This is a genomic window from Streptomyces sp. 3214.6 (assembly GCF_900129855.1).
Classification (GTDB): domain Bacteria; phylum Actinomycetota; class Actinomycetes; order Streptomycetales; family Streptomycetaceae; genus Streptomyces; species Streptomyces soliscabiei.
Map to the genome: position 1 here is coordinate 5,368,402 of NZ_LT670819.1, position 111,207 is coordinate 5,479,608.

General features: G+C 71.1%; 106 protein-coding genes, 1 tRNA gene, 7 pseudogenes and 1 riboswitch (2 of these 115 cut by a window edge). Of the genes and pseudogenes, 62 read left to right on the forward strand and 52 right to left on the reverse strand.

All coding sequences use genetic code 11. From position 1 onward, the window contains the following. The 3 genes from B5557_RS24240 to B5557_RS24250 form a co-directional block, all read left to right on the forward strand. Positions 1-146 carry the final stretch of a hypothetical protein gene (locus B5557_RS24240; protein ID WP_079661435.1) on the forward strand. It extends 268 nt beyond the left edge of the window, so 146 of the gene's 414 nt are visible here — the last part of the coding sequence; the start codon falls outside the window, past its left edge; it ends in the stop codon at positions 144-146. Positions 147-217: 71 nt separating this feature from the next. Then, positions 218-868, forward strand: a complete 651-nt coding sequence (locus tag B5557_RS24245; RefSeq protein ID WP_079661436.1) for a hypothetical protein — start codon at positions 218-220, stop codon at positions 866-868. 94 nt (positions 869-962) lie between these two features. Then, entirely contained in the window at positions 963-1,616 is a 654-nt protein-coding gene (locus B5557_RS24250) for a hypothetical protein (RefSeq protein ID WP_079661437.1), read from the forward strand. Here the strand turns inward: B5557_RS24250 and B5557_RS24255 are convergent. After that, positions 1,594-5,322 carry an nSTAND1 domain-containing NTPase gene (locus B5557_RS24255; protein WP_079661438.1) on the reverse strand — a complete coding sequence of 1,243 codons (3,729 nt, stop codon included), beginning with the start codon at positions 5,320-5,322 and terminating at the stop codon, positions 1,594-1,596. The genes B5557_RS24250 and B5557_RS24255 overlap by 23 nt on opposite strands. A 168-nt stretch (positions 5,323-5,490) precedes the next feature. Continuing rightward, positions 5,491-5,830 (reverse strand): annotated as a pseudogene (locus tag B5557_RS24260) (PfkB family carbohydrate kinase); the annotation flags it as partial. Between the two features lie 105 nt (positions 5,831-5,935). Here B5557_RS24260 and B5557_RS24265 point away from each other — a divergent pair. From B5557_RS24265 to B5557_RS24275, 3 genes are all read left to right on the forward strand, one after another. Beyond that, positions 5,936-6,355 (forward strand): helix-turn-helix domain-containing protein, encoded by a 420-nt coding sequence (locus tag B5557_RS24265; RefSeq protein WP_079661439.1) that lies wholly within the window; start codon positions 5,936-5,938, stop codon positions 6,353-6,355. Positions 6,356-6,467: 112 nt separating this feature from the next. Beyond that, entirely contained in the window at positions 6,468-7,124 is a 657-nt protein-coding gene (locus tag B5557_RS24270) for a hypothetical protein (protein ID WP_079661440.1), read from the forward strand. 201 nt (positions 7,125-7,325) lie between these two features. After that, positions 7,326-7,664: a DUF2516 family protein gene (locus tag B5557_RS24275; protein ID WP_416071165.1), complete on the forward strand. Its 339-nt coding sequence runs from the start codon at positions 7,326-7,328 to the stop codon at positions 7,662-7,664. A gap of 84 nt (positions 7,665-7,748) precedes the next feature. Here B5557_RS24275 and B5557_RS24280 read toward each other — a convergent pair whose 3' ends face one another. The 3 genes from B5557_RS24280 to B5557_RS24290 all read right to left on the reverse strand — a co-directional run bounded on the left by B5557_RS24280 (position 7,749) and on the right by B5557_RS24290 (position 11,726). Continuing rightward, positions 7,749-9,260, reverse strand: a complete 1,512-nt coding sequence (locus B5557_RS24280) for a PP2C family protein-serine/threonine phosphatase (RefSeq protein WP_079661441.1) — start codon at positions 9,258-9,260, stop codon at positions 7,749-7,751. 264 nt (positions 9,261-9,524) lie between these two features. After that, entirely contained in the window at positions 9,525-10,640 is a 1,116-nt protein-coding gene (locus B5557_RS24285) for a C40 family peptidase (protein WP_079661442.1), read from the reverse strand. Between the two features lie 267 nt (positions 10,641-10,907). Continuing rightward, on the reverse strand, positions 10,908-11,726 hold the full coding sequence (locus tag B5557_RS24290; RefSeq protein ID WP_099936553.1) for an SAM-dependent methyltransferase: 819 nt from the start codon (positions 11,724-11,726) through the stop codon (positions 10,908-10,910). A gap of 220 nt (positions 11,727-11,946) precedes the next feature. Between B5557_RS24290 and mshA the strand changes: the two genes are divergently transcribed. Together mshA and B5557_RS24300 are read left to right on the forward strand one after the other, a co-directional pair. Beyond that, positions 11,947-13,284: a D-inositol-3-phosphate glycosyltransferase gene (gene mshA / locus B5557_RS24295; RefSeq protein WP_173877725.1), complete on the forward strand. Its 1,338-nt coding sequence runs from the start codon at positions 11,947-11,949 to the stop codon at positions 13,282-13,284. Beyond that, positions 13,277-13,783: a YbjN domain-containing protein gene (locus B5557_RS24300; protein ID WP_079661445.1), complete on the forward strand. Its 507-nt coding sequence runs from the start codon at positions 13,277-13,279 to the stop codon at positions 13,781-13,783. The genes mshA and B5557_RS24300 overlap by 8 nt, the downstream gene beginning before the upstream one ends. On the opposite strand, the gene B5557_RS24305 is transcribed toward B5557_RS24300, so the two are convergent. Further along, positions 13,758-14,615 carry an AraC family transcriptional regulator gene (locus tag B5557_RS24305; RefSeq protein WP_079661446.1) on the reverse strand — a complete coding sequence of 286 codons (858 nt, stop codon included), beginning with the start codon at positions 14,613-14,615 and terminating at the stop codon, positions 13,758-13,760. The genes B5557_RS24300 and B5557_RS24305 overlap by 26 nt on opposite strands. A 49-nt stretch (positions 14,616-14,664) precedes the next feature. On the opposite strand from B5557_RS24305, the gene B5557_RS24310 reads away from it, so the two are divergent. After that, positions 14,665-15,090: a DUF2000 domain-containing protein gene (locus tag B5557_RS24310; protein ID WP_079661447.1), complete on the forward strand. Its 426-nt coding sequence runs from the start codon at positions 14,665-14,667 to the stop codon at positions 15,088-15,090. Positions 15,091-15,173: 83 nt separating this feature from the next. Here B5557_RS24310 and B5557_RS24315 read toward each other — a convergent pair whose 3' ends face one another. Beyond that, the gene (locus B5557_RS24315; RefSeq protein WP_079661448.1) at positions 15,174-16,478 is read right to left on the reverse strand and encodes an MDR family MFS transporter; all 1,305 of its coding nucleotides are present in this window, start codon (positions 16,476-16,478) and stop codon (positions 15,174-15,176) included. A 198-nt stretch (positions 16,479-16,676) separates the two neighbouring features. Between B5557_RS24315 and B5557_RS24320 the strand changes: the two genes are divergently transcribed. Continuing rightward, the gene (locus B5557_RS24320) at positions 16,677-17,438 is read left to right on the forward strand and encodes a phosphoglyceromutase (RefSeq protein ID WP_079661449.1); all 762 of its coding nucleotides are present in this window, start codon (positions 16,677-16,679) and stop codon (positions 17,436-17,438) included. Between the two features lie 103 nt (positions 17,439-17,541). Here the strand turns inward: B5557_RS24320 and B5557_RS24325 are convergent, their stop codons facing one another. Together B5557_RS24325 and B5557_RS24330 are read right to left on the reverse strand one after the other, a co-directional pair. Further along, complete coding sequence (locus B5557_RS24325) at positions 17,542-17,817, reverse strand: ribosomal protein L7/L12 (RefSeq protein ID WP_079661450.1); 276 nt, start codon at positions 17,815-17,817, stop codon at positions 17,542-17,544. A 40-nt stretch (positions 17,818-17,857) separates the two neighbouring features. Next, positions 17,858-18,262: pseudogene (locus B5557_RS24330) on the reverse strand (site-specific integrase); the annotation flags it as partial. Positions 18,263-18,503: 241 nt separating this feature from the next. On the opposite strand from B5557_RS24330, the gene B5557_RS24335 reads away from it, so the two are divergent. Further along, a complete protein-coding gene (locus tag B5557_RS24335) occupies positions 18,504-19,466 on the forward strand; it encodes an RNA polymerase subunit sigma-70 (RefSeq protein WP_079661451.1) in 963 nt (320 codons plus the stop codon). Between the two features lie 68 nt (positions 19,467-19,534). Here the strand turns inward: B5557_RS24335 and B5557_RS24340 are convergent, their stop codons facing one another. Further along, positions 19,535-19,942: an SgcJ/EcaC family oxidoreductase gene (locus B5557_RS24340; protein WP_079661452.1), complete on the reverse strand. Its 408-nt coding sequence runs from the start codon at positions 19,940-19,942 to the stop codon at positions 19,535-19,537. Positions 19,943-20,164: 222 nt separating this feature from the next. Between B5557_RS24340 and B5557_RS24345 the strand changes: the two are divergent. From B5557_RS24345 to B5557_RS24370, 4 genes and pseudogenes are all read left to right on the forward strand, one after another. Further along, positions 20,165-20,416, forward strand: a pseudogene (locus B5557_RS24345) (ISKra4 family transposase); the annotation flags it as partial. Positions 20,417-21,642: 1,226 nt separating this feature from the next. Continuing rightward, positions 21,643-21,915 carry a hypothetical protein gene (locus B5557_RS43850; RefSeq protein WP_143688221.1) on the forward strand — a complete coding sequence of 91 codons (273 nt, stop codon included), beginning with the start codon at positions 21,643-21,645 and terminating at the stop codon, positions 21,913-21,915. Between the two features lie 1,091 nt (positions 21,916-23,006). After that, positions 23,007-23,402, forward strand: a complete 396-nt coding sequence (locus B5557_RS24365) for a MerR family transcriptional regulator (RefSeq protein WP_079661455.1) — start codon at positions 23,007-23,009, stop codon at positions 23,400-23,402. 106 nt (positions 23,403-23,508) lie between these two features. Continuing rightward, positions 23,509-24,432: an NADP-dependent oxidoreductase gene (locus B5557_RS24370; protein WP_107472624.1), complete on the forward strand. Its 924-nt coding sequence runs from the start codon at positions 23,509-23,511 to the stop codon at positions 24,430-24,432. A gap of 160 nt (positions 24,433-24,592) precedes the next feature. On the opposite strand, the pseudogene B5557_RS45315 reads toward B5557_RS24370, so the two are convergent. From B5557_RS45315 to B5557_RS24385, 4 genes and pseudogenes are all read right to left on the reverse strand, one after another. Next, a pseudogene (locus B5557_RS45315) lies at positions 24,593-24,851 on the reverse strand (site-specific integrase); the annotation flags it as partial. 5 nt (positions 24,852-24,856) lie between these two features. Then, entirely contained in the window at positions 24,857-25,321 is a 465-nt protein-coding gene (locus B5557_RS24380) for a hypothetical protein (protein WP_079664968.1), read from the reverse strand. A gap of 40 nt (positions 25,322-25,361) precedes the next feature. Next, on the reverse strand, positions 25,362-25,520 hold the full coding sequence (locus B5557_RS43860; RefSeq protein ID WP_159424424.1) for a hypothetical protein: 159 nt from the start codon (positions 25,518-25,520) through the stop codon (positions 25,362-25,364). A 55-nt stretch (positions 25,521-25,575) separates the two neighbouring features. After that, positions 25,576-25,995, reverse strand: a complete 420-nt coding sequence (locus tag B5557_RS24385) for a VOC family protein (RefSeq protein WP_173877726.1) — start codon at positions 25,993-25,995, stop codon at positions 25,576-25,578. Positions 25,996-26,224: 229 nt separating this feature from the next. Between B5557_RS24385 and B5557_RS45755 the strand changes: the two genes are divergently transcribed. After that, a complete protein-coding gene (locus B5557_RS45755) occupies positions 26,225-28,393 on the forward strand; it encodes an FG-GAP-like repeat-containing protein (RefSeq protein WP_079661456.1) in 2,169 nt (722 codons plus the stop codon). Between the two features lie 10 nt (positions 28,394-28,403). Here the strand turns inward: B5557_RS45755 and B5557_RS24395 are convergent, their stop codons facing one another. Next, positions 28,404-29,357: a helix-turn-helix domain-containing protein gene (locus B5557_RS24395; protein WP_079661457.1), complete on the reverse strand. Its 954-nt coding sequence runs from the start codon at positions 29,355-29,357 to the stop codon at positions 28,404-28,406. A 218-nt stretch (positions 29,358-29,575) separates the two neighbouring features. On the opposite strand from B5557_RS24395, the gene B5557_RS24400 reads away from it, so the two are divergent. Together B5557_RS24400 and B5557_RS24405 are read left to right on the forward strand one after the other, a co-directional pair. Next, entirely contained in the window at positions 29,576-29,800 is a 225-nt protein-coding gene (locus tag B5557_RS24400) for a hypothetical protein (protein ID WP_079661458.1), read from the forward strand. Positions 29,801-30,193: 393 nt separating this feature from the next. Beyond that, a complete protein-coding gene (locus B5557_RS24405; protein ID WP_331716796.1) occupies positions 30,194-30,688 on the forward strand; it encodes a DUF4232 domain-containing protein in 495 nt (164 codons plus the stop codon). A gap of 6 nt (positions 30,689-30,694) precedes the next feature. Here the strand turns inward: B5557_RS24405 and B5557_RS24410 are convergent, their stop codons facing one another. From B5557_RS24410 to phoU, 5 genes are all read right to left on the reverse strand, one after another. Then, positions 30,695-31,042 carry a winged helix-turn-helix domain-containing protein gene (locus B5557_RS24410; RefSeq protein ID WP_079661459.1) on the reverse strand — a complete coding sequence of 116 codons (348 nt, stop codon included), beginning with the start codon at positions 31,040-31,042 and terminating at the stop codon, positions 30,695-30,697. After that, positions 31,039-31,920: a hypothetical protein gene (locus tag B5557_RS24415; RefSeq protein ID WP_079661460.1), complete on the reverse strand. Its 882-nt coding sequence runs from the start codon at positions 31,918-31,920 to the stop codon at positions 31,039-31,041. The genes B5557_RS24410 and B5557_RS24415 overlap by 4 nt, the downstream gene beginning before the upstream one ends. A gap of 79 nt (positions 31,921-31,999) precedes the next feature. Then, positions 32,000-32,248: an SCO4226 family nickel-binding protein gene (locus tag B5557_RS24420; protein ID WP_079661461.1), complete on the reverse strand. Its 249-nt coding sequence runs from the start codon at positions 32,246-32,248 to the stop codon at positions 32,000-32,002. Positions 32,249-32,433: 185 nt separating this feature from the next. After that, positions 32,434-32,592, reverse strand: coding sequence for a hypothetical protein (locus tag B5557_RS44275; protein ID WP_173877727.1), 159 nt, complete (start codon positions 32,590-32,592; stop codon positions 32,434-32,436). Between the two features lie 171 nt (positions 32,593-32,763). Further along, positions 32,764-33,477 carry a phosphate signaling complex protein PhoU gene (phoU, locus tag B5557_RS24425; protein WP_079661462.1) on the reverse strand — a complete coding sequence of 238 codons (714 nt, stop codon included), beginning with the start codon at positions 33,475-33,477 and terminating at the stop codon, positions 32,764-32,766. A 375-nt stretch (positions 33,478-33,852) separates the two neighbouring features. Here phoU and B5557_RS24430 point away from each other — a divergent pair, with 375 nt between their 5' ends. Together B5557_RS24430 and B5557_RS24435 are read left to right on the forward strand one after the other, a co-directional pair. Continuing rightward, on the forward strand, positions 33,853-35,184 hold the full coding sequence (locus tag B5557_RS24430; protein ID WP_079661463.1) for a sensor histidine kinase: 1,332 nt from the start codon (positions 33,853-33,855) through the stop codon (positions 35,182-35,184). After that, positions 35,181-35,861: a response regulator transcription factor gene (locus tag B5557_RS24435; RefSeq protein ID WP_015659563.1), complete on the forward strand. Its 681-nt coding sequence runs from the start codon at positions 35,181-35,183 to the stop codon at positions 35,859-35,861. The genes B5557_RS24430 and B5557_RS24435 overlap by 4 nt, the downstream gene beginning before the upstream one ends. Before the next feature lie 100 nt (positions 35,862-35,961). On the opposite strand, the gene B5557_RS24440 is transcribed toward B5557_RS24435, so the two are convergent. Next, positions 35,962-36,639 carry a DUF461 domain-containing protein gene (locus B5557_RS24440; protein WP_079661464.1) on the reverse strand — a complete coding sequence of 226 codons (678 nt, stop codon included), beginning with the start codon at positions 36,637-36,639 and terminating at the stop codon, positions 35,962-35,964. Between the two features lie 696 nt (positions 36,640-37,335). Here B5557_RS24440 and B5557_RS24450 point away from each other — a divergent pair. From B5557_RS24450 to B5557_RS24475, 6 genes are all read left to right on the forward strand, one after another. Continuing rightward, complete coding sequence (locus tag B5557_RS24450; protein WP_003953493.1) at positions 37,336-37,818, forward strand: CarD family transcriptional regulator; 483 nt, start codon at positions 37,336-37,338, stop codon at positions 37,816-37,818. A 355-nt stretch (positions 37,819-38,173) separates the two neighbouring features. Next, on the forward strand, positions 38,174-38,926 hold the full coding sequence (gene ispD / locus B5557_RS24455) for a 2-C-methyl-D-erythritol 4-phosphate cytidylyltransferase (protein ID WP_079661465.1): 753 nt from the start codon (positions 38,174-38,176) through the stop codon (positions 38,924-38,926). Further along, positions 38,916-39,440: a 2-C-methyl-D-erythritol 2,4-cyclodiphosphate synthase gene (ispF, locus tag B5557_RS24460; RefSeq protein ID WP_079661466.1), complete on the forward strand. Its 525-nt coding sequence runs from the start codon at positions 38,916-38,918 to the stop codon at positions 39,438-39,440. The genes ispD and ispF overlap by 11 nt, the downstream gene beginning before the upstream one ends. A 97-nt stretch (positions 39,441-39,537) precedes the next feature. Continuing rightward, positions 39,538-40,938, forward strand: coding sequence for a cysteine--tRNA ligase (cysS, locus tag B5557_RS24465; protein WP_079661467.1), 1,401 nt, complete (start codon positions 39,538-39,540; stop codon positions 40,936-40,938). 46 nt (positions 40,939-40,984) lie between these two features. Further along, positions 40,985-41,926: a 23S rRNA (guanosine(2251)-2'-O)-methyltransferase RlmB gene (rlmB, locus tag B5557_RS24470; protein ID WP_079661468.1), complete on the forward strand. Its 942-nt coding sequence runs from the start codon at positions 40,985-40,987 to the stop codon at positions 41,924-41,926. Between the two features lie 211 nt (positions 41,927-42,137). Then, positions 42,138-43,832, forward strand: coding sequence for a DoxX family protein (locus B5557_RS24475; protein ID WP_079661469.1), 1,695 nt, complete (start codon positions 42,138-42,140; stop codon positions 43,830-43,832). Positions 43,833-43,914: 82 nt separating this feature from the next. Here B5557_RS24475 and B5557_RS24480 read toward each other — a convergent pair whose 3' ends face one another. The 3 genes from B5557_RS24480 to B5557_RS24490 all read right to left on the reverse strand — a co-directional run bounded on the left by B5557_RS24480 (position 43,915) and on the right by B5557_RS24490 (position 46,548). Continuing rightward, positions 43,915-44,646, reverse strand: a complete 732-nt coding sequence (locus tag B5557_RS24480) for a nucleotidyltransferase family protein (protein ID WP_079661470.1) — start codon at positions 44,644-44,646, stop codon at positions 43,915-43,917. A gap of 93 nt (positions 44,647-44,739) precedes the next feature. Beyond that, positions 44,740-45,219 carry a hypothetical protein gene (locus B5557_RS24485; RefSeq protein WP_079661471.1) on the reverse strand — a complete coding sequence of 160 codons (480 nt, stop codon included), beginning with the start codon at positions 45,217-45,219 and terminating at the stop codon, positions 44,740-44,742. Between the two features lie 240 nt (positions 45,220-45,459). Then, positions 45,460-46,548: an ABC transporter ATP-binding protein gene (locus B5557_RS24490; RefSeq protein WP_079661472.1), complete on the reverse strand. Its 1,089-nt coding sequence runs from the start codon at positions 46,546-46,548 to the stop codon at positions 45,460-45,462. Between the two features lie 219 nt (positions 46,549-46,767). Here B5557_RS24490 and B5557_RS24495 point away from each other — a divergent pair. Beyond that, positions 46,768-46,841 (forward strand) — tRNA-Thr (locus tag B5557_RS24495). Between the two features lie 200 nt (positions 46,842-47,041). Here B5557_RS24495 and B5557_RS24500 read toward each other — a convergent pair. Further along, positions 47,042-47,938: an aminoglycoside phosphotransferase family protein gene (locus B5557_RS24500; RefSeq protein ID WP_443031365.1), complete on the reverse strand. Its 897-nt coding sequence runs from the start codon at positions 47,936-47,938 to the stop codon at positions 47,042-47,044. Here B5557_RS24500 and B5557_RS24505 point away from each other — a divergent pair. The 3 genes from B5557_RS24505 to B5557_RS24515 all read left to right on the forward strand — a co-directional run bounded on the left by B5557_RS24505 (position 47,916) and on the right by B5557_RS24515 (position 50,359). Then, positions 47,916-48,614 carry a rhomboid-like protein gene (locus B5557_RS24505; protein WP_079661473.1) on the forward strand — a complete coding sequence of 233 codons (699 nt, stop codon included), beginning with the start codon at positions 47,916-47,918 and terminating at the stop codon, positions 48,612-48,614. The two genes, B5557_RS24500 and B5557_RS24505, sit on opposite strands and share 23 nt — an antisense overlap. Before the next feature lie 9 nt (positions 48,615-48,623). Then, on the forward strand, positions 48,624-50,033 hold the full coding sequence (locus B5557_RS24510) for an NAD(P)/FAD-dependent oxidoreductase (RefSeq protein ID WP_079661474.1): 1,410 nt from the start codon (positions 48,624-48,626) through the stop codon (positions 50,031-50,033). Between the two features lie 116 nt (positions 50,034-50,149). Next, on the forward strand, positions 50,150-50,359 hold the full coding sequence (locus B5557_RS24515) for a hypothetical protein (RefSeq protein WP_079661475.1): 210 nt from the start codon (positions 50,150-50,152) through the stop codon (positions 50,357-50,359). 74 nt (positions 50,360-50,433) lie between these two features. On the opposite strand, the gene B5557_RS24520 is transcribed toward B5557_RS24515, so the two are convergent. Both B5557_RS24520 and B5557_RS24525 read right to left on the reverse strand, forming a co-directional pair. Next, positions 50,434-51,969 (reverse strand): MFS transporter, encoded by a 1,536-nt coding sequence (locus B5557_RS24520; RefSeq protein ID WP_079661476.1) that lies wholly within the window; start codon positions 51,967-51,969, stop codon positions 50,434-50,436. A gap of 44 nt (positions 51,970-52,013) precedes the next feature. Then, positions 52,014-52,997, reverse strand: a complete 984-nt coding sequence (locus B5557_RS24525) for a zinc-binding dehydrogenase (protein ID WP_079661477.1) — start codon at positions 52,995-52,997, stop codon at positions 52,014-52,016. 202 nt (positions 52,998-53,199) lie between these two features. Here B5557_RS24525 and B5557_RS24530 point away from each other — a divergent pair, with 202 nt between their 5' ends. Continuing rightward, positions 53,200-53,907, forward strand: a complete 708-nt coding sequence (locus tag B5557_RS24530; RefSeq protein ID WP_079664972.1) for a pentapeptide repeat-containing protein — start codon at positions 53,200-53,202, stop codon at positions 53,905-53,907. Positions 53,908-54,036: 129 nt separating this feature from the next. Here the strand turns inward: B5557_RS24530 and B5557_RS24535 are convergent, their stop codons facing one another. Further along, on the reverse strand, positions 54,037-54,537 hold the full coding sequence (locus B5557_RS24535; RefSeq protein WP_079664973.1) for a hypothetical protein: 501 nt from the start codon (positions 54,535-54,537) through the stop codon (positions 54,037-54,039). A gap of 131 nt (positions 54,538-54,668) precedes the next feature. Here B5557_RS24535 and B5557_RS24540 point away from each other — a divergent pair, with 131 nt between their 5' ends. After that, the gene (locus B5557_RS24540) at positions 54,669-56,111 is read left to right on the forward strand and encodes a M1 family metallopeptidase (RefSeq protein ID WP_079661478.1); all 1,443 of its coding nucleotides are present in this window, start codon (positions 54,669-54,671) and stop codon (positions 56,109-56,111) included. 19 nt (positions 56,112-56,130) lie between these two features. Here the strand turns inward: B5557_RS24540 and B5557_RS24545 are convergent. Both B5557_RS24545 and B5557_RS24550 read right to left on the reverse strand, forming a co-directional pair. After that, positions 56,131-56,676 (reverse strand): annotated as a pseudogene (locus B5557_RS24545) (NUDIX hydrolase); the annotation flags it as partial. Between the two features lie 136 nt (positions 56,677-56,812). Next, positions 56,813-58,012, reverse strand: a complete 1,200-nt coding sequence (locus B5557_RS24550) for a serine hydrolase domain-containing protein (protein ID WP_231976018.1) — start codon at positions 58,010-58,012, stop codon at positions 56,813-56,815. A gap of 252 nt (positions 58,013-58,264) precedes the next feature. Between B5557_RS24550 and B5557_RS24555 the strand changes: the two genes are divergently transcribed. From B5557_RS24555 to B5557_RS24585, 7 genes are all read left to right on the forward strand, one after another. Then, complete coding sequence (locus B5557_RS24555; RefSeq protein WP_231976019.1) at positions 58,265-58,690, forward strand: IS5 family transposase; 426 nt, start codon at positions 58,265-58,267, stop codon at positions 58,688-58,690. Between the two features lie 236 nt (positions 58,691-58,926). Beyond that, the gene (locus B5557_RS24560; RefSeq protein ID WP_159424425.1) at positions 58,927-59,340 is read left to right on the forward strand and encodes a hypothetical protein; all 414 of its coding nucleotides are present in this window, start codon (positions 58,927-58,929) and stop codon (positions 59,338-59,340) included. Next, the gene (locus tag B5557_RS24565) at positions 59,337-59,807 is read left to right on the forward strand and encodes a ribosome-inactivating family protein (RefSeq protein WP_159424426.1); all 471 of its coding nucleotides are present in this window, start codon (positions 59,337-59,339) and stop codon (positions 59,805-59,807) included. The genes B5557_RS24560 and B5557_RS24565 overlap by 4 nt, the downstream gene beginning before the upstream one ends. Positions 59,808-60,032: 225 nt before the next feature. After that, positions 60,033-60,281, forward strand: a complete 249-nt coding sequence (locus B5557_RS24570) for a hypothetical protein (RefSeq protein WP_079661483.1) — start codon at positions 60,033-60,035, stop codon at positions 60,279-60,281. Between the two features lie 19 nt (positions 60,282-60,300). After that, positions 60,301-60,768, forward strand: a complete 468-nt coding sequence (locus B5557_RS24575) for a hypothetical protein (protein WP_079661484.1) — start codon at positions 60,301-60,303, stop codon at positions 60,766-60,768. A gap of 172 nt (positions 60,769-60,940) precedes the next feature. Beyond that, the gene (locus B5557_RS24580) at positions 60,941-61,648 is read left to right on the forward strand and encodes a hypothetical protein (protein WP_079664974.1); all 708 of its coding nucleotides are present in this window, start codon (positions 60,941-60,943) and stop codon (positions 61,646-61,648) included. Then, entirely contained in the window at positions 61,626-62,306 is a 681-nt protein-coding gene (locus B5557_RS24585; protein WP_231976020.1) for a Fic family protein, read from the forward strand. Before B5557_RS24580 ends, B5557_RS24585 begins: the two co-directional genes overlap by 23 nt. A 50-nt stretch (positions 62,307-62,356) precedes the next feature. Here the strand turns inward: B5557_RS24585 and B5557_RS24590 are convergent, their stop codons facing one another. Together B5557_RS24590 and B5557_RS24595 are read right to left on the reverse strand one after the other, a co-directional pair. Beyond that, entirely contained in the window at positions 62,357-64,000 is a 1,644-nt protein-coding gene (locus tag B5557_RS24590; protein WP_231976021.1) for a N,N-dimethylformamidase beta subunit family domain-containing protein, read from the reverse strand. Between the two features lie 265 nt (positions 64,001-64,265). Further along, entirely contained in the window at positions 64,266-64,841 is a 576-nt protein-coding gene (locus tag B5557_RS24595) for a TerD family protein (RefSeq protein WP_055636540.1), read from the reverse strand. Positions 64,842-65,027: 186 nt separating this feature from the next. Here B5557_RS24595 and arfB point away from each other — a divergent pair, with 186 nt between their 5' ends. Further along, a complete protein-coding gene (gene arfB / locus B5557_RS24600; protein WP_079661485.1) occupies positions 65,028-65,465 on the forward strand; it encodes an alternative ribosome rescue aminoacyl-tRNA hydrolase ArfB in 438 nt (145 codons plus the stop codon). A gap of 200 nt (positions 65,466-65,665) precedes the next feature. Beyond that, positions 65,666-66,550, forward strand: a complete 885-nt coding sequence (locus B5557_RS24605) for a sigma-70 family RNA polymerase sigma factor (RefSeq protein ID WP_079661486.1) — start codon at positions 65,666-65,668, stop codon at positions 66,548-66,550. A 24-nt stretch (positions 66,551-66,574) separates the two neighbouring features. Here B5557_RS24605 and B5557_RS24610 read toward each other — a convergent pair whose 3' ends face one another. Next, positions 66,575-67,144, reverse strand: coding sequence for a flavin reductase family protein (locus B5557_RS24610; protein WP_079661487.1), 570 nt, complete (start codon positions 67,142-67,144; stop codon positions 66,575-66,577). Positions 67,145-67,549: 405 nt separating this feature from the next. Here B5557_RS24610 and cdgB point away from each other — a divergent pair, with 405 nt between their 5' ends. Beyond that, positions 67,550-69,217: a diguanylate cyclase CdgB gene (gene cdgB, locus B5557_RS24615; RefSeq protein ID WP_079661488.1), complete on the forward strand. Its 1,668-nt coding sequence runs from the start codon at positions 67,550-67,552 to the stop codon at positions 69,215-69,217. 118 nt (positions 69,218-69,335) lie between these two features. Beyond that, positions 69,336-70,310 (forward strand): CBM35 domain-containing protein, encoded by a 975-nt coding sequence (locus B5557_RS24620; RefSeq protein ID WP_079661489.1) that lies wholly within the window; start codon positions 69,336-69,338, stop codon positions 70,308-70,310. 80 nt (positions 70,311-70,390) lie between these two features. On the opposite strand, the pseudogene B5557_RS24625 reads toward B5557_RS24620, so the two are convergent. The 3 genes and pseudogenes from B5557_RS24625 to B5557_RS24635 all read right to left on the reverse strand — a co-directional run. Further along, positions 70,391-70,639 (reverse strand): annotated as a pseudogene (locus B5557_RS24625) (PfkB family carbohydrate kinase); the annotation flags it as partial. A 104-nt stretch (positions 70,640-70,743) separates the two neighbouring features. Next, a complete protein-coding gene (nagA, locus tag B5557_RS24630) occupies positions 70,744-71,913 on the reverse strand; it encodes an N-acetylglucosamine-6-phosphate deacetylase (RefSeq protein WP_079661490.1) in 1,170 nt (389 codons plus the stop codon). Positions 71,914-71,948: 35 nt separating this feature from the next. Beyond that, on the reverse strand, positions 71,949-72,890 hold the full coding sequence (locus B5557_RS24635; protein WP_079661491.1) for an ROK family protein: 942 nt from the start codon (positions 72,888-72,890) through the stop codon (positions 71,949-71,951). Between the two features lie 169 nt (positions 72,891-73,059). On the opposite strand from B5557_RS24635, the gene B5557_RS24640 reads away from it, so the two are divergent. The 3 genes from B5557_RS24640 to otsB are packed head-to-tail and all read left to right on the forward strand — an operon-like array spanning position 73,060 to position 75,469. Continuing rightward, the gene (locus B5557_RS24640) at positions 73,060-74,283 is read left to right on the forward strand and encodes an ABC transporter substrate-binding protein (protein WP_079661492.1); all 1,224 of its coding nucleotides are present in this window, start codon (positions 73,060-73,062) and stop codon (positions 74,281-74,283) included. 52 nt (positions 74,284-74,335) lie between these two features. Continuing rightward, positions 74,336-74,590: a DUF3263 domain-containing protein gene (locus tag B5557_RS24645; protein ID WP_079661493.1), complete on the forward strand. Its 255-nt coding sequence runs from the start codon at positions 74,336-74,338 to the stop codon at positions 74,588-74,590. Positions 74,591-74,599: 9 nt separating this feature from the next. After that, entirely contained in the window at positions 74,600-75,469 is an 870-nt protein-coding gene (otsB, locus tag B5557_RS24650) for a trehalose-phosphatase (protein ID WP_079661494.1), read from the forward strand. Positions 75,470-75,503: 34 nt separating this feature from the next. On the opposite strand, the gene B5557_RS24655 is transcribed toward otsB, so the two are convergent. Then, on the reverse strand, positions 75,504-76,916 hold the full coding sequence (locus tag B5557_RS24655; protein WP_079661495.1) for an alpha,alpha-trehalose-phosphate synthase (UDP-forming): 1,413 nt from the start codon (positions 76,914-76,916) through the stop codon (positions 75,504-75,506). 83 nt (positions 76,917-76,999) lie between these two features. Then, on the reverse strand, positions 77,000-77,944 hold the full coding sequence (locus B5557_RS24660) for a glucosyl-3-phosphoglycerate synthase (RefSeq protein WP_079661496.1): 945 nt from the start codon (positions 77,942-77,944) through the stop codon (positions 77,000-77,002). A 141-nt stretch (positions 77,945-78,085) separates the two neighbouring features. Continuing rightward, positions 78,086-78,243, forward strand: a riboswitch (SAM riboswitch). Between the two features lie 18 nt (positions 78,244-78,261). Here B5557_RS24660 and thrC point away from each other — a divergent pair. The 4 genes from thrC to groL all read left to right on the forward strand — a co-directional run bounded on the left by thrC (position 78,262) and on the right by groL (position 82,544). Further along, entirely contained in the window at positions 78,262-79,557 is a 1,296-nt protein-coding gene (thrC, locus tag B5557_RS24665; protein WP_079661497.1) for a threonine synthase, read from the forward strand. Positions 79,558-79,667: 110 nt separating this feature from the next. Beyond that, positions 79,668-79,943 carry a MoaD/ThiS family protein gene (locus tag B5557_RS24670; protein WP_079661498.1) on the forward strand — a complete coding sequence of 92 codons (276 nt, stop codon included), beginning with the start codon at positions 79,668-79,670 and terminating at the stop codon, positions 79,941-79,943. A gap of 463 nt (positions 79,944-80,406) precedes the next feature. Beyond that, positions 80,407-80,613, forward strand: coding sequence for a cold-shock protein (locus B5557_RS24675; protein WP_007493268.1), 207 nt, complete (start codon positions 80,407-80,409; stop codon positions 80,611-80,613). 308 nt (positions 80,614-80,921) lie between these two features. Then, the gene (gene groL, locus B5557_RS24680) at positions 80,922-82,544 is read left to right on the forward strand and encodes a chaperonin GroEL (RefSeq protein WP_079661499.1); all 1,623 of its coding nucleotides are present in this window, start codon (positions 80,922-80,924) and stop codon (positions 82,542-82,544) included. Between the two features lie 361 nt (positions 82,545-82,905). Here the strand turns inward: groL and B5557_RS24685 are convergent, their stop codons facing one another. Continuing rightward, positions 82,906-83,559: a class I SAM-dependent methyltransferase gene (locus tag B5557_RS24685; protein WP_079661500.1), complete on the reverse strand. Its 654-nt coding sequence runs from the start codon at positions 83,557-83,559 to the stop codon at positions 82,906-82,908. 166 nt (positions 83,560-83,725) lie between these two features. On the opposite strand from B5557_RS24685, the gene B5557_RS24690 reads away from it, so the two are divergent. Together B5557_RS24690 and B5557_RS24695 are read left to right on the forward strand one after the other, a co-directional pair. Continuing rightward, positions 83,726-84,853, forward strand: coding sequence for an NADH:flavin oxidoreductase (locus B5557_RS24690; RefSeq protein WP_180291577.1), 1,128 nt, complete (start codon positions 83,726-83,728; stop codon positions 84,851-84,853). A gap of 191 nt (positions 84,854-85,044) precedes the next feature. After that, positions 85,045-86,517, forward strand: coding sequence for an MFS transporter (locus B5557_RS24695; protein WP_079661502.1), 1,473 nt, complete (start codon positions 85,045-85,047; stop codon positions 86,515-86,517). 1 nt (position 86,518) lies between these two features. Here the strand turns inward: B5557_RS24695 and B5557_RS24700 are convergent, their stop codons facing one another. The 3 genes from B5557_RS24700 to murQ all read right to left on the reverse strand — a co-directional run bounded on the left by B5557_RS24700 (position 86,519) and on the right by murQ (position 89,584). Beyond that, positions 86,519-87,091 (reverse strand): hypothetical protein, encoded by a 573-nt coding sequence (locus B5557_RS24700; RefSeq protein WP_079661503.1) that lies wholly within the window; start codon positions 87,089-87,091, stop codon positions 86,519-86,521. 89 nt (positions 87,092-87,180) lie between these two features. Beyond that, entirely contained in the window at positions 87,181-88,644 is a 1,464-nt protein-coding gene (locus B5557_RS24705) for a PTS transporter subunit EIIC (RefSeq protein WP_079661504.1), read from the reverse strand. A gap of 16 nt (positions 88,645-88,660) precedes the next feature. Continuing rightward, positions 88,661-89,584 carry an N-acetylmuramic acid 6-phosphate etherase gene (murQ, locus tag B5557_RS24710; protein ID WP_079661505.1) on the reverse strand — a complete coding sequence of 308 codons (924 nt, stop codon included), beginning with the start codon at positions 89,582-89,584 and terminating at the stop codon, positions 88,661-88,663. A gap of 100 nt (positions 89,585-89,684) precedes the next feature. On the opposite strand from murQ, the gene B5557_RS24715 reads away from it, so the two are divergent. Together B5557_RS24715 and B5557_RS24720 are read left to right on the forward strand one after the other, a co-directional pair. After that, positions 89,685-90,080, forward strand: coding sequence for a hypothetical protein (locus B5557_RS24715; protein WP_079661506.1), 396 nt, complete (start codon positions 89,685-89,687; stop codon positions 90,078-90,080). Positions 90,081-90,087: 7 nt separating this feature from the next. Next, a complete protein-coding gene (locus B5557_RS24720; RefSeq protein WP_079661507.1) occupies positions 90,088-90,366 on the forward strand; it encodes a DUF4031 domain-containing protein in 279 nt (92 codons plus the stop codon). Here the strand turns inward: B5557_RS24720 and B5557_RS24725 are convergent. Further along, positions 90,356-90,871: pseudogene (locus tag B5557_RS24725) on the reverse strand (GNAT family N-acetyltransferase); the annotation flags it as partial. The gene B5557_RS24720 and the pseudogene B5557_RS24725 sit on opposite strands and share 11 nt — an antisense overlap. Positions 90,872-90,891: 20 nt before the next feature. Further along, positions 90,892-91,542, reverse strand: coding sequence for an HD domain-containing protein (locus B5557_RS24730; protein WP_079661509.1), 651 nt, complete (start codon positions 91,540-91,542; stop codon positions 90,892-90,894). Positions 91,543-91,738: 196 nt separating this feature from the next. Here B5557_RS24730 and B5557_RS24735 point away from each other — a divergent pair, with 196 nt between their 5' ends. Further along, entirely contained in the window at positions 91,739-92,440 is a 702-nt protein-coding gene (locus B5557_RS24735; RefSeq protein WP_079661510.1) for a copper homeostasis protein CutC, read from the forward strand. Between the two features lie 64 nt (positions 92,441-92,504). Here B5557_RS24735 and B5557_RS24740 read toward each other — a convergent pair whose 3' ends face one another. Continuing rightward, entirely contained in the window at positions 92,505-94,577 is a 2,073-nt protein-coding gene (locus tag B5557_RS24740; protein ID WP_079661511.1) for a HelD family protein, read from the reverse strand. A 321-nt stretch (positions 94,578-94,898) separates the two neighbouring features. Here B5557_RS24740 and B5557_RS24745 point away from each other — a divergent pair, with 321 nt between their 5' ends. Further along, entirely contained in the window at positions 94,899-95,084 is a 186-nt protein-coding gene (locus B5557_RS24745; protein ID WP_173877728.1) for a hypothetical protein, read from the forward strand. A 24-nt stretch (positions 95,085-95,108) separates the two neighbouring features. On the opposite strand, the gene B5557_RS24750 is transcribed toward B5557_RS24745, so the two are convergent. Then, positions 95,109-96,752, reverse strand: coding sequence for a DNA repair helicase XPB (locus B5557_RS24750; protein WP_079664977.1), 1,644 nt, complete (start codon positions 96,750-96,752; stop codon positions 95,109-95,111). 197 nt (positions 96,753-96,949) lie between these two features. Here B5557_RS24750 and B5557_RS24755 point away from each other — a divergent pair, with 197 nt between their 5' ends. After that, positions 96,950-97,504: a hypothetical protein gene (locus B5557_RS24755; protein ID WP_173877729.1), complete on the forward strand. Its 555-nt coding sequence runs from the start codon at positions 96,950-96,952 to the stop codon at positions 97,502-97,504. Between the two features lie 28 nt (positions 97,505-97,532). Here the strand turns inward: B5557_RS24755 and B5557_RS24760 are convergent, their stop codons facing one another. Next, positions 97,533-100,199, reverse strand: coding sequence for a helicase C-terminal domain-containing protein (locus tag B5557_RS24760; protein WP_079664979.1), 2,667 nt, complete (start codon positions 100,197-100,199; stop codon positions 97,533-97,535). Between the two features lie 95 nt (positions 100,200-100,294). Here B5557_RS24760 and B5557_RS24765 point away from each other — a divergent pair, with 95 nt between their 5' ends. Beyond that, positions 100,295-101,308 carry a hypothetical protein gene (locus tag B5557_RS24765; protein ID WP_079661513.1) on the forward strand — a complete coding sequence of 338 codons (1,014 nt, stop codon included), beginning with the start codon at positions 100,295-100,297 and terminating at the stop codon, positions 101,306-101,308. A gap of 63 nt (positions 101,309-101,371) precedes the next feature. After that, positions 101,372-101,989, forward strand: coding sequence for an HAD family hydrolase (locus tag B5557_RS24770; protein WP_079661514.1), 618 nt, complete (start codon positions 101,372-101,374; stop codon positions 101,987-101,989). On the opposite strand, the gene B5557_RS24775 is transcribed toward B5557_RS24770, so the two are convergent. Continuing rightward, the gene (locus B5557_RS24775) at positions 101,986-102,237 is read right to left on the reverse strand and encodes a hypothetical protein (protein ID WP_079661515.1); all 252 of its coding nucleotides are present in this window, start codon (positions 102,235-102,237) and stop codon (positions 101,986-101,988) included. The genes B5557_RS24770 and B5557_RS24775 overlap by 4 nt on opposite strands. Positions 102,238-102,423: 186 nt before the next feature. Here B5557_RS24775 and B5557_RS45760 point away from each other — a divergent pair, with 186 nt between their 5' ends. Further along, the gene (locus B5557_RS45760; RefSeq protein WP_079661516.1) at positions 102,424-102,807 is read left to right on the forward strand and encodes a cold-shock protein; all 384 of its coding nucleotides are present in this window, start codon (positions 102,424-102,426) and stop codon (positions 102,805-102,807) included. Positions 102,808-102,991: 184 nt separating this feature from the next. On the opposite strand, the gene B5557_RS24785 is transcribed toward B5557_RS45760, so the two are convergent. From B5557_RS24785 to B5557_RS24800, 4 genes are all read right to left on the reverse strand, one after another. Further along, a complete protein-coding gene (locus tag B5557_RS24785) occupies positions 102,992-103,849 on the reverse strand; it encodes a 1,4-dihydroxy-6-naphthoate synthase (protein ID WP_079661517.1) in 858 nt (285 codons plus the stop codon). Then, the gene (locus tag B5557_RS24790) at positions 103,839-104,618 is read right to left on the reverse strand and encodes a futalosine hydrolase (RefSeq protein WP_079661518.1); all 780 of its coding nucleotides are present in this window, start codon (positions 104,616-104,618) and stop codon (positions 103,839-103,841) included. Before B5557_RS24790 ends, B5557_RS24785 begins: the two co-directional genes overlap by 11 nt. Continuing rightward, positions 104,588-105,100, reverse strand: coding sequence for a DUF2771 domain-containing protein (locus B5557_RS24795; protein WP_173877731.1), 513 nt, complete (start codon positions 105,098-105,100; stop codon positions 104,588-104,590). The genes B5557_RS24790 and B5557_RS24795 overlap by 31 nt, the downstream gene beginning before the upstream one ends. A gap of 61 nt (positions 105,101-105,161) precedes the next feature. Continuing rightward, positions 105,162-106,595 (reverse strand): MFS transporter, encoded by a 1,434-nt coding sequence (locus tag B5557_RS24800; RefSeq protein WP_173877732.1) that lies wholly within the window; start codon positions 106,593-106,595, stop codon positions 105,162-105,164. A gap of 322 nt (positions 106,596-106,917) precedes the next feature. Here B5557_RS24800 and B5557_RS24805 point away from each other — a divergent pair, with 322 nt between their 5' ends. Then, the gene (locus B5557_RS24805) at positions 106,918-107,844 is read left to right on the forward strand and encodes a DUF3027 domain-containing protein (protein WP_079661520.1); all 927 of its coding nucleotides are present in this window, start codon (positions 106,918-106,920) and stop codon (positions 107,842-107,844) included. A gap of 196 nt (positions 107,845-108,040) precedes the next feature. Then, on the forward strand, positions 108,041-111,207 hold the 5' portion of the coding sequence (locus B5557_RS24810) for a sacsin N-terminal ATP-binding-like domain-containing protein (protein ID WP_079664981.1). The gene runs 7 nt beyond the window's last position; 3,167 of the gene's 3,174 nt are visible here — the first part of the coding sequence; the start codon lies at positions 108,041-108,043; its stop codon lies beyond the right edge, outside the window.

Below are 111,207 nucleotides of genomic sequence, written 5' to 3' on the forward strand. Positions count from 1 at the left end.
ACGTGTGGTTCTCCAACAGCGACAAGGTCTCGCTGACGGCCTACCGCGGCCAGAACTGCGAGGGCTGGAGCAAGAACGACAACTGGTGGGGCGACTGGAGCACGACCCAGGACCAGTACCACCTGATCGTCGTCAACAGGCACTGACCTTCGTGCACAGCTCGCACCACCGGAGCCTCTCTCTCCGCTCACCCCACCTCCCACAAGGAGCCACCCAAGTGCGTCCCCACATCACGGCACCCTCCGAGGCGGAGCCCGCCGTGAACAAGAAGAAGAGCCGCCGCCGCTGGCTGGCGCCGGCGCTGGCCATGGGGCTCGCCCCGCTCGTCCTGCTGGCCTCGCCCGGTTCCGCCTCGGCACAGACCTGGTGCTGGAAGCCGGACGGCTACAACATCGCCAAGGGCGACACCACCTGGGCCAAGGCACAGACCCAGGCCCGCAACACCTTCCAGGACTGGGTGTGGCGCGGACCCACCTTCCGGTGCCCCACGAACGTGCCCAGCTGCTCCTACGCCTGGGGTCAGCAGAAGACGACGGGCTGGCAGTGGTCGGTCGGACTCAGCGTCAACAACCCGGTCCCGTGGCTCAATCAGGTGCTCGGCAGCATCACCCCCTCCTACGGGCGCAACGGGTCCACGTCCACCACGTTCACCTTCACCACGAACCTGAGCCCGGGGCAGTACGCCCAGCCGATCCAGGTGGTGGAGCGCCGCTGGACCCAGGGCACCTTCGTCGGCGCCTTCCGCACCGACCACTCCTCCTGCGGCGGGGGCAAGGTGCGGTACTGGTGGGACGGCAACTACCAGTGGGGCCACTGGCAGTCCAACCTCAGGGTCAACGACTACGGGACGTACAACGTCTGGCGCTGACGCCCCAGGCCGGCCCGGCCCCGGTGCCCCCTCCACCTTCACCGGGGCCGGGCCCCTTCCCTTTCGGCCTCCGAACTCGTGAGGAACCCCAGCCATGCACCCGCGCCGCCTCCGTCGTCTCCCCCGCACCGCCCTGCCCACGGCCGCAGCCGTCCTCTGCGGCCTGCTGGCCTCCTGCTCCACCGGCAGCGCTTCCCCGACCGCTGCCGGTGCATCACCGACCGGTACCGGTCAGGTGACGACGATCTCGCCCGACCCCGCCGTCACCCCCTCCGTCACTTCCTCGCCCAAGACCCTGCCGCCCTCCCGCCTGTGCACCGCCCTGGACCAGTCCGCCGCCCGGCAGGTGCTGACCGACCCGCAGCAGGCACCGCGCGTCGCACCCAACAAGGGCACCGCCCCGGACTCGTGCAGCTACACCTCCGGCGACCAGACCGCCATGCTGACCCTCAACCCCTCCGCCCGTTCGTACGACGCCGAACTGTCCGCCGCGCACAGCCTGGTCCGTGACCCGGCGTCGGCGGGCATGCGCGATGTGAAGGTCACCGAGCTCACCGGGCTGGGGCAGGGCGCCTTCAGTGAGACCGTCCAGGTGGTGAGACCGAAGCAGAACGTCACCTACGTGGTGTGGCGCGCAGCTTCCAAGACCTGGGTGCTCACCCTCGCCGACACCGACAGCAGTAAGGCGCAGGGCACCGACGGGCTCGTGGAGGTGGCCCGGCGGGTCACCCCCCAACTCCCCGGCTGACCGGGCAGACCCGCCGATAGGGCGCGCCCGGCACGTACGTCCGCCACTGCTCCCGCGTCAGGTCGGTGCCCGCGCGGGCGCAGACCCGCACGATGGCCCGCCCGGGATCGATGGCGTACCGCTGGAGCGGGGCGTGCGGACTGCCTGCGTACAGGGTCGTGCCGTCGGGTGAGAAGGCCAGGGACTTGATGCCGTCGCCGGGCGTGGTCAGCGGGGTGCCGAGCGGCTGGCGGGTTGCCACGTCCCACAGCTGCACGCTGCCGGCGTCGCCGCCGACGGCGAGGCTGGCGCCGTCGGGGCTGACGGCGAGGGCGGCGACCGCCTCCGGGGTGTCGCCGAGCGGCGCCGGGAAGACGTTGCGCAGCACACCGGCGCGCCGGTGGACGGTCGCGTCCCACAGGGCGACCCGGCCCGTCTGGTCGCCGACCGCGAGCAGCGAGCCGTCGGTGGAGAAGGCCGCCGCACCCATCTGTTCGCCCTGCACGAGGTCGTGGCTTCCGACCTTGCCGGACGGCAGCGCGGCGAGCCGTCCGTCGCCGACCAGCAGCCCGCCGTCGGGGCGGACGGCGAGGTGGGTGCTGGCCATGTTCCGCAGCACCGTTGTCCGGCGGCTGGCCGCGGTGTCCCACGCCTCGTCGTACAGGTCGCCGAGGACTTGGGTGCGGGCGGCGTACAAGGTGCGCCCGCCGGGTCCGAGGGCGGTCTCCAGCACCGGGTCTCCGGGCAGGTCCAGCGTGCCGCGGGCGCGGCTACGGGCGACGTCCCACACCCTGAACGGCTGCGCGACCGCCTCCCGGCCGGGTGCCGAGACGCCGTACGCGAACGCCGTGCCTTCGGGGCTGAACGCCAGCAGGGCGAGGGTGTCCTGGGGGACGACGGGGAGGGACGGGTCCCGGGAGACCGGCACGTTCACCGCAGGCAGGGTGCTCAGCAGACGGTCGTCGGCGGTGGCGCGGAGCTGGAAGAGGTAGCGGCCGCCGGACCGCTCGGCGGTGGCATAGGTGCGGCCGTCGGGGCTGAAGCGCACGCCGTCCAGCGGGGTGCCGCGCCAGGCCGCAGTGACCGCCGGGCCGAGGTCGAGGGTGTGGACGGTGCCGCCCTCCAGGTAGCGCAGGGTGCGGCCGTCCCGGTCCCAGACCAGGCCGCCGTAGAGGTGCTGGTTGTTCAGGGGGTGCCGGAAGACGGGCGCCGCGGAAGCGGACAGCCGCCACACCCGGATCTCCCCGGCGGTGGCCGTGGCCAGGAAGGCGCCGTCCGGGCTGAAGGTGGCGTACTCCACGCCGGTGTCGGCGAGGTCGGCGACCTGGCGGCCGGTCCCGGTGTCCCAGACGCGGACCCCCGTGTCGGTGGCGGCGGTCAGCCGGTCGCCGCCGAGCGCGAGGATGGTCGAGTCCTCGTTGCAGATGCGGTCGTGCTGCCAGTCGCCGGGCAGGGCACGGCGGCCGGAGGTGTCCCACAGCTGGGGGGCCTGCCCGGCGGAGCAGACGGCCGCCCGACGTCCGTCCGCGCTCAGCGCCGTGAACGCCACACCTGGCGCCGGGGCCTCGAAGAGCACGCGGCCGTCCGTGACCGAGCGCAGCCGCATCCGGTCGCCCTCGGTGGTCAGGAAGGCGCGGCCGTCGGCGGTGAAGCGGACGTCGGTGTCCCGCGGCAGCGGGGCGGAAGGGCCGGTCCAGCGGCCGGTGGCCGTGTCCCAGAGCCGTAGTCCGTCCTGGCCGCTGACCACGAGCACCCGCGCCTTTGGGGCTGCGCCGACGACCGAGCCGTCCGGCAGCCGGCCCGAGCCGGTGCGGCGGTGCGTGATCACGTCCCAGGTGTGCCAGGTGCGGTCCGCGGCGCTGAACAGGGTGCGGCCGGAGGCGGTGAGGGAACGCCAGGCCTCGGCGCCGGGCGCGGGGTCGGTGAAGATTTCTGTCTCCGGCTGGGCGAGGGAGCCGAGCAGGGCGCGGCGGGTCTCGGGCAGCTCGGCGATGCGCCAGGCGGCGGCGCCGAGCAGCAGGGCGGCGCGCGGGTCGGTGGTGCGCAGCGCGTCGGCCACGTCGGCGACCCGGCGGGCCGCCTCCTGGGTACGCCGACGCTCGTTGTCCTCGTAGGCGCGCCAGACGGCCACGGCTGTCAACAGGGCCACAGCCAGGACGGCGGACAGTGACACGGTCAGGAACCGGTGCCTGCGGACGGTCCGGGCGGCAGCCTGGTACTCGGCCTCGCGTGCCTCCAGCGCGGTGGTCAGGAAGGCCCGCTCCGTCGGCGTCAGCGCCACATCCCTTTCGTGGTCCGGGAAGAGTTCCTCCGCGCGGGCCAGCCGGGTGCCCCGGTACAGGGTGCCGGGGTCGCGGTCGTGCTCCAGCCAGGTCCGGGCGGCGTCCGTGAGAATCCGGTGGTGGCGCAGCCGTTCGCGGTCCTCCTCGATCCAGCCGTGCAGCCGGGGCCAGCAGGTGATCAGGGCCTCGTGGGCGAGCTGGACGCCGTCCTCGTCGGCGGTCAGCAGCCGGGCCCGGGTCAGCCGCTCCACCACCACCCGCGCATCCGCATCCGCCCACTCCTCCAACTCGGAACAGGTGAGCGGACGCCGGGTGTCGGGGGTGCCCTGGCCCGGCTCGACCATCCGCAGCAGCAGACGCCGGGCGGCATCCGCCTGGGCCGGGGACAGGCCGCCGTACACCTCCTCCGCCGTCGCCGCGATCGCGCCCCGCACCCCGCCGGCCGCCTCGTACCCGGCGAGGGTGAGCATCCGGCCCTTGCGCCGGTGCCAGGTCTCCAGCAGGACGTGGGAGAGCATCGGCAGTCCGCCGGGCTCGCCCTGCACCTCGTCCACCAGGCGGGCGGTCAGCGTCCGCTCCACTCGGCACCCGGCCGCCTGGGCCGGCCCGACCACCGCCTCCCGCAGCTCCTCGGCCGTCATCGGACCGAGCAGCAGCCCGGCGCCGCGCAGGGCATCGGCGAGGCCGCGGTGCTCGGCGCAGCGGGCGTAGAAGTCGGCGCGTACGGCGACCAGCACGCGCAGCCGACTGTCCGATGTGCGGGCAGCGAGCAACAGGTCGACGAAGCGGGAACGTTCCTGCGGATCACGGCAGAGAGTGAAGACCTCCTCGAACTGGTCCACCACCACCCAGCTCTCCGGCTCGTCCGCGGCAGGGCTCAGCAGATGTCCGTACGCGGTGGCGGGCATGGCTCCCGGGGTAAGGATCCGCAGGCCGGCGGGGCAACCGCGCGCCACGATCTCCTCCTGTAACCGCGGGATCAGCCCAGCCCGCAGCAGGGACGACTTCCCGCTCCCCGAGGGGCCGAACACCACCGCGAACCGGTGCTCGCACACCAGCTCCCCGAGCTCGGCGACCACCCGGTCGCGGCCGAAGAACACATGCCGGTCGTCCGGCTCGAACCGGGCGAGCCCGCGGTACGGCGCCGACTCACCCTCGACGCCCTCCGCGGGGATACGGGTCGCCTCCGCCTCGGCGGCCTTCCAGCGCAGCTCCCACTCGGCGGGATCGCCCCCGCAGGCGCGCACATAGCCCTGGACCACGGCGAGAGAGGGAAGCCGTTCACCGGCGGCAGCCAGTGACAACGCGGTCGCCGAGAAAGCAGCCGCTTTCGCCATCGTCCGGTATGAAGGGCTCCCGGCGGCCTTCCGCAGCTCGCGCAGCTCGTGCGCCAGCCGCTGGACGGGCCCCGCCGTGGGGTCCACCGGTCTCTCAGGCCGCCCCATGAAGGGCACCTCCGTACATCCGAAGCTCAAGACATCCTGACGCTTGAACGACGATCATGCAGATAGTTGGATGATGTCCGGGTTGCCTCCGAATGACGTACAGGTGACCGCAGCCGGACGACCGACAAGGACAGCTGGCCTGCCTGGGGGGAAATCGCTGCATGATTCCTATGCCGGTGCGGGCGTGGACTTCAGGCGTTCTGCCCGAGGCGGGTTGGCGCCGGGGACGGAGCAGGTGAGGGCGGCGACACGGGCGGCGAAGGAGCAGGCGTCAGCGGTGTCGTCGAGGGTGAGGGCGTCGAGTCCGGCCCCCTAGGTGTCCGAGTGCGGTGAGACGGTGCAGCAGACCTGCGGTGAAGGCGTCTCCGGCGCCTACGGTGTCGACGACATCGACGGCCGGGGCGGGGACGGTGATGCGTGCGCCGTCGAGGGAGGCGAGGGCGCCGCGTCGGCCGAGGGTGATGACGACGAGGCGGGCGCCGGCCGCGTGCCAGGTGTCGCTGGCTTCTACGACACCTATCGTGCTCAGCCTCATCCAGCTCCGTCTGTGGCGCGACACACTATTGCAAGCACCTGCTTGCAATAGTTAGCGCGGGTGGTGCAGAGTGGAGGCATGGCATCGCTCAACGTCGGCAATCTCGGTGAGTACCTGCGCGAGCAGCGGCGCAACGCGCAGCTGTCGCTCCGGCAGCTCGCCGATGCCGCCGGGGTGTCCAATCCGTATCTGAGCCAGATCGAGCGCGGGCTGCGCAAGCCGAGCGCGGAGGTGCTGCAGCAGGTCGCCAAGGCCCTGCGGATCTCCGCCGAGACGCTGTACGTGCGGGCCGGGATTCTCGACGCGGAGCGGGATCGGGACGAGGTGGAGACGCGTGCCGTCGTCCTCGCCGATCCCACGCTGACCGAGCAGCAGAAGCAGGTGCTGCTCCAGATCTACGAGTCCTTCCGCAAGGAGAACGGATTCGTGGACGGCGACGGTGCGGCAGACGCCCAGGAGCACGAGAGCGACGCCGATCCGCAGCAGACGGCCGGTTGACCGGACCAGGGGACCGGCCGCCCCACTGCGGCTCGCACGACCCTCAGCCGAAAACGACGTACACGACATACACGACGTACGCGACGAACGTGAATCCGGGAGGACCTTCACCATGGCCATCACCGACGACCTGCGCAAGACCTTCAGCGACCCGACTCCGCTCTACTTCGCCGCAGGCACCGCCGACCTGGCCCTCCAGCAGGCGAAGAAGGTGCCGGGTCTGGTGGAGCAGCTGCGCACCGAGGCCCCCGCCCGTTTCGAGGCCGTCCGCAACACCGACCCCAAGGCCGTGCAGGAGAAGGCCGGTGCCCGCGCCAAGGAGGCGACCGCCCGCGCCAAGGAGGCGCAGGAGACCCTCCAGGCCAAGGTCACCGACTTCATCAGCACCCTCGACGGGGACATCAAGAAGATCGGCAGCACCCTCGACGCCGACCTGAAGAAGCTCGGCGAGTCCGCCCAGGACCTCGCGCTGCGCGGTGTCGGCGTCGCCGCCGAGTACGCCGTCAAGGCCCGTGAGACGTACGAGAAGGTCGCCGAGCACGGCGAGCAGGCCGTGAAGACCTGGCGCGGCGAGGCCGCCGAGGAGATCGAGGAGCTGGCGATCGTGGTCGAGCCCGCGGCCGAGCCGGTCGCGGCCAAGGAGGAGCCGAAGTCCGCTCCGGCCGAGGCCAAGGCCGAGCCCGCCCCGGCGAAGAAGACCGCCGTCAAGAAGGCTCCGGTCGCCCGCAAGACCACCACCGTGAAGAAGACGACCCCTCCGGCCAAGTGAGACCGACGGCCGGGACGGCTGGAACCGCCGGGACGGACGCGGCGGACAGGGACATACGACACGGGCCGGGCACTCATGGAGTGCCCGGCCCGTTGTACGGGTAGCGGAAGCGCGGTTGCGGGTACGGTGACCGCGTAGGGACGAGCAGGTCGAGTCGAGTCGAGACAAGACGCGTCGAAACGGGTGGTGGGCGTTGTGCTGATGACAGGCTTCGCGGGGCTGGTGTGGGTGCTCTACCTCGCCATGCTGGTCCTCGCCGTGGTGGCATTGGTGATGGCCGCCCTGTTCCGAGACGACGCGTACCGGGCCGCCGACAAGCAGAACAAGGGCTTCTGGCTGATCATCCTCGGCATCGCGGTCGCGGTGAACCTCCTGGTGCCGATGCTCTTCCTGCAGCTCGCGGGCCTCGTCGCCACGATCGTCTTCTTCGTGGACGTACGCCCCGCCCTGCAGCAGGTGGGCGGTGGCGGCGGCTGGGGCCGCAGGCGAGGCGGCAGCAGCAGCGACGGTCCGTACGGCCCGTACAACGGCGGCCGGTAGATCCTGGTCCCGGTAGATCCTGGTTCTGGAGGGGCGGGGTCCTGGGCGGGGTCCCCCTCCAGGATCGATATGCGGCTCCGCCGCCTACGGAACCCGATCCAGCAGCAGAACAGCGACGTCGTCCGTCAGCTCGCCCCCGTTGAGCTCCCGCCCCTCGTTCACCGCGGCCCGCAACAACGCCTCCCCGCGCAGCCCCTCGGAGAGCTGGCGGCGGATCATCTCCACCATGCCGTCCTGGCCCAGGCGCTCGCGGCCCTCGCCGATCCGCCCCTCGATCAGGCCGTCGGTGTACAGCATCAGACTCCACTCGGCGCCCAGTTCGACCTGCATCCGCGGCCAGCGGGCGCCCGGCAGCAGCCCGAGGGCGGGCCCGTTGTTGTCGTACGGCAGCAGGCGCGCGGGCCGGTCCGGGCGGGCGATCAGCGGCGCCGGGTGGCCGGCCAGGCACAGGCCCGCCCGGCGGCCGTCGGGCGCGATGTCCACCGTGCACAGCGTTGCGAAGATCTCGTCGTCGTCGCGCTCGTGCTCCAGCACCTGCTGGAGCGTGTTCAGCAGCTCGTCCCCGCACAGCCCGGCCAGCGTCAGCGCCCGCCAGGCGATGCGCAGCTCCACGCCGAGCGCCGCCTCGTCCGGGCCGTGCCCGCACACGTCGCCGATCATGGCGTGCACGGTGCCGTCGGGCGTGCGAACGGTGTCGTAGAAGTCGCCGCCGAGCAGCGCGCGCGAGCGGCCGGGGCGGTAACGGGCGGCGAAGCGCAGCGGTGAGCCCTCCAGGAGGGGCGTGGGCAGCAGGCCGCGCTCCAGGCGGGCGTTCTCCTGCGCGCGCAGCTTGCCCTCGGCGAGCCGCCGTTCGGCCGTGTCGGAACGTTTCCTCTCCACCGCGTACCGGATCGCGCGGCTCAGCAGCCGGCCGTCCAGCTCGTCCTTGAACAGGTAGTCCTGGGCACCCACCCGCACCGCGTCGGCGCCGCGCTCGGCGTCGCCGGACGCGGTGAGTGCGAGCACGGCGTGCCGGGGCGCGAGCCGGAGCACGTGCCGCAGGACGGCGAGCTCGTCGTCGGCCTCCTTCGCCCTGCCGGGCGCTGGCAGCGCGAGGTCCAGCAGGATGCAGTGCACGTCGTCCGTGAGCAGCCGCTCGGCCTCGGTGAGGTTGCGGGCGGTGCGTACCCGGATCGGCTTGCCGTCCGAGTCGTGCAGGTCGTGGACGATCGGCGCGGCCGTGGGGTCGTCCTCGATCATCAGGAGGGTGAGGGTGGTGTGGGTGGTGGGGGTGGCGGCCGCGCCTTGAGAGGGCACGCCCTTGGTGCTGACGCCCTTGGTGCTGACGCCCTTGGTGCTGACGCTCTCGGTGCTGAGGCTCTTCGTGCTCACGCCGGTGGTGCTCACGCCATGGTGGACGCCGTCGGCGGGCGTGGCGTTGAGCGGGCCGTCGTTCTCGGCTGCCGTCGCCTCGTCGCGAAGAGGCTCTTCGGTGCGAGGGGCTTCCTCGTGGCGGGCGGCTTCTTCCCTGGAGGGGCCGCCGACTGCGGGCGCGGCCTGCGCCTGACCACTGTCCACGGCCGGGATCGCTCTCTGCCGCGGTACGGGTACGGGCATCGTCTTGGGTTCCTTCCCTCCCCCCGAGGGCATGGCGGGGACGAGGGACCTCGACCCACCGACGGGGACCATAGCGGCAGAAGGCGTCGCAACGGAATGGTGTGCGACACGCCGCTTGATCTCTGGCCGCTGTCATATGCCGCGTTCCGTACCGCAGTTGGGCAGGGCGGGAGCCGGGCCCGGATGACGAACGTCACGTCCGCCGGGGGTTTGGGGCCGGACGAAGGTGCCGTGGGTCACGTGGCTCACTTCATGTGGCCGCCCTCACGCGTCCGGTCGGACCACCCCGAGTATCGGCATCGAGCCCGCCCCCGCGAGCGTGACCGTCCGGCCCGGGCGCGGGGCGTGGATGATCGAGCCGTCGCCCACATACAGCGCGACATGGCTGGCGTCGTCGAAGTAGATGATCAGGTCGCCGGGGCGCATGTCCTCGACGGCGACGTGCGGCAGCTGCTTCCACTGCTCCTGCGAGGTGCGTGGTATCGGCTGCCCGGCGCTCTTCCAGGCCTCGGAGGTCAGGCCGGAGCAGTCGAAGGAATCCGGGCCCTCGGCGCCCCACACATACGGCTTGCCCAGCTGCGCCGTGGCGAACTGCACGGCCTTCTGGCCCTGTACGGAGGCCGAGCCGGTGACCTCGTTGAGGATGCCCGTGCCCAGCCAGGCGGTCTGCGCCTCCTGGGCGGCCTGCTTCTCCAGCTGTTCGAGGCGCTCCTTCTCCTTCTTCTCCAGCTGGGACTGGAGCTTCTCCGCCGCCGCGATCTCCGTCTCGATCTTCTTCTGGGCCGCCGCCTTCGTCCTGCGGCCGTCCTCCAGCTTCTGCCACTGGGCGGAGGCGTCCTGGGAGTACTGCTCCAAGTCCTGCTGGGTGCGGGTCAGTTCGCCGATCAGGCCGTTGGTCGCGCGCTCGCCCTGGAGCACCCGGCCCGCGCCGTCGAGGAACTCCGACGGGTTGTCGCTCAGCATCAACCGCGCCTCGTCCGGCAGGCCGCCGGTGCGGTACTGGGCCCGGGCAGCGGCGCCCGCGCGGTCCTTCAGATCGTCGAGCTTCTCCTGGCCCGCGACGATCTTCCTGGCGAGTTCGACGATCTCCGCGGACTGCTTCTTCGACGCTTCCTCGGCCGCGTTGTAGGCGTCGGTGGCGACCGCGGCCGCGTGGTAGAGCGCTTCGAGCTTGGTGCGGACGGCCTCCAGGTCCTTGTTGGACGCGGTGGAGGGCAGCGGAGGGGCCGAAGAACCCGCCGTCGACGTGGTGGGACCGGGACTGGCACCGGGTTCGGGAGCGCTGGGGGCGGCGAACGCGACGCCGGGAGCCCCCAGCACGGTGATCGCGCAGACCACGGCCACGGCCGCCGCGAGCAGGCCGCGCTTGCCCGTACCCATACCCCGTCCCCCAAACCTGATTCACCGTCAGTAACTTACGGCGCTCGGGGGATCGTGCCACGTCACGACCGAAAACGACAGGGGCGGTGACAGAAGCGATGACACAGGTGCCGACGCCCGCAGTTCCTCCCCATTCACCCACCCCGGTATGACGATCTCCCCGTCATTGTGACGAACAACTCACGGGGATCGTTCCCGACGACTTTGAGGAACCTTGGGGAACCCTTGGCGAAGCCCGGAGTTCACCTCGGGCGCCGGTCTTCGCGTTCAACCGCGGGGCGCCAACGCCCCCCACCGCACCGTCACTTCTCCCTGCCGCCACCGCGTCGGCCCGTCCGTCACCGGCCAGTCGGTGGTCAGGTCCCGCACCGCGCGGATCCACCGCTGACGGGCGCCGTACGACGCGTAGGGCGCGGCCGCCGCCCAGGCGCGGTCGAAGTCGCGCAGGAAGGCGTGCACCGGCTCACCCGGGACGTTGCGGTGGATCAGCGCCTTCGGCAGCCGCTCCGCCAGGTCCGAGGGCCGCTCCAGGGACCCCAGCCGGGTCGCGAAGGTGACCGTGCGCGGTCCTTCCGGCCCGAGCGCGACCCATACGTGCCGCCGCCCGATCTCGTCGCAGGTCCCCTCGACGAGCAGCCCGCCGCGGGACCCGGTCGCCGGATCGGCCGGCGCGAGCCGCGCGCACAGCCGCTTCCAGACGGCGGCGACCTCGTCCTCGTCGTACTGCCGCAGGACGTTGGCGGCGCGCACGAGGTGCGGGCGCTGGGGGACGGGGATCTCGAACCCGCCGTGCCGGAAGAGCAGCCCCTCGCGCGCGTACGGCTCGGCGGCGGCGACCCGGGCCGGTTCGATCTCGACGCCCACCACACGCGCGCGTGGCGCGACGGAACGCAGGCGCGTCAGCAACTCGACGGCGGTCCAGGGCGCGGCCCCGTACCCGAGATCGACGGCGACCGGATCGGCGGCCCGCCGCAGCTCACGGCCGTGCGCGGCGGCGATCCAGCGGTCCATGCGGCGCAGCCGATTGGGATTGGTCGTCCCGCGCGTGACCGTGCCCACGGGGCGGGCAGGGGCGCGGGATGTCATACCCACGAGGGTAATGCGGCGCCACCGGCGGCCCGTCCGGCGTTCGTCGCCCCGCGACGCGCGCCAGCCCCGAACAGTTGAGCGACTCACGGTAACGGCTGGGCAAAAACCGCCCCGGTCGCAGTCCGCGCGGAATGGGACCCCCTCCCTCCGATGTTGCACCCCCTTGGAGGGCGCACAACCCTCGGTCCGGCATGCCCGCAGCAAGGAGGAACGCCACGTGAGCCAGTACGCCAACAGGCTCGGGCGTCGCTCTCCGGCGGCCCCCTCGCGGCTCAGGCTCCACCGCCGCCCCCGCCGCGTCGCGATGCTCTCTGTGCACACCTCACCGCTCCACCAGCCCGGCACCGGCGACGCCGGCGGCATGAACGTCTACATCGTCGAGCTCGCGCAGCGCCTCGCCGCGATCAACATCGAGGTCGAGATCTTCACGCGCGCGACCACGGGCGGCCTCCCGCCGACCGTCGAGCTGGCCCCCGGCGTCCTCGTCCGGCACATCGACGCGGGCCCCTACGAGGGCCTCGCCAAGGAGGACCTCCCGGCCCAGCTGTGCGCCTTCACGCACGGCGTGATGCAGGCCTGGGCCGGTCACCGCCCCGGCTACTACGACCTCGTCCACTCGCACTACTGGCTCTCCGGCCATGTGGGCTGGCTGGCCGCCCAGCGCTGGGGCGCCCCCCTGGTGCACGCCATGCACACCATGGCCAAGGTCAAGAACGCCAACCTGGCCGACGGCGACACCCCCGAACCCGCCGCCCGCGTCATCGGCGAGACCCAGATCGTCGACGCGGCCGACCGCCTCATCGCCAACACGGCGGAGGAGGCCGACGAACTCGTACGGCACTACCACGCCGAGCCCGGCAAGGTCGCCGTCGTGCACCCCGGCGTCAACCTCGACCGCTTCTGCCCCGCCGACGGCCGGGCCGCGGCTCGCGCCCGCCTCGACCTCCCCCAGGACGCCCTGGTCCCCCTCTTCGCGGGCCGCATCCAGCCCCTGAAGGCCCCGGACGTCCTCCTGCGCGCGGTGGCCGTGCTGCTCGACGAGCGCCCCGAGCTCCGCTCCCGCATCGTCGTCCCCGTGGTCGGCGGCCCCAGCGGCAGCGGTCTCGCCAAGCCGGAAGGCCTGCAGAAGCTGGCGGCTCGGCTGGGCATCGCGGATGTGGTCCGCTTCCGTCCGCCGGTCGGCCAGGACCAGCTCGCGGACTGGTTCCGGGCGGCGTCGGTGCTGGTCGTCCCCTCCTACAGCGAGTCCTTCGGTCTGGTCGCCATAGAGGCGCAGGCCGCCGGCACCCCGGTCCTCGCGGCCTCGGTCGGCGGACTCCCGGTGGCCGTACGGGACGGCGAGACGGGCTTCCTGGTGCAGGGTCACGATCCGGCCGGCTACGCGCGCGTGCTCGAGCGTTTCGCCGACGGCCCCGAACTGCCCGCCCGGATGGGCGCGGCGGCCACCGCGCACGCCCAGTCCTTCGGCTGGGACACCGCGGCCGCCGCCACCGCCGACGTCTACGCGGCCGCGACCCAGGCCCACCGCCGTCGCGTACGCTCCGAGCATGGGTGACGTGGAGAAGACGGCCGCGCAGGTCATCGAGGGTTTCCTGAAGGACGCGGAGCTGGAGTGGGAGGCTCCCGCGCCCGGCTCGTACGTGGTCCAGCTACCGGGCACCCGCAAACTCAAGACGACCGTCTCCCTCATCGTGGGCCGCCACTCCCTCTCCCTGAACGCCTTCGTCATCCGTCACCCCGACGAGAACGAGCCCGGCGTCCACCGCTGGCTCCTGGAGCGCAACCTCAAGCTGTACGGCGTGAGTTACGCCGTCGACCAGCTCGGCGACGTCTACGTCACCGCCCGCCTCCCGCTCGCCGCGGTCACCGCCGACGAGGTCGACCGCCTCATGGGCCAGGTCCTGGAAGCGGCCGACGGCGCCTTCAACACCCTCCTGGAGCTCGGTTTCGCGAGCGCCATCCGCAGGGAGTACGCCTGGCGGGTCTCCCGCGGCGAGTCCACCCGCAACCTGGACGCGTTCACGCACCTCACGAAGGAACAGGCGGAGAAGTAGGGGCCTGCGCGTACCGCCCCGGCGTGACGCCCACCAACTTGCGGAAATGCCGGGTGAGATGGGCCTGGTCGTAGAACCCGGCCGCCGTCGCGACGTCCCCCGGCGGACGCCCGTCGAGCAGCAGCCGACGGGCGAGGTCGACGCGGCGCGCGGTGAGGTACTGGTGCGGCGCGATCCCGTATGCCCCGCTGAACGCCCGTACGAGATGGGCCGGATGGGCCTGCACCAGCCCTGCCGCCTCGGCGAGTACGAGGCCTTCGACAACCCGCTCGTCGAGGAGCTCGCGGAGCCGGCGGGCGACGGCGGGGTCGGGGACGCGCCGCGAAGGACCGTCCGTCCGCCACACCGGCGAATGCCCGCGCCCACGCGCCCGCCCGGGCCCCTGCAAATGTCCCCGCAGCCGCTCGCCGATCAGCGTCAGCCGGCTGTCTGCCTCCAACTCCTCGCCCCGCCGGGCGAGCGCGGAGTGCAACTGCCCCACCCGCCGCCGCAGCACGGGATCCCGCAGGACGGGCGCGTCGACGGCGGCCCCGATCAGACCCTCGCCCAGCACACCGGCGTCGAGGTACAGAACCCGCTTGCGGAAACCCTCGGGCGTCGCGGCGGAACCGTTGTGCGGCACGTGCGGCGGCAACAGAGTCACCGTGTCGTGCGGCGTGCCGTGCTCGTGCCGCTCGAGGTCGTACCGTACGGCGCCGTCGTCGACGATGAGCAGCGTCCACGCGTCATGCACGTGCATCGGGTAGGCGTACTCGGTGAAGTGGGCGTGGAAGACCTCCACGACGCCCGGGACGGCCGGGCGCCAGGCGGAGACTGTCTGCCGGGCGGCCATGCAAAGAACGTACAAGACGGCACCGTAGGACGATCGGCAGTCTCGCGGCATGAGCACTGAACCGATGCGTTTCGACACGAAGATCGCTGTCCTGCTGCGCGAGGACCTGGAGACCTGGCAGCGCCTGAACGTCACCGCGTTCCTGGTCAGCGGCCTCGGCACGACACTCCCCGAGGTGATCGGGGAGCCGTACGAGGACGCGGACGGCGTCGGCTACCTCCCGATGCTCCGCCAGCCGGTACTGGTCTTCGAGGGCTCGAAGGAGACGCTGGCGGCGGCCCACGCGCGCGTGCTCTCCCGAGCCCTCCCGCGCGCGGTGTTCACGACCGACCTCTTCACCACCGGCAACGACCGGGACAACCGCGCCGCGGTGCGCGCCGTCACCACATCCGACCTGGACCTGGCGGGCCTTGCGGTGTACGGCCCCCGCAACGCCGTGGACAAGGTGCTGAAGGGGGCCCGGATGCACCCGTGACCCCCGTGCCCCCCGTGACCCCCGTGACCCCCGTGACCCCCGTGACCCCCGTGACCCCCGTGACCCCGTGCCGCCACTGCGGCTCAGACGGCGCGGACCTTGGGTTCAGCGGTGAGGGCGGTGGCATCGGCGTCGGTGTCGTCGGCGGCGGCGTAGGCCGGACGATCGGCAGGGGCAGGGGTGCTCTCTTCGTCCGGCAGTCGGCGCATGAGCACGCCGTAGCCGAGTCCCGCCGCCGTTCCCACGATGGCGCACATGCCCCACAGCCAGTTCGCGCCGAAGCGGTCGATGACGAAGCCCGACATCAGGGGGGAGACGAGGGAGGCCACGGCCCAGGAGAGGGTGTACATGCCCTGGTAGCGGCCGCGGCCATGGGTGGGGGAGAGGCGGACGACGAGGCCGGTCTGGGTCGGGGCGTTGACGATCTCGGCCAGGGTCCACACGCAGACCGTGAGCGCGAAGACGCCGACCGACCCGGCGAAGGCGGTGAGCCCGAACCCGTACCCGGCGAGGACGGAGGAGACCACCAGCAGCTGTCGCGGATCCCGGTGCTCGATGAAGCGGGTGACGGGCAGTTGCAGCGCGACGATGAGCACGCCGTTGACGGCGATCGCCATGCCGTAGTCCGCCGGTGTGAACCCGGCCGCGCCCATCGCCACGGGCAGTCCCACGGAGCCCTGCTGGAAGACGAGCGCGACGAGGAACGACAGTCCGACGACGCTCATGAACCGCCCGTCGCGCAGTACGGTCCCGAGGCCGACGGAGTCCTCTCGGGCGGCCTTCTCCTGCTGCTGGGGCCGCGACTCGGGCAGCTTGAGGAAGACGACGACCGCGCACACGAGCGTCATCCCCGCCTCGGCGAGGAAGCCGGCGCGGTAGCTGACCTCGGCGATGAACCCGGCGGCCATGGAGGAGACGGCGAACCCGAGGTTGATGGCCCAGTAGTTGAGGGAGAAGGCCCGGACACGGTCCTCGGGCCGCACGATGTCGGCCATCATCGCCTGCACGGCCGGCCGGGAGGCGTTGGAGGCCATCCCGACGAGGAAGGCGACGCCGGCGATGGCGAGAGGGCCGGTGACGAACCCGAGGAGCGCGACGGACAGGGCGGTGGAGGTCTGCGCGATGAGCAGCGTGGGCCGCCGTCCGAGCCGGTCCGCCATGACCCCGCCGCCGAGGGAGGAGATCACCCCGCCGAGGCCGTGCAGCGAGGCGACGAGTCCTGCGTAGGAGGCGGAGTAGCCGCGGTCGAGGGTGAGGTACAGCGCCATGAAGGTGGCGACGAAGCCGCCGAGCCGGTTGACGAGGGTGCTGGTCCACAGCCACCAGAACTCGCGGGGCAGCCCGGAGAGCGTCTCGCGTGTGGCACGTCTCAGGGTGGCGACGGACATGGCGGATCCCCCGGGTGTGTAAGTGGCACTGGCAGCTCTCAGAACTTACGAGGGGCGGGTTGGGGGAGGCCACTCAATTAACGGATCTCGTCAACCGTCGCAGGCCCGCCCGCCTGCCTTTCCGCTGCCCTGCCCCCGCCCTGTCCGCTGTACGAGCGGGCGCACAACGCATCGGAGCGGTGGATTACGCTCATACGCATGGCCGACGCACCGTACAAGCTGATCCTCCTCCGCCACGGCGAGAGCGAGTGGAACGCGAAGAACCTGTTCACCGGTTGGGTGGACGTCAACCTGAACGAGAAGGGCGAGAAGGAGGCAGTCCGCGGTGGCGAGCTCCTGAAGGACGCCGATCTCCTCCCCGACGTGGTCCACACGTCCCTCCAGAAGCGCGCGATCCGCACGGCCCAGCTCGCGCTGGAGTCCGCTGACCGCCACTGGATCCCGGTCCACCGCAGCTGGCGCCTGAACGAGCGCCACTACGGCGCCCTCCAGGGCAAGGACAAGGCGCAGACCCTCGCGGAGTTCGGCGAGGAGCAGTTCATGCTCTGGCGCCGCTCCTACGACACCCCGCCCCCGCCGCTGTCGGACGACTCGGAGTTCTCCCAGTCCTCCGACCCGCGCTACGCGTCCATCCCCCCGGAGCTGCGCCCGCGCACGGAGTGCCTGAAGGACGTCGTCGTCCGCATGCTCCCGTACTGGTACGACGGCATCGTCCCGGACCTCCTCGCCGGCCGCACGGTCCTGATCGCCGCCCACGGCAACTCGCTCCGCGCCCTCGTCAAGCACCTCGACGGCATCTCCGACGCCGACATCGCGGGCCTGAACATCCCGACGGGCATCCCCCTCGCCTACGAACTCGACGCCGACTTCAAGCCGGTGACCCCGGGCGGAACCTACCTCGACCCGGAGGCGGCCGCAGCTGCGATCGAGGCAGTCAAGAACCAGGGCAAGAAGAAGTAAGCGGTAGTGATCAAGCCCCCTGCCTGCGGGTTCTCCGCCGGTAGGGGGCTTTTTGGTAGGCCTGGGCCGTCTCTGGGCCGTTAGCCGGTTGATCGGGCCGTACTCAGTGCTTCAGGAAGTCCGGCTCCGGCTGCTCTCTCGTCTCTGCCCGGGCCCCCGCATCGCGGAGGGCCGAGACGGCTGCCGCCGCGTCCTCCTCAGGCACGCAGGTGAGAACGACGGCGGGAACCTGCGTCGCCAGGATCTTGCTGCGCCAGAGGCTCAGCCCCGTCAGCCGACGCACGACCTGGACGACGTCCATCACGCGGATACCAGGGTCGGTGAGCACCACGTCATGAGGCACGTCGTCGCACACCAGCAAGAAGTACTCGTCTGTCATCGCTCTACCCACCCCTCTCCGGTTCGGAGGGTACGAGCCCTCAGCCGTCATGTCGCAAAGTTTTGGTGGCGTCGAAGACAGCGGCCACGGCCTTGCGTGTGCGCTCCTGGCTTGACGGCATGAGGTGCGCGTACACGCGGAGTGTCAGCCCCGGGTCCGAGTGGCCGAGGTACTCGGCGAGAGCCTTGATGTTCTCCCCGGCGTCCAGGAGCACCGAGACGTAGAAGTGGCGGAGCGCGTGCATGCCGTTCTCGCGTGACTCGGCGTACGGCTCGCCAGGCTTCCGATCGGGGATCACCCCGGCCGAGGCCAGCGCCCGCTTCCACGCCTCCTCGTTGAGCGACGTCCGCCAGACGTGACCACCGCGCGGCCCGGTGAAGATCAGCCGCTTGGTGATCAGAGGCCCGTCTGCCACCTTCCACGGCAAGGTGAGGAAGGACGAAGGGTGCGGTTCGTTTCGAGTGAAGCTCGCGATCAAGCGGTGAGGTCGTGATCCTGCTGGTCGGGGGTGGGTAGAGGCGCGGGTGCTCGTGGGCGGCGTGGAAGCGCTCGGTTCCTCACGTACCCGCCTGCTCCGCGCAGGACGCGGCGAGAGCACCTTGCCCGCCGCGGAACGGCCGCAACCGGCCCCGTGAGGCGGCTACCGTAGGGGCGGATGAGCAGACCGGAAGGGCGGCAGCGCGGGGATGACGTCGACGGGGGACTTCGAGACCTTGGTGCAGCGGCACCGGCCGGAGCTGCTGGCGCACTGCTACCGGATGCTCGGCTCGGTCCACGACGCCGAGGAACTCGTGCAGGAGACGTGTCTGCGGGCGTGGCGCGCGCGGGACCGTTACGACTCGTCGCGTGCCTCCCTGCGGACCTGGCTGTACCGGATCGCCACGAATGCGTGTCTGACCGCGCTGGACGGGCTCGGCCGCCGCCCCATGCCCTCGGGTCTGGTCACCGAGAGCGAACCGCTGCGCCCGCTCGTCCACGGCGGGGAGGCAACCTGGTTGCAGCCGCTCCCGGATAGCCTGCTTGGCCTGGGCGCCCCGGCCGCCGCGGCGATCGACAGGGGCAGCCTGCGGCTGGCCTTCGTCGCAGCACTGCAATTGCTGTCACCGAGAGAGCGCGCCGTCCTGATCCTGCGCGACGTGCTCGACTACCCGGCGGCGGAGGCAGCGGACATCCTGGAGACCTCGGTCGCGGCCGTGAACAGCTCGCTGCAGCGGGCTCGCGCCCGGATCCGGGCCGCGGGAGTGCTGCAGGAGCAGGTCGCTGAGCCTTCCGACGCAGAGCAACGGTCGTGGGTGGACCGGTACATGGCGGCCTTCGTCCGGGCGGACATCCAAGGGTTGCTGCAGGTGGTGACCGAGGACGTCCTCATGGAGATGCCGCCCATGGTCAACTGGTTCACCGGTCGGGAGAACTACGCGAGCTTCATGGGCTGGGTGTTCGCCAAGGCCGGCAAGGCCTGGCGGTTGCTGCCGGTGCGGGCCAACGGGCAGGCCGGCTTCGCCGCCTATCGGGGCGGGGACGCCGGCGTGTTCGAGCTGCACACCCTGCAGGTGTTCACGGTCACGGCTGGCGGCGTCAGCCGTGTCTCGGTCTTCCAGGACGCCGACGTGTTCGCCGCCTTCGGCTTGGCGCAGAAGGTCGACGGCTGATCCGCCCGCACCTGTCGGGCGGGTCCGCCCGACAGGTGCGGGCGGACCCGGGCAGGACTGACTCTGGATCAGCTAGCGGACTTGACAGGGCTGTTGTGGTAGGCGGCGATCAGCCAGGCGTCGTCGCGCTTCTCCAACACCCAGGTCGCGTACACGATCCGGTCGGCGGGAACCTCGGATTCGCCGGGGAAGAGGATGCCGGTTTCGCTCACGACGATCGCGCCGTCGCGACCCAGGAACCGGATCCCCAGCTGCCGGTTGGTCGTCGTGGTGCCCTTCAGGAAGGAGGCGAACCCCGCCGCCATGCCCTGCCGAACCTCCTCGCGGGAGGCGCGGTAGGAGCCGGGCATGATCGCGGTGGCCTCCTGCGTGTAGTCGGCGACGAAGGCGTCGGCGTCGCCGGCGTCCCATGCCTTGTAGAGGCTCTCAAGGACGGCAGTGATCGCGGCCGTGTCGTTCGCGCGGTTGTCGGACATCGTTCTCTCCAGTCATTGCACTTGGTCGGGACCGAAGGGGCCCGTGAGTACATACCGGCGTCCCTTTCGGAACTCATCGCGCGAACCTCAAGTTCTTCTCTTCGGAGCGCAGCCCGCACCGCCCACGCCATGACCGCACAAGCCACCCGGGAGCGACTGCCGACCGCCCGGCGCGAGGCCGTCGATGCCTGCCACCGCTACCTGACCGGCCACCTCGACCAGCTCCGCTACGACACGGCACTTGCGAGCGGGTGGCCGATAGCCACCGGCGCGGTCGAGGGCGCCTGCCGCCACTTGATCGCCGACCGCCTCGACATCACCGGCGCCCGCTGGGGCCTGCCCGGAGCCGAAGCCGTCCTGCAACTGCGTGCCATCGTCTCCAACGGAGACCTCGACCCCTACTGGCGCTTCCATACCGCCCGCGAGCACGGACGCGTTTACCCCAACCAGCAGAACTACGCCCTCACCACTTGATCGCGACCGTCACTTGAAACGAACCGCACCCAAGGACGAAGGGCCCGGCAACGGGCCATTGACCGAGCAGGTTCTTGCTTGGCTGGTCACGGCCAGAGGACGCGCCACCCCGATCACCGTCGACGCCCACGGACATGTGGGCGACGCTGAGAGCGCCGATCGCCTTATCCCACCTGGGGAGGAGTGAGGGAGCCTCCCCCGCACCGCCGTTTCAGTGGAGGTGCCGACCGCTGGTCTCATGGAGGATGAGGGGGGTGGGGATCTACGGCCTGGAACATAGTCCCGAGGTGGCTCCCGGGGACCTTTATGCCCACCCCCCTTGACCGCGGACCTCGAAGGTTCTCTGACCGGTCTCACTCCACCAGGCAAACTAGCAAGTGGCACTGACAACGGTCCGGGCCCAGTAGGAGCGACGGTGCCTCGCCGCTGTACAGCAACGAAGTGCAGCAACCTCAGCGGGCTTCTGACATCCACGGCTGACATCAACGACGCCGGACGGGGGCGTACATCAGTGACTCTGTCCGGCCGCCGCGCCAGTCGACGACACCAGCGGAAGCGGGCTCGGATCGAACTCCTAAAGCGGTGGTCCTGTCCAGGCACCCTCTCTACCCTGTCGGCATGTGCCGATACGCGACCCCCTACAAGCCGCATTTCGTGTGTCTGGTGTGCCGCTCCTCGTTCAAGCAGAACCCGCTACCGCCGCGAGAACATCCGTGCCCCCGCTGCCGCACCCCAATGATCAACGCTGGGTTCGACCTTGCCATCCCTCGCCGTAGAGATAAGGGGGCCTGGGAGGCACTTGGGGCCGCGTTGCATGCCGGCCTCACCTTCCATTCATGCGGTTGTGGTGGCCCCGGCTACCGACCGCGGTCGACTGCAGAAGTCCGATCGCGACGCCGGACCGCGAAGCGGCGCGGGCTGCCGGACCAGAGGGCACTGAAGCGCTACGACCCCTGGGATCCAGAGCCCGGGGAAGAAAGCGCATGACGGACAGAGAGGCTGCAATGCCATGAGTTTGGCTCGTTCGCTCTGGGCACCATGCCCTCATGGCTTGGGAGTGGGTGGCGCCCTTGGTTACCGGGGTTTCGGGGGGCGTAGGTGTCTTCTTCACGTGGTTGGCCGGCTCGCAAGGCCGGAGGCACGCGGAACATATGGTCGATCAAGCTCAGGTAGTTGAGCGCCGGTCGAGTCTGCTGAGGGAGAGGCGCGACGCGTACTTTGCCGTGATGCGCGCTGTGGAGCTCGAGATTAGGCGCTTGAGGTATGAACGGGAGGGGGAAAATGCCAAATTGGATCAAATTAATCAATATTGGACAAAGAGTAAGCGGGTTGAGATGAACATGGAAGCGCTCATAGCCCTGCACGCGTTTGGCAGCGAGGAAGCGCGAAGGTTCGCCGAGGCCTGGCGGTTGGCAGCTGGGAGCGAGGACCTGGCTGCTATGCAGGATCTGGCGCGCCAGTTTCGTCAGCAGATGGCGTCCGAGTTGCAGGAAACGTGACCTCGATGCGTGACAGGTCGGCACCGGCCGCTGCACCACAACCGCACCAGATCGGACGGGGAACAGCGGGGAATCACGGTGAAAGCAACCCCACCCGACAAGGCCACCACTCAGCCGTTCGCCCAGGTCACCGCCTCAACCACCCGTAAATGACCGCAGCTTCCCAGGCTGAGGGTCTAGCCGCGCAGCCGTGCCTGGGCCGTAGGGTCCCTGCTGAGGGGGAGAGATGACGTCTCTAGGGATCACATGGACGCTGCTCAGTCACGGCTGGGCTTCCGTCAAAGTGTCCGACGATCACGACCAGGGCGAAGAGTCCTATGAGTCCCATTGGGGCCGGCCCTTTCCCCGAACCGAACTCGAAGCCCTGCGAACCGCGATGCGGGCGCACCAGCGGGCGGCCACACCGAGTCCCTGACATCACCAAGTGACAGCGGCGAGGCGGGCCGACTAACGGAAGCTTGGGCCGTCCCTGGGCCGTCCGAGGTTGCTCAACAGTGGCCAATGACGACCAACGACGACCACCAGGCGCATGAGTCCACCGCCCCTGAGCAGCAAAAACCCAGCTCACCAAGATCCCCGGCAAGACCTAGGGCAAGAAGAAGTAAGCAAGCCCGAAGAAGCCCCCTACCTGCGGTTTTCCCGCCGGTGGGGGGCTTGTTGCTGTCCAGTCGGCAGGGCGAACAGCGGCCAGACGACAGCATCATCGGGCGATCGCCCCCGCACTCCCTCCACGACCACCACCACAGTTTGGAAAGCGGGCTCCTGCTCCCGCGGCAGTGCCGTACTCAGTGCGCGGCCGACGCTGGCAGGTCTCTCCTTGGCCATCGACGAAGCCCGACCGCTGGTTAGGTCCCAGGTCGTACCCGGGCCACCCCCAACAGAGCCGGGGATGCAGCTGCTCTACAGAGTTGGACACCTCGGAAGTCGGCCGCGCGTCAGAGACCCTAGCCATGAGCACTGACAACGCGCCCCAGGAGCACGACCTCTGGCGTGGGACCGGGAGGACAACCCTGCGGTCGTGGGGGTGTCCGCGAGCGTCCACGACTCGACGGCGGCCTGAACCTGGAGCACGCGGGCGTAGGCTCTCAGGGATGCGGATAGGCGAGCTGTCCAAGCGCACGGGCGTGAGTCCGCGCTCACTGCGGTACTACGAAGAGCAGGGCCTGCTGACCAGCTCACGCTCCGAGGCGGGGCAGCGTCACTATTCCGATACTGCGGTCCAGCGCGTGGCACTCATCCAACAGCTGTTCGACGCAGGTATGTCCAGCAGGGTGATCGCGACTGTGCTGCCGTGTGTGGACGTCCCGGGTGACCTGAGCGTCGCCGAGGAGACGTTCACGGCGATGATGCGCGAGCGCGACCGGATCGACGCCGACATCGCGCACCTGATCGAGACCCGGGATGCACTCGACGTGCTGATCAGGGCCAACAGCCGACACCGGGCGGAGCTGTCCACGGCCCCGGAACCGGTGGCGCAGTCGGCCTGATGCTGTGATCTGCATCTCAGCCGGTTGCCCCTCACATCAATGTCAGAGGTGAGGATGGCGACAACGCCCGGAATCACCGGGTCGGTCATACGAGAGGCGGCGGAAGATGGGGCAGGCGTGGGGTTTCGGCAGGTATGGCGGGCCCGAGGTGCAGGAGTTCTTCGATCGTCCCGATCCCGTCCCCGGTCGCGACGAGGTGCTGATCCAGGTCGACGTCGCCGGCGTGAATCCCCTCGACCACCTTCTGCGCTCGGGTCTGGTCGACGGGCTCGACGGCGGGCGCCCGTTTCCCCGCGTGCTGGGCATGGAGGCAGCCGGAACCGTTCTCGCCCGGGGCGAGGACGTCAACGGGCTCGAGGTGGGTGACGCGGTCTTCGGCTTCGCACTCACCGGTGGCGGCACCTACGCCGAGACGACGGTGCTGTCCGCGCCGAACACCGCGCGCATCCCGGAGGGTCTGTCCGCGACCGTGGCGGCAACGCTGCCAGTGGCCGGGACGACCGCGGTGGACGTGCTCGACCAGCTCAGCCTCCCGGCCGGTGCCACGGTCCTGGTCAACGGAGTCGGGGGCGGGGTCGGCCTCGCCGTCGCCCGGCTGGCCATCGGGCGCGAGCTGCGTGTGATCGGCACCGGGAGTACCGCCAAACGCGAGCACGCCGAGGCCATCGGGGTGCGGTTCATCGACTACACCGCCGGGGACGTCGCCGCGGCGGCACGCGAGCTGGTTCCGGACGGTTTCGACGGGATCGTCGACCTGGCCGGAGGCACCTCGCTGCGGACGGTCGCTCCGCTGGCCCGGGATCCCCGCAACGTCATCGCTGTGGGTGATATGTCTGTGCCCGATCTCGGTGGGCGTTTCGTCGAGCGTCGCGTCGACCGCGAGAACCTGGAGCGGTCGGCCCGGCTGGCCCTCGACGGACTCCTCGCACCCGTGATCACCGCGGTCCATCCGCTCTCCGACGCCCCGGCCGCCCTCGCCACCGTCGAGAATGGTCACACCTCGGGCAAGATTGTCATCAAGGTGGCATGAGAGGTGCCCGGCCGTCTGACGCTGTCGACCGTCCATTGCGGACTGACGAGAACCCGTGAGAATGACGGCGGGAACCTGCGTCGTGAGCACCTTGCTGCGCCACAGGATCAGCCCCCGTGAGCCGACGTACGACCTGGACGACGTCCATCACGCGCACGCTGAGGTGCGCGTACACGCTGAGCGTCAGGCCCGGTTCCGAGTGGCCCAGGTGCTCGGCGAGAGCCTTGATGTTCTCCCCGGCGTCCAGGAGCACCGAGGCGTAGAAGTGACGGAGCGCTTGCATGCCGCTCGGGGATCACCCCAGCCGAGGCAAGCGCCCGCTTCCGCGCCTCCTCGTTGAGGGACGTCCGCCAGACGTGATCACCGCGCGGCCCGGGGAAGATCAGCCGCTTGGTCACCGGCGGCCCCTGCGCCACCTTTCACGTCAACCCAAGGCTTCGAGTGCGCCCACGGCCGCGTGGATATGAGCCGAGTCGCGACGCAGCCGTTCTCCCGCGCACCACCAGGACAGTTGCTCCTCTGCATCCTCCCTTGGATGCATGCCGAGGCCATGCTCGGGACACAGGGGCCACGCCTGCCACAGAAGCTCCATGACGGTCTCCTGCGCGGCATCGGCAACGCTCGCCAGTGCAGAGGCAAGGCTGTCCTGCGAGTTCGGGTCCAGGTAATTGCCGTGCCACTCGCCGTTGGTCATGGCGACGTAGACGTTCTCCGGCTCGTCCTCCGGATCGTCCACAGCGTAGGACGGAAGGGCCAGCAGTCGCAGGGGTTCCAGCTGGGGAAGCGTCACCGCCAGATCCCGGTTCAGAAGGGCGAGAGCCTGGTCCCACACCGGGTACTCGCCCGGCGAGACGCGGCGAGGCTCGGGAGGGTCGAAAAGAGCGCACATGAGCACCATCCTCCGCCACACCAGGGACAGCCCCAATCGCTCAACAGCGTCGCCTCCTGCAGACCGGAGGCTTCTGGGCCTTGCCGTAGACGTAGCCGCTGAGGGTGCCGTCGGCGCAGGTGACGGTCGTGCCGTCGGGGTTCAGCACGAGCGTGCGGCTGCCGAACAGGGCGGCGCACGACAGTGGCGCGTCCGCCAAGCTCCGCCCGTCGCGCCGCAGCAGGTGAGGCCGGTAGCGAGTCGGGTAGTGAGTCCTAGACGCCCTGAGACGGATCCATCCACACGACCTGCCAGCCGTGGCCGTCGAGGTCGAAGAAGCTGCGGGAGTACATGAAGCCGTGGTCCTCGGGGCCGTCCGCCTCGGAGCCGCCCGCGGCGAGCGCGGCCTCGGCGACCGTGTCGACCTCCTCGCGGGTTGCCACGCTGAAGCAGTAGAGCGCCAGCGTGTGCGTGGTGGGATCGGCCATCGGCAGCTTCGCGAACTTCGCGAACGTCTCGTGGCTGAGCAGCATGACGCAGGCCTGCTCGCCCACCAGCATGCATGCGGCGGTCTCATCGGTGAACATCGGGTTGTAACTGAACCCGAGCCGCGCGAAGAACGCCTTGCTGCGCTCGATGTCCGCCACGGGCATGTTCACGAACAGCATGCGACCGGCGTGTGCGGGAGTGGTCATGGTGGGTCTCCAGTCCGGGGTTCGATGGTGTGCGACGGGGTGGACCGGCCGAGCCCGCGGAACTCATCGGTGGCAGACGGCTCACCAACCGCGTGTTTCGTGCCGTCGCACACCAGCAAAAGGCCTGCCGGGTCCTGACGATCATTCAGTTCTCTACAACCCGTGGCGAGTGCCGTGGGTCATAGCTTCCAAGACGACGACCTGACTCCTCGTCCAACAGGGGGCTGACATGATCACCCGCACGATCAAACGCACCTCGCTCACAGTCGGGACCGCCGTCGCGCTGGCGGTCGGCGGTCTCGGTCTCTCGCCGGGGACCGCGGTGGCCGCGCCGCGCGTGGCCGACGACGAGACGGTGTTCCCGCTAGGCACCAGGGGCGACCTCAAGGCCCATGTCGAGACCCTCGCGCTGGGTGGCGGAAAGCTCAGCGTGCTGGGGACGGCCGACCCCGAGACCAACCGCGGGCTGTGGGAGTTCGACCTTCCGGCCGTCGGCGCCCCGCAGCCGGGACCCCGGAAGCTCGCGGACTCAGGGGTCTGGTCCAACTACCCGTGCGAGGGCGTCGACCCCTCGGACTACACGTGCAGCGCGTTCTACTCCAAGCTGTGGGCGCTCGGCGACGGCCGGGTCGCCTATATGACGCCGTTCGGGAGCCAGGAGGCCCTCGGCGGCGGGGTGCCCATGAGCGAGACCGGGCTCGGCCCGTTCTCCTGGGAGTCCCCGGATCACGTGGTGGCCGCCGGCGGTTCGTACGTCGTGGTCAACGACGACGACGAGCAGCGCGTCGGCACCTTCGACCGGAGCGTGCCCTGGCCGGCGCAGATCCACACCCGGTCGGTCACCGCGGTGTCCGTCTGGGGCACGAAGCTCTGGAAGCCGGGCAGCACCGCCGGCACGGTCAACTCCTACGACCTGGTCAGCAAGGCGAACTCGGCGAACCTGACGCTCGGCTCCGGCTGCGTCCCGGACGATCTGCAGGCCGTCGGGCAGTGGCTGTACTGGCGCTGTTCCGCGTCGGACAAGGCCGGCGTGTGGGACCACAGCACCGGCAAGAACATCCCCGTCCCCGGTGCGCTGCCCGCGAAGGTCGGCGACGGCTATCTGGTCCAACAGTCCGAGGACAGGCGGACGGTGACGCTCACCGACTTCCACCTCGGCGGCGGCCACCCGGCCACCACCACCCCCTACTTCACGGTCCCCGACGGGACGTCGATCGACATGCTGACCGCCGACCGGTACGGCGGCCATGTGGCCTACGTCGACAACCAGCAGATGATCCACATCCGGCCGGTGACGGTGCCACGGTCGCGGATCAGCCTGTTCGACTGGACCACGGACTCCGCCGTGGACCTGCGCAAAGCGAGCGACCCTGGCTGGGAGGGCACCTGGCGGCTCACCCGCCCGCCCGCGTCCTGGACGCTCACCATCAAGGACGCGTACGGCGCCACCGTCCGCACCCTCACCAGCAGCGCCCACGAAGGCGCCGCCATCCGCGCCGCCTGGGACGGCAAGGACGAGGCGGGCGAGAAGGCGGTGAGCGGCCGCTACAACTGGACCGTGACCGTGAACCCGGGCGACGGAGGCGCCGTCCGCACCCTCCCGACCGGGAGTTTCCTTCTCTCCGGCGGCCGGTCCGGCTTCCGCGACGCCGACACCGACGGCTACGGCGAGCTGTACACGATGACCAGTGGCGGCCTGCTCGAAGCCCACCGGTTCTCCGGCGGCAGCCTGACCGACGCCCGTGGCTGGTCGGGCTGGAACCCGGACACCCGTTTCGTCCCGGTCGGCGACATGACCGGCGACGGCTGCTCCGACATGCTCACCAGGACCACCGACGGCAACCTCTACCGGCAGTCCGGCGGCTGCACCGGCGTCTTCCTGCCGGACGCCGAGCGCACCCTGGTCGGCTCCGGCTGGGGCGGCTTCGACGCCGTCGTCGCCGCCGACGACTTCACCGGCGACCACCGTCCCGACCTGCTGGCCCGCCAGGCCACGACCGGCGACCTCTACCTGTACAAGTCCAACGCGCAGGGCCGTATGGACCCGGGTACGCGCGTCGGCACCGGATGGAAGGGGTACACGATCGTCGGCGCCGCCGATGTGACCGGCGACGGCATCGGCGACGTCATGGCACGGGACGCCGCCGGCGAGCTGTGGCGCTACGACGGCAACGGCTCGGGCGGCTTCAAGCCGCGGACGCTGGTGTTCCAGGACTGGGGCGCCGGCCGCAACGCGATCCTCGCGGTCGGCGATGTGACCGGCGACGGCTTCCCCGACCTCGTCTCCCGTACCACCGACGGCAAGCTGCTGCGGAACAAGGGCTGGGGCGACGGCACTTTCAGCGCCACCTACACCCTCGCCGCCTCCGGCTGGCAGAGCTATCAATCGCTGTTCTGAACCGGCGCCGTCACGCCGGTGACGTTGCTGCCGAAGGTCCGGGGTGCGGCCCCGGGCCTTCGGCAGCCGGTGTTCCGACGGGGCGCGGGCCGGCCGAGGAGTGCCTGGCCACATAGGCCTCCAGGGGCTCCAGAGCGCTCCACGCCTGATCGAAACTGTCCGCGAAGTACGCCAGGAACTTGGCATTTTCGATTCTGAATCCCGTGAGCTGTTGTCGACCTGCTCCGGAGAAGGAAAGATAGCTGACCGATTTGTCGATGAGACCGATGTTGTACCAACCGCAGGAAGCGCTCCAGGGCATGACCCGCGCCTCGTAGGTATACAGGTCTTTCACGTCGTCCTGATGTTGCCTCAGCCACTCGAAGTAGGCCGCCCTAGGCACACCCTTGCGCTCGGGGACGCCGATGATGCGCCGCACGCTCGCGCACTCGGCCGAGTTGTGCCTGGCCCACTGCAATACCGTGTCGTAGTAAGAGGCGGGTTCCGCGGATCCCCATTGGGCGGGCGGATGAAGCCGCACATAGGTAAGACGGATTTCGGTCTGGGCGGCGCGAATGCTGTCGGCGGCAGCGCTGTAGAAGGAGGGCGGGTCCGGGTAGCACACCATCTCCACCGGGGACGTGGTCTGGAACGCCTCGGAAAGACCTGGCCCCGCGCCGAGAACCCGTGGTTCCCGGCTCGCGTCGACGGTGTCCCGCTTCAGATCGTCGAGTTCCGTCTTGGCCTCACGCCACAACTGCCCCCAGTGTCCCCAGTCACCGTCGAGCGCGGTCACCAGCCGACGGGTGACCGTCTCGCTCGGCAGACGATGCCCGTTGAGCACCTCGGAAACCGTGGCCTGACTGCACTGGGCCCGCGAGGCGATCGTCTTGACCTGAGGTTCACCGGCGGTGATGCGCAACCGTCGCAACTCCGCGGCGAAGCGCCGCACCGACGGTGAATCGGAATGCCGGTAGGTGCCCATGGTGCCCCCTCGCGTTCAACCCCCACTAGGCGACTGAGATCGTCCCACCGGAATCTTCGAACGCGCAGAGTTTCACCGAACTTCGTTGAAGGAGGCGGCCTTTCCGGCCACGCTTCCGTACGGATCGAGATAGCCGGGAATCCCTGGACCGGCCGACGGGGCAACTGCTCGAATGTCCATCACCTCAGGCAGGACAAGACAGGAAGAGGTGAGGACGCGTGCACATCACGTTCAGGACCGTGCTCCACGGCCACTACATGACGTTCGTAGCCATTCTCGTGACCGGAATGATCCTGATCATCGCAGAGAACGGAATTTCGGAGTCGACGTCGATCTACCTCGACTGCATGCTCGGCGTGGCCGGCCTGCTCGCCGCCTATGCGCTCGCAGCGCCCGCCGCCCCGGCTGACACCGGCGGCGGTGCGGACAGGGTCGTGACGTAGTCGGACAGCGCACCGTTCGACGAACGAGGTGGGCAGGCAGGCGGTCGACGAGCCGGGCACGTCACCGGTGCGTCACAGGTCGGTGGCCGGGAGAACCCGGGTGCCTGCCCGTTCTGTCTGCATTGACGAAGGTCGGTGGCGAGGGTGAAGGCCCTCGGCGATGCGGATTAGGGGGGCGGCATGCAGTACGGCAGCATGCAGTACGACAAGGTGCGGTACGGGAACATGCGCTACGGGCACGGCGTTCGGGGGCCGGTGACGCTGGCCGTCCTGGTCTCGGCCGCCGCTCTGATGGTGACGGGATGCCAGCCGACAGAGTCGACCTCCGCTTCAGCGAGTTCCTCGTCCGCGGGTTCCGCTCCCGTAAGTTCCCCTTCCGCGGCATCTCCCTCCATGAGCTCCGCCGCCTCGGCTCCCGGTGCGGCGGGCTCGCCGTCCGGCGCCGTGCCGAAGTGTCCCGCGGGCAGTCTGGAGGTCGCCGCCCGTCAGGCCGCCGATCGGCCGGCCGGTACGGGAACCGGTGCGGCGGTCGTCCGGTTCACCAACGTCTCGGCCAAGTCCTGTGTCCTCAAGGGCCATCCGTCCGTCGCGGGGGCCGGCAACGGATCCCCCGAGCACAACTCCCCGCTCGCCGTCACGCCCACCGGCTCCGCCTCGCCGGTGACGGTGGCTCCCGGGGGCAGGGCGTGGGTGAAGCTGACTTTCGTGCAGGTGCAGGGGGAGGCCGACGGGTACTGCGTGTCCGGCGCGGAGCCCGTGGTGTACCCCACGATCGTCGTCGGCCTGCCGGGGTCGGGAGCCCACCAAGTCGCGCTGGACGACGGTCAGTTCGCCGAGTGCGACAACGAGGTGACCGTCACCGCTGTATCTGCGGTCGAGCCGTCCTGACCTGGTTCAGCGTCCTTCCAGCCGCTGCACCAGCGCACGCAGGGCGCGCAGTTCCGCGTCCAGCGCCTGGGCGCCTTCGCGGGTGAGGGAGATCCAGGTGCGGGGGCGTCGGCCCGCGTAGCCTTTCTCGATCCCGATCAGGCCCGACTCCTCCAGCACCTTCAGGTGCCGGGAGAGGTTTCCGTCCGTGACGGCCAGTTGCCGTTTCAGGAAGCCGAACTCGACCCGGTCGGCCTCGCGGGCGACGGTGAGGATGCCGAGCCGCACGCGCTGGTGGACGGTGTCGTCCAGCCCCTGGGTCGGGTGCGGTTCCTCATCGTCGTCCCGTACGGCGATCGAGTCCTCGACGCTCATGCGGGGACCGTACCCGCACCTGTACCCGCACCGGTACCGAGGTCCGTACCGGCGTCCGCATCGGTCCGCCGGCGGACCAGCGCCCACTCCGCCAGGCCCGCGAGCAGCAGGACGGCGGCCAGCAGGAGCCCCTTGGCCTGCGGGCCGTCGGTCCAGCCGGGCTCGGCCGGATGCAGCCAGGGGAGCCAGCCGCTGCCCCAGGACGCTCCGAGGTAGCCGGTGAGCAGCAGGGCGTGTGCGGCGCCGGCCGTCGCGGCGATCCAGCTGCGCTCGGCCACGCCGAGGGCGAGGAGACCGACGCCGACCAGGTACCAGGGGGAGGCGTAGCTGTTCTCCAGCAGATCCAGCGCCGGCGGCTGGGGCCGGTTCAGGCCGAGCATGAGCAGCAACAACGCAGTCATGAGCGCCGTCGTGGCCGCCGTGGTGACGACGATCCAGCCGCGGCGGCGCGGGACGATGCCGCGGGCCTCGCCCCGCAGGCGGTACCAGCGGGCGACGACGAACCATGCCAGGGGGAGCAGCGCGAACCACACGCCCCACGCCGTGAACCGCAGGATCGCCCCGTCGAACTCGCCCTCCAGGCACGGGGTTCCGGGTTCGTGCACCACGCACAGGCCGATCAGCTCGGCGTGCGCGAAGGCCGGATACGACGCGATGCTGCGGCCGTGCGCCCCGAAGTTGAAGGCGTACCGGGCGACGGGAGCTGCCGCCAGCGCCAGCAGTCCGAAGCCGAGGAGGGGCGCCCAGGAACCGTTCAGCTGCGTACGGGTCCTGGCCCGCAGGCCCTCCGCGGCGGCCAGCAGCCCCGCTGCCCCCGCACGTGTCTCCACTGTCTCCACTGCCCCGAGCGCCTGTGCTCCTGCTTCCGGCTCGCCCATGTCGCCCCCTGATGATCACTGCGGTCGCGTTAACTCTGCAATGCAAAGTACATTGCGGTCAAGAGTCACGTCGGCAGCCTCACACCGCGAGCGGAACCGCGTGGATCTCGTCCGCCTTGTGGCCGGAGCGTTCGTGGACGCGTTGGACCGCCTCCGCCGAGGGGCCCTCGGAGAGGCAGTAGACGGTTCCGGACTCCGGGTCCGCCCAGGCGCGTTCGAAGTGCACGCCCTCCTCGCCCTCGATGGCGAGGTCCGCCCGGTGGGCCTCCAGGAGCTGGTCGGCCGTGATGCCCTGCATGCCGTGGTGGACGTCCATGAAGCGGGTCATGGCTGCCCGCCCCCTTCCGTACTAGTGCTTCCCTCCATGCTGCGCCCCTGCCCGCCACCGGGCGACTGGGCAACCGGCTGAACCGGGCGCCCGGGCGACCGCATGAGGAAGGGCCCCGGCGCATGCACCGGGGCCCTTCACCGTCGTACGAGATCAACCGCCCTCGGCGTCGACCGCGGTCGGTGTCAGCCGCACTGGCAGGGGCTGCCCGACTGGCACCCGCAGCCGCAGCCCGAACCGCAGCCGCACGCGCCGATCAGCATCAGGTTCCTGATCTCGGCGGGCTGCTCGGTCGGGCGCTCCTGCGTGGGGTCGGGCGGGGCAGTGATGGGGGACTCGGCCATGGGTTCCTCCCGGAGGCGTAGGGCCTGTGCTCATTGCATGCCCCCTCCGATGGGCGCATCAACGGCGCACAGTGGCTCGCGCACGCCTCGGCCCACTCCGCGCAGGCCCCCTCAGGCCCGCTCCCGCCTCCTCAGGGTTCCCTCGGGGTCCCCGCAGGCCCCTTCCGTCACTCAGGCCTCGTCGGGCGCCCCCGTCGTCCCGGCCGCCGGCTGGATCTCCGGCTGCACGTCGAGCTGGAGCTCGTCCGCGTGCTCGCCCGTCACCAGGAACACCACGCGCTTGGCGACGGCCACCGCGTGGTCGGCGAAGCGCTCGTAGTAACGGCCCAGCAGCGTGACGTCGACGGCGGTCTCGATGCCGTGCTGCCAGCGCTCGTCGATCAGGTGCTGGAAGAGCGTGCGGTGCAGGAGGTCCATCGCGTCGTCGTCCGACTCCAGCTGAAGCGCCAGGTCGACGTCCTTGGTGATGATGCACTCCGCGGCCTTCGCCATCAGGCGCTGCGCGAGCTGGCCCATCTCCAGGATGGTGGCGTGCAGGTCGTGCGGCACCGCACGGTTGGGGAAGCGCAGTCGCGCCAGCTTCGCCACGTGCTGGGCGAGGTCGCCGGAGCGCTCCAGGTCGGCCGACATCCGCAGCGACGTGACCACGATCCGCAGGTCCGTCGCCACCGGCTGCTGGCGCGCCAGCAGCGCTATGGCCTTCGCCTCCAGGTCGTGCTGCAGTTCGTCGACCTTCTGGTCGGCCTCGATGACGCTCTCGGCCAGCTTGAGGTCGGCGTCGAGAATGGCGGTCGTGGCGCGTCCGATCGCCGACCCGACCAGCCGGGCCATCTCCACCAGGCTGTCGCCGATCGAGTCCAGTTCCTCGTGGTACGCGTCCCGCATCAGGGTTCCCTCTCGTGCGTCGTTCTCGGGGTTCGGTTGTCGGAGCCGGCTCCGGACCCGATTCGGGACCCGCTTTCGGTCCCGGTCTCAGGTTCCGACTTCGGTTCCGGATTCAGTTCCGGTTTCGGTTCCGGTTCGGTTCCGGGGGTCGGAACCGGCCGCGAAACCGAGGCGGAACCGGCGGTGAAACCGGCGCCGACCGGCCATGGAACCGGTGCTGCGAACCCCACGGTGCCACGCTCCGCCCTGTACGCGTCGATTTCCGTCACCTCAAATGAACCACCACTGGCTCCAAGGTGAACTCTGGGCGACGAGTGTTCGAGCTCGCACCTCGATGGCTGTGGCCAGGACGGAACCCGTGCCTAACCTGGGTGCATGGACGTGAACGCGGCGGTCGCCGCAGCGGCAGCGATCGCCGGGGTGCTCACCGGTGTCATCGCCATGCTGGCGTTCCGCTGGAGCGAGCGGGAGCAGAAGCGCCCCACGCGCACCTCCCTGCACACGGACCCGGTGCTTCCGCCGGGTGTGGACACCGTCCTGTCCGTGCTCCGCTCCTCCGCCGTCGTGCTCGACGAGGCCGACGCCGTCGTCAAGGCAAGCTCCGCCGCGTACGCCCTCGGGCTGGTCCGCGGCGGCCGGCTCAGTGTCGAGCCCATGCTGAAGATGGCGCGGGACACCAGGCGCGACGGGGAGATACGCCAGGTCGAGCTGGACCTTCCCCGGCGTGGGACCGGGCGCGGCGAGGCCCTCGCGGTGTCCGCGAGAGTCGCCCCGCTGGGCTCCCGGCTCGTCCTCCTCCTGGTCGAGGACCTCACCGAGGCCCGTCGCATCGAGGCGGTGCGGCGGGACTTCGTGGCGAACGTCAGCCACGAGCTGAAGACGCCGGTCGGAGCGCTCTCCCTCCTCTCCGAGGCCGTCATGGACGCCTCGGACGATCCGGAGGCGGTGGAGCGGTTCGCCGGCCGTATGCAGATCGAGGCCACCCGGCTGACCAGCCTGGTCCAGGAGCTCATCGACCTCTCGAGGGTCCAGAACGACGATCCCCTCGAGGACGCCGAACCGGTCGGCGTCGACGAACTGGTCGCCGAGGCCGTCGACCGCTGCCGGCACCAGGCCGGCACCAAGCAGATCACCATGGCCGCCGGCGGCACCGCCGACCTGCGGGTCTTCGGCAACCGGGGCCAGCTGGCCGCGGCCCTCGGCAACCTGGTCGAGAACGCCGTCAACTACTCGCCCGCCCGTACCCGCGTCGGCATAGCGGCGCGTAGGGTGAGCGCGCCCGGCGGGGATCTGATCGAGATCGCCGTGACCGACCAGGGCATCGGAATCTCCGACAAGGACAAGGAGCGCATCTTCGAGCGCTTCTACCGCGTCGACCCGGCCCGCTCCCGCCAAACGGGTGGTACGGGCCTCGGGCTGGCGATCGTCAAGCACGTGGCCGCCTCGCATGGCGGGGAGGTCACGGTGTGGAGTGCCGAGAACCAGGGCTCCACGTTCACCCTGCGGCTGCCGGAGGCGGGCGCGGCCCGCGACCGCGCGCCTCAGTACCCGGACCCGGACGAGGTCGAGGAGGTCGACGACGTCGACGACCTCGACGAGGTCACCCACTCCTCCTCTCCTCACCACTCCACCCAAGCACCACCCCGCGCCTCTTCCCCCGATTCGACCGCGTACCAGACGCTTTCCGCCCCGGAGGTCCTTCCGTGACCCGAGTGCTCGTCGTCGAGGACGAGGAGTCCTTCTCCGACGCCCTGTCATACATGCTCCGCAAGGAGGGCTTCGAGGTCGCCGTCGCGACCACAGGGCCCGACGGACTCGACGAGTTCGAGCGCAACGGCGCCGACCTCGTCCTCCTCGACCTGATGCTGCCGGGCCTGCCCGGCACGGAGGTGTGCCGTCAGCTGCGCGGCCGCTCCAACGTCCCCGTGATCATGGTGACCGCCAAGGACAGCGAGATCGACAAGGTCGTCGGCCTGGAGATAGGAGCCGACGACTACGTCACCAAGCCCTTCTCCTCGCGCGAGCTCGTCGCCCGCATCCGGGCCGTGCTGCGCCGCCGCGGCGAGCCCGAGGAGGTGACCCCGGCGGCCCTGGAGGCCGGCCCGGTCCGCATGGACGTCGACCGCCACGTCGTGACGGTCTCCGGCTCCAAGGTCGACCTCCCCCTCAAGGAGTTCGACCTCCTGGAGATGCTGCTGCGCAACGCCGGCCGCGTCCTGACCCGTATGCAGCTCATCGACCGGGTCTGGGGCGCCGACTACGTGGGCGACACCAAGACCCTCGACGTCCACGTCAAGCGCCTCCGCGCCAAGATCGAGCCGGACCCGGGCGCCCCGCGCTACCTGGTGACGGTCCGGGGGCTCGGGTACAAGTTCGAGCCGTAGACCCGGGAGTGAGTCGGGGATGTGCGAAGGGCGGTACCCCAGCTGGGGTACCGCCCTTCAGAGCCTGTGTACGAGGCTCAGGTGTGTACGAGGCTCAGGCTCAGTGAGTCGTCCCCGACGAGCTGGGGGAGGCCGAGTTGGACGGGGCGCCCGACTCGGCGGAGCCGCCCGCGCCCGCCGGCCCGGAGGGCGAGGCGCTGCCCGAGGGCGACGGCTTGCCGGACGCCGGCTTCGAGGCCGACGGCTTCGGGGAGGCGGTCGGGAGCTCGCTCGGGCCCCACTTGGAGAAGTAGCTCTCGGCGGGGACGACAAACGCGCGCAGGCTGATCTCGCCGGTGTCGCTGAAGGTGAACGTGACCTTCTGCGCGTTGCCGTCCTGGACGGCCTCACGGCTGCTCGGCAGGACCGCGGAGGCGTTGTTCGCGCCGCCGATGACGAGCGAGCCGCCGGCCGGGACGGTCACCTTGCCGTTGCCCTTGGCGGGCTTGAGCTCGGCGGACTTGCCGGTGCCGTCAACGACGACGGAGTCCAGCGTCTGGGGTTGGTCACCGCTGTTGAAGACGGTCGCCGAGATCACGGCGGGGCCGGTCGACTGCAGGTCGGGCTGGGTGATGACGACGACGTTCTGCAGCTTGATGGCGCCGACGCTCGCGGCGGCGTTGTCCGGCTTGATCTCCAGGGTCTGGGAGTCGTTGCCGGCGCCACAGGCGGCGAGCGAGGCGATCGAGAACGCGATGGCGGAGGCGGCGAGGGCGCCGCGTCGAAGGCTGCTGCTCACGGCGGCGGCAACTCCTTGAACACGCGGGCGGCTTTCCTTTGAATCAAGCCGTCCTAAGGGTCTGTCAGCGGGCCTTAGGTTACCGAGCCGTTCCCGCGCCACCGCACCCGACCCGCCTCTAGAGCGATCCCGCGCCTCTACGGATGCTCCGGCCGGTCTTCGGCACCACCGTCCCGGCCGCCACAGCAGGCCCGCGAGTCACATTGGCTTCACCTGTCGTCTTCTCACCGTCTTCCCACTGTCTTCGCGTCGTCTTCTGCTCGTCTTCCCGCGCTCTTCCTGGCGGTCCGGCATTCACATAAGCGTGCTCGACGCCCGCACGCGGATTTTCCGTGAAGGAAAACGAGGCGATCCCCGGAATTGATCACGGCCCCGCTCGAACAGCCGATGATCAATTCCGGAAACGACTCGTATCCGGCCGCGCGCACCGAACGGAGTAGCGGAAGTCGCACGCTTGGAAGCGGACATATGTGGATGTTCGGCCGCTCGCGCGGGCCTCCGGATGTGTGTAACGTGCGAGTTTCTCCCCCCTCGGAGAGCCGCTCCGACCTGCGAATACCTGCCTCCGCAGCCCCCGCGCAGCACGTTCCTGTCGCTGTTGTCAAGCCCCGAGATATGCCCTGACCTGCGAAAACGCCATTCAGAACCCGCAGTTTCCGTGTTACCCTGGATAGCCACGGAAGGGGTACCTGTCACATGACGTTCAAGGTTGGCGACACCGTGGTCTATCCCCATCACGGGGCCGCGCTGATCGAGGCCATCGAAACTCGCCAGATCAAAGGCGTGGACAAGACCTACTTGGTGCTGAAGGTCGCCCAGGGTGACCTGACGGTACGTGTGCCAGCGGACAATGCGGAGTTCGTCGGCGTGCGTGATGTGGTCGGTCAGGACGGGCTGGACCGGGTCTTCGAGGTGCTGCGCGCGCCGTACGCCGAGGAGCCCACGAACTGGTCGCGTCGTTACAAGGCAAATCTGGAGAAGCTCGCCTCCGGCGATGTCATCAAGGTCGCGGAAGTCGTGCGTGACCTGTGGCGTCGTGAGCGCGAGCGCGGACTCTCCGCCGGTGAGAAGCGCATGCTCGCCAAGGCTCGTCAGATCCTGGTGAGTGAGCTCGCTCTCGCGGAGAACACCAACGAGGACAAGGCCGAAGCGCTGCTCGACGAGGTTCTCGCGTCCTGACGCCGGCCCGACTACCGGCTTCAGCACACTGAAGAACACTGAAATGCCGCGGTGCCCGATGACGTATCAACCGTCGCCGGGCGCTGCGGCATGTTCGCGCTCGGACACCGCCGTACGCCCTGCGCCCCACGTGGGGTGGCCTCGGCCCCGAAGGCGCCCCCGGTAGGTGCCCCGGTACTTCCGCACTTCTGCGTACTTCTGCAGTGCTTCTGCTTGCGGTACTTCGATACTGGGTGTGCCGGGCCCGGGCTGCTGCCTCGACCGTACGTCACGGAAGGGTCCGGTCAAGGCGTCGCGCCCGGCACTTCCCAGGCCATACCCACGCCAGGCCAGCACACAAACCTGACAGGAACCGATGTCTGACGATTCGCGTCCCTCCCCCGCGCCCGCCCGCACGGCCGCGGTGATTCCGGCCGCCGGCCGTGGCGTGCGCCTCGGTCCGGGCGCCCCAAAAGCGCTCCGCACGCTGAGCGGCACGCCCATGCTGATCCACGCGGTACGCGCCCTGGCCGCCTCCCGCGCCGTCTCCCTGGTCGTCGTCGTGGCCCCGCCCGACGGCACCGCCGAGGTCAAGTCCCTCCTCGACGCGCACGCGCTGCCCGACCGCACCGACTTCCTGGTCGTCCCCGGCGGCGAGTCCCGCCAGGAGTCCGTGAAGCTGGGCCTGGACGCGCTGCCGCCCGGCCATGACATCGTCCTCGTGCACGACGCCGCCCGGCCCCTCGTCCCCGTCGACACCGTGGACGCCGTGATCGAGGCCGTCCGCGAGGGCGCCCCCGCCGTCGTACCGGCGCTGCCGCTCGCGGACACCGTCAAGGAGGTCGAACCGGCCGCCGCCCCCGGCGACCCCGAGCCGGTCGTCGCCACCCCCGACCGCGCCCGCCTGCGCGCCGTCCAGACCCCGCAGGGCTTCGACCGCGCCACCCTGATCCGCGCCCACGAGACGGTCACGGACAACGTCACCGACGACGCGAGCATGGTCGAGCAACTCGGTCTGACCGTCGTGGTCGTGCCCGGCCACGAGGAGGCCTTCAAGGTCACCCGCCCGCTGGACCTGGTCCTCGCGGAGGCGGTCCTGGCCCGCAGGAGGCTCAACGATGGCTTCTGATCCGCCCTTCGCATCCGTGCCGCCCCTCGCGGGGATCCCGCTTCCCCAGGTCGGCATCGGCACCGACATCCACGCCTTCGAGGAGGGCCGGGAGCTGTGGTGCGCGGGCCTGAAGTGGGAGGGCGAGGGACCCGGCCTCGCCGGGCACTCCGACGCGGACGTCGTCGCGCACGCCGCCTGCAACGCGCTGTTCTCCGCCGCCGGACTCGGCGACCTGGGACAGCACTTCGGCACCGGGCGCCCCGAATGGTCCGGCGCGTCGGGCGTCACCCTGCTCACCGAGGCCGCCCGCATCGTCCGCGCGGCAGGCTTTGCCGTCGGCAACATCGCCGTACAGGTCGTCGGCCCCCGCCCCAAGATCGGCAAGCGGCGCGACGAGGCGCAGAAGATCCTCTCGGAGGCGGCGGGAGCCCCCGTGTCGGTGTCGGGCGCGACGACCGACGGCCTCGGCTTCCCGGGACGCGACGAAGGCCTGATGGCGGTCGCCACGGCCCTGGTGGTCCGCACCGCCTGACCTCCGCCGCCGTGACATATGCCGTCCCATGTCACGAATACGTGGCCTTGGGGGGAACGGGCTCGGGGCACTGCCCCGCGCCCACTACCCTGGAGTGGTGACCATTCGCCTGTACGACACCAGCGCCCGGCAGATCCGTGACTTCGCCCCGCTCCTGCCGGGTTGTGTCTCGATCTACCTCTGTGGCGCCACCGTGCAGGCCGCCCCGCACATCGGGCACGTCCGCTCCTACCTGAACTTCGACATCATGCGCCGCTGGCTCACCCACCGCGGCCTCGACGTCACGTTCATCCGCAACGTCACCGACATCGACGACAAGATCATCGCCAAGTCGCACGACCAGGGCCGCCCCTGGTGGGCGATCGGCTACGAGAACGAGCGGGCCTTCAACGACGGCTACCAGGCACTCGGCTGCCTGCCGCCCACGTACGAGCCGCGTGCCACCGGGCACGTCCCCGAGATGATCGAGATGATGCGCGGCCTCATCGAGCGCGGCCACGCCTACGAGGCCGACGGCAGCGTTTACTTCGACGTGCGCTCCTTCCCCGGCTACCTGGCGCTGTCCAACCAGGACATCGACGACCTGCGCCAGCCCGCCGAGGAAGGCATCACCGGCAAGCGCGACCCGCGCGACTTCGCGATGTGGAAGGCGAGCAAGCCGGGCGAGCCCGACTGGGAGACCCCCTGGGGCCGCGGCCGTCCCGGCTGGCACCTGGAGTGCTCGGCGATGGCCCACAAGTACCTGGGCTCCGCCTTCGACATCCATGGCGGCGGCCTCGACCTGATCTTCCCGCACCACGAGAACGAGATCGCCCAGGCCAAGGCCTACGGCGACGAGTTCGCCCGGTACTGGGTGCACAACGCCTGGGTCACCATGAGCGGCGAGAAGATGTCGAAGTCCCTCGGGAACTCCGTCCTCGTCTCCGAGATGGTCAAGCAGTGGCGCCCGATCGTCCTGCGCTACTACCTCGGCACCCCCCACTACCGCTCGATGATCGAGTACAGCGAGGAGTCGCTGCGCGAGGCCGAGTCGGCGTTCGCACGGATCGAGGGGTTCGTGCAGCGCGTCGTCGAGAAGGCCGGGGGAGCCGTCGAACCGGCGGCCGAGGTGCCGCCCGCGTTCGCCGAGGCGATGGACGACGACCTGGGCGTCCCCCAGGCCCTGGCCATCGTCCACACGACGGTACGACAGGGGAACTCGGCCCTCGCCGCCGACGACAAGGAAGCCGCGGTGGCCCGCCTCGCCGAGGTCCGCGCCATGCTCGGTGTCCTCGGCCTGGACCCGCTCGACGCACACTGGGCCGGCGAGGAGAGCCGGGGCGAGGACCTGCACGGCGTGGTCGACAGCCTCGTACGACTCGTCCTCGACCAGCGGGAGTCGGCCCGCGCGCGCAAGGACTGGGCGACCGCGGACGCCATCCGCGACCAGCTCACCCAGTCCGGCCTGGCCATCGAGGACGGCCCGCAGGGCCCGCGCTGGAGTCTCGGCCCGCGCTGACCCCGCAGTAAGACGTACATACGAAGCTCACGGAGACGAGTAACTCATGGCAGCCAACAACCGCCGCATGTCCGGCAAGAAGGGCGCGCAGGTCGGCAGTGGCGGCCAGCGGCGCCGAGGCCTGGAGGGCAAGGGCCCGACCCCGCCCGCCGAGATGCGCAAGGGACACAAGAAGAACCGCATCGCCGGTGCCAAGGCCAAGCAGGCCGTGCGCCGGCCAGTGCAGCGCGGCCGGGGCGGCAAGGGCACGTCCGAGATGGTCGTCGGCCGCAACCCGGTAGTCGAGGCGCTGCGCGGCGGCGTGCCCGCGAGCACGCTCTACGTCCAGCAGTTCATCGACAACGACGAGCGGGTGCGCGAGGCGCTCCAGCTCGCGGCCGAGCGCGGCGGCATCAACCTCATGGAGGCGCCGCGCCCCGAGCTGGACCGCATGACCAACGGCCTCAACCATCAGGGCCTGGTCCTCCAGGTCCCGCCGTACGAGTACGCGCACCCCGAGGACCTGGCCGCGGCCGCCTACGACGACGGCGAGGACCCGCTGATCGTCGCCCTCGACGGCGTGACCGACCCGCGCAATCTGGGCGCAGTCGTCCGCTCCGTCTCCGCCTTCGGCGGCCACGGCGTCGTCGTCCCCGAGCGCCGTGCGGCCGGTATGACCGCCGGTGCCTGGAAGACGTCCGCCGGCACGGCCGCCCGCACCCCGGTGGCCCGCGCCACCAACCTCACCCGCGCCCTGGAGGCCTACAAGAAGGCCGGCATCGTCGTGGTCGGCCTGGCGGCCGACGGCGAGCACGAGGTCGGCGAACTGGCCGCCCTGGACGGCCCCCTGGTCATCGTCGTCGGCAGCGAGGGCAAGGGCCTGTCCAGGCTGGTCGGCGAAACCTGCGACTACCGGGTACGCATCCCGATGCCGGGCGGCGCGGAGTCGCTGAACGCCGGTGTGGCGGCGGGCATCGTGCTGTACGAGGCGGCCCGCCGCCGGGCCTGACGGCGGTTCGGCGCCGGGCCTGACGGTGGCTCGGCGCCGGGGCGCGGCGTCGCTGAACGCCGGTGTGGGCTTGATGGCGGGGCTGTCGATTGGGATACCCGTCCGGGAGTTCACTCGAACGGGTTAATCCTGGCGAGTAGTGCAACCTTGACGGAGTCCGGACAGATCCGGCGGGTCAAAGCAGTGTCCTAAACACACGTCACTCGGTTAGATGAGTGTGGACACCAGAACACCCCGCACTCCCACGGGGGACCGCTCGTCGGGATTCGACGACGCTCCCGCGCTGAGCATGGTGAAGGTGCCGAGCGATCCGGCGCAGATCATCGTCAGCCACGCGAGCTTCCGCGTGCAGCTGGGCGCGTCGGCGCGGCGTAACCAATCCCCGCGGATCGCCCGGCATGTGAGCGCCATCGATGACACCGCGCGCATCCCCGTCGTCGGGGCGGCCGGCAGAGCGGGCGCCGCTTCCGGTGGCCGTCGGCGGGCCGTCGTCTGGAGCGGCCAGACCACCCCCGACGACACCGGCGCCCACCGACTGCTGCAGGCCGTGCGGGCAGGCAGCGTCGGCCACGGCGAACCGCCCACGGCAGACGCCGGAGCCACCCAGGTCATCCCCCGCGTCGACATGGGCGGCAGAGGCTACGACGGCGACCTCGCCGCACAGACCCTCGAAACCCCCATCGTCGGCGCCCAGCGTCCCCCCGCCGCCGGCGAGCACCGCCTCCTGCCGAACATGCGCACCGTCGGCAGCGCCTACGACGAACCCGCCTACGACGACGCCCGGTTCGACGACCTCGGCGACCGCGACGCCGGCGCCGGCCCGGACCAGGACCTCGACCAGGGCCCGCACCAGGCCCGGGGCCCGCGCAGCCGACGGCAGGACGACCCCGCCCGGCACGCCTACTACCCCGGCCGCCGCATGAACCTGGGAGTGGTGCTCCTCCCGCTTCGCATCTTCCTCGGCTTCATCTCCATCTACGGCGGCATGGGCAAACTATGCGACCCCGTCTACTTCGACGGCGGCAAGCGCGGCTCCATGGTCAAGTGGCTGAACACCCTGCACCCCTGGGAAGTCGCCGAGCCCCTGCGCCAGTTCGCGCTGCACCACCCCATCGGCTCCGGCCTCGTCATCGCCTTCCTCCAGGTCGTCGTGGGCGTCCTCACCATCCTGGGCTGCTGGCAGCGGGTCGCCGCGGTCGTCGGCGCGGGACTCTCCGCCGCGCTCATCGTCACCGTCAGCTGGAAGACCGTCCCGGTCTACGACACCCCCGACATCATCTACCTCGCCGCCTGGTCGCCGCTGATCATCGCCGGCGCCCCCGTCTACTCCGTCGACGGCCGCCTCGCCGCCGGCGCCTGGCGCCGCCTCGGCCCCCGCTCCGACCTGTGGGAACTGCGCCGCTACGTGCTGCGCCGCGGCGCTCTGGTCACCGCGATCGCCGTCGGACTGACCCTGCTGGTCGGCTCGCTCCTCGGCGGCGCCGTCCGCGACGCCGACCGGGTGATCGTCCCCGGCCCCGGCGAGCCCCCGCGCAACGAACTGCCCGGCTCGCCGCTCCCGGAGAAGTCCGGCACGCACAAGGCCTCCCGGCAGCCCTCCGCGACGATCTCGCCCACCCAGGGCGCCACCTCGGCGGCCCCCACGGCCGGTGCCGAGAGCGAGCCCTCCGCGGGCCAGGACTCCGGCACGGCCGGCGTCGGCGTCCCCAGTCAGACCCAGGGCACCGCGGGCCAGGCCCCGCCCGAGCGGTCCACCCCGGTGGAACAGGCCCCCTCCACCAGCTCCGGCCCCTCATCGGGCGGCTCGTCCAGCAGCTCCGGCGGCTCGGACGGCGGCTCCGACGGCAACGGCGGCGGCTCGTCCTCCTCGGGCCAACCGGGTCTGGTGGGCGGGTTGCTGGGCTGACGGCAACGCCATAGGCCGTAAACGACAAAGGTGTCCCGTTCGCTTCGAAGCGAACGGGACACCAGCGTTTTCAGGGGCGCCCTCAGCGACGAGCCGCCGCGAGTTCCTTCGCCGCCTCCGTCAGATCCTTCGCCGTGTCGATGGCCCGCCAGTACGCGCCCTGCGGGATCGGAAACCCGGCCAGCCTCCGCTCGCGGGCGAGATGCGGGAACGTCGTCCGCTCATGATCCCCGCGCGCAGGCAGCAGCCCCGCGAACTCCGGCGAGAAGACGTACACGCCCGCGTTGATCTCGTACGTCGTGGGCGGCGCCTCGATGAAGTCGGTGATGTGACCGAACCCGTCCGTCTGCACCGCTCCCCACGGAATGCGCGGACGCGCGAGCGCGAGCGTCGCCACGGCGTCGCGCTCGGTGTGGAAGTCGGCCATCTCGCGTAGCGAGAAACGGGTCCAGATGTCGCCGTTGGTGGCGTACCAGGGCCGGTCGGGGTGGGGGAGATGGGCGGCCGCGTACTTCAGTCCGCCGCCGCGGCCCAGGGGCTCGGTCTCCACGACGGTGGTGACCTTGACGGGCAGCTCGGCCGACTTCAGCCAGTCCTGAAGGACCTCGGCGAGATGGCCGCAGGAGACGACGACGTCCGTCACGCCCTCCTCGGCCAGCCAGCCGAGCTGATGGCCGATGATCGGCGTCCCCGTGCCGGGGATCTCGACCATCGGCTTGGGACGGTCGTCGGTGTAAGGACGCAGCCGGGACCCCTGGCCACCGGCCAGGATGACGGCTTGCGTGGGGCGGGACACGGCGTGCGGATCGGTCATGCCCGCACTGTACGTGCCGCTCGTGACCGGACGTGCGGCTCCCCCGCTGGGAGGGAGCCGCACGCCCGGCGGGGGCCTCGGGACCCCGGAGCCTCAGCTGTGCGCCGCCAGGACGCCCGACGCGAAGGCCGTGTCGCACACCGGGCGGGCGTACGACTGGGCGCGCGAGGGCCCGTACACACGGACCGCGGCACGCCCCAGGGCGCGGGCGATGGAGGCGCAGTGGCTCGCCAGCGACGGCTTGCCGTTCACGGCCGCCTGGAGGTGGGTCAGGGCGACGCCCGGGTCCTTCTCCTGGAGCTCGGTCAGCAACTGGTCGCGCAGGATGTCCTGCGGGGCCTTGGCGGTGCGCTGCGAGGCCTGCGAGGACTGGTGCGCGGCGGAGACGTCGGAGGCGGTCAGCACCGAATCCGAGGGGTCCCCCGACCAGTTGACCCGGGTGACCGCGAGGGTGCCGGAGAGCACCATGACGACGGGCAGGACGAGGGCGAGCGAGCGGCCGATCCGGCGGGCTGGGCCGCCCCGGCCGCCGCGCGTGCGCTGGGTGGTGGAGTGGTTCGCGGAGTGCTTCACGCGTGAGAGGGTAGCGTGCAGTAATGACCCAGCGACATTGCGTCACCCGTACGGGGGATGAAGCCGTGCTCCTTTTTGGGTAAGGGGTTGACGGACGCCAGGCGAAATGTCCGCTGTGCCAGGGATTTCACGGACACGGAAAAGGGCCCCGCAGCAGGCCGCGGAGCCCTTTTCGTCAACCTGGGTGAATCACCCGGGTTTAATCCTCACCCGTCAGTCTTCGTGAGTCGGTGTGGTCGGTCAGTCGGAGAGGCGCTCGCCCGTCGACGTCGAGAACACGTGGGTCTCGCCCGCGCGCGGGACGACGTGCAGCGTGCTGCCCTTCTCCGGGACGTCACGGCCGCCGACACGGACCACGAGGTCCTTGGTCTCACTGCCGACCTGGGCGGTGCCGTAGACGAAGGCGTCGGAGCCGAGCTCCTCGACCACGTTCACGGTGACCGCGAGACCCTTGTCGGCGTCGGCTCCGGCCACGTCGAAGTGCTCGGGGCGGACGCCCACGGTGACCGTCTTGTCGGTCGCGGCGGAGAGCGCGTCACGCTGCACCGGCACCACGGACTGGCCGAACTTCACACCGCCGTCCGCGATCGGCACCTCGACGAGGTTCATCGCCGGGGAGCCGATGAAGCCGGCCACGAACAGGTTCGCGGGCTTGTCGTACATGTTGCGCGGGGTGTCGACCTGCTGGAGCAGACCGTCCTTGAGGACCGCCACACGGTCGCCCATCGTCAGGGCCTCGACCTGGTCGTGCGTGACGTACACGGTGGTGATGCCGAGGCGGCGCTGCAGCGACGCGATCTGCGTACGCGTCGACACACGGAGCTTGGCGTCCAGGTTGGACAGCGGCTCGTCCATGAGGAAGACCTGCGGCTCACGCACGATGGCACGGCCCATCGCGACACGCTGGCGCTGACCACCGGACAGGGCCTTCGGCTTGCGGTCCAGGTACTCGGTGAGGTCGAGGATCTTCGCGGCCTCCTCGACCTTCTGCCGGATCTCCGCCTTGTTGACGCCGGCGATCTTGAGCGCGAAGCCCATGTTGTCGGCGACCGTCATGTGCGGGTAGAGCGCGTAGTTCTGGAACACCATGGCGATGTCCCGGTCCTTCGGCGGCAGGTGCGTGACGTCGCGGTCACCGATGCGGATCGCTCCGCCGTTGACGTCCTCGAGCCCGGCGAGCATCCGGAGCGAGGTGGACTTGCCGCAGCCGGACGGACCGACCAGGACGAGGAACTCGCCGTCCGCGATCTCGATGTCGAGTCCGTCGACGGCGGGCTTGGTGGAGCCCGGGTACACCCGGGTCGCCTTGTCGAAAGTGACAGTGGCCATGGCTCGAAGGCCCCCTTCTACCGGCAGGAACGTGCCGGACGATCCGTTGTAGGAAGGTGGTGGTGTAGTCCACACGAGTGAACTGGCTCAGGACGCTACCTCGCGTTCGCCGGATCTGTCAGCACCTGGAGGCATGTGAACTTCGCGGAAATTTTCGGCAGGGGGCCCCTGCGGCCTGGGTACACTGCACGGGCACACGCGTGAGTCATGCGCGCGTACGCCTCCTTAGCTCAGATGGCCAGAGCAACGCACTTGTAATGCGTAGGTCGTCGGTTCGAATCCGACAGGGGGCTCTGGGAAGCGTCAGATCAGGGGTCCTCCCGCTCAAGGAGCGAGGGGGCCCCTGTGCTTTCGGCGCTCACGCGACGCTCGTCGTCGGCAAGAAGCAAGAAGCAAGAAGCAAGAAGCAAGAAGTGAGGCAGCGAGTCAGGGAGTCAGCGAGTCAGGGAGTCAGGGAGAGTCAGCTCATTCGCAGGAGGCGGGCGATCTCCAGTCACTCCGGCTCCGGCGGCCGTCCGTCCTCGATCTCCCACAGGCAGTCCTGGAGGACGCGCCCGAGGGTCCAGGCCCGTGCCCGCTCCCGGTCGAGTCCGAGGACGTCGGTCATCGCGTCGAAGCGCCATCGCACGTCGGCCGGGTCGTAGCGGTCGCCGAGGGCGGGCAGCAGTTCGAAGCCGGGGTCGCCGGCCAGTGGCTTGGGGTCGATGGCGAGCCAGGTGGCGCGGTCGGCGGCGGCGGTGCGGGCCGGGGCGCTGGGCTCGGCGGCGAGGACGTTCTCGTAGTGCAGGTCCCAGTGCAGGAGCCGGTCGCCGGGCTCGGCGACGACCTCGCGTACGGCGGCCGCGCAGTCGGCGATCAGACGGGCGCCGTCCGGGTCGGGGATCCGCTCGAGGGCCCAGGGGGTCTGTTCCAGCATGGCCCCGGCTATGTCGCCCAGCCCGCGCAGGCCGGCCGGCGCCGGGAAGGCCGTCAGATGGGCCAGCAGATCGGCTATGACGAGCACCGCCTCGTGGACGTCGTCGACGTGGGACAGCATGCGGGCCGGGTCGAGGCGTTCGAGGAGCATCGTGCCCGTCGGCTCGTCGTGCCGGAGCAGCCGGACGGCACGGTCGCCGTTCCAGATGCGCAGGGCGACCGGTTCGCCGGCGCTTTCCTCGTCGAGGATCTGGAGTTTGAGTGCGGCCCGCGTGCCGTCGGCGGCGGAGAGGACCGGCAGGACGAGCGCGCTCACCCCGTGCATGGACGGACCGTCGACGCGCAGTTCCCAGCGGTCGAGGAACTCGCGCGCCAGGTCCGGCAGAACGGCGATGAACTCCCGCCCCACCACGCCGTTGATCTTTACCTGTTCTGTCGCCAGTGCGTCCGGAATGTCGATCACCTCCCGGACGATACTGGGCTGCGTGAAACGGCTCAGCGGAGTTTCCGGCGTCCGTCGGGCGGTGTGGGCGTATGTCCGCAGCGCGCCCGGCACGTACGTTTGGCTGACGATCCTGTTCTTCACCACGGTCGCCCTGCACCACATGTCACCGGAGTTCGAACAGGACTTCCTGCGGCAGCGGTCCACGAACATCCATGAGCTGTCCCGGCATCCGGTGCGGGTGCTGGTCGCCAGCGCGATGTGGATCGACGGCGGCCACTGGCTGCCGTACGTGGTGCTGTACTCCGTCTTCCACGCCCAGGTGGAGCGGTGGCTGGGGACCGCGCGCTGGCTGGCGGTGTGCGCGGCCGCGCATGTGCTGGCGACGCTGATCAGCGAGGGCGCGCTGGCCAGGGCGATCCGCGAAGGGCTCGCCCCGCAGTCCTCGGTCAACACCCTGGACGTCGGCGTGAGTTACGCGCTGGCGGGGGCGGTGGCGGTGCTCTTCTACCGGCTCCCCGCGCCGTGGCGGTACGGGTATCTCGCGGTCGTCCTGTTCGTCTACACCGTCCCGATGACCGCCGGGCCGACCTTCACCGACTTCGGGCACTTCGTCTCCGTACTCATCGGACTCGCGTGTTATCCGCTGGTCAGAGGGCGCGGAAAGCTACGGAATCCGAAGGAGACAGCGGCCGTGCCGCCGGGTTAGCGTCCGGCCATGAGCAGCGGTGCGGTGCGTGGCGTGGTCAATGGCGGCATCTCCTTCTGGTTCGCGGACGACGGCCTTCCGGCGGTGCGGGAGCCGCTCGCCGGTGACAGGTCCGCCGACGTCGTGATCGTCGGCGGCGGGTACACCGGGCTGTGGACGGCGTACTACCTGAAGAAGGCGGCGCCGCTCCTCGACGTCACCGTCCTGGAGCAGCGGTTCTGCGGCTACGGCGCCTCGGGGCGCAACGGCGGCTGGCTGTACAACGGCATCGCGGGCCGCGACCGGTACGCCGCCCTGCACGGGCACGAGGCGGCCGTACGGCTGCAGCGGGCGATGAACGAGACGGTGGACGACGTCGTCCGGGCGGTGGCGGAGGAGGGCATCGACGCCGACGTCCACCAGGGTGGGGTGCTGGAGGTGGCCCGGACGCCCGCGCAGCTGGCCCGCCTGAAGGACTTCCACGCGCACGAGCTGTCGTACGGGGAGCGGGACCGCGAGCTCTACGGCGCCCGGGAGACTGCCGAGCGGGTGCGGGTGGCGGGGGCCGTGGGGTCGAGCTGGACCCCGCACGGCGCGCGCGTGCACCCGGTGAAACTGGTGAAGGGGCTGGCGGCGGCCGTCGAGGCACTCGGGGTGACGATCCACGAGTCGACGCCGGTGACGGAGATCGCCGCCGGGCGGGCCGTGACGCCGTACGGCACCGTGCGTGCGCGGTACGTGCTGCGCTGCACGGAGGGGTTCACGGCCGCGTTGAAGGGCGAGAAGCGGACCTGGCTGCCCATGAACTCCTCGATGATCGCCACCGAGCCGCTCACGCCGGAGCAGTGGGCGACCATCGGCTGGCAGGGGCGCGAGGCGCTGGGCGACATGGCGCACGCCTACCTGTACGCCCAGCGCACGGCCGACGGCCGGATCGCGCTCGGCGGGCGCGGTGTGCCGTACCGCTTCGGTTCGCGCACCGACAACGACGGGCGGACCCAGCCCGAGACGGTCCGGGCGCTGCGCGAGATCCTCGTCGCCTGCTTCCCGGCGCTGGCCGGGGTGCGCGTCGACCATGCCTGGTCGGGGGTGCTGGGTGTGCCGCGCGACTGGTGCGCGACGGTGACCTTGGACCGGGCGTCCGGCCTCGGCTGGGCGGGCGGTTACGTCGGCTCGGGCGTGGCCACCGCGAACCTGGCGGCCCGCACCCTGCGCGATCTGGTCCGGCTCGACTCGGGAGACGCGGGCGGCACCGAGCTGACCGCGCTCCCCTGGGTCGGTCACCAGGTCCGCAGATGGGAGCCGGAGCCGCTGCGCTGGCTGGGCGTGCAGGGCATGTACGCCACGTACCGGGCGGCGGACCGCCGGGAGACGGAGCGCCACGCGACCAACTCGTCACGACTGGCACGGATCGCGGACCGGGTGGCGGGGCGCCACTGACGTGTCGGCGGAGCCCGCCCGTTTTTCGTCTCCCAGCCCCCTGGAAACCCGCGAGAGCTGTGTCGTACCTGTGTGCGACCATCGCCTCAACGACCAATGATCCAGGGGGGATTCAGATGACCGACGCCGATTCCTGTCCGCCTGCGAGACGGCGGCGGGCGGCCGCGCTGTCAGCCGCCGTCCCGCTGCTCGCCTCGCTGCTCGGCCTCACCGCGGCGGGCCCCGCCCAGGCCGACGATCCCGTCGACCCGGCGTGCACGCCGCTCGCCGCCGCGCCGTTCGGCGATCCGGGGGACGCCGGTCGCCGGGTGACCTGTCGCCGGTGATCTGCTGTCACGAGTGAGGGAGAGGGGGCGGCCGTCGTGCCGCCTCTCCCTGCTCCCCTTCCGCTTCCACGTGTTCAGTTCACCGACTCCGGTACGGCCTCGCGGGCCGGGACGTCGTGTTTCGGGGGCTTGGCCGTCACCATCAGGCCCGCGACCAGGCCGGCCAGGAGCATGATGCCGGCGGCCCACCAGATGGCGACCGTGTAGCCGTGCACGGTGCCCACCGCCGCGACCTGCGCCCTGCGGGCGGGGCCCGTCAGATGGGCGGCGATGTAGGCGGTGCTGCTCGTGGTGGCGATCGTGTTGAGCAGGGCCGTGCCGATGGAGCCGCCGACCTGCTGGGCGGTGTTGACGGTGGCGGAGGTGACGCCGGCGTCGTGCGGGGCGACCCCGGCGGTGGCCGTGGAGAAGACCGGCATGAACGTCAGGCCCATGCCGAGGCCCATCAGGATCAGCGCGGGCAGGATCTCGGTGGCGTAGGACGAGTCCACCGTCATCCGGGTGAGGATCACCATGCCGCCGGAGGCGAGGAGCATGCCGGGGACCATCAGCATGCGCGGCGGCACGCGGTTCATCAGCCGGGCGGAGATCTGGGTGGAGCCGATGATGATCGCGAGGGTGAGGGGGAGGAAGGCGAGGCCGGTCCTCACGGGGGAGTAACTGAGGATGACCTGTAGGTAGTAGGTCATGAACAGGAACAGGCCGAACATGCCGATGACGGCCAGCCCCATGGTCAGGAAGCAGCCCGCGCGGTTGCGGTCCTTGACGATGTGGAGGGGGAGAAGGGGGCTCGGAGCCCTGGTCTGCCACCACACGAAGGCCGTGAGCAGGACCACTCCGACCGCGAACAGGGACAGCACGAACGGGTCGCTCCAGCCGCGCGGCTCGGCCTCGCTGAAGCCGTAGACGATCGCGACGAGGCCGCCGCAGCCCAGCAGCACACCGGGCACGTCGAGGCGGGCGCCCGGGTGGCCGGGACGGCTGTGCAGCAGGGCGGAGGCGCCGAACACGGCGACGATCGCGATGGGCACGTTGACGTACAGGCACCAGCGCCAGTTCAGGTACTCGGTGAGCAGCCCGCCGACGATGAACCCGATCGCCGAGCCGCTGCCGGCCAGGGCGCCGTAGATGCCGAACGCCTTGCCGCGTTCCTTGGGGTCGGTGAACGTCGTCGTCAGCAGCGACAGCGCCGAGGGGGCGAGTAGGGCGGCGAAGGCGCCCTGGAGGGCGCGGGCGCCGAACAGCATCCCGGGGCTGACGGCCGCGCCGCCGAGCGCCGAGGCGGCGGCGAAGCCGATCAGCCCGATGACGAAGGTGCGTTTGCGGCCCACGAGGTCGGCGATGCGGCCGCCGAGCAGCAGCAGGCCGCCGAAGGCGAGGGTGTAGGCGGTGATGACCCACTGGCGGGTGCCGTCGGACATGCCCAGGTCGCGCTGGGCGGAAGGGAGCGCGATGTTCACGATCGTCACGTCCAGGACGACCATCAGCTGGGCGAGCGCGATGATCACCAGACCCCACCAGCGGTGGGGGTCCGGCTGCTGCGGCTCCGGCTGCGACTCCGGTTCCGGGTCCGGTTCCGTCGAGGGTTCACCTGTATGGGTGCCACTCATCAGCCCAGAAGACCACGAATCGTGGCGTAATGCATCCCCCGTGGTCACGGCATCAGCACCACCTTCCCGGTGGTTCCGCGGGTTTCCAGGGCGCGGTGTGCGGCGGCCGCCTCGGCGAGCGGGAACGTCTGCACGGCCGGGGTGAGCCTCCCTGCGGCGGCTTCGGCGAGGGCGCGCACTTCGAGGGCGCGGAGACCGCCGGCCTTCTCGATCATCACGGGCCCGAGGACCGACCGGGAGACGCCCTCGACGAAGTGGCCCTTTCCGTCGCGGATGCCCTCCGCCGACCAGCCGAAGACGAGGTGGGCGCCCGGGGGAGCGTCGGGGCCGAGGAGGGCGACGGCCTCGCGGGCGGCCTCCCCGCCCACCCCGTCGAAGACGACCGTGGCGGCCCGGCCGCCCAGGTGGGCTCGGACCCCGGCGGGCCAGGTGGTGTCCGTGTAGTCGACGGCAAGGTCGGCGCCGTTGCCCGCGACCTGGGCTGTCTTGCGGGGTCCCCCGGCCAGTCCGACGACGGTCGCGCCCGCGTTCTTCGCGTACTGCACGAGGAGCGTGCCGATGCCGCCGGCGGCTGCGGGCACCACGGCGACGGAGTCGGGTCCGAGGTCGGCGAACTGCAGGATCCCCAGCGCGGTCCGGCCCGTGCCGATCATCGCGACGGCCTGGGCGGCGTCCAGGTTCGCCGGGATCTCGTGCAGGCGGTCGACGTCGGTGACGGCGAGCTCCGCGTACCCTCCGGGCGCGAAGCCGAGATGGGCGACGACACGCTTGCCGAGCCAGGTGCCGGGCGCTCCCTCACCGAGCGCCTCTACGACGCCGGCGACCTCGCGGCCGGGGATCGTGGGCAGCGTCGTCGGCACGGGGGCGGGGCCGCCCCGCATGCCCTCGCGCAGGGCGGTGTCCAGGAGATGGACGCCTGCGGCCTCGACGGCGACCCGGACCTGGCCGGGTCCGGGCACGGGGTCGTCGACCTCCTCCAGGAGAAGGTTCTCGGCGGGGCCGAAGGCGTGGAGGCGGATGGCGTACATGCGGGTCCCCCCGTGGGTGTCGTGGGAGTCGTGGGCGTGGGCGTGGGCGTGGGCGTGGGTGGTGGGTGGTGGGTGGTGGTCGGAGTGGCTCCAGCCTTCAACCTCAAGGTTGGTTGAGGTCAAGGGGGCAGGGGCAGGGGGCAGTGGGCAGGGGATGAGGGGCTGCGGGGGATTGTCAGTGGTGGGGTGCAGCATGGGGGACATGGCGAGGACAGGGGCCGGCAGGACCGGCGGGACGAGTGGGACGAGCGGGGCCGGGGCGGTGAAGGGTGCGCGGCGTCCCGAGCTGCGGCTGCCGGCGCTGGAGCCGTACGGGGGCGGCGAGCTGGAGCCCGAGGGGGACTACGACGGCGTGGAGTTCGGCGAGCTGGACCTCGCCGGGCAGGACGGCGCGGGCGCCCGCTTCATGGACTGCGCACTGAGAGGCTGCGCGCTGGACGAGACCCGGCTGCGGCACAGCCGGTTCCTCGACTCGGTCCTCACCGGCATAAGGGGTGTCGGCACGGACCTGGCGGAGGCCACCCTGCGCGACGTCGAGCTGGTCGACGCCCGCCTGGGCGGCACCCAGTTGTACGGCGCCGTCCTGGAACGGGTCGTGATCCGCGGCGGCAAGATCGACTATCTGAACCTGCGGCAGGCGCGGTTGCGGGACGTCGTCTTCGAGGGCTGCGTCCTGGTCGAACCGGACTTCGGTGGCGCCCGCCTGGAGCGCGTCGAGTTCGTCGACTGCGCCCTGAAGGCGGCCGACTTCACCGCCGCGACCTTGACGGACGTGGACCTGCGCGGCGCCGCGGAACTGGGCCTCGCGGGCGGCGTGGACCGCCTGCGGGGCGCGGTGATCAGCCCATCCCAACTGCTGGACCTGGCACCGGTGTTGGCGGCGGAGCTGGGGATCAGAGTGGAGGGCTGAGGGGGTCTTGGCGTAAGGCTGAAGGACTGCAGGACTGAAGGACTGAAGGACTGCAGGACTGCAGGACTGCAGGACTGCAGGACTTCGGGGCTGCGGGACAGCGCGACTGGTCGGGTCGGCGGCCGGGGCCTACTTCAGGCGTGGGAAGCGTGCCTGCAGTGTCCAGATCGCCGGGTTCTCGCCCAGGTCCTCGTGCAGGTCGATCAGGTCGGCGAGGAGGTCGTGCAGGAAGTCGCGGGCCTCGCGGCGGAGTTCGGCGTGGGAGAAGGTGAGCGGGGGCTCCTCCGCCGGCATCCAGTCCGCCTCGATGTCCACCCAGCCGAAGCGGCGCTCGAACAGCATGCGGTCGGTGGACTCGGTGAAGTCCAGTTCGGCGTACTGGGGGCGGGAGGCGCGGGAACCGGCAGGGTCCTGGTCGATCCCCTCGACGATGTCGCACAGCGCCCACGCGAAGTCCAGCACCGGCACCCATCCCCAGGCTGTGGACACCTCGCGGTCGGCCTTGGTGTCGGCGAGGTAGACGTCGCCGCAGAACAGGTCGTGGCGCAGGGCGTGGACGTCCGCGCGGCGGTAGTCCGTCTGCGGCGGGTCCGGGAAACGGTTGGAGAGGGCGTAGCCGATGTCGAGCACGTAGGCGATGGTGTCACGGCCCCGCACCCACCCGATGGCTCCGGTGCCCGATGGCTCCGGTGCCCGATGGCTCCGGTGCCCGGCCCGACATTCCCCGCGCCCGACCCGGCCGTCCCCATAAGATCGCTGACATGTCCCGATCCGTACGCCTTGTACCGACCGCTGCGTTACTGGCCGTGGCCCTGACCCTGACCTTCGCCCTGACCGCGTGCGACGACGACGCGGACACGGAGGGCCCGTCCGGCGCCCCGGGCCTGAGCGACCCGTACTTCCCGAAGGCGGGCAACGGCGGCTACGACGTCTCCCACTACGGCCTCACCCTCGCCTACACCCCCGACGGCAACCGCCTCGCCGGCACCGCCGCCATCACGGCCCGCGCGACGCAGGACCTCGCCGCCTTCGACCTGGACCTGGTGGGCATGGAAGTCGAGAAGGTGACCGTCGAGGGCGGCGCGGCCGAGTACGAGCGGGACGGCGAGGAGCTGACCGTCCGCCCGGCCGACGCCCTCGCCGAGGGCGAGACCTTCCAGGTCCAGGTCCGCTACTCCGGCAGCCCGCGCACGATCACCGACCCGGACGGTTCGAAGGAGGGCTGGCTGCGCACCGCGGACGGTGCCCTCGCCCTCGGCGAACCGACGGGCTCCATGGCCTGGTTCCCCGGCAACCACCACCCCGCGGACAAGGCGTCGTACGACGTCACGGTGACCGTTCCGAAGGAGCTGACGGCCGTCTCCAACGGCGAGCTGAGGAGCGAGCGGACGACGGCGGACGGCCGCCGGACCTTCGCCTGGCACACCGCGGAGCCGATGGCGAGCTATGTGGCGACCCTCGCGATCGGCCGCTACACCGTCACCCGCTCCACCGTCCCCGGCTCCTCGCCGGAGGAGGACGAGCTCCCGGTGTACGTCGCGGTCGACCCGACGCAGACGGCCGCGAGCCGTAAGGTGCTCGCCCGGCTCCCCGAGGTCATGAAGTGGGCGCAGGACAGCTTCGGCCCGTACCCCTTCTCCTCCACCGGCGCGATCGTCGACCGCCCCGAGGACGTCGACTACGCCCTGGAGACCCAGAACCGCCCCGTCTTCCCCGGCGCCCCCGCCATCGAGTTGCTCGTCCACGAGACCGCCCACCAGTGGTTCGGCGACTCCGTAACCCCGAAGAGCTGGCAGGACATGTGGCTCAACGAGGGTTTCGCGACCTACGCCGAGTGGCTGTGGACGGAGGAAGACGGCGGCGCCACGGCGGAGGAGACGTTCACGGAGCTGTACGACCACGGCGAGGACGACTACGAGAACCTGTGGGCCGTCCCGCCCGCGAAGCCCACGAGCGCGGCCCACATCTCCGACGAGGACACCGTCTACCAGCGCGGCGCGATGGTGATCCACCGCATCCGCCAGGCCGTCGACGACGACGACGTCTTCTACGACATCGTCCAGGGCTGGGCGGCCGCCCACCGTCACGGCAACGCGGACACGGACGCGTTCACGGCCTACGTCGAAAAGGCGGCGCCGGACACGGACTTCGACGAGATCTGGACGGACTGGCTGTACGGGAAGGGCAAACCGGCCCGCCCGTGAGGGAGGGGCACGACCCGGTTCACGGACGGGGGGCACCCGCCTCCCACGCGTCGAGCAGCCGGGCGAGATCGGGCGGCCATACCGGCTCCGCCCCCACCACGAGTTCCTCGCGCGTCCACCAGCGCCAGCCGAGTATGCCGTCCGTGGCGTGGGCGGTCGCGAGGTCGGAGCCGGTGGGTTCGCGGCGCGGCCCGGCGGTGACGAAGATGTGATCGTGCTGCCGGACGAGGATGCCGACGCGGGTGAACTCGTGCGCCCAGGTGCACAGCAGGGACCCGGGCTCCAGATCCGTCCACCCGGTCTCCTCGCGCAGCTCACGCAGGGCGCCCTCGCGCGGTGACTCCCCTTCCTCCAACCCGCCCCCGGCCGGCGCCCAGTGGAAGCCGTCCTCGACGTTGTAGTACCGGAGGAGCAGAACGGCCCCGCCGGGATCGACGACGGCGACGCGTCCGGCACGACGGTCCTTGCTGAGCGGTTTGCGCAACACGGCGCAGGGCCGCCCGAGTTGGAGATCGGCGCGATGCCCGATGACCTCGTATCCGTGGGCGGTCCAGAAGGCGAGCCCCTTGTCGCCTCATAGCGGACGGCGAGCTTGTCGTACCTCGTCGCCACCGCGAAGAATGGCCGCATCACGGCCTGCCGAAGAAGGGAGCTCAGACCTCGCAGTGCAGCTACCTGGACGTCACGCAGCTGGCTCCGGGCTACTGGTGCCGTGGGAGAGCCTGTGCCTTCTGCGCCGAAAGAGTCTTGTAGACGGTACCGGCGAGGTCGGGCAGCGTGTCCCCTTCGCCAACGGCGCTGTTGACAGCAATTGCGATGATCATGCCAGTCTTCGGGAAGTACATGTGCAGCACCCGGTTTCCAAAAGTGGCCCCCTCATAGGCCCAGACCGTCCCGGCCACAGGATGGACGAACTTCACGACACCGAGCCCGAAACCGATGGGATCGTCGGCCGTGACGCTCTTGATGGGCTTACTCGTCTTCGCCGAGACCAGGGACTCCAGCTCGCGCTGCTGCGCTGAGGGCAGCAGTCGACCGCTGTACAGCGCCCTGTCCCAAGCCGTCATGTCTCTCAGTGAACTCACCAGGCCACCCGCCCCCTGCGCCCAGGACAGGCGGAGCCGAGGAAGTGACTTGTTGAGATGCTTCGGCAGGACGGAATGGGTGGAGTACGGCGTCGGCATGCGCGAGGCCGTGTCCGCAGGGCAGTCCGGGGGGAGGCAGGTGTCGTTCATTCCGAGAGGTTCGATGATGCGCTCGGCGAGCCGCTCATGGTAAGTATCGCGCGACGCTCGTTCGACAATCATCTGCGCGAGGAGGTAGTTCGTATTCGAGTACTCGTACTTCGCGGGACCCAGTGGCAGGCCCTCCACATAGGACATCAGGCGCTCCAGCGTGAAGCGCGTGGAGGGATTGGCGTCGAAATCCTTCAGGAACGGATTCTGCTCGGTGTAGCTGGGGATGCCGCTGGTCATCGACAGCAGTTGCTTGATGGTGACATCGCGCCACGCCGGATACTGGGGAAGCCACTTTCCCAGCTTGTCCCGTATGGACAGCTTTCCTTCGGCCTCCAGTTGAAGCAGCAGCACGGACGTGAACGCCTTGGTGTTGCTGCCTATCTGCCACAGCGCCTTGCTGCTCACCGGTCGACCACCGCCGTAGCGGGACGTCCCCGCATCGACCGAGATATCAGGTCGCTGATCGGCATAGGTCACCCGAAGGGAGACCGCTGAGAAATGATCCTTAGTGCCCTGAGCGTCCAGATATTTCTCGAGGTCACTTCGCAGTGACGCGGTGGCACTGCGAACGGATGGCTCCACCACTGCGTGCGCGACGGCCGGCCCACTTCCCGGCACCATCATCCCCGAAACAATCGCCGCGGTGAGCGTCGCCAGGGCCATGAGGCGTTTCCCTTGCTGGCCACCCCGCCGACGAAGCCTGTGCCTCATTGTCGCTATTCCTCCACCGAATCGAACAGAATTGGGAACGACGATCACGCTACGAAGTGGAGGCACGGCAGGTAATGGGGGTAACCCCCGCTTGGTAGTGGTGCTGACCCCCTGAGTGAGGCCAATTACAGCTTCGAAGGCAGCCATCTGTGTGCGGCTTAGGGCGTTTTCAGAAGTGGATCTTGATGTGTCAAGATCCACTTCATGGGGAGGTGCGATCTGACGAATGCGCAGTGGGCGAAGCTGGAGCCCCTGCTCCCTGCTGGGAAGAAGTCCGGACGACCGCCGGTACACACCAAGCGGCAGCTGATAGACGGCATACGCTGGCGCACCCGCGCCGGTGCTCCGTGGCGGGACGTGCCCGAGCGGTACGGCCCATGGGGGACGGTGTACGGACTGTTCCGCCGTTGGCAGCGGGACGGCACCTGGCACCGCATCTTCGAGCAACTGCAGGCCCGGGCCGATGCCGAGGGACAGATCACCTGGGACGTCTCGGTGGACTCCACCATCGCCCGCGCCCACCAGCATGCGGCCGGTGCCCGCAAAAAAAGGATCTGCAGATCGAGCCGCCCGGTGGTCTGTTCACCGAGCCGGACGACCACGGTCTCGGACGCTCCCGGGGTGGGCTGACCACCGGCCGAACCCGATCCCCGTCGCGAAGATGAAGTCGGCGCCCTACCGACTTCATCCGCGGAGGCCGACGACGGCCGCCCCCCACATGAGTTTTCGTCACTTCTCCTCTCAGGCAGTGCATTCTCGAGCACATGGTGGTGCACGGACGGTCGACTCCTCGGGCACGGCGGCTCCTAGCCTCGTGCCGCGACAGGCCTTGACCCGAGGCCTCCATCCGGGAGACCGAGAAGACCGTGCTGAAACGACTTTGCTCAGCCCTGCTGACCCTGGCCATCTCCATGGGCCTGGTGACGGCGCTCAGCGGCACCGCGTCCGCGACCAACTACCAGGTGATCGACTGGCACATCTCGAACATCACCGCGGGAGGAAGCATCCCCCACCAGAACTACTGGAACCTGATCGACGCCATCCACCGGCGCACCTACGGTGACCCCACCGGCCTCAACGGCGTCACCGAGACCACCACCGAACGCGGCCGCCTCGTACAGGTGCGCGTCCTCGACACCAACAACGTCCACCTCACGTCCGTCTACATCTGGGCGGACGACCTCTACGTCGCGGGCTTCTACTCCCCTACTCCCCGCAGACCAACATCCACTGGGCGTTCCAGGACCGGATCAACGAGTTCCAGAACGCGCTGGGCGTGACGGTCGCCGCCAACCACCGGATCGCCAGCGGAAATTACAGCAACATCCCGGGCGGCAACGACCGGGGAAGCCTGCAGCTCAACCCCGAGCGCATCTACAACGACATGCGCACCCTCGGCCGCGCGGCGGCGTACAACGACACGACCGGGCGGGCACTACTGACGGCGATCCAGATCTTCTCGGAGGCGTCCCGCTTCGGCGTGGTCTTCGACGTCGTCCGGGGCAACATCGAGCGCCCCGGCCGGAACCGGCCGCTGAACTACGTCAACGAGAACCGCGAAAACATCCTGGCCGCCAACGTGGAGAACCAGTGGGGGGAGATCAGCCAGTTCATCCGCAACGCCCGCAGGGATCCGACCACGGCGACCATCACCGTCATGGGCCACACCGTCGCCACCATCGCGGCCGTGCTCTACTACATCGGCTTCATCGAGGCCAACGGACACATCATGCACAGCAACCCCTGACATGGAGCCCGGGCGGGCCGCCTGCGACAGCCGGAGGGTCGCCCCGAGCGCGTCCCTGTCGCCCCGCCCGGGCAGCACCCGCATACTCGTCCCTACGGCCTGGCACGGCGGAGACACCGCCAATCCGACCGGCAGCTTGTGGATCGCCAATGGCAGCGGCACTTCCCTGAACGGGTGTCGGCGGCGGCGAACCTCCTCCGGTCTCCCGGTCTACCGTGGCTGCCCATGGGCTGCGACGTGCACATCACGCGGCGTGTGGACTGGTGGGCTGAAGAAGGCCAGGACATCAGCACGGCGGAATGGGAAGCGGTGGTCGCTGATGACCCCGGCCTCGCGATGGCCCCGATGTGGTGGACCGCCGGCCGGATCGTGTCCAAGAACCCGAGCGATGCGGTGATCGCGACGATGTGCCAGGTGGCGACGGTGCTGGACGCACGGGTTCAGGGCGACGACGGCGAGTACTACGACGCCTGACGCGTGCGGCCACCGCGAGATGATCAAGGGTTGTGTCGACTTCGACCAGGAGGCGCTGCGTCGGCCCCCGCACCCCGATCCACCCCCGGCGGGGAGCAGGCGGCCGGAACTGTTCCAGCGGTATCGCGAGGTGGCCGCGGAGTTCCCCGCGTCCGATCTGCCGCCGTTGGAGACGGCGCTCTGGCTGATGAAGCCGGGCACGGTGGTCCGTGGCACCTGGGACGAACCGAAGGAGGCCGCCGCCTGGCTGGCGGAACGGTTGACCGACTACGCGCCCCGCTTCGGTTCCGACGCGGAGCGTGCCCCGGCCGTCCTGGCCCGGTACGCGAACTCCGCGGCAGAACGGCTGCGGTGGGGCCGTGACGTATCCCTGGGCTTCTACCTCGAACGCCCCGCCTACCTCTCCCTGGCCCTGGTCACCTGCTCACCCAACCGCGCGGCACCGGATCTGCCGTGCCCTGCTCAAAGCGGGATGCGGAGGAGGTGAGGTGAATGGGCAGGGGGCCCGCGTATCCGAAATCCAGTGGCCGAGCCGGTGCGCGCGGGCTGAGACTGTCGGCCTCGTCGCAGCGGAGAGAAAGAGGGGCCCGGCACTGGCGTACAACCGGCACATCTTGCCCTTTCCCGAGAACCGTGTGCCCCGGGCCGATCCCAGGTTCATGTTGAGTTGGGAGGGTCTCGATCCGGCCCGCCACCCCTTCGTGTGGGACGAGGACGAGGAGACCCGGCTCTGCGCACTGGTCCGCGAATGGGTGCCCCCTGTCCTCTCCGGCATGGCGGGGTGGTGGCAGGGCGAGTACTGGTGCGAAAGCCAGGTGGACGCGATCATCCGGGAGCGCTACGGGAACTGGGCCCAGGGATGGAACTGGTGCTATCGCCACGGCGGGGTCATCGGCAGCTGGGTCACCGGGGCCACGTCGGTGACGACGCCCGAGGAGACCGCCGCCCGCGTCGTCGCCGCCCTGCTTGAGTGGCGGGAGTGGCTGGAACAACTGGCGCAGACTTTCGCGCAGTTGGCGCCGTCGCCGGAAGCCTCCCCCGAGGAACGCAGCTGGCATCTGGAGCGGGCCTCGGTCCGGCTCGTGACGCGCGTACTGGACTCGGGTGCGGAGGGCGGCTGGCAAGGGCTCGCCGGACTGACCCTGCGCTGGTTCCTCACCAGCACCGGAGTGGACCCGGCTGAGGCCGACCGGGCGGTGGAGACCGCGATCGGCGGCCGGTTCGAGAGCTGGGTCACCCCCGGACCCGCACTGATCGACTCGGTCGGAGAGGACCTCGCCGTCACCCTCACCGGCAGGCTCCCCTACCAGGACCACCGCGAGCGGGCCGCCCTGGAGGAGTTCCATGACCGCCGCCGCCCCCGCTGACCCCGCCGCCCCCGCTGACCCCGCCGCCCCTGCGGACGCCGCCGCCCCTGCGGACGTCGCTGACAGCCTCGCGACCTGGCTGCGCGTGCGCCGGGCGGCCGACTGGCACCGCGCACCGGCCCTGCAGCGGGGACTGCCCGGGCGGGACGGGTTCCGGACCTGGTGCGCGGGGCCCGTCCGCCGGCGCGACCCCGTCCGCGCGGAGCGTCTGCTCCGCGCCCACGGCCTGGCCCTCGCCGACGCCGCACGCCGCGCCCCGCTCGGCTTCGCCCTGCTGGCCGCCTGGCAGCGCGAGGTCCTCGGCACGGCGAACGCGCCGTTCCGTACGGGGGACGCCTACGCCAAGGCAGGCCGCGAGCGCTACGGCCTGACTCCGCGTACCCAAGCGGACTTCGCCGCCTGCCTGCACGAGGCGGCCGATCCGGCAGTCCCGCTCGCGGGCCGCGCGGCCCGTGTCTATCTCGACGTGGCGTTCTTCCATCCCTTCACGGACGGCAACGCCCGTGCGGCCCTGCTCACCCTGGTCCACGTCCTGGCCCGCGAGGACGTCGTCCTGCCCGAGGTCTGGCCCCTGCAGACCATCCGCTACGCGGACGACCCGGCGGGCGCCACCGACCTGGCCACGCTCATCGGCGTGCTCAACCGCCGCCGCACGTAGACCGACCGCGACTCCCCAACCGGTCCACCGGGTCCAGTCGGACCAACCGGTCAGACCTCGGTCTGCAGGCGCGCTTCCAGCATCCGTTGGATGAGGTTGCGGGTCGCGCGTTCGACGCGGGGGTCGTGGTGCGCCGGGTCCTGGAGGGCCAGTGGCCAGAGGAAGGTGCCGGCTACGAACACGAGCGTGCCGTTTTCGTGTTCACAGAGGCTGGTGTTCTGGATGCGCCGCCCACGGCCGCCGTCCTTGCCGAAGGAGTCGCCGTAGGGGGACTCCGAGAGGAGGGTGCGCTCGGCGCCCTCGGGCGAGGGCATCCTGTCGTCGTAGCCGTCGGCCTCGCCGCCCACGAGGGCGGATATCTCCTCGCCGTCCTTGAGCCCGGTGCCCGCCCAGAACCAGTGGCCCGGCTCGCGGACGACCAGGGGCGCGGGTTCGGACAGGATGCCGTTGTACTGGACGCCCAGCAGGCCCTGTTCCGCGCGTCCGCGCTTCTTGCCGTGCTCGTCCTCCAGGTCGCGCCAGCGCTCGGTGGGGCCGCTGGCGTCGGGTGCGGGGTCCTCGGTCTGCTTGTAGCAGGCGACGGTGCGGGCCGGCGTGCCGTCGGGCGCGTCGGTGAGCCGGACGTGGAAGTAGATGTTGTTGGCCGCCAGGAAGGCGAGGTGCGTGCCGGCGTCCACCGCCTTCTCCACGGTGTCCCGCATCGGCTTCGACCAGTACTCGTCATGGCCGGGGAAGATCATCGCCGTGTAGCGCTCCGGGTCGATCCGTCCCTCGTGCAGGTCGACGCTCGTCGCGTACGTCACGTCGTGGCCGCCGGCCTCCACCCAGCGCGTGAACGCGAGGTCCAACTCGGCCCACCGGGGAAGCCCGTGGTCGGAGTAAGGGCGGTCGAACGACACGTGGAACGCGCGGTGGGCATTGTTCCCGACGACCCCGGGGCGGGCGTAGCCCTTGTAGAGGTTCTTGCCGGTACGGCCGTCCAGCGGCCACTGGTTGTAGGCCTGGTAGGTGGTGAAGGGGAGGACCACCAGGAGGTCCGCCGCGCGGTTCGGCTCGCGGACGACGAACGGCGTGCAGCTGCGGTGACCGTCCTCGGCCTGGAAGACGGCCATGTACACGCCCGACACCCAGGTGGTGGGGACGCGGTGCGTCCAGGACGGGCGCCAGTCGCACACGATGGCCCCGGTGCCGGGGTGCGGGACGGGGGTGGGCTGCCGGGAGCCGGTGAGCCGCGGGCCGGTGGTCATCAGGCGGCCGCCGGCGCCGTCGTAGTGGCCGAGGCGGTAGACGGCGATGCGGAAGGGCTGCGGTGTCCGTACGGACACGTGGAAGGTGATCGGCTCACCGGGGGCGACGGATGTCGTCGAGGCGTAGCCCTGGATCTGTCCCACGCGGTCCTTGGTGCTGAGGCGGTCCTCCGGAGGAACGTTCCAGCTCGCTGTTCCCGCGTGCGCGTTCTCGCTCGCCACCGGGTTGGCGCCCGTGGCGGTTGCCTTGCGCACCGGCGGCGGGGACGAGGGCGGGGACCCCGCGGGCGCTTCGCGGTACGCGTACGCCGCCCCGATCCCGGTGACGGTCACGGCCCCTGCCCCGAGCGTGCCGATGGCCCTGCGACGACTGACGCCGGACTCACTGACGCCGGACTTGCCAGCCTTGCCGGCCTTGCTGACGACGGACTTCCTGACGTCGGACATGCGGAACAGGCCCCCCTGGCACCGGCACACGATCCGCACACGCGCTGTTCACTTGTTCGCACGGTCGTGTGGACTGTCAAAACCCTCTGCTGTACTGCGAGTCAGGGGCCGTGACCGTCAAGCGGCTGGTCAAACCGCTGGTCAAACGCGGACCGCCCGCCCTCTAAAGAGAGGGCGGGCGGTCCGGTGAGGTTGCCTGGGATGCCTCAGATATTCGAACGTCCTGTGACGCCCGGGTGGCTCAGACGTTGACTGAGACGTTGACTCAGACGTTGACGCCGAAGTCCTGGGCGATGCCGACCAGGCCCGAGGCGTAGCCCTGGCCGACTGCGCGGAACTTCCACTCCGCGCCGTTGCGGTAGAGCTCGCCGAAGACCATGGCGGTCTCGGTCGCCGCGTCCTCCGAGAGGTCGTAGCGGGCGATCTCGGCGCCGCCGGCCTGGTTGACGATGCGGATGTAGGCGTTGCGGACCTGGCCGAAGTTCTGCGAGCGGTTCTCCGCGTCGTAGATCGAGACCGGGAAGACGATCTTGTCGATGTCGGCCGGGAGGCCGGCCAGGTTGACGTTGATCGCCTCGTCGTCGCCCGCGCCCTCGCCGGTGCGGTTGTCGCCGGTGTGGACGATGGTCTGGTCCGGCGTCTGCTTGTTGTTGAAGAAGACGAAGTGGGCGTCCGAGTAGACCTTGCCCTGGGTGTTGACCGCGATCGCGGAGGCGTCGAGGTCGAAGTCCGTGCCGGTGGTGGTGCGGACGTCCCAGCCGAGGCCCACGGTGACGGCGGTCAGGCCCGGAGCCTCCTTGGTGAGCGAGACGTTGCCACCCTTGGACAGGCTTACAGCCATGGTTGGGAGTCCTTCCCTCGTTGCGTACGGCTTCGTACGGGGCTTCGTACGGGCACGAAGCTACAGCTATCCCTATGAACGCAGCGCAGGGTGCTCAAGGTTCCCCACGACCCCGGGTTTCTTTACTTTCTTTACCAAGGGTCGCCAAGGGATATTCGCGTGACTCGGGCCGGGCCGGGCGGGAACATGGTCGGCATGTCTGGTCCCTATGTCGTCCGCGGCTCCGTCTCGCTTCCCGAGGCCGAGCTCATGTGGCGTTTCTCGCGGTCTTCGGGGCCGGGCGGGCAGCACGTCAACACCAGTGACTCGCAGGTGGAGCTCCGCTTCGACCTCGCGCGCACCGAGGCACTGCCCGAGGTGTGGAAGGCACGGGCGCTCCAGCGGCTGGCCGGGCGGCTCGTCGACGGCGTTGTCACCGTCCGCGCCTCCGAGCACCGCTCGCAGTGGCGCAACCGCGAGACCGCCGCCGTACGCCTCGCCGCGCTCCTCGCCGAGGCCACCGCCCCGCCGCCCAAGCCGCGCCGGCCCACCCGCATCCCGCGCGGGATCAACGAACGCCGGCTGCGCGAGAAGAAGCAGCGCTCGGAGACGAAGCGGGGCAGGAACGGACGGGACTGGTCCTGACCGGGAGCGGTTCTGACCTGGACCCGTTCTGACCGGGACTGGTTCTGACCGGGACTGGTTCTGACCGGGACTGGTTCTGACCGGGACTGGTTCTGACCGGAACTGGTTCTGACCTGCGTGTGTCACATTTCCCGCGTGCCGTCCGTCATCTCTATGACAGCCGACCGCGAACAGGGATGTGACGAACGATGGCCCGACCGATGGCCACTGGTGACGACGACTTCCTCGCCGACTCCTTCGAGGCGCAGCGCGGCCGTCTGCGGGCCGTCGCCCACCGCATGCTCGGCTCGGCCGCCGAGGCCGACGACGCCGTGCAGGAGGCGTGGGTGCGGCTCAGCCGGAGCGAGAGCAGGGAGATCGACAATCTCGCGGGGTGGCTGACGACCGTCGTCGGCCGGGTCTGCCTGGACATGCTGCGCTCGCGCCGCTCCCGCGGTGAGGAGCCGCTGGAGAACTGGACGTCCGACCGGTCCGACCCGTCCGCCGTCCCCGGCCCTGCTCAGGACGCGCTGCTCGCAGACTCCGTCGGGGTGGCCCTGCTCGTCGTCCTGGACACCCTGACCCCCGCCGAGCGGCTGGCGTTCGTGCTCCACGATCTGTTCGGGGTGGAGTACGAGGAGGTCGCGGGCATCGTCGACCGGACCCCGGAGGCCGCGCGGCAGCTCGCCAGCCGGGCCCGGCGGCGGGTGCGGGGCGCCGAGGAGCCGAACGTCGACCGCGTCCGGCAGCGCAAGGTCGTGGACGCCTTCCTGGCCGCCGCCCGGGAGGGGGACTTCGACGGACTGCTCGCCGTTCTCGACCCGGACGTCGTGGCCCGCTCCGGCGCCGGGGTGACCACGGGCGCGGCGGCCGTCGCCCGCGGCGCGTCGAGCTTCGCCCGCCTCGCCGACGTGGCCCGGCCCGCCCTGGTGGACGGCGCGACCGGACTGGCGGTGCTGGTCGACGGCCGCGTGGAGCGGGCGCTGGCCTTCACCTTCGTACGCGGCGGCCGGATCGCCCTGATCGACGTGACGGCCGACCCCGAAGGCCTCGCCCGACTTGAGGTGACGCTGCTCCGTCCCGACGGGGAGAAGGGCGCTTCCTGAGCGATCACAGGCGAGCGTTGGCGATCACCCCAACTGGCGGTAGCGGCCCCGGAAGTAGACCAAGGGGCCACCGTCCGCGCTCGGTACCGCCGCCGTCAGGACGCGGCCGATGACCAGGGTGTGATCGCCGGCCACGACCTGCTGCTCGGTGCGGCACTCCAGGGTCGCCAGGGCGCCCCCGACGAGGGGCGCGCCGCTGGTCTCGCCGCGGGTGTAGGGGATGTCCTCGAAGAGCAGCCGGTCGCTGATGCGGCCCTTCATCGCGAAGCGGCCGGCGATGTGCCGCTGGCTCTCGGAGAGCACCGACACCGCCCACACGGGCTGTTCGTCGAGCAGGTCGTCCATGCGGGAGCCCGTGCGCAGGCTGACGAGGACCAGCGGCGGGTCCAGGGAGACCGAGAGGAAGGCCGTGGCCGTCATGCCGACGTCCTCGCCGTCCGGCGCCCCAGGGTCGTCCGGGTCCAGGGACGGCTCCCGGGCGGTCACGAGGACCACGCCGTCGGCGAGCCGGGACATGGCGGCACGGAACGCGTCGTTGCTCACCCCTTCAGCATGCCCGGAGGGAACCTGCGGGAGGGTGTTCAGGGTCTTCACTGCGGTCTTGAGCGTCTCTGGGGGCACGTTCGGAACGCTAGTGTCCGGCCGATGCGCCGCGCATCGGACCTCCGCCCGAGTAGGGTCGTAGGACCGTGGACCGATTCCCGCAGCCGTTGTCCCTGAATGCGCTGCTGCCTGAATGAGCCGCTGCCTGTGTCGCTGTCCGTGTTCAGGAAGCACACAGGAAAAAGCGGAAACCCCACTCAATTGTTCACGTTCGCCTGTGACTTGAGTCACAAGACGCATTAATTGTTGACCCTGTGTACCGAGTGGGCAGCGCGCTGTGATTCAGTGGCGGAAGCGTCACAAGGAGACACACACCGACAACACTGCACCAGAAGCAACGTTACGCCGAAGACAACCCTTGATTCGCTGCGAAGTCTCGGGGGGAGGGCGAAACACATGGAGACCGAGTCGGAGCCGTACGTCCGTCTTGCGTCCCTGCGACAGCTGCACCAGGTCATGGCCGACATGAACACGGCCCGCAGCCTGGCCGACACACTGCAGACAGTCGCCGACGGCGTGGTCACGGCACTCGGGTACGAGCTGGCGTGCGTCAATCTCGTACGCCCCGACGGCGATCTCGTGGTCGCCGCCTTCGCGGGCAACCCGGCCGCCGAGGCCCTCATCACGGGCCGGGTCGGCTCACGCGAGTCCTGGGAGCGGCGCCTGGCCATGGGCGAGACCTGGGGCGACCTGGTGTTCATCCCGCACACCGAGGGCTGGATCCTCGACGACGACGACGTCCCGCAGTGGTACACCGACGGGCCCGCGCCCCGCTTCGAGGACGAGTGGCACCCCTCCGACCGTCTCTTCGCGCCCATGTTCACGCCCCCCACCCCCGGCAGCGGCACCTGCGGCGAGCTGGTGGGCGTCCTGTCCGTGGACCGGCCGCGCAACGGCCGACGGCCCGGCGCGTGGGGGCGCGAGGCACTCCAGATGTACGCCTTCCAGGCCGCCATCGCGATAACCAACGCGCGTCTACGTGCGAATATGCAGCGGGCGCTGGTCCGGCTCGAACGCGAGCAGCAGGCCCTGCGCGCCAGTGAGGAATCCTTCCGCCAGGCCTTCGAGTACGCCCCCTCCGGCATGGCGATAGCCGAGATGGGCGGCGAACAGCACGGGCGGATACTCCGCACCAACGACGCCCTGTGCCGCCTGCTGGGCCGCCCCGCCTCCGCGATGCGCCGCTACTCCTTCTCCGACCTCGTCCACCCCGAGGACATAGGCACCCTGCTCCGCACCTCCGCGGAAGGCGGCCGCGCCGAACTGCGGCTGGGCCGCCGCGACGGCACCTACGTCTGGGTCAGCCTCCGCAACTCCGTCGTCGCGGACGCCGCCGACGGGCCCCGCTTCCTCCTCACCCACGTCGAGGACATAGAGGAGCGCAAGCGCCGCGAGCTGCAGCTCGCCCACCGCGCCTCGCACGACTCCCTCACCGGTCTGCCGAACTCCGCCGAACTGCGCTCGCGCCTGTCCGCCCGGCTCTGTCAGCGCCCCCAGTCGACCCATCCCGCCGCCGTCGACGCCATGGACACGACGTACGGCCACGCCGCCTTCGACGCCAACGGACACGGCTTCGACTACCGGCCCGCCGGCGCCGAGTCCTTCGACGGCTACGACCACCATGTGCACACCGCCGCCCCCGAGGACGGCCACCACGACGACGGCGCCAAGGGGCTCGCGGTCCTCTTCTGCGACCTCGACGGCTTCAAGTCGATCAACGACCGGTTCGGGCACAACGCCGGTGACGCGGTGCTCATCGAGGTCGCCCGACGCCTCTCGCGCGCCGTCCGGGACGGCGACACGGTGGCCCGGCTCGGCGGCGACGAGTTCGTGATCCTCGCCGACGGCCTCGGCCGCGCCGACGCCGCCGACCTCGCCGTACGCCTGCGCAACGAGATCATCCAGCCGATCCGCGCCGAGGGCCGGGCCGTACGGGTGGGCGCCAGCTTCGGCATCGGCTGGGCACATTGCGGGATGACCGCGGACGAAGTGCTGAAGTCCGCCGACGAACGCATGTACGTCGAGAAACGATCTCGTCCCAAACAGCACAGACGTGCGGGATGATCCCCAGGTCAGCAGCCTGATGCGATCCGAGTCACCCGTTTGGGGCAGCAGGAGCGGGTAGGCTCGCTCTTCTGAACACCCCGCATCAGCCCCGCACCTGTTGAGGAGTACGACGCCGATGACGCCCGGCAACAACGGCGCGAGTACGCCCGAGGACGACGACCCGTTCGGCTACCTCTACGCCGACGGCCAGGCCAACGGCGCCCAGCCGCCCTCCGGCGGTGGCTACGGCTACCCCAACTCGGTCAACAGAGTGCGTGCGGTCGGCGAGCGCCAGTACGGACAGCCGCAGCAGCCCCAGCAGCAGACCGCGCAGTACGGCCAGTACGGCCAGCCGCCGACGGTCCCCCAGCAGCAGGGCGGCTACGGCCAGCCGAACGCGCACTACGCGGCGCCCGAGAACTTCGGCGCCGGCGGACCCTCCACCGGCCGGCAGCCCGCGCAGGGCGGTGGCGGCGGACGCAGCCGGGGCCCCAACACCAAGGGTCTGCTGATCGGCGCGGTCGCGGTGGTCGCCGCGGTCGTCATCGGCATCGTGGTGGTCATGACCAACGGCGACTCCGACAAGAAGGACGACAACAAGGCGGGCGGCCAGACGTCGTCCTCGGCCTCCGCCCCGCAGAGCCCGTCACCCAGCGCGTCGGCCTCCGACGACGCGAGCAAGGGGGACCTGCCGGCCATTGACGCGAAGGCGCTGAGTCTGGAGGGCGGCACCGCCCTGGCCTCGAACGTCAAGGGTGCGAAGGCGGCCGGCGGCACCTACGTCGGCAACTTCAACCACGTCGGTGCGGCCGTCACCTGGAACGTCAGCGGGATCCCCGAAGACGGCAAGTACACCCTGTACGTCACCTACGGGGTGCCCGGCAAGGATGGGAACGCCACGCTCACGATCAACGGCACGGCCCAGGGCCGCCCTCTCAGCATGAAGAACTTCGCCCATGCTCCGGAGGGCGATTACGAGAAGGGCTGGACGAACACCTGGGGGAACATCACCCTCAACAAGGGCACCAACACCATCAAGATCTCCTGTGAGCAGGGCAACTCCTGCGACGCCAACCTCGACCAACTGTCGCTCCAGGCGGGCTGGAAGTAACGGAGCCCGAATTTCAACCGAGTTGGCGCTGCCGGGGTTGTCCGAGTAAGTGTGCGGCTTCAGAGTGACCAGCTTGGTGTCGGCAGCAGCGCGTCCGACACCCCTGCCGTACCGGTGAGTTGGTCCTGCACGACGCGGCCGGTGGCGCCGCCGACGAAACCGGTGACCGTCACCTCGTGACCGAGCGCGGCGAGCACCCGGGCGACGTTCAGTCCCTTGCCGCCGGGCCGCTCCCGCACCTCGGTCACCCGGTGCGAGGCGTGCGGCCTGAGGGCCGGGACGCGGTAGGTGACGTCGAGAGCGGTGTTCAGGGTGACGGTGAGGATCACCTGGACCTCCCTCGTACATGTGCTTCCGGAGGCCCGATCATGCCAAAGGGACGGCGACCGGCCCAGACCTCTGGTCGGCCACCGTCCCTGTGCGGGCGGACGTTTCATGCCAGTTGGGGATCCACCACCCAATCGCCCTTGCGCATCACGCCCTTGAGCTCGAAGTCCTCGTCGAGGAGGACCAGGTCGGCGTCCTTGCCGGGTTCCAGGGAGCCGATGCGGTCGTCCATGCCCAGCAGCCGGGCCGGGGTGGCGGACAGCGCCGCGACCACGTCCTCGACCGGGAGCCGGTCGATCGTCACCGCCCGCTGGAAGGCGCGGTCCAGGGTGAGGGTGGAGCCGGCGATCGTGCCGCTCTCCACCAGCCGGGCCACGCCCTCGCTGACCTCGACCTCCAGCGGACCGAGCAGATAGTGGCCGTCGCCGATGCCGGCCGCGTCCATCGCGTCCGTGATGAACGCCACGCGTCCCGGACCCGCGTGACGGAACGCCAGCTCCAGGGCGGCGGGGTGCAGATGGGCGCCGTCGTTGATGAGCTCGACCGTCACCCGCTCGTCCTCCAGGAGCGCGGCGATGGGGCCGGGGGAGCGGTGGCCGAGGGGCGGCATCGCGTTGAAGAGGTGCGTGGCGACGGTGGCTCCGGCCTCGATGGCCTGAACCGTCTGCTCGTACGTCGCGTCCGTGTGGCCGACGGCGGCGATCACGCCGTGCTCGCGGAGGAGGCGTACGGAGTCCAGGCCGCCCGGCAGCTCCGTGGCGAGGGTGACCATGCTCGCGTGGCCGCGCGCCGCGTCGATCAGCTTGCGCACCTGGGCCGGGTCCGGGTCGCGCAGCAGCGCCTCGGAGTGCGCGCCCTTGCGGCACGGCGAGATGAACGGGCCCTCGAAGTGGATGCCGGCCAGGTCGCCCTGCTCGGCCAGCTCGCTCAGCAGACCGGCCTGCCGGACCAGGAAGTCCATGTCGTCGGTGACGGTCGAGGCGACGAGGGTGGTCGTGCCGTGCAGACGGTGGGCGTGGACGGCCTTCTGGACGTCCTCGGCCTTGCCGTGGAACGAGTGGCCGCCGCCGCCGTGGTTGTGCAGGTCGATGAAGCCGGGTACCAGCCAGTGGCCCGTCACGTCGATGACGTCGGCATGGGGGACTTCGGTCGTGATTTTCGTGCCGTCTATGGTGATGCGGCCGTTGGGGACTGTGCCTGTGGGTAGGACCACGCTCGCGCCGGCTAGTACCTGCGGGTGCGTTGTGGCTGGTCGCGCTCCGCGGCGGAGCCGCATATCGGCGCTGTCCCGCGCCCCTAGGGGGGTGGCCATCAGGGTGTTACCTCCATACCGTCAGTCGTGTTGAGGAGATCCCAGGCCAGGAGGCCCGCGCCCAGGCAGCCGGCGCTGTCGCCCAGGGCCGCCGGGACGATCTCCGGGAGTTTCTGGAAGGTCACCCGTTGCCGGACTGCTTCGCGCAGCGGTGTGAACAAGGTTTCCCCCGCCTCCGCGAGGCCGCCACCGATGACGAGCGTGCGCGGGTCCAGCAGGGTGAGTGCGGTGACCAGGCCGTCGGCGAGGGCGTCCACGGCCCGCTGCCACACCCGGACGGCGTTCGGGTCGCCGGACGCGACGGCCTTGGCGCAGTCGGCGGCGTCCGCGTCCGGGTCGCCGCAGGCCGCCGCCCATGCCTCGCTCACCGCCGCCGCCGACGCGAACCGCTCCAGACAGCCGCGCTGCCCGCACGGACACGGGGTCCCGCCGGGCCGTACGACGATGTGGCCGATCTCGCCCGCGAAGCCGTGCGCGCCCGCCTCCACCCGGCCGTCGACGCCGATCGCGCCCGCGATGCCGGTGCCCAGGGCCACGAACAGGAACCGGTCCGAGCCCCGGGCCGCGCCGATCCGGCCCTCGGCGAGGCCGCCGGTGCGGACGTCGTGGCCGAGGGCGACCGGAACGCCGAGTGCGGTGGCGAGCAGCTCGCGCAGGGGGAGGGCCCGCCAGCCCAGGTTGGCCGCGTAGGAGGCGATGCCGTTCGCCTCGTCGACGATGCCGGGTACGGCGACGCCGGCCGCGGCGGCGGGCTCGCCGAACTGCGCGACGCCGTGGCCGTGCAAGGAGGCGGCGAAGTCGAGGATGCCGGCGACGACCGCGTCGGGGCCGCGCTCACGGCCGGTGGCCCGGCGCGCCCGGTACAGCAGCGTGCCGTCCGCGCCGACCAATGCGGCTTTCATCCCGGTTCCGCCCACGTCCAGGGCGATGACATGTCTCACCCGGACAGTGTGGACCGAGGACCCGCAAGAGGTCTAGTCCACTTGCGTGGTGTAGACCTTACTCCGGATAGCGGATCCAATGGTATGAACAATTAGTTGAGGAGATGGAGATTCGGTGCAGCGGCGGGCACGGAAGTCAGGGACCATCGCGGCGGCGTCCGCTCTCGGCATGGCGGCGGTCCTCGCCGGCTGCGGCCTGAGCGGAGGCTCCGACGACGTCACCCTGAGACTCGTCGCCGCCGACTACGGCGACAGCAGCGCCAACAGCTCCAAGAAGTACTGGGACCAGCTCGTCAAGGCGTACGAGAAGAACCACCCCGGCGTCACCGTCGAGGTGACCGTGTACTCCTGGAACGACGTCGACGCCAAGGTCAAGGCCATGGTCGACGCGGGCAAGGCGCCCGACATGGCCCAGATCGGCGCCTACTCCGACTACGCCGCCGAGGACCTCCTCTACCGGGCCGGCGACGTGCTCTCCATCCCCGTCGAGGCCGACTTCGTGGCCCAGCTCGCAGGCGCGGGCAAGGTGCGCGGGGTCCAGTACGGCATGCCGTTCGCGTCCTCCACGCGGCTGCTGTTCTACAACAAGACCCTCTTCGCCAAGGCCGGCCTCACCCCGCCGACCACCTGGGCCCAGCTCGCCAAGGACGCGAAGGCGCTCAAGGAGGAGGGCGTGAAGTACCCGTACGCGCTCCCGCTGGGCCCCGAGGAAGCGCAGGCCGAGACCCTGCAGTGGCTGCTCAGCGGCGGGGGCGGCTACACGCAGACCGTCAGCAGCTACAGCCTCGACTCCGCCGAGAACGTCGACACGTTCAACTGGCTGAAGAACCAACTCGTCGGCAAGGACCTGACCGGGCCCGTCCCGCCGGGCAAGCTGAACCGGGCCGCCGCGTTCGCCGCGTTCGCCGCCGGCGACGTGGGCATGCTCAACGGGCACCCGTCGCTGATGAAGGCGGCCGAGAGCAAGGGCGTGAAGTTCGGCATGGTGCCGATGCCCGGGGTCGCCGGTCCCAGCAAGGCCTCCATGGGCGTCGCCGACTGGATGACCGCCTTCAAGCAGAACGGGCACGCCGAGCAGATCGGCGACTTCCTCGACTTCGTCTACAGCGAGAAGAACGTCCTCGCCTTCTCCCGCGAGTACGACCTGCTGCCGGTCACCGGCTCCGCGTCCCAGGTGATGGGCGCGGCCCAGGAGGACGCCGACCTCCGGCCGTTCCTGGAGGAACTCCCGCTGTCGGAGAGCTACCCCGTCGGACGGACCTCCTGGGCGAAGGTCAGCGCGGCGATCAAGAAGCGGATCGGCCAGGCCGTGACCCCGAACGGCAGCCCGGCCGAGGTGCTGGGCGAACTCCAGACGACGGCGACGACACTGGACGCGGCCACCGGCGAATGAGCCGGGTGGACCGGGCAGGCCGAGTGTCGGTGGCGGGCGCTACCGTGCGGGAATGGAGCAGCGAGAGGAAGAACGGCGAGAGGAAGAACTGGGGGCCAGGGAACGGAGCATCCTGGCCCTGGAGCGGCGCGGGTTCCCCGGCCCCGGCGCGAAGGAACGGGCGATACGCGAGGAACTCGACCTGTCCCCGGTCCGCTACTACCAGCTCGTCAACGCCCTCCTCGACGACCCACGCGCCCTGGCTCACGACCCGGTGACGGTGAACAGGCTGAGAAGGGTGAGGGAGACGAGGCGCGGGGAACGCTAACGTCAGCGTATGGGCACCCAAGAGACGCACTCCACGGAACCCGAACCCGCACTCACCACCCCCACGACCCCCGCCGGTCGCGAGGCGCTCGCCGCGATCCTCGCCCGTCCCTCCCGCACCCTCGTCGCCCTCGACTTCGACGGCACCCTCGCCCCGATCGTCGAGAACCCGGAGGACGCCCGGGCGCACCCCGACGCCGTCCCCGTGCTCGCGGACCTCGCACCGAAGGTCGCCGCCGTCGCCGTGATCACGGGCCGGCCCGCCGAGGTCGCCGTACACCACGGCGGTTTCGCCGGGGTCGACGGGCTGGCGCACCTCTCCGTCCTCGGCCACTACGGCGCCGAACGCTGGGACGCCCGCACCGGCGCCCTGAACGCCCCCGCCCCGCACCCCGGCGTGGCCGCCGTCCGCGCCGAACTCCCGCAGGTCCTGGCGGCGGCCGGCGACCGGCCGGGCGTCTGGGTCGAGGAGAAGGGCGGCCGGGCCGTCGCCGTCCACACCCGCCGCGCCGACGACCCCCAGGCCGCCTTCGACGCCCTGCGCGCCCCCCTCACCGACCTCGCCACCCGGCACGGCCTGATCGTCGAGCCCGGCCGCATGGTCCTGGAACTGCGCCCGCCCGGCATGGACAAGGGCGTGGCCCTGCTGGAACACGTCCGAGAGACCGGCGCGCAGTCGGTCCTCTACGCCGGCGACGACCTCGGCGACCTCCCGGCCTTCGCCGCCATCGAGAAACTCCGCTCCGACGGCATCCCCGGCCTACTGGTCTGCAGCGGCACCCCGGAAGTCACCGAACTGGCAGCCCGCGCAGACCTCGTCGTCGACGGCCCTGCCGGCGTCGTAGGCCTGCTGCGAAACCTGGCGGCTCAGCTCACCTGACGTCCACCCGGACACGGGGGAGCGGCCGGCCGGGTCAGGTCGGCTGGAGCTCTCGTAGCGCGGTCAGCTGGTCGAGGAACCACTTGGCCGGGGGGAGCGCCGTTGCCGCTGCCGACAGGCGTTTTGTGCGCTCGGCGCGTTCCTCCGGCTTCATGGTCAGGCCCTCGTGCAGGGCCTGGGCGGTTTCCAGGATGTCGTACGGGTTGACGACGATCGCGTCCTCGCCCAGCTCCCAGTACGCGCCGGCCTCCCGGGACAGGACCAGCGCGCAGCCCTGGTCGGAGACGACCGGGACCTCCTTGGCGACCAGGTTCATGCCGTCCCGGATGGGGTTCACCAGGGCCACGTCGGCCAGCCGGTACGCGGCGAGGGAGCGGGCGAAGTCGTCCTCGAGGTTCAGCAGCACCGGGGTCCAGCCGGCGGTGCCGTAGCCGGAGTTGATCTCCTCCGTCAGACGCCGTACCTCCGCCATGTAGTCGCGGTAGACGGCGAGATCCTGCCGGGAGGGGTAGGCGAAGGCCACGTGGACGACCCGCTCGCGCCACTCGGGGTGGTCGTCGAGCAGCTGCCGGTAGGCGAGGAGCCCGCGCACGATGTTCTTGGACAGCTCGGTGCGGTCGACCCGCACGATCGTCCTGCGCCCCTCGCCGATCTCCTCGCGCAGGGCCGCCATGCGTTCGTCCACGTCCGGCCGGTGCGAGCGCTCCCGCAGGAAGTCGGCGTCCGCGCCGAGACCGTGCACGCCGATCCGCGTCCTCCCCGGTTCCCCGGCGAACTCCGTACAGCACGCGGTGAACGCGTCCGCCCAGCGCCGGGTGAGGAAACCCAGGCGGTCCGCGCCGAGCATGCCCCGCAGCAACTGCTCGCGGATGTCCCCGGGCAGCATCCCGAAGTAGTCGACCGGCGCCCACGGGGTGTGCGAGAAGTGACCGATGCGCAGGTCGGGGCGCAGCTCGCGGAGCATCCCGGGGACCAGGCACAGGTGGTAGTCCTGGACGAGGACGGCCGCCCCGTCCGCCGCCTCCTCCGCCAGCGCCTGGGCGAACGCCCGGTTGTAGGCCTCGTACGACGCCCACTGGCGGCGGAACTCCGCGTCGAAGACCGGCTCCAGCGGGGTCTGGTAGAGCAGGTGGTGGATGAACCAGAGAACCGAGTTGGCGATGCCGTTGTACGCGTCGGCGTGCACGTCGGCCGGAATGGGCAGCATCCGCACGCCCTCCTCGCCGACCCCGCGCGAGACCGCCTCCCGGTCGCCGTCGGAGAGCGCCGCGCACACCCAGAGGGCGCCCGCGTCGGGGCCGATGGCCGACAGGCCGGAGACCAGCCCGCCGCCACCGCGTTTCGCGTGCAGCGAGCCGTCCTCGCGCACCTCGTAGGAGACCGGACCGCGGTTGGACGCGACCAGCACCTCAGCACCCCGAGCAGCAGCATCGTGCGTGGAAGCCATACGCCTCAACCTAGCCCGGTCGGGAAACGCTCAAACGTACGGTCGCGCACAGTGCGAGGGCCGTATACGGTCCGTCCGCAGTGTTACGCGACCTTGCGGGTCGCGTACTCGACGATCTCCGCCATCGGCGGCCGTTCCTCGGTGTCCACGGAGTACGTGCGCGGCTCGAAGCCGTCCCCGCTCCGCTCGAACTGGGTGAGGGCCGGGCGGATCATGTGCCCGCGGGCCAGCCGCAGCTGCGCGGTGCGATAGATCGCCGCCGCCATCCTGCCCAGCGCCTGCCCGTCCTGGTGGCGGTGCTTTCGCACCCCGACGTCCACCTGCGCGAGGGCATCGAGCCCCACCAGGTGCAGGGCGTCGACCAGCATGCCCAGCTCCACGCCGTAGCCGACGGGGAAGGGCAGCTGCTCCAGCAGGCTGCGCCGGGCCGCGTACTCTCCGCCGAGCGGCTGCACGAACCCGGCCAGCTGCGGCCAGTGCATGTTGAGCAGCGGGCGGGCCATCAGCTCGGTGACCCTTCCGCCCTGGCCGGCCGCACCGCGGAGCGGACGGTCGTACATGCCCTTGACGAGATCCACGTCCGGGTCGGTGAGCAGCGGGCCGACGATCCCCGAGACGAAGTCCGAGGAGAACTCCCTCAGGTCCGCGTCGATGAAACAGACGATGTCCCCGGTGGTGACCAGCAGCGAGCGCCACAGCACCTCGCCCTTGCCGGGCACGGCGGGGATGCGGGGCAGGATCGCGTCGCGGTGCACGACCCGCGCGCCTGCCGCCGCCGCGACCTCGGCCGTACGGTCGGTCGATCCCGAGTCGACGACGACGATCTCGTCGACGAGCGGAACCTGATGCATGAGATCGTGGCGGATGACGGCGACGATGTCCCCGACCGTCTCCTCCTCGTTCAGCGCGGGCAGCACCACCGACACCGACTGGTTCGTGGTCCGCTTCGCGGCCAGGATCCGGTGCAGCGGGCGATCGGCCACGGACCAGGAGCGGGTGCTCAGCCAGCGCTCGACTTCTTCCAGCACAGTCTGCGGCTCCTCACGGTTGTCTCGCGGTTGTCTCGCGGTTCGGACGACTATCTCAACTGTCCTGGCCTTCGGTTACAGTCTTGAACAACGCTGGTGACCATCGCATGTCGGGGGTCACGGGCGTCCACAACCGAATACCGCTCATCCAGAGGGGCAGAGGGATACGGCCCGATGAAGCCCCGGCAACCCTCCAGCCGGTCTCGTTACCGATCACTGTTGATCGTTCCGCGAGGCTCCCGGCTCGGGAAGGTGCCAAATCCGTCTCACGACGAGATGCGTCGTGAGGAAGATGAGGAGAAAGGGCCTCGCCTCACATGGCTGCGCAGACTGTTGCAAGCACCACGGACAGCATCGAATCCACTGTAGACCTCGGTCCCGCCACGGCGCTGAGCTGCCGCGAGTGCGGTCACCGCGTGCCCCTCGGCCCGGTCTTCGCCTGCGAGGAGTGTTTCGGCCCGCTCGAGATCGCCTACGACTTCTCCTCCTACGACACGGAGGAGCTCCGCAAGCGCATCGAGGCGGGACCCGCGAACATCTGGCGCTACGCGCCGCTGCTGCCCGTCCCGGCCGACGTGGCGGACAAGCCGAACATCAACCCGGGCTGGACCAAGCTCGTCAAGGCCGACAACCTCGCCCGTGAGCTGGGCGTCGACGCCGGCAAGCTGTTCGTCAAGGACGACTCCGGCAACCCGACGCACTCCTTCAAGGACCGCGTCGTCGCGCAGGCCATCGAGGCCGCCCGCGCCTTCGACTTCACGACCCTGTCCTGCTCCTCCACGGGCAACCTGGCCGGCGCCGTCGGTGCGGCCGCCGCCCGCGCCGGCTTCCGCTCCTGCGTGTTCATCCCGCACGACCTGGAGCAGGGCAAGGTCGTCATGGCCGCGATCTACGGCGGCGAGCTCGTCGGCATCGAGGGCAACTACGACGACGTCAACCGCTTCTGCTCCGAGCTCATCGGCGACCCGGCGGGCGAGGGCTGGGGCTTCGTCAACGTCAACCTGCGTCCGTACTACGCCGAGGGTTCCAAGACGCTGGCGTACGAGATCTGCGAGCAGCTCGGGTGGCGTCTGCCGGACCAGCTGGTCGTGCCGATCGCCTCCGGTTCCCAGCTCACGAAGATCGACAAGGGTCTGCAGGAGCTGATCAAGCTCGGCCTCGTCGAGGACAGGCCGTACAAGATCTTCGGTGCGCAGGCGGAGGGGTGCAGCCCGGTGTCCGTCGCGTACAAGGCGGGGCACGACGTGGTCCGGCCGCAGAAGCCGAACACCATCGCCAAGTCGCTGGCGATCGGCAACCCGGCGGACGGTCCCTACGTCCTCGACATCGCCCGGCGGACGGGCGGGGCGGTGGAGGACGTCGACGACGAGCAGATCGTCGACGCGATCCGGCTGCTCGCCCGGACCGAGGGGATCTTCGCGGAGACCGCCGGCGGGGTGACCGTCGGGGTGACGCGGAAGCTGATCGAGAACGGCATCCTCGACCCGACCCTGACGACGGTCGTCCTGAACACCGGCGACGGCCTCAAGACGTTGGACGCGGTGGCCGGCACAGGACTCACCGCGACGATTCGCCCGAACTTGGAGTCGTTCCGGGAAGCTGGGCTCGTCTAAGCCATTGTCGTCTGCGGGCCGGTGGGGGCTGGTCGCGCCCACGCGGCGGTAGCCGCAAATCCAACACAGCCCCGCGCCCCTACGCCCGTCATCTGACCGGAGGTTTCATCGTGAGTGTCAACGTCCGCATCCCCACCATCCTGCGTACCTACACCGGTGGCGCGGCCGAGGTGAAGGCCGAGGGCTCGACCCTCGGCGAGGTCATCGCGGACCTGGAGAAGAACCACACCGGGATCGCCGCTCGGGTTCTGGACGACCAGGGCAAGCTGCGGCGGTTCGTCAACGTGTACGTGAACGATGACGACGTCCGCTTCGAGCAGGGTCTGGAGACGGCGACCCCGGACGGCGCCGGCGTCTCGATCATCCCGGCCGTCGCCGGTGGCTGACCGGGCGGCTGACCGCTGGTCAGTACCCGCCGGTAGTAACCGTCGGTAACAGCGATTACCGAGCGTTCATCGAATTGCCCTCTCCGCGATAGAAGCGGAGGGGGCAATTCAGTGTGGTTGAGCGCGGTACAGTTGGGGAACCGGGTCCCGATCAATGGAACCGGAGCCTTTTATTTCTGCCCAGTACCCGATGAGAAGCAGCCAAAGTGCGTGTCTCATTCGCGGCTTTTGTGGCTTTTACGGGGCCCGACTTGCCCTGTATTCTGGCGAATTCTCGCCACATTCCGGATCCCGCGCGTCCAGATTTCTCGTCCGACTGACCTGTTGCAGACGGCAGTTGGACAGATACATTCAGCCGCGGTCGACGCGTTCCGGCGCACGCCCCCAACCAATGGGGGGTGAGGTCTGACCCGGATCCGCGAAGTGTGGATCTGTGCAAGGGCCAGTAATAGGGGAGTTAGGCATGGCTCAGGGCACCGTCAAGTGGTTCAACGCGGAGAAGGGGTACGGCTTCATCGCGGTCGACGGTGGTGCGGATGTTTTCGTCCACTACAGCGCGATTCAGATGGACGGCTACCGCACCCTGGAAGAGGGTCAGCGGGTCGATTTCGAGATCTCGCAGGGCCAGAAGGGGCCGCAGGCGGACATGGTCCGTCTCGCGACCGGCTGAAGCACGCGCCGACTGACAGCGTCGTTCTTCTGTACGTCAGTACGTCATCGAAGGGCTCGTACCTCCTGGGGGTGCGAGCCCTTCGGTCGTGTCCGGAGGGGTCCCAGTCTCGGGGAGGCGCTTGCACTCTCATGGGTCGAGTGCTAATCATTGGCGTTAGCACTCTGAAGGTGAGAGTGACAACGAGGACCGGGTCGGTGAGGCCCGCAGGCCAGGTGGGGCAAGGAACCACGAGGCCGGCGAGCCGTCCGTCGCGGGCGCCAGCGCGGTCCGGAGCAATCCACCCCAGTCCGGGAGGACCACTTCACATGGCCAAGATCATCGCGTTCGACGAGGAGGCACGGCGCGGCCTCGAGCGCGGCATGAACCAGCTCGCGGACGCCGTGAAGGTGACGCTCGGCCCCAAGGGCCGCAACGTCGTCCTCGAGAAGAAGTGGGGCGCCCCCACGATCACCAACGATGGTGTCTCCATCGCCAAGGAGATCGAGCTCGAGGACCCGTACGAGAAGATCGGCGCCGAGCTGGTCAAGGAAGTCGCCAAGAAGACGGACGACGTCGCCGGTGACGGTACGACCACGGCGACCGTTCTCGCCCAGGCCCTGGTCAAGGAGGGCCTGCGCAACGTAGCCGCCGGCGCCAACCCGATGGCCCTCAAGCGTGGCATCGAGAAGGCCGTCGAGGCCGTCTCCGGCGCCCTGCTGGAGCAGGCGAAGGATGTCGAGACCAAGGAGCAGATCGCTTCCACGGCCTCCATCTCCGCCGCCGACACCCAGATCGGCGAGCTCATCGCCGAGGCGATGGACAAGGTCGGCAAGGAAGGCGTCATCACCGTCGAGGAGTCCCAGACCTTCGGTCTGGAGCTTGAGCTCACCGAGGGTATGCGCTTCGACAAGGGCTACATCTCGGCGTACTTCGCCACCGACATGGAGCGTATGGAGGCCGTCCTCGACGACCCGTACATCCTGATCGCGAACTCCAAGATCGCGAACGTCAAGGACCTGCTCCCGCTCCTGGAGAAGGTCATGCAGTCGGGCAAGCCGCTGCTGATCATCGCCGAGGACGTCGAGGGCGAGGCCCTGTCGACCCTGGTCGTCAACAAGATCCGCGGCACCTTCAAGTCCGTCGCGGTCAAGGCCCCGGGCTTCGGCGACCGCCGCAAGGCGATGCTGAACGACATCGCCATCCTCACCGGTGGCGAGGTCATCTCCGAGGAGGTCGGTCTCAAGCTCGAGAACACCTCCCTGGACCTCCTGGGCAAGGCCCGCAAGGTCGTCATCACCAAGGACGAGACGACCATCGTCGACGGCTCCGGTTCCTCGGACCAGGTCGCCGGTCGGGTCAACCAGATCCGCGCCGAGATCGAGAACAGCGACTCGGACTACGACCGCGAGAAGCTGCAGGAGCGCCTGGCGAAGCTCGCCGGCGGTGTCGCGGTCATCAAGGCCGGCGCCGCGACCGAGGTGGAGCTCAAGGAGCGCAAGCACCGCATCGAGGACGCCGTCCGCAACGCGAAGGCCGCCGTCGAGGAGGGCATCGTCGCCGGTGGTGGCGTGGCGCTCATCCAGGCGTCCGCCGTCTTCGAGAAGCTGGAGCTCGAGGGTGACGAGGCGACCGGCGCCAACGCCGTGCGCATCGCGCTGGAGGCCCCGCTCAAGCAGATCGCCGTCAACGGTGGTCTCGAGGGTGGCGTCGTCGTGGAGAAGGTCCGCAACCTCCAGGTCGGCCACGGCCTGAACGCCGCGACCGGCGAGTACGTCGACATGATCGCCGAGGGCATCATCGACCCGGCGAAGGTGACGCGCTCCGCCCTGCAGAACGCCGCCTCCATCGCCGCGCTGTTCCTCACCACCGAGGCCGTCATCGCCGACAAGCCGGAGAAGGCCGCCGCGCCCGCCGGCGGCGGCATGCCGGGCGGTGACATGGACTTCTGATCGACCTCACGGTTGATCGCCTGTCCTTCGACCGAGGGCGGTACTTCCCGGAAACGGGGGGTGCCGCCCTCGGGCGTTGTACGGGGAGGGGGTGCCCGGGGCCGGGGATGCCTCATTCGTCACAGCAGCCTCACCCATTGCAGGGATAGCGGTAATTGGTGGGTTGGGGGCAGGGGTGGGGCAGCTGGGATGTGGGGCTGGGCCTGGGGGTGGCACCAACCCGCCAATCATGCGTGAGGGCCCGCCCGGCACCATCTCCCCGGCGTCGCTGTCCTTCGGGCCTGGCACGGATCCCGGCGAGGTGTCCGCCGCCGACCCCCTGCGCGAGCGGGTGCGCGCGCTGAACCGGGGTGCCCGGCTGTCAGGCGTAGTGGGAGGCGACGGCGGGCTGGCCTGTGTAGTTGGGGCCGGCGTCGGGGTCGGCGCGGACGTAGGTGAAGGGGAGCTCGACGGTTCGGCCGCCTCGGAGAGTGAGCAGGTGACGCCGGGGGGCGTAGGCGAATCCCGCTGCTCGTAGCGCGGTTACGGCTGCCCGTCCGGTTGGCGAGCCGTCGGAGCGGCGGATCGAGTCGGGGTCGAAGTGGGCGAGGAGGAGGCCGTCCTCGGTCAGCCAGGAGGCGGCCCGGGTGAGCAGGCCGAGTTGGTCGCCGACGTAGTGCAGGCCGTGGACGCAGGTGATCAGGTCGTAGGTCCGGGTCGGGGTCCAGGACGAGACGGAGGCGACGATCTCCTCCAGGACGGGCGGGGCCGGACGCGGGACGAGCGGGCCCACCAGGTCGACGGCGGTGAGGACCGTGTCGGCGGGCAGGGCGGGGGCGGCCTCCCGCAGGGCGCGGCCCTCGCCGCTGCAGAGGTCCAGCCAGGAGGGGGCGGGGCGGTGCGCCAGGTGGGACAGGGGGTCGACGCCCAGTTCTCGTGCGTAGCTGTTCACACCGGTGAGTCCGCGTTCGCGGTTCATGGTGTTGTTCGCGACGACGGAGGACTCTTCCAACGGGATCGGCCGGGGCTTTGGCATGCGTACATTCTCGGCTGCGGTTCGGTGCGCGTGGTCGGGATCACAGAGGGTTTCGGGGCGTGGCCGGAATGGCGCGGACGCCGGGGGAGTTGTCGTTGGCGAGCCCTGTATGCATGTGCACATACCCGCTGGTCAACCGGTCCATCGTCACGAGGAGACAGCCAACGTGAGCGTCACCCAGCCCGTCCCGTCCCGCGCCGCCGAGATCCTCTCCCGGCCGGTGTCCATCAACGGACTGACCGTCTCGAACCGCATCGCGATGGCGCCCATGACGCGCATGTTCTCGCCGGACGGCATCCCGGGTGAGGACGTCGCGTCGTACTACGCCCGCCGCGCCGCCGCCGGTGTCGGGCTCATCGTCACCGAGGGGACGACCGTCGGGCACGAGTCCGCCGGGCAGAGCGACCGGGTGCCGCGGTTCCACGGCGCGGAGCAGCTCGCGGGGTGGGCGAAGGTCGCCGAGGCCGTGCACGCGGGCGGCGGGAAGATCGTGCCGCAGCTGTGGCACATCGGGATGGTGCGCAACCAGGGCGAGCCGCCGTACGCGGACGCTCCGGCCGTCGGTCCGTCCGGACTGCGTCTCGACGGTACCGAGGGCACCGGCAAGGCGATGACCCAGCGGGACCTGGACGACGTCATCGGCGCGTTCGCCGAGGCGGCCGCGGCAGCCGAGCGCATCGGCTTCGACGGCGTCGAGCTCCACGGCGCCCACGGCTATCTGCTCGACCAGTTCCTGTGGGCCGGCACCAACCGCCGCACCGACGCCTACGGCGGCGACCTCGTGGCCCGTACGAAGTTCGCCGCCGAGATCGTCGCGGCCGTCCGCGAGACCGTCTCCGCCGAGTTCCCGATCATCTTCCGCTACTCGCAGTGGAAGTCGGAGGCGTACGACGCGCGGCTCGCCGAGACCCCGGAGGAGCTGGACGCCGTCCTCGCGCCGCTGGCCGCCGCCGGTGTCGACGCCTTCCACGCCTCCACCCGCCGCTACTGGCTCCCGGAGTTCGACGGCTCCGACCTCAACCTCGCGGGCTGGACGAAGAAGCTCACCGGCAAGCCCGTCATCACCGTCGGCTCGGTCGGCCTCGACGGGGACTTCCTGAGTGGGTTCGCGGGCGAGGGCGCCCCGCTCAAGAGCCTCGACGACCTCCTCGACCGGCTGGAGCGCGACGAGTTCGACATGGTGGCCGTCGGGCGGGCGCTGCTGCAGGACCCGGAGTGGGCCGCCAAGGTCCTCGAAGGCCGTCTCGACGAGCTGAAGGCCTACGACGCGGCGGCGCTGAAGACTCTCAGCTGAGCCCTGTCCCGTCCTGGGGCCTGTCCGGCCCTGGTCGGGTCCTGGCCTGATCGGGCCCTGAGCTGCGGCTCAGGGCCCGCGGGCGTCGGCGTGCATCTGTGGATCAACTAGCTTGCTTAACTCAATCAATCTACATAAGCTTGCTTGAGTCAAGCAGTTCGATCCTCGTGCATCCGACGGAGGCCCCTGTCATGTCCGACGCCCTCGCCCGACCCGCTGCGGCGGGAACATCCGCCCCACCGAGGTCGAACGCCGTGGTGGCGGTGCTGGCCCTGGCCGGGATCGTCGTCTCCCTCATGCAGACCCTGGTCATCCCGATCGTCCCCGAACTGCCCAAGCTGCTGGACGCGCCCGCCTCCGACACCGCCTGGGCGGTCACGGCCACGCTGCTCGCCGCCGCCGTCGCCACGCCGGTCGTCGGGCGGCTCGGCGACATGGTCGGCAAGCGGCGGATGCTGCTCGTCAGCATCGTGCTGCTGGTGTCCGGCTCGGTGGTCTGCGCCCTCGCCGACTCGCTCGTCCCGATGATCGTCGGCCGTGCCCTTCAGGGCCTGTCGGCCGCTGTGGTGCCGCTGGGCATCAGCATCCTGCGGGACACCGTCCCCGCCGAGAGGCTCGCCGGTTCGACGGCCGTCATGAGCGCCTCCCTCGGCGTCGGCGGCGCACTCGGGTTGCCCACCGCCGCGTTCATCGCGGACAACTGGGACTGGCACATCCTCTTCTGGACCTCCGCCGCCCTCGGCGTCGTCTCCCTCCTGCTGGTCCTGGCGTTCGTCCCGGAGTCGCAGAACCGGGTCGGCGGCCGCTTCGACCTCGTCGGCTCGCTCGGGCTGTCGGCCGGACTGGTCTCGCTGCTGCTGACCGTGTCCAAGGGCGCCGACTGGGGCTGGACCTCCGCCACGACACTCGGCCTCGGCGTCGCCGCCGTCGTGATCCTGGCGGCGTGGGGCCGGTGGGAGCTGAAGGCGAAGCAGCCGCTGGTCGACCTGCGCACCACCGCCAAACCCCAGGTGCTCTTCACCAACCTCGCCTCGGTCGCACTCGGCTTCTCGATGTTCGCGATGTCCCTGGTCCTGCCCCAACTGCTGCAACTGCCCGAGCAGACCGGCTACGGCCTGGGCAGGTCGATGCTGACCGTCGGCCTGGTGCTGGCCCCGCAGGGCCTCGTCATGATGGTCATGTCCGCGCTGTCCGCCGGGATCACCAAGTCCAAGGGCCCCAAGGTCACCCTGATGATCGGCGCGCTGATCGTCGCCTCCGGCTACGGCCTGAACATCGCGCTCATGTCCGAGGTCTGGCACCTGATCCTGGTGTCCTGCGTCATCGGCGCCGGCGTCGGCTTCACCTACGGCGCGCTTCCGGCCCTGATCATGGGAGCGGTCGACCCCTCCCAGACGGGCGCGGCCAACAGCCTGAACACCCTCATGCGATCCCTGGGCACCAGCTTCGCCAGCGCCATCGCCGGTGTGATCCTCGCCCAGATGACCACCGACTTCGGCGGCTACGCCCTCCCGTCGGAGAACGGCTTCAAGGTCGTCATGGCCATCGGCGCCGGCGCGGCCCTGGTCGCCTTCCTCCTCGCCACCTTCATCCCCGAGCGCAAGGACGCCGTCCCGGCCGACGCCGCCGAGGAAGCTCTGGAGGCCGCCCCCGCCAAGGCATGACTCAGAGGTTGCCCAGGGGCTCGATGTCGACCTTCACCGGGGTGCCCCAGATGCGCAGGACCTCGTAGTCGGTGAACTCGTGCACGAGGCGGTAGGCCATCGCGGGCCGGGAGCCGCGACGCAGGGCGGCGATGTACAGCTCGGCCTCGCGACGGTCCCGCCTCGGCGTCCCGCACAGGTGCCACTCCTGGCCGTTCCACAGCTCCGGCAGCCAGCGCTGCTGGGGCTGCGGGCGGTCGGCGCGGGTGCCGTAACGGGAGGTCGAGGGGGTCGGGGTGTACGGGGCCTGCGGGGCGGGGCCGTTGTACTCGGCGCGCCGGGCCGCCCGGCGGCGGGTCTCGCACAGCAGACACAGGTCGGGGGCGGCCTCGTCGACCGGACCGTTCGGATGCTCGGCGCAGCGGGTGGTGGGCGTGGCGCCGACGACACTCTCGTCCAGCAGCTCCAGTGCGCGCCGCAGATCGGCCTTGACCTCGTGCAGCCGGGCGTCGGGCGTGTCGGCACTGAGGGCTTCGCCATGCTCCCCGAGCAGCCGGAGCGCGCGACCGAGAGCGGTGAGCTGGGCGTGGTTCATTCCACCAAGAGTAGGGGGCGGCCACGGTTCCCCGAGGGGCGAGCGGTTCCGGGAGGGGCGGGCGCTTCCCGGGGACCGAGCCGGACCCGCTACCCACCGCCAGCGGGAGAAGGAGCGGCGGCGGGCGCGGGCGCGCGGTCGGGGATGCCGAAGAGGTAGGTCGCTGCGAAGCCGGCCGCGTAGCTCGTCAGCAGGCCGCCCGCGTAGATCGCCGCTGTCATGCCCAGCCCTCGGTTGCCCGCGAGGAGTGGGAACAGGGCCCAGCCGGACGGGCCGATCGCTGTCGCGCCGACCTTGTCGCCGAGCAGTGCGAAGAAGCCGACGAACGCTCCGCCGGCCGCGCCGCCCGCGCAGGCGGTGAGGAAGGGGCGGCCGAGGGGGAGGGAGACGCCGTAGACGAGGGGTTCGCCGATGCCCAGCAGTCCGGCCGGGAGCGCCGATCTGATCGTCGTCCGGATGGAGGTGTCGTGGCGCAGCCGGACGTACACCGCCATCGCCGCGCCGACCTGGCCCGCGCCCGCCATCGCCAGGACGGGCAGCAGGACGGTGTAGCCCTGCTGGGCGATGAGGGTGGTGTGGAGGGGGATGAGGGCCTGATGGAGGCCGAGCATCACCAGCGGCAGGAAGAGGCCGCCGAGGACGAGGCCGGCGAAGGGGCCCGTCGTCGCCAGCAGCCAGTTCGCGGCCGTGCCCATGGCCGAGGAGACCGCGCCGGCCGCGTACATCAGGCCGTACAGCGTGCCGAGGCCGGCGACGAGGACGGTCGCGGTGGGGGTGAGGAGTACGTCGAGGGTCTGCGGGACGCGGCCGCGGCACCACTTCTCCACGCGTGTCGCCAGCAGCGCGGCGGCCAGCGCGCCGAGGACCCCGCCCTGGCCGGGGGCGAGCGTCACCCCGAACGCCGTCACTTTCGCGACCCCCGGGTGGACGACGATCGCGGCGACCGCGCCGCCCAGGATCGGTGTGCCGCCGAACTCCTTCGCCGTGTGGTGGCCGACGAAGACGGCGATCAGCGCCATGAAGCCGGAGGCGATCGCGGTCAGCGCGGGCGTGAGGCCCGGCAGCCAGCCGGCGTTGAGGAGGAGCCCGTTGACGCCGGCGAGGATCCCGCAGCCGATGAGGGCGGGGACGAGCGGCACGAAGACGGCGGCCAGTCGGCGCAGGGCGGTCTTCAGCGGGGTCGCGTTGCGCCGCCGCTGGGCCGCCCTCAACTCCTCTCCCCGCGCGATCAGTTCATCGGCGGTCGAGGGGGCGGTCGAGGGGGCGGTCGAGGGGGCGGCCGGGCGGGGGCCGAGCAGTTTCTCGAACGCGGCCGTCACCGTCGTCACCGCGCCCGGTCCGAGGACCACCTGGTACGAGGCGTCGTCCACGACGACCCCCAGCACCCCGGGCACCGCCCGCAGCGCCTCCTCGTCGGCCCGCGACGGATCGGCGAGGCCCAGCCGCAGCCGGGTCATGCAGTGGGCGACGGAGACGACGTTCGCGGGGCCGCCGACCAGCGGCAGGATCGCGGCGGCTGTGGAGGCGGCTGGGGAGGAGGAGTCGGTGCGCACTGTCCGAGCGTGCGGCTCAGCCGTTCGCGGCGGTGAGCGCCGCGCGCAGATGTCCCCCGGACTCCTCCAGAAGGCGGGCGGCCGTCGGCCCGTCCACCCCGGCCAGCAGCACCAGGATCGCGTTCTTCACCTGCCCGTCGCCGGCCGCGAGGGCCGCCTCGACGTCCCTTTCGTCCGCGCCGGTCGCCAGCGCCACGATCCGCAGCGAACGGGCGCGCAGCTTCTCGTTCGAGGCACGGACGTCGACCATCAGGTTCCCGTACGTCTTGCCCAGCCGGATCATCGTGATCGTCGAGATCATGTTGAGGACCAGTTTCTGCGCCGTGCCCGCCTTCAGCCGGGTGGAGCCGGTGAGCAGCTCGGGCCCCACGACCACCTCGATCCGGTGCTCGGCGGCGGCCGCCAGCGCACTGCCCGCGTTGCAGGCCAGGGCGACGGTCAGCGCACCCCGGGCCCGGGCGTACGCGAGCGCGCCGACGGCGTACGGGGTGCGGCCGGAGGCGGAGACGCCGACCACGGTGTCGTCCGGGGTGAGGGAGAGCGCGGCCAGATCCGCCTCGGCGAGCTCCCGGGAGTCCTCGGCCCCCTCGACGGACGTCACCATCGCCGCAGGCCCGCCCGCGATCAGCCCTACGACCTGCCCGGACCCGGTGCTGAACGTCGGCGGACACTCCGACGCGTCCAGCACCCCGAGCCGCCCGGCGGTACCCGCCCCGGCGTACACCAGCCGCCCCCCACGCCCCATCCGCTCGGCGACGGCGTCGACGACGGCGGCGATCCGCGGAAGCTGCGCGGCCACGGCCCCGGGCACGCCGGCGTCCTCCTCGTTCATGAGCTGGGCGAGATCGAGCGTGGGCAGCAGATCGATCTCGGCGAACTCGGGACGGAAGCCTTCGGTGGTCAGTACGTCGAGTTCGGCGCGCAGATCACGTGAGTTCATCGGGCTGGCTCTTTCCGAAGCTTGGGGACGACAGCATCTTGGGGACGACAGCTTGGGGACGACCTTGGGGTGTGTGGTCAAGAGTGCGCACAATAGGGGCATGGATCCCATCGACCACCCCGTCAGCCCCCTGGAACAGACGTTGCACGCCGCACGTGCCCTCGTGCTCGCCGATCTCGCCGCGGGCGAGGTCGCCGCGGCGGACGTCGTGTCGATGGTCGAGGAGTCCGTCGTGCAGCGGCGGTGGTGGGTCGAGCAGTGGCCGGAGGGCGCGCGGTACGTGGCCGGGCTGGTCGCGCAGGACGTGCAGGACGCGCTGCTCGAACGCCACGGCCGCTGGCCGCTGTGCCCGGTCTGCGGCTCCGGCGACCCGCACGCCCTCGACGTCGAGCCGGAACTCGGCCCGGACCCGCACTGGGTGTGCCACAAGGCGGGTGTGAAGGTCGCGTCGGTGGGTTCGCTGGGGTCGGCCATGGGAGGCATGTCGTCCTCGTGAGGCTCTCGTGACCGTCTACATCGACCCGCCGAACTGGCCGGGCCACGGCCGCATGTGGTCCCACCTCGTCAGCGACGTCTCGTACGCCGAACTGCAGGCGTTCGCCGACGGGCTGGGCGTTCCCCGGCGCGCCTTCGAACGCGACCACTACGACATCCCGTCCCATCGTTACGCCGAGGTGGTGGCGGCCGGTGCGGTGGAGGTGAGCAGCCGTGAGGTGATCCGGCTGCTGACGACGTCCGGTCTGCGCAGACGCAAGGGCGGCGGCCCCGCCGTCACGCCCTGAGTCGCGTCAGCTCGTACGCGTACTGGCCCTCGCCCTCCTCGCCCACACCGTCGCCGTCGTCGCCGCCGACCCGGGCGAAGCCCGCCCGTTCGAGCACGGCCCGGGAGGCGCTGTTGGCGTGCTCGACGACTGCGAACAGGCGTCGCACGTCGTCCCGCGCCAGCGCCCAGGCGGCCAGCGCGCGCAGCGCCTCCGTCGCGTAGCCGTGGCCTCGGGCGGCCTCGACCAGGTCGTAGCCGATCTCGGTGCGGCCGTCCTCGTCGGGGGCCGCGTGGAAGCCCATGCTGCCGACGGCCCGGCCGTCCTCGCGCCGGACGAGGACGTAGAGGCCGAACTCGGGCCGGTGCACGCGGTTCACATACGCCTTCACCAGCATTCCGGCGGCGTCCCGGGTGCCCTCGAACGGCCCGCCGCCGAGCCAGACGAAACCCCCGCCGCCGCCCGCCCGCAGTCCGGCGGCGGCGGACGGGGTGACGCCTTCGAGGGTGAGCCGTGCGGCGGGGATGCGCGGCGGCGCGGGGGCGGTCATGAGGCGAGCAGCTCCAGCTCGCCCCGCAGGTTGTAGCGGGCCGTCTCCTCCCACCGCTCGCTCCCGTACGGCGTCCTGAACAGCCGGGGCAGGTCGAGGAGTTGGCGCAGGATCGCCGCCCGCCCGGCGCGGAAGGCGTCACTGGGGACGAAGTGGTACTCCTCGCGGACGGCGGCGGTGTAGGCGGCGTACACGGACGGCGGCGCGGCGAGGATCGCGAGGTCGGCGTCGCACAGGACCTGACCGTCGCGGTCGTCGTCGGCCGGGTCGTGGGTGACGGTGAGCCGGACGAGCCGCGCGACCTCGGCGGTCCGCTCCCGCGACACCCCGGCCTCGGGCAGTGCGCGCTCGGCGAGCCGGGCGGAGCGCTCCTCGTTCTCGGAGCGGTCGGGCAGGTAGACGGCGTCGTGGAACCAGGCGGCCAGCCGGACGACGTCGGGGTCGTCGGCGTGCGCCTGGAGCTCGTCGACGCGGTCGAGGACGGCCGTGAGGTGCCTGAGCGTGTGATAGCGGCGCTGCGGCTCCTGCCAGCGGGCGAGGAGATCGTCGGCGTAGAGCACGGGGTCGGGACCGCCGACGGGGGACCTGGCTCTCTCCAGGGCGTGACTGAAGCGGCTGCGCAGGACGTCGAGATCGAGATCGGCCATGGCCTCATTGTCGCGCGGCAGGCCGGTGCCGGGTGGGCCGGTTCGGGGTGGGGCGGTCAGGTTCGGGGTGGGCCGGTCAGGTTCGGGGTGGGCCGGTCCGGGTGGGCCGGGGCCGCGACGGCGTATCCTCAATTGGACTAGACCTGTAGCCGTCCTGCCCGATGGCGCTCGACGAACGCCGACGAATAGGGGTCCCATGAGCAAGCGTGCAGTTCTGGAGGTGATCGCCCTCGACGTCGAGGACGCGCTCGCCGCCCAGGAAGGAGGCGCGGACCGCCTCGAGCTGGTCACCGACATGGCCGCCGACGGCCTCACCCCGCCGGTCGCGGCCTTCGCCGGGATCCGGGCGGCCGTCGACCTCTCCCTGCGCGTGATGCTGCGCCTGTCCGCGGGCTTCGCGGCGGGTGCCGCCGGGGACGTCGACCGCCTCGTCCGGGTCGCCCGCGAGCTGCGCGCGGCGGGCGCGGACGAGTTCGTCCTCGGGTTCCTGGACGCGCAGGGCGGGGTGGACCTGCCGGTGGTGGAACGGGTCGTCGCCGAGTTGGACGGCTGCCGCTGGACCTTCCACCGCGCCCTCGATCACACCGCCGACCGCGACGCCCTGCGCAAACAGCTGGACGGTCTGCCCGGCCTGGACACCTACCTCACCGCGGGCTCGGCGGCGGGAGTGGACGACGGGCTCCCGACACTGCTCGCCGAGGCGGCGCGCTCCGGTGAACCCGGGTACGAGCAGCACCTCCTCGTCGGCGGAGGCCTCCGCCTCGACCACGTCCCCACCCTCCGCTCGGCCGGCGTCAACGCCTTCCACATCGGCGGCGCGGCCCGCCCGAGGGGCTGGTCGGGCCCGGTGTCGGCGGACTCCGTGCGGGCGTGGCGAGGCGCGGTGGACGGGGCCTGACCGGGTCCGGCCCCACCGGGTTCGCGGAAGAGCACGACGGCGTTGACGTAGTCGACGACCCCGGTCACGGGCAGCCCGGGTCCTGGGAGAGCTGGGGCGGCAGCGGTGCCGTGTGGGTGACGGTCAGGCCCGAGACCGCTCGGGTCAGGGCCACGTACAGGCGTCGCAGGCCGGTGCGTTCGTCCGGCTCGCCGTCGACCACCGCCTGGGGTTCGTCCAGGACGACGTAGTCGTACTCCAGGCCCTTGGCCAGGGAGGCCGGGACCAGGGTGAGGCGGGTTTGCGCCGTCGTCTCCTCGCCGGGGGAGAGATGGGCGAGGCCGGCCGCCGTGAGGGCCTCGGTGAGGGCCGGGATGCGGGCGTCGGCCGCGATCAGGCCCGTAGAGCCCTCGTTGCGCAGCAACTCCTCGCAGGCCGCGACGACTTCGGCGATGTCCGAGACCGGGCGCAGGTCGAAGAAGCCGGGGTTCTCGCGGACCGACGCGACCGGGGTGAGGCCTGGCGCGATGTGCGGCAGGAGGCGGGAGGCGTAGGTGATGACGTCCGTCGGGACGCGGAAACCGGCCGTCAGTTCCTCGATCACCGCGTCCGACTTCCCGAGATGGCCGAGGGCCTCCTCCCAACTGCGGGTCGCCCAGGCGGTGGTGCCCTGCGCGAGGTCGCCCAGCACGGTCGCCGAGCCCGTCGTGCAGCGGCGGCCGACCGCCCGGTACTGCATGGGGGACAGGTCCTGCGCCTCGTCCAGGACGACATGGCCGAGGGAGTGCGTGCGTTCGACGAGGTCCGTCGTCTCGTCGATCAGCACCGCGTCCGCCGCCGACCACTGAGCCGACTTCACCGACCTCGCCGGCTTCGCCCACAGGATCGTCTTCTGCTCGTCCTCGCTGAGCACACCCTCGGCGTGCGCAGCGAGGAACTCCGCGTCGGACAGCAGCCGCAGAACGAGCTTCGCCGGGTCGACGGCCGGCCAGACCGCCTTCACGGCCGCCTTCACCGCGCTGTTGCGGGCCACGGCGTCCTGCACCCGGTCGTCCGGGGCCTCGCCCGAACGCTCCATCTGTACCAGCACCGCATGCGCGATGCGCTGCGGCAGGGCCTCGCGGGCCGCGCCGTAGCGGATGTCCCGGTCGAGCAACTCCCGGACCATCTCCTGGAGTTCGTACGCCGGAACCCGCCAGCGCCGCGAGCCGCGCACCACGACGACCGGCTCGGCCGGCATGTCGACGTGCGAGTAGACCGCCCGGCGCAGCACCTGCGCCATCCTCGCGTCGCCCTTGACGACCGCGGCCGCCGCGTCGTCCGCGCCCCGTACCTCCACATGGGCCACCAGGTCGTCGACCGTGCCCTGGCGGACCGTCAACTCGCCCAGGGCGGGCAGCACCTGCTCGATGTAGTGCAGGAAGGACCGGTTCGGCCCGATGACCAGCGTGCCCGTGCGGGCGAGCCGCTCACGGTGGGCGTACAGGAGGTAGGCGACCCGGTGCAGGCCGACGGCCGTCTTCCCGGTGCCGGGGCCTCCCTGCACACAGACCGTGCCGCCCAGCCCGCTGCGGACGATCTCGTCCTGCTCGGGCTGGATGGTGGCGACGATGTCCCGCATCGGGCCGACGCGCGGCCGCTCGATCTCCTGCTGGAGCAGCTTGCTGGTGGCCGCCGCCTCGGACGGGTCGGAGAGATGCTCGTCCTCGTACGCCGTGATGTCCCCGCGGGTGTAACCGAAGCGGCGGCGCAGCCCGACGTCCATCGGATCCTTCTTCGAGGCCCGGTAGAACGGCTGCGAGACCGGCGCACGCCAGTCGATGACCATCGGGTCGCCGTCGTGGTCGTGCACGTGCCGTCGCCCGATGTAGAACCGTTCCCCCTCCGCGCCCTCCGCCTGCTCCGCGCCCGGAGCGTGCAGGTAGTCGAGGCGTCCGAAGAACAGCGGGGTGTCGCTGAGGTCGGCGAGCGCCTTGATGCGCTCTTCGATCTGCCGCTCCAGGATCTGGGCGTTGACCCAGTTCGCGGTGACGTCGCTGATGTCGAGGGACTCGACGTCCTCGCGCATGGCGCGCAGGGCGGCACGGGAGGAGGCGAGGTGGCCGCGCTCGCGGGCCAGGGGGTCGTCGTCGTGGGCGGACGTGGACGGCGTGGACAAGGGGGTGCCTCCGGGCCGGCTGGGGGTGAGGTTGCGGGCTGCGGGCCTGCAAGCCTGCGGGCTGCGGGATGCCGTCCGGTTTCCGTCCGGATGGCGGCGCTCCGGTTGAGGGAGGCGGGCAAGAGCGGAGATTCTAGGTGAACGGAGGAGGCGCGTGCCAACCGATTTCCCGGCCGCCCGCGAGCGTCCCGGCGCGACCCCTACGGGACGGCCCTCCACCCGTCAGGGGACGCTCCACCTCCACAGCTGTACTCAGGTAGTACGAGAACTGGGGACCTGGGACCGATGCCCCCTTTATGCCTCGGATCGCATCATGGAGACATGAGTGCAGCGACCCTCAACCCAGCCCCCGGTCGCCCGTCCGGCGCGACCCCCCTGTCCGACGTCGACGTACACCGTCACCGTCTCGGCGACGCCCTGCGCGCCATGAAGGTCTTTGCCCGCGCCGCCTTCGACGTGATCATCCTCGGCGAGTACGGAGCGGAAGCGGGCGTCCGCCGTAAGTGACGCCCGCTTTCAGGTGATCTGCCGTCAGCTCTCCGCCAGCAGCTCGTCCGCGTCCATGATCCGGTAGGCGTAGCCCTGTTCCGCCAGGAATCGCTGGCGGTGGGCCGCGAAGTCCTGGTCGATGGTGTCCCGGGCGACGACGGAGTAGAAGTGGGCCTGGTGGCCGTCCGCCTTCGGGCGCAGGACGCGGCCCAGACGCTGGGCCTCCTCCTGGCGGGAGCCGAAGGTGCCCGACACCTGGATCGCCACCGTCGCCTCCGGCAGGTCGATCGAGAAGTTCGCGACCTTCGAGACGACCAGCACGCTGATCTCACCCTCGCGGAACGCGTCGAAGAGCTTCTCGCGCTGGGCGTTGGAGGTCTCGCCCTTGATCACAGGGGCGTTCAGGTGCTCGCCCAGCTCGTCCAGCTGGTCGATGTACTGGCCGATGACCAGGATCTGCTGCCCGGCGAACCGGCGCACGATCGCCTCCGTGACCTTCCGCTTCGTCGCGGTCGTCGCGCAGAAGCGGTACTTCTCCTCCGCCTCGGCCGTCGCATACGCCAGCCGCTCGGAGTCGGTCAGGTTGACCCGGACCTCCACACAGTCCGCGGGCGCGATGTAGCCCTGCGCCTCGATCTCCTTCCACGGCGCGTCGAACCGCTTCGGCCCGATCAGCGAGAACACGTCCGACTCGCGGCCGTCCTCGCGGACCAGCGTCGCGGTCAGACCGAGACGGCGGCGGGCCTGGAGGTCCGCGGTGAACTTGAAGACGGGCGCCGGCAGCAGATGCACCTCGTCGTAGAGGATCAGCCCCCAGTCCCGGGAGTCGAACAGCTCCAGATGCGGGTAGACGCCCTTCCGCCGGGTCGTCAGCACTTGGTAGGTGGCGATGGTGACGGGCCGGATCTCCTTCCGCGTCCCGCTGTACTCGCCGATCTCGTCCTCCGTCAGCGACGTCCGCTTCACCAGCTCGTGCTTCCACTGCCGCGCCGACACCGTGTTCGTGACGAGGATGAGAGTGGTGGACTTCGCCTGGGCCATCGCCCCCGCGCCGACGAGGGTCTTGCCCGCGCCGCACGGCAGGACGACGACGCCGCTCCCGCCGTGCCAGAAGTTCTCCACCGCCTGCTTCTGGTAGGGCCGCAGCGCCCAGCCGTCCTCGTCCAGCTCGATCGCGTGCGCCTCGCCGTCGACGTACCCGGCGAGGTCCTCGGCCGGCCAGCCCAGCCGCAGCAGCGTCTGCTTGATCTGCCCGCGCTCGGAGGGGTGCACGACCACGGTGTCCGGGTCGATCCGGGCGCCGATCAGCGGGGTGACCCGCTTGGAACGCAGGATCTCCTCCAGCACCGGCCGGTCGGTGGTCGTCAGCACCAGACCGTGCGCCGGGTGCTTGCTCAGCGTCAGCCGGCCGTAACGGTCCATCGTCTCGGCGATGTCCACCAGCAGCGCGTGCGGCACCGGATAGCGGCTGTACTGCACGAGCGCGTCCACGACCTGCTCGGCGTCATGCCCGGCCGCCCGCGCGTTCCACAGGCCCAGCGGGGTCACCCGGTAGGTGTGGATGTGCTCCGGCGCCCGCTCCAGCTCCGCGAACGGCGCGATGGCCCGACGGCAGTCGTCGGCCTGCTCGTGGTCGACCTCCAGGAGCAGGGTTTTGTCGGATTGGACGATGAGAGGACCGTTCACGTACGCGCACATCCCTTCCGCACGGACCAAACGTCCAGTGTGCCGCACGGCGCGCCCGAACGGTCGGCCGCTGCCCTGCGGGCTTCCCGACGAAACCCGCGCGGACCCCACGCGGACCCCGCGCAACCCTGCACCCCGGTCGGGTGTCTGACCAGGGGAGCAGCGCGGTGGGCGCGACGCGGTGAGGAGTTCACGGGATGTCGGTCCTGTCGTTCCGCAGGGGGGCGGTCGGCGCGGGCGCCGCGGCGGTACTGGCCGCCACGGGCAGCTGGGTGCTGTGGCCGGCGGACGTCGACGAGGGGCTGTGGGCCGAGGTGCGGCCGGTGATCGAGGCCCGGATCGCGGCGGAGTCAGGGCGCAGCGGCTTCGGCGCGACGGTGCCCGCGCTCGACGCCCGCTGGTTCTGCCGGGCCGAGCCGCTCGAACTGGAGCAGCACGCGGGCGACGTCCGCGCGGGCGTCAACACCCTGTGCATCGAGTACGGCGTCCAGGACGGCAGCCTCGTGGAGTGCGGCGCCGGACAGCACCCGCAGGTGGTGCGGCTCCGGCGGGACGGCTCGGCCGACGGCGGCTACCGGGTCGTCTCCCGGGAGGAGCCGCCCGACGGCGCGGGGTACGGGCGGTGGACGCACTCCCACTTCGGCGTCTACGTCAGGCCCTCGCTCCGGGAACCGATGTCCTCCGCCGCCCTGGAGACCGAGGCCCGCGCCCACTTCGGCCTGCCCGCGGACGCCTCCGTAGGGCAGTGCTGACGCAGGGCCTCTGCCTTCCCGTGCGCCCTCAGTCGTCCGCCAGCTCCGCCACGCCCGTGATCCGGTGCAGCGGATAGGTGCGGACCTCGTCCGCCGTGTGGTCGTACGCCGTCACGAAGCCGCCCTCCACCCGGACCGGCGCGATGACGCGCTGGCTGGCGGTGCCCTCGGCGTTGACGTAGCCGATCCACAGGGCCTCGCCGGTCAGGACGGCGGCCTGCATGGTGGCGAGGGTTTCGGCGGAACCGGTGCGGGGGAGTTCGCCGGGGGCGAGCGGGACGGCGTCCTGCGTCTCCGTCGGCTTGCGCGGAGCCGTGGCCGCCAGGTCGCCGGCCCGGATCGCGCGGATCGCCGCCGTGAGCAGCGTGGCGTCGGGAACCGGCGGCCCGTCCGGCACCGGCTCGGGAGCCGTGCGGGGCGGAGTGCGATGCGCATGCGCGCGGGTGATCAGGACGTCGCCCTCGGCGGACTCCGCGGCCGGCGCGAAACCCATCGCGCGCAGCCCGTCGAGGAGGGTCGCCGGGTCGGCCTGCGCCGCCAGCACCGTGGGAGCCAGCCGGCGCAGCCGCAGGGCGGCGGCACGTTTGTCGGCGAGGATCTCGTTCAGCATGGCGTCGTCGTCGCAGCGCACATACGCCGAAGCCGCGCCCACCCGCAGATGGCCGTGCCGGCGCGCCACATCGTCGATCAGGTACGCCAACGGCTGCGGCACCGGCGTGCGCGCATGCTCGGCGAGGAAAGCATGCAGGTCGGAGGCGCTGCGGCCGGCGTCCAGGGCGCGGCGCACGGAGCCGGGCGTGAAGCGGTAGACGGTCGCGCCGCCCTTGGACTCGACATCCGCGAGCACGTTCAGCACGGCCGCGAGCGGCCGCCGCAGCGGGCCGGGCGCGACCGCGGTCAGATCCGCCTGGAGCAGGACGTGATCCAGGGGCTCGGGGAGCAGCGGGGCCAGCAGCCGGGCGGCGGACGCGGTCGCGACGGCCTGCTCGGGCGGCGAGAGGGGGGCCTGGGCGTGGGCGGCCGGGTGGCGATGGTGGGCGGGCAGCTTGTCCCCGGGACCGGCGGCCGCAGCCTCGTGCGTACCGTCATGAGGGTGGTCATGGGCGTGGTCGTGCGAGGGGCCATGAGACGGGCCACGAGACGGGCCATGAGCGGTGGCGGACGGCTTCGTCGCGGCCGGTGCGCCCAGCAGGGCCCGACCGTGCGCCGACAGCGCGCCCCGCCCGGTCACGCCCAGCATCTCGGCCTCCGTCAGGGTCCAGCGGGCGAGCCGGGAGCGCAGGTCCTCGTCACCGGCCCGAGAACCCTGCGGGCCCTGAGAACCCTGTTGACCCTGCGGGCCGCGCAGAGGGCGTTCCCAGCGCAGGCGGGCCAGCAGCGCCCCCGTGTCGGGTGCGGCGCCCTCGGGCAGTGCCGCCAGCAGCGCCAGCACCCGGTGACGCACCTCGGGCGCGGCCGACCGGTCCAGACCCGGCCCCAGCGCCGACAGCGCCCGCTCCTTGAGATCCCGGCCGCCGACCACCCCGGAGGTCCGGGTCGCCACCAGCCATGCCTGCGCCAGCTGCGCCCACCGCTCGGCGGGCGGCCGCTCCAGCCACTCGTCGTACTCCGGCGTCGCCGCATACCGCTCGTCCGCCTCGCCGTCGGAGGCGAGCAGCCCGGCCGCATACGCCAGCTCCACCCAGAACGCGGCCACCGGCTCGGAAACGTCCAGCGCGACCGCCGTCCGCTTGAGGTCGCGCACGCTCAGCCCGCCGGCCCGCAGCACCGCGGGACCGCCCTCGTCCCAGTCCTTCAACAACTCCTCGACCGTCGCGAGCGCCGTGTACGCCTGCCCGGCCGCCGTCGCGTCCACAACCTGTGGAGGATGCACCGCACCCGCCTCCACGACCGGCGGCACCGGTTCCGGCACGCGATGAGCCCGCCCGCCGCGCAGATGCAGGGCGACCTCACGAGGCAGGACGACCGTGCCGGGCGCCGTCGGCAGCAGCAGCCCCCGGTCCAGCAGCCAGCGCAGCCGTACCGCCGGATCATGCGTGACCTGCCCGTACGGCGGCCCCCACACCAACCGCTCCAGCACCTCGAGGGAGCCGGCGGGCGCCTCGGCGAGCAGCGCCGCCATCTTCTTGCGATGCCCGAAGAGGGTGGTGAGCGCGGCGACCGCGGACACCGAGTCATGCGTGGACGGCAGCCCGGCCGCCGCCACGATCTCCTGGATCCGGCCCGGCGACATGCCCGCCGTGGCCTCCCGCACATTCGGCCCGAGCCCCGTCGGCGACGGGTGCTGCGGGGACGGCGCGAGAAGCTCGCGGGCGGTGCGCACGAGGTGGAGGCGATCGTCGGCCCCCCACACCAGGGCCTGCTCGCGCAGCGCCGCCAGGGCGCCGGGAAGCGCGTCGGCGACGACCGGGTCGCGGGCGTCCCCCGCCATCAACCCGAGCAGCTCCTCGTACGTCGCCGGATCGTCGGCCACGGCCAGCGCCTCCGCGCTCTGCAGAGCGAACCGGTCGAGCCGCTCCAGCGCGCGCACGACCGAGGCCCGGGTGCCGGCCCGGGTGGCGAGCTGGGTGAGGTCGGTGGGGACCGGGGTGATGAGGTCGGGTCGGGCGCGCAGGAGCGCGGCCAGGGAAGCGTCGTCCCGGGCGCGGAGCGCTGCCGCCAGGGAGCGGGGGGCCGGCTGGTCCTCGGTGCTCATCTTGCCCACGGTAGCGGTTGCCGTCCCCCGGGGGCTGCGCCCGCGGACCCCCGCTCCGGCCCGGCGCCGGCGAAGAGAAGCGGTAGCTTCTTCCCGTGGGGATCGAGAGCGACCAAGTCGTCTACGAGTATCTGAGCCGGGTCGGGGACGTCGCACAGCAGCAGCAGTTGTCGTCGGCCACCCGGATGCGGCTCGTCTCCGAGCTGCGCAACGAGATCGACCGGCGCCGGGCGAAGGCCACCGTCGACTCGCCCGCCGCCGTCCGCCGCATCATCGACCGCCTCGGCAGCCCCGACGACATCGTCGCCGCCGCGGCCGACGGCGGCGCCGGCGCTCCGCAGACCCCGACGCCCTCCGTGCCCGTCCAACGGGACCGCGAGGAGCGGCCCGAGCGGCCCGGGCGGTCGAAGGGGATCCGGCGCGTCGTGCCACGCCCCCGGCCCGGCTCACCGCCCCCCGCCGCACCCGCCGACGTCCCGTCCCCGCCACGGAAGGACAGCCGGGAGACGCCCGACTGGTGGCTGGACGAGCCCACCCCGCTCGGCCTCAGCGACGAGGTGCCGGGCTTCGTCGGCGGCGTGGAGATCCCCGACCTGCTCAAGCCGCCGAGAGCCAAGGCCGACGAGGACGAGTACGAGTACGAGGACGATGCCGACGACGAGAACCTCGTCGGAGGCGAGGAAGCGGAGGCGGCGGAGGACGACGGCACCGGCCTCCGCCGACGCCGTCGGATCCGGCTGCGCCGGGCCTCCTCCTCCGATGCGCAGGGACGTCGCTGGAGCAACCCGCTGCTCCTCCTCGCCGCCGCGTCCCTCGTCGCCGGCGCGGTGCTCGGCAACTGGTTCGCGCTGATCCTGGGCTGGGCCATCGCCTACGCCTCGCGGCGACTGACCGAGCGGGAGACGAAACTGGCGGTCATGTGGCTGCCGGGGCTCTCGGTCACCGCCGGTGTGGTCTGGCTGTGGGGGCGGTCCGACGGACGCTGGGGCGAGCCCATCGCCGAGGGACAGATGAACGACGCCGTCGCCCAGACCTGGCCCTGGGTGATCCGGGGCGCGGCCGTGGCGTCGGCACTGTTCCTGGTCTGGAGATCGCAGAAACAGAAGTAGCCGCAGAAGCTGTGGGCGAACGGCCGAAACAAGGAAGTTGAGGCCGCCGGGCAGAATGGCCGCATGACGTCACCCGTGCTCACCGTCGGCTTCGACCTCGACATGACCCTGATCGACTCCCGGCCCGGCATCCGCGCCACCTACCTGGCGCTCGCCGAGCGGACGGGGACGTACATAGACGCCGACCTCGTGGTCACCCGCCTCGGTCCGCCGCCGGAGACGGAGCTGGCCCACTGGTACCCGGCGGAGCAGGTGGCGGCCGTCGCCGACGTCTACCGCTCGCTGTACCCCGAGCACGGGGTCACCGGAGCGAGCGCGCTGCCCGGCGCCCGGGAGGCGATCGCGGCCGTGCAGGCGGCCGGCGGGCGGGCGATCGTCGTCACCGCCAAGCACCAGCCCAACGCGAAGCTGCAGGTGGAGTATCTGCGTCTGGGCCCCGACGCGGTGATCGGCGACCTGTGGGCCGAGCGGAAGGCGGAGGCGCTGCGCGAGCACGGCGCGAGCGTCTACGTCGGCGACCACGTGGGCGACGTCCGCGGCGCGCACGCCGCCGGGGCGCTCTCGGTGGCCGTGCCGACCGGGCCGATCGGCGCGGAGGAACTACGGACGGCCGGTGCGGATGTCGTACTCACCGACCTGACCGAATTCCCCGCCTGGCTCTCCGCCCACCTGGGCGACTAACGTTCCGCGCCCCGCGCCTGACGGCGGCCGGCCGCGACCGACTGCAGGACTCCCGCGCCGGCGATCAGGAAGCCGACGCCCATGAGCATGCTCAATCCGAACATGTACGTCGGAAAAGGCGTCGTGCCGAGGAACAGCGGGGCGACCGTGACGAGTGTGGCCACGGCGCCGACGAAGAACACGATGGCACCGGCACGGATCAGTCGGTCACCGGGGGCGGCGGAATTCGTTTGGGTTTTGTCACGCACCGGACCAGGGTAGTTCCCAGCCCTGAGGAACAACCGGGGGACGTCTTGTCACCCGCCCGAAGAGCATTAGCCTTGGTACCGGCGGGTCATGGTCGACCCGCCCAAGTGCTATCCAGAGCCGTTCCGTAACGGTTCCAGAGTTGTTTCCGAAGCAGTTTTCCGACGAGTACGAGGACGAGGACAGACGTGCCTACCGGCAAGGTCAAGTGGTTCAACAGTGAGAAGGGCTTCGGCTTTCTCTCCCGTGACGACGGCGGTGACGTCTTCGTCCATTCCTCCGTCCTGCCTGCCGGAGTCGAGGCGCTGAAGCCGGGTCAGCGAGTGGAGTTCGGCGTCGTCGCCGGACAGCGCGGCGACCAGGCACTCTCCGTCGTCATTCTCGACCCGACCCCGTCGGTCGCCGCGGCGCAGCGCAAGAAGCCCGACGAACTGGCCTCCATCGTCCAGGATCTGACCACCGTCCTGGAGAACATCACCCCGATGCTGGAGAAGGGCCGCTACCCGGAGAAGGCCTCCGGCAAGAAGATCGCCGGTCTACTGCGCGCGGTCGCCGACCAGTTGGACGTGTAACCCTCGGGCCGTCGCCCTGGCCGCCGCCGCGACGGCGGCGCTGTTGGTCTGCGACGCGTGGTTCGACGTGTCGCTCGCCCTCGGCACCCCCGACGTATGGCTGTCGGCGGTGCTCGCGGTCGCTGGCCGAGGGCGACGACCGGCAACCCCAGGGAAACCGGCAACCCCAGGGAAACCGGAAACCTCAGGGGAAGGCCAGTGCCTGCGGGGCCAGGGCCGGGACCAAGCCCTCCGCCGCCGCCCGTGTCAACAGCCCCCGGATCGCCGCATAGCCGTCCTCCCCCAGGTCCGCGGTGAACTCGTTGACGTACAGGCCGATGTGCTGGTCGGCGACGGTCGGGTCCATCTCCTGGGCGTGTGCCATGACGTACGGGCGGGAGGCCTCGGGGTCGTCCCAGGCGGCGCGCACGGAGGCGCGGATGGAATCGGCCAGCCCGGTCAGGGTCTTCGCCCCCAGCGACCTCTTGGCGATGATCGCGCCCAGCGGGATCGGCAGGCCGGTGGTGTCCTCCCAGTGCTCGCCCATGTCCGCGAGCTTGTGCAGACCGTAGTTCTGGTAGGTGAAGCGGGCCTCGTGGATGACCAGGCCCGCGTCGATCTTCCCGTCCCGCACGGCGGGCATGATCTCGTGGAACGGCATGACGACGATGTCGCCGACGCCCCCCGGGACCGTCTCCGCCGCCCACAGCCGGAACAGCAGATACGCCGTCGACTTCTCGCTCGGCACGGCGACGGTCCGGCCCGTCAGGTCGACGCCCGCCTCCCGCGTCAGCACCAGCGGCCCACAGCCCCGCCCCAGCGCGCCCCCGCAGGGCAGCAGCGCGTACTCGTCGAGAACGTAGGGCAGCACGGCGTACGACACCTTCAGCGCGTCGGACTCACCGCGTTCGGCCATGCCGTTGGTGATGTCGATGTCCGCGAAGGTCACGTCGAGCGCGGGCGCGCCCGGCACGCGGCCGTGGGCGAGGGCATCGAAGACGAAGGTGTCGTTCGGGCAGGGCGAGTACGCGATCTGCAGCGGCTGCGGCTGCTCACTGGTCATGCCTGTTCCAACTCTCCAGTACGGGTGCGAGCTTCCCGAAGCCCTCGGTGAGGGCCGCCAGCGCCTCGGCGATGCGCCAGGCGGCGCGGTCGCGCGGCCCGACGGGGTTGGAGACCGCGCGGAGCTCCAGCACGGGCACACCGTGCGCGGCGGCCGCCTCGGCGACCCCGAACCCTTCCATCGCCTCCGCCAGGGCCCTCGGATGGCGTTCGCGCAGGGCGGCGGCCCGGACGGCGGTGCCGGTGACCGTGGACACGGTCAGGACTTCGCCGGTGAGGGCGCCGGTGGCGGCCGCGGACTCCCGTACGAGGGACGCGGGCGGACGGTGGGTGACGGCGCCGAAGCCCAGCTCGGTGACCGGCAGGAAGCCGTCGGCGGTCTCGGCGCCCAGGTCGGCGGCGGTGATCTCGTCGGCGAGGACCAGGGAGCCGACGGGCGCGGCGGGTGCGAAGCCGCCGGCGATGCCCGTCGAGACGACGACGGTGTAGGGGCTGCCGTGCAGGGAGGCCGCGGTGAGGGCGGCGGAGACGGAGGCGGCGGCCAGGGCCGGGCCGACTCCCGCGGCGAGCAGATCGAAGGCCGCGTCGGGACGGTCCGCGTCGGGACGGTCCGCGCCGGGACGGTGGAGCGTCACGCCGGGCAGGCGCACCTCCCGGGTGGGGTCGGTGAACGCCCGTGCCACCGCGTCCCGTTCGGCGGGGACCGCGGTGGCCACGAGGATGCGTGCGCGGGGCGTGGTCAGTCGTCCTTCTTGAGCTTGAAGGACCACAGGCCGGTCGCCGCCTGGCTGGCCTTCTTGCCGTCGCCCGCCTTGATGGTGACGAGCGTGGAGTCGCCCTGGGCGCCGTACTGGGCGTTGAAGAAGACGCTGCCCGGGATCGTCCGGTACGTTTTGTCGCTGTCCTCGGTGAGCGGCTGGCCGTTCATGAGGATCGTCCAGCGCTTGTCGGCGACGTCGGGGTCGACGCCGAAGCGGACGGTCTCGTCCGGGTCGACGCTGATGGACTTGATGTCCTTGTCGGCGAGGCACTTGGTCAGCTCGGCGGCCTGAAGGGTGTCGCCCTCGCCGCCGCAGGTGGCCTCGGAGCTGACCGAGTCGCGGCCGACGGTGATCGTGGACAGGGGGGTCGGCTTGTCGCAGGCCGACAGGACGAGCAGTCCGGCGGAAACGGCGCCGACGGCGGCGACGGCGCGTCGGCGTCGCACGGCGCCGAATACATCAGCGGCTCCGCCGCGGGGCAGGATGGTCATGGCGGAAGGCTATCGGGCACGTCCAGCCGCCTCCCTACGCGGGGTGCGGCGTGGCTGTGTGTTACGCCACGCGGGGCTTCGCGCCGGCCCCGTGCCGCACCGAGGACAGCAGGCCGCGGACCGTCGCCAGCCAGCCCACGGCGACGACCGCGGCGGCCACCGACAGGCCCAGCGTGCCGTTCAGCGGCATCACGATGCCGACCGCGCCGCCGAACACCCAGCACACCTGGAGGATGGTCTCGGAGCGGGCGAACGCCGAGGTGCGCACCAGCTCCGGCACGTCGCGCTGGATGAGGGCGTCCAGGGACAGCTTGGCGAGGGCCTGCGAGAACCCGGCGACCGCCGCGAGACAGGCCACCAGGAACGCCCCGAAGAAGACGGCGGCGACGAGCACCGCGCCCAGGACGACGGCGACGACCGTCACGATGATCAGCTCCGGGGCCTTGGAGCGCAGCCACGCCCCGACCGCCGTGCCGAGCGCGTTGCCCACGCCCGCCGACACGGCCACCATGCCCAGCGACACCGCCGCGCTCTGTCCGGTCAGCGGGTGCTCGCGCAGCAGGAACGCCAGGAAGAAGGTGAGGAACCCGGACAGCCAGCGCAGGGCCGCGTTGGCGCCCAGGGCGTGGGTGACGGCGATGCCGACCGTCCTGAGGCCCGGCCGCTTCACCGGCTTGAGGTGCGGGCCGTGCAGGTGCTGCTCGTCGGCGGCGAGCAGCGCGACGTCCTCGCCCTTGGCGGAGTCCACCTTGGGGGGCAGCGAGAACGACAGGATCGTGCCGGCCACGAAGATCACGAAGGCGCCGTAGAGGGGGTAGCGCGGCCCGAGGGCCTGCAGTCCTGCGCCGATGGGCGCGGCGATGCCGGTGGCCAGGAGGCCGCCGAGGGTGACGCGTGAGTTCGCCTTGACGAGGGAGAAGCGGGGCGGCAGCAGACGGGGCACGACGGCGCTTCTGACCACCCCGTACGCCTTGGAGGAGACGAGGACGCCGAGCGCGGCCGGGTACAGCTCGATGCTGCCGGTGGCGACCGCGCCGGACAGGACGAGCGCGAGGATCGCCCGGGCGACCATGGACCCGGCCATGGCGGCGCGCCGGCCGTGCGGGAGCCGGTCGAGGAGCGGGCCGATCACGGGGGCGAGGACGGTGAAGGGGGCCATGGTGATGGCGAGGTAGAGGGCGACGCGCCCTCGGGCCTCGTCGGTCGGCACGGAGAAGAAGACGGTGGAGGCGAGCGCGACGGTGATCATGACGTCGCCGGCGCCGTTCACGGCGTGCAGTTCGATCAGTTTGCCGAGGCCGGACTCGCCGGCGCCGTGCGCGTGGGTGGCCTTCCTGATGCCGCGGGCGGTGCCGGTGAACGGGAAGTGCAGGGCACGGCCCACCGCGCGGACGGACCCGCTCATCCGGCCCGAACCGCTCACCCGGCTCCTCCCCTTGTTCCCCTTCGTCGCACCGATCCCGGTGGCGCCCTGGGGTGTCTGCGCGGCTGCCACCCCGTCATAGTGCCCCGAGAACGCGGTATGTAGTGGGGTTACCGCGCGTATGGCCGTGTGATCGGGCATTCTGGGAGCGTTCGGTGGGGGGAAACGTCCCGTCGGTGTAGGCCGAGCGTCCGGGAGCAGGTAGCGTGCGTAGCGCGCCGTGGCGATCGTTCTCGGCCGCGCGCCTCCCGGCCATCCCGCAGAATGGATGACAGCAGGTGCGCCCGAGCGCGATCGGGCGCGGACGTCGACGCGGCCCTTTGGTCCGCTCCGTCCGCACCCGCCGCCTTCAGGCAGGCGCACCGAGAGACGGCGTAGGAGAGAAGCGATACCTGTGAGCGCAGCGACCACGCGAAGCCGCACCCCCGACCGCCTGTGCGCCGAGGCGGTCGATCTCGCCCGTGCCGCAGCCGAGGAGGCAGCCGCCCCCGGCGTGGTCGGCGAGCACGTAGGGATGCTCTCCGAGGGCGACCGTGTGGTCACCCACTTCTTCGAGTGCAAGGAGCTCGGGTACCGGGGCTGGCGCTGGGCGGCGACGGTGGCGCGGGCGTCCCGCGCGAAGATCGTCACCCTGGACGAGGTGGTTCTGCTTCCCGGTCCCGACGCGGTGCTGGCCCCCGAGTGGGTTCCGTGGAGCGAGCGGCTGCGCCCCGGCGACATGGGTCCGGGCGACCTTCTGCCCACGGACGCGGAGGACCTCCGGCTGGAGCCGGGCTTCACGGGCGTGGACGAGCCGCTGCCGAACTCGCCGGTCTCCGAGGAGATGGCCGAGCTGGTGGAGGCGGAGGACGCCGAGGTGACCGCGGCGGCGCCGGCGCAGCTGCCCGCGGCGCCGGTGCGGGGGACGATCGCGGCGGTGGCCGAGGAGCTGGGGATGCGCCGGGCGCGGGTGCTGTCCCGGTACGGCCTGCATGTCGCCGCGGACCGCTGGGAGGAGGGCTTCGGGCCCCAGACGCCCATGGCCCAGGCGGCTCCTGCGACGTGTGTGAGCTGCGGTTTCCTCACTCCCATCGGTGGCTCCCTCGGGCAGGCTTTCGGTGTCTGCGCCAATGAGTTCTCCCCGGCGGACGGCCGGGTCGTCTCCTTGGCGTACGGCTGCGGTGGTCACTCGGAGGCGGCCGTCATGCCCGCGCCGCCGCGGCCCCCCGCGCCGGTGATCGACGAGACCCGGGTGGACCCCTTCCCGCTGCGCCCGGCCCCGGACTCGGGCTCGGTGCCGGCGGTGACGGACGAGGACGCGGCGGAGCTGGGGCACTCGTAGCCCGGGCTCCGCGGTGCGCGTCAACGGCCTGGTGTGACGAAGATCTCACTCGCTGTGGGCCTTCGGGCGGGCTTCGTGACGTGCGCGGCCGTATGCCGACTCCGCCGGAGTACGGCATCAGGGCCCGGGAGTCCAGGCGGCACGGCCACTCTCCTTGAGCGGTACCTTCGTCCTCACGCCGATGAGGAGAGTGAACGTGAGCAAGTTCGTGCGGCCGGCACCCGAGGGCGCGGACCCCTTCGGCACGGCCCGCCTGCGTCGCGGAGTGCTGGACGCCTGGGCCACGAGCCCCGCCCGTTTCCGGGAGGACGCCAACGCCGAGGAGGACCTCGTCCTCGGCGGGTACCGCGACAGGCTCGTCGTCGAGCTCGCGCAGAACGCCGCCGACGCCGCGGCCAGGGCCGGCGTGCCGGGGCGGCTGCGGCTCACCCTCCGGGACGGCGTCCTCGTCGCCGCCAACACGGGCGCGCCCCTGGACGCCGCCGGCGTCGAGTCCCTCGCCACCCTCCGTGCCTCCGCCAAGCGGGAGGCCCAGCAGTCGGCCGTGGCCGTCGGACGGTTCGGCGTCGGCTTCGCCGCCGTCATCGCCGTCACCGACGAGCCCGCCGTGGTGGGCCGGCACGGCGGTGTCCGCTGGTCCCTCGCCGAGGCGCGCGAGCTGGCCCGGGACACCGCCCGGCACAGCCCCGGGCTCGGCGACGAGATCCGGCGGCGCGACGGGCATGTGCCGCTGCTCCGGCTGCCCTTCGCGGCCCAGGGCACCGCGCCCGACCCGTACGACACGGCCGTCATTCTGCCCCTGCGCGACCCGGCCGCCGCCGATCTCGCCGAACGGCTCCTCACCGCCGTCGACGACGCCCTGCTCCTCGCCCTCCCGGGGCTTGAGGAGGTCGTGATCGAGATCGACGACCAGGCTCCGCGCACCCTGAGCCGTTTTGTCGACGGCGCCGTCACCGTCGTCGAGGACACCCGGGACGGGAGCACCCGGTGGCGGGTGGCCGCCGCGCACGGGTCCCTCGGCCCCGAGCTGCTGGCCGACCGGCCGGTGGAGGAGCGGCTGCGGCCCCACTGGTCGGTCACCTGGGCCGTGCCCGTCGACGAGGACGGGGCGCCCGTGCGGCCGCGCACCACCCCCGTCGTCCACGCGCCGACCCCCAGCGACGAGTCCCTCGGCGTGCCCGCCCTGCTCATCGCCTCCTTCCCGCTCGACACCACCCGCCGGCACGCCGCCCCGGGCCCGCTCACCGACCACCTCGTGCAGCGGGCGGCGGACGTGTACGCGGAACTCCTCGCGGGCTGGCGGCCGGTGGGCGCCGGGATCATCGACCTGGTGCCCGGCCCGCTGGGCAAGGGCGAGCTGGACGGGGCCCTTCGTCAGGCCGTCCTCGAACGGCTGCCGCGGACCGCCTTCCTGCCGCCCGCCGTCGAGCCCCCCAAGAACCGGGACGACGAGGACGCCGAGCACGACGTCGAGCTTCCCGAAGCTCTCCGGCCCCGGGACGCCGAGGTCGTCGAGGGCGCGGGCGCCGAGACCGTGCGGGTCCTGGCCGAGGTGCTGCCGACCCTGCTTCCCGCCGGGCTGGAGCGGCGGGCGGAGCTGCGCACGCTGGGCGTGGCCCGGATCCCGCTCGCCGACGCGATCGACCGGCTGGCCGGTCTGGAGAAGGACCCGCAGTGGTGGTACCGGCTCTACGACAGCCTCGCCGGGGTCGATCCCGACCGGCTCTCGGGGCTGCCCGTGCCGCTCGCCGACCGGCGGACCACCATCGGCCCGCGCCAGGTGCTGCTGCCCCTCCCCGACGGGCCCACCCCCGACGACACCTGGGCCGCCACCTCCGCCTCCCTCGCCCGGCTCGGCCTCAAGGTCGCCCACCGGGACGCCGCGCACCCCCTCCTGGAGAAGCTCGGCGCCCTGCCCGCCACGCCCCGAGCCGTCCTGACCACCCCGCAGGTGCGGGCCGCCGTCGCCGCCTCCCTGGACGACGACGGCGGCGCCTGGGACGACCAGGACACCCCGGACGCCGAAGAACTCGCCGACCTGGTCCTCGCCCTCGTCCGGGACGCCGGCCTGGAGCCCGGCGACGAGCCCTGGCTGGGCGCCCTCGCCCTGCCCGACGAGGACGGCGAACTCGTCCCCGCCGGTGAACTCGTCCTCCCCGGCAGCCCCTTCGCCTCCGTCATCCGGGAGGACGAACTCGCCGCCGTCGACACCGAGTTGGCGGACAAATGGGGTGAACAGCCGCTCGCGGCCTGTGGCGTCCTCGCCGACTTCGCACTTGTCCGCGCCGCGGACGTCGTCCTCGACCCGGACGAACTGGAGCCCCGCGACGGCGACTTCGCCGAACCCGACGACCCCGGGCTGCTGGACGCCGTCGACGTGTGGTGCGAGGACATCCTCGACCGCTTCCCCGACTCGCCCGTACCGCCCGTCGCCACCGAACTCGTCGCCGTCCGCGACCTCGACCTCGTCGACGAGGACCGCTGGCCGCAGGCCCTCGCGCTGCTCGCCCGGCCGCCGCTGCGCGACGCCCTCACCCAGCCCGTCCGCATCCTCCTCCCGGACGGCACCCACGAGGTCGTACGGCCCTACACCGCATGGTGGCTGCGCGGAAACCCGGTGCTCGACGGCCGCCGCCCGGCCGGCCTGCTGGCCGCCGGCGGCGACCCGCTCCTGCACGGCCTGTACGACGAGGCCGACGCCACCGGGTTCGACGACGAGCAGGTCCTGCGGGCGCTGGGCGTACGGACGTCCGTGGCGGCCCTCCTCGACGAGCCCGGCGGCGCCGCCGAACTCCTCGACCGGCTCGCCGACCCCGAACGCCCCGTCACCTCCGCCCAACTGCACGGGCTCTACGGCGCGTTGGCCGAACTGGACCCCGAGCAGGTGACCCTGCCGGACGAGCTGCGGGCCGTCGTCGACGGACGGGTCGAGGTCGTGGACGCAGCCGACGCCGTCGTCGTCGACTCGCCCGACCTGCTCCCCTTCACGGAGGGCGTCCCGCTGCTCCCCGTACGCCCGTCCCGGGCGGCCGAACTCGCCGAGCTGTTCCAGGTGCGGCGACTGAGCGAGTCCGTCACGGGGGCCGTCGACTCCGAGGGCGCCGAGCACGACGTACCGGAGTCGGTGCGGGTGCTGCTCGGGCCGCTCACCCCCGCCACCTACGTCGAGCACGAGGAACTCGTCGTCGACGGCGTGGAGATCGACTGGCGGCTGACGGACGACGGCGTCCTGCACGCCGCCACCCTGGAGGGCGTCGCCGCGGGGCTCGCCTGGGCGGCCCGCCAGTGGCCGCGCCGCTTCGAGGTCGCGGCCCTCCTCGAGGACCCGTCACGGACGGCGGAACTGGCCCGCGACCGCTGGTT

Excerpts from the sequence above, each read along its gene's own strand:
- B5557_RS24685 (WP_079661500.1), bottom strand. The coding sequence starts at position 83,559 with ATGCCAAAGCCCCGGCCGATCCCGTTGGAAGAGTCCTCCGTCGTCGCG.
- B5557_RS24745 (WP_173877728.1), top strand. The coding sequence starts at position 94,899 with ATGAGTGCAGCGACCCTCAACCCAGCCCCCGGTCGCCCGTCCGGCGCG.
- B5557_RS24385 (WP_173877726.1), bottom strand. The coding sequence starts at position 25,995 with ATGACCACTCCCGCACACGCCGGTCGCATGCTGTTCGTGAACATGCCC.
- thrC (WP_079661497.1), top strand. The coding sequence starts at position 78,262 with ATGGCTGCGCAGACTGTTGCAAGCACCACGGACAGCATCGAATCCACT.
- B5557_RS24370 (WP_107472624.1), top strand. The coding sequence starts at position 23,509 with ATGGGGCAGGCGTGGGGTTTCGGCAGGTATGGCGGGCCCGAGGTGCAG.
- B5557_RS24570 (WP_079661483.1), top strand. The coding sequence starts at position 60,033 with ATGGGCTGCGACGTGCACATCACGCGGCGTGTGGACTGGTGGGCTGAA.
- B5557_RS24540 (WP_079661478.1), top strand. The coding sequence starts at position 54,669 with ATGTCCCGATCCGTACGCCTTGTACCGACCGCTGCGTTACTGGCCGTG.
- ispD (WP_079661465.1), top strand. The coding sequence starts at position 38,174 with ATGTCTGACGATTCGCGTCCCTCCCCCGCGCCCGCCCGCACGGCCGCG.
- B5557_RS24585 (WP_231976020.1), top strand. The coding sequence starts at position 61,626 with ATGACCGCCGCCGCCCCCGCTGACCCCGCCGCCCCCGCTGACCCCGCC.
- B5557_RS24510 (WP_079661474.1), top strand. The coding sequence starts at position 48,624 with ATGAGCAGCGGTGCGGTGCGTGGCGTGGTCAATGGCGGCATCTCCTTC.
- B5557_RS24365 (WP_079661455.1), top strand. The coding sequence starts at position 23,007 with ATGCGGATAGGCGAGCTGTCCAAGCGCACGGGCGTGAGTCCGCGCTCA.
- B5557_RS24420 (WP_079661461.1), bottom strand. The coding sequence starts at position 32,248 with ATGACCCGCTTCATGGACGTCCACCACGGCATGCAGGGCATCACGGCC.
- B5557_RS24755 (WP_173877729.1), top strand. The coding sequence starts at position 96,950 with ATGTCGGTCCTGTCGTTCCGCAGGGGGGCGGTCGGCGCGGGCGCCGCG.
- B5557_RS24520 (WP_079661476.1), bottom strand. The coding sequence starts at position 51,969 with ATGAGTGGCACCCATACAGGTGAACCCTCGACGGAACCGGACCCGGAA.
- B5557_RS24575 (WP_079661484.1), top strand. The coding sequence starts at position 60,301 with ATGATCAAGGGTTGTGTCGACTTCGACCAGGAGGCGCTGCGTCGGCCC.
- B5557_RS24515 (WP_079661475.1), top strand. The coding sequence starts at position 50,150 with ATGACCGACGCCGATTCCTGTCCGCCTGCGAGACGGCGGCGGGCGGCC.
- B5557_RS24410 (WP_079661459.1), bottom strand. The coding sequence starts at position 31,042 with ATGAGCGTCGAGGACTCGATCGCCGTACGGGACGACGATGAGGAACCG.
- B5557_RS24320 (WP_079661449.1), top strand. The coding sequence starts at position 16,677 with ATGGCCGACGCACCGTACAAGCTGATCCTCCTCCGCCACGGCGAGAGC.
- arfB (WP_079661485.1), top strand. The coding sequence starts at position 65,028 with ATGGTCGGCATGTCTGGTCCCTATGTCGTCCGCGGCTCCGTCTCGCTT.
- B5557_RS24550 (WP_231976018.1), bottom strand. The coding sequence starts at position 58,012 with ATGGCCCTGGCGACGCTCACCGCGGCGATTGTTTCGGGGATGATGGTG.
- B5557_RS24380 (WP_079664968.1), bottom strand. The coding sequence starts at position 25,321 with ATGTGCGCTCTTTTCGACCCTCCCGAGCCTCGCCGCGTCTCGCCGGGC.
- B5557_RS24730 (WP_079661509.1), bottom strand. The coding sequence starts at position 91,542 with ATGGCCGATCTCGATCTCGACGTCCTGCGCAGCCGCTTCAGTCACGCC.
- B5557_RS24255 (WP_079661438.1), bottom strand. The coding sequence starts at position 5,322 with ATGGGGCGGCCTGAGAGACCGGTGGACCCCACGGCGGGGCCCGTCCAG.
- B5557_RS24595 (WP_055636540.1), bottom strand. The coding sequence starts at position 64,841 with ATGGCTGTAAGCCTGTCCAAGGGTGGCAACGTCTCGCTCACCAAGGAG.
- B5557_RS24310 (WP_079661447.1), top strand. The coding sequence starts at position 14,665 with ATGAGCACTGAACCGATGCGTTTCGACACGAAGATCGCTGTCCTGCTG.
- phoU (WP_079661462.1), bottom strand. The coding sequence starts at position 33,477 with ATGCGGGACGCGTACCACGAGGAACTGGACTCGATCGGCGACAGCCTG.
- B5557_RS24325 (WP_079661450.1), bottom strand. The coding sequence starts at position 17,817 with ATGACAGACGAGTACTTCTTGCTGGTGTGCGACGACGTGCCTCATGAC.
- B5557_RS24795 (WP_173877731.1), bottom strand. The coding sequence starts at position 105,100 with ATGACCATCCTGCCCCGCGGCGGAGCCGCTGATGTATTCGGCGCCGTG.
- B5557_RS24315 (WP_079661448.1), bottom strand. The coding sequence starts at position 16,478 with ATGTCCGTCGCCACCCTGAGACGTGCCACACGCGAGACGCTCTCCGGG.
- B5557_RS24640 (WP_079661492.1), top strand. The coding sequence starts at position 73,060 with ATGGCGGCGGTCCTCGCCGGCTGCGGCCTGAGCGGAGGCTCCGACGAC.
- B5557_RS24655 (WP_079661495.1), bottom strand. The coding sequence starts at position 76,916 with ATGGCTTCCACGCACGATGCTGCTGCTCGGGGTGCTGAGGTGCTGGTC.
- otsB (WP_079661494.1), top strand. The coding sequence starts at position 74,600 with ATGGGCACCCAAGAGACGCACTCCACGGAACCCGAACCCGCACTCACC.
- B5557_RS24430 (WP_079661463.1), top strand. The coding sequence starts at position 33,853 with ATGGACGTGAACGCGGCGGTCGCCGCAGCGGCAGCGATCGCCGGGGTG.
- B5557_RS24700 (WP_079661503.1), bottom strand. The coding sequence starts at position 87,091 with ATGAACCACGCCCAGCTCACCGCTCTCGGTCGCGCGCTCCGGCTGCTC.
- B5557_RS24695 (WP_079661502.1), top strand. The coding sequence starts at position 85,045 with ATGTCCGACGCCCTCGCCCGACCCGCTGCGGCGGGAACATCCGCCCCA.
- B5557_RS24675 (WP_007493268.1), top strand. The coding sequence starts at position 80,407 with ATGGCTCAGGGCACCGTCAAGTGGTTCAACGCGGAGAAGGGGTACGGC.
- B5557_RS24450 (WP_003953493.1), top strand. The coding sequence starts at position 37,336 with ATGACGTTCAAGGTTGGCGACACCGTGGTCTATCCCCATCACGGGGCC.
- B5557_RS24395 (WP_079661457.1), bottom strand. The coding sequence starts at position 29,357 with ATGGGCACCTACCGGCATTCCGATTCACCGTCGGTGCGGCGCTTCGCC.
- B5557_RS24475 (WP_079661469.1), top strand. The coding sequence starts at position 42,138 with ATGAGTGTGGACACCAGAACACCCCGCACTCCCACGGGGGACCGCTCG.
- B5557_RS24415 (WP_079661460.1), bottom strand. The coding sequence starts at position 31,920 with ATGGGCGAGCCGGAAGCAGGAGCACAGGCGCTCGGGGCAGTGGAGACA.
- B5557_RS24300 (WP_079661445.1), top strand. The coding sequence starts at position 13,277 with ATGGGTGACGTGGAGAAGACGGCCGCGCAGGTCATCGAGGGTTTCCTG.
- cdgB (WP_079661488.1), top strand. The coding sequence starts at position 67,550 with ATGGAGACCGAGTCGGAGCCGTACGTCCGTCTTGCGTCCCTGCGACAG.
- B5557_RS24735 (WP_079661510.1), top strand. The coding sequence starts at position 91,739 with ATGAGCAAGCGTGCAGTTCTGGAGGTGATCGCCCTCGACGTCGAGGAC.
- B5557_RS24770 (WP_079661514.1), top strand. The coding sequence starts at position 101,372 with ATGACGTCACCCGTGCTCACCGTCGGCTTCGACCTCGACATGACCCTG.
- B5557_RS43850 (WP_143688221.1), top strand. The coding sequence starts at position 21,643 with ATGCGCGCTGTGGAGCTCGAGATTAGGCGCTTGAGGTATGAACGGGAG.
- B5557_RS24275 (WP_416071165.1), top strand. The coding sequence starts at position 7,326 with ATGACAGGCTTCGCGGGGCTGGTGTGGGTGCTCTACCTCGCCATGCTG.
- B5557_RS24480 (WP_079661470.1), bottom strand. The coding sequence starts at position 44,646 with ATGACCGATCCGCACGCCGTGTCCCGCCCCACGCAAGCCGTCATCCTG.
- B5557_RS24250 (WP_079661437.1), top strand. The coding sequence starts at position 963 with ATGCACCCGCGCCGCCTCCGTCGTCTCCCCCGCACCGCCCTGCCCACG.
- B5557_RS45755 (WP_079661456.1), top strand. The coding sequence starts at position 26,225 with ATGATCACCCGCACGATCAAACGCACCTCGCTCACAGTCGGGACCGCC.
- murQ (WP_079661505.1), bottom strand. The coding sequence starts at position 89,584 with ATGAACTCACGTGATCTGCGCGCCGAACTCGACGTACTGACCACCGAA.
- ispF (WP_079661466.1), top strand. The coding sequence starts at position 38,916 with ATGGCTTCTGATCCGCCCTTCGCATCCGTGCCGCCCCTCGCGGGGATC.
- B5557_RS44275 (WP_173877727.1), bottom strand. The coding sequence starts at position 32,592 with ATGGCCGAGTCCCCCATCACTGCCCCGCCCGACCCCACGCAGGAGCGC.
- B5557_RS24490 (WP_079661472.1), bottom strand. The coding sequence starts at position 46,548 with ATGGCCACTGTCACTTTCGACAAGGCGACCCGGGTGTACCCGGGCTCC.
- rlmB (WP_079661468.1), top strand. The coding sequence starts at position 40,985 with ATGGCAGCCAACAACCGCCGCATGTCCGGCAAGAAGGGCGCGCAGGTC.
- B5557_RS24590 (WP_231976021.1), bottom strand. The coding sequence starts at position 64,000 with ATGTCCGACGTCAGGAAGTCCGTCGTCAGCAAGGCCGGCAAGGCTGGC.
- B5557_RS24335 (WP_079661451.1), top strand. The coding sequence starts at position 18,504 with ATGACGTCGACGGGGGACTTCGAGACCTTGGTGCAGCGGCACCGGCCG.
- B5557_RS24620 (WP_079661489.1), top strand. The coding sequence starts at position 69,336 with ATGACGCCCGGCAACAACGGCGCGAGTACGCCCGAGGACGACGACCCG.
- B5557_RS24270 (WP_079661440.1), top strand. The coding sequence starts at position 6,468 with ATGGCCATCACCGACGACCTGCGCAAGACCTTCAGCGACCCGACTCCG.
- B5557_RS24265 (WP_079661439.1), top strand. The coding sequence starts at position 5,936 with ATGGCATCGCTCAACGTCGGCAATCTCGGTGAGTACCTGCGCGAGCAG.
- B5557_RS24715 (WP_079661506.1), top strand. The coding sequence starts at position 89,685 with ATGGATCCCATCGACCACCCCGTCAGCCCCCTGGAACAGACGTTGCAC.
- B5557_RS24530 (WP_079664972.1), top strand. The coding sequence starts at position 53,200 with ATGGCGAGGACAGGGGCCGGCAGGACCGGCGGGACGAGTGGGACGAGC.
- B5557_RS24525 (WP_079661477.1), bottom strand. The coding sequence starts at position 52,997 with ATGTACGCCATCCGCCTCCACGCCTTCGGCCCCGCCGAGAACCTTCTC.
- B5557_RS24405 (WP_331716796.1), top strand. The coding sequence starts at position 30,194 with ATGAGCTCCGCCGCCTCGGCTCCCGGTGCGGCGGGCTCGCCGTCCGGC.
- B5557_RS24580 (WP_079664974.1), top strand. The coding sequence starts at position 60,941 with ATGTTGAGTTGGGAGGGTCTCGATCCGGCCCGCCACCCCTTCGTGTGG.
- B5557_RS24645 (WP_079661493.1), top strand. The coding sequence starts at position 74,336 with ATGGAGCAGCGAGAGGAAGAACGGCGAGAGGAAGAACTGGGGGCCAGG.
- B5557_RS24280 (WP_079661441.1), bottom strand. The coding sequence starts at position 9,260 with ATGCCCGTACCCGTACCGCGGCAGAGAGCGATCCCGGCCGTGGACAGT.
- B5557_RS24505 (WP_079661473.1), top strand. The coding sequence starts at position 47,916 with ATGTCGATCACCTCCCGGACGATACTGGGCTGCGTGAAACGGCTCAGC.
- groL (WP_079661499.1), top strand. The coding sequence starts at position 80,922 with ATGGCCAAGATCATCGCGTTCGACGAGGAGGCACGGCGCGGCCTCGAG.
- nagA (WP_079661490.1), bottom strand. The coding sequence starts at position 71,913 with ATGCGGCTCCGCCGCGGAGCGCGACCAGCCACAACGCACCCGCAGGTA.
- B5557_RS24305 (WP_079661446.1), bottom strand. The coding sequence starts at position 14,615 with ATGGCCGCCCGGCAGACAGTCTCCGCCTGGCGCCCGGCCGTCCCGGGC.
- B5557_RS24340 (WP_079661452.1), bottom strand. The coding sequence starts at position 19,942 with ATGTCCGACAACCGCGCGAACGACACGGCCGCGATCACTGCCGTCCTT.
- B5557_RS24785 (WP_079661517.1), bottom strand. The coding sequence starts at position 103,849 with ATGACCAGTGAGCAGCCGCAGCCGCTGCAGATCGCGTACTCGCCCTGC.
- B5557_RS24760 (WP_079664979.1), bottom strand. The coding sequence starts at position 100,199 with ATGAGCACCGAGGACCAGCCGGCCCCCCGCTCCCTGGCGGCAGCGCTC.
- B5557_RS24555 (WP_231976019.1), top strand. The coding sequence starts at position 58,265 with ATGGGGAGGTGCGATCTGACGAATGCGCAGTGGGCGAAGCTGGAGCCC.
- B5557_RS24605 (WP_079661486.1), top strand. The coding sequence starts at position 65,666 with ATGGCCACTGGTGACGACGACTTCCTCGCCGACTCCTTCGAGGCGCAG.
- B5557_RS24285 (WP_079661442.1), bottom strand. The coding sequence starts at position 10,640 with ATGGGTACGGGCAAGCGCGGCCTGCTCGCGGCGGCCGTGGCCGTGGTC.
- B5557_RS24290 (WP_099936553.1), bottom strand. The coding sequence starts at position 11,726 with ATGACATCCCGCGCCCCTGCCCGCCCCGTGGGCACGGTCACGCGCGGG.